We start from the raw sequence: 110,209 nt of genomic DNA on the forward strand, positions 1-110,209 counted from the left end.
CGCCCGTCGGGTGGTTTCAACCGCGATGACCGTGGTGGCGACCGTGGCGGCTTCCGTCGCGACGACCGCCCCTCCGGTGGCGGCTTCAACCGTGACCGTGGCGACCGCCCGTCGGGTGGTTTCAACCGCGATGACCGTGGTGGCGACCGTGGCGGCTTCCGTCGCGACGACCGCCCCTCCGGTGGCGGCTTCAACCGTGACGACCGTCCGCGTCGTGACGACCGTCCGTCCGGTGGCGGTTTCAACCGCGACCGCGACGATCGTGGCGGCTTCCGTCGTGACGACCGCCCCTCCGGTGGCGGTTTCAACCGTGACCGTGGGGACCGCCCGTCGGGTGGTTTCAACCGCGATGACCGTGGTGGCGACCGCGGTGGCTTCCGTCGTGACGACCGCCCCTCCGGTGGCGGTTTCAACCGCGACCGCGGCGACCGCCCGTCCGGTGGTGGCGGTTTCCGTCGCGATGACCGTCCGGGCGGCTTCAACCGTGACCGTGACGACCGTCCGCGTCGTGACGACCGTCCGTCCGGTGGCGGTTTCAACCGCGACCGCGACGACCGCGGTGGCTTCCGTCGTGACGACCGTCCTTCCGGTGGCGGTTTCAACCGTGACCGCGGCGACCGCCCGTCGGGTGGTTTCAACCGCGATGACCGTGGTGGCGACCGCGGCGGCTTCCGTCGTGACGACCGCCCCTCCGGTGGCGGCTTCAACCGCGACCGCGGCGACCGTCGGGACGACCGCGGCGGCTACCGCGGCAACCGCGATGACCGCCGTGACGACCGGGGCGGCTACGACGACCGTCGTGGCAACTACGAGCCCGTCAAGCGCCTGCCGATCCCGGAGGACGTCACCGGCTTCGAGCTGGACGGGGACGTGCGCCAGGAGCTCAAGAGCCTTCCCAAGACGCTCGCGGACGACGTCGCCCGCAACCTGGTGATGGTGGCCCGCCTGCTCGACACCGAGCCGGAGGAGGCCTACCAGTTCTCCCGCGTCGCGCTCCGCCTGGCCTCCCGCGTGGCCGCCGTCCGTGAGGCGGCCGGTTTCGCCTCGTACATGACGCAGCGGTACTCCGAGGCGCTGACCGAGTTCCGTGCCGCCCGTCGGATGACCGGCCGCGCGGACCTGTGGCCCGTGATGGCCGACTGCGAGCGCGGTCTGGGCCGTCCGGAGCGGGCACTGGCGATGGCCGGTGAGCCCGAGGTGAAGCAGCTGGACAAGGCTGGCCAGGTCGAGATGCGCCTGGTGTCCGCCGGCGCCCGCTCCGACATGGAGCAGTTCGACGCGGCCGTGGTGACCCTGCAGAGCCCGGAGCTGGCCTCCAGCGCCGTGCACCCGTGGACCGCGCGTCTTCGGTACGCCTACGGCGAGGCGCTGATCGCGGCCGGCCGTGGCGACGAGGCCCGTGACTGGTTCGCGAAGGCGGCCGAGGCCGACACCGACGGCACGACGAACGCGGCGGAGCGCCTGGCCGAGATCGACGGCGTGGAGTTCGTGGACGCGCTCGACCCGGAGATGGCCGAGGAGGAGTCCGAGCAGGCCGACGCCCCGGCGAAGAAGCGCGGCGGCGAGGCCTCCGACGACCGCGTCATCTTCGAGGACGAGGAGGACGTCGAGGAGTACTACGACGAGGACGACCTCGAGATCGACGAGGAGTTCGACGGCGTGGTGCCCGCGCGCGCCGCCGAGGCCAAGGACGAGGCCAAGGACGAGGCGAAGGCTGACGCCGAGGCCAAGGGCGACGCCCGCAGCTGAGCGGCTCCGACCGACGAGTGAGGCCCTGCCCGCTTCCCCTGGAATCCCAGGGGAAGCGGGCAGGGCCTCTTCGCGTTCCGGCGGGGAACCTAGCCCAGTTCGAGGTTGCGCAGCACCAGTCCGGTGGCCGGCTTCGGCCCGAAGGAGGTGGACTTGCGCGGCATGGTGACGCCCTGTTCGGCGAGCCTGCGGACCACGCTCTCCCGGACCGGGTGCAGCAGGACGGCGGTGCCGCCGGTGCGTGCGGCCTCCTGCTCGGCGGCTGCGGCGGTGTGCAGGTAGCCGATGTCGTCCGGGCCGTCGGGGACGTGCCAGGTGCGGTCGAGCAGGGTGGCGTGCAGGACGGTGGCGTCCAGGTGGCGCCACTCCTCGGGCCGGTCGTGCGGCACGGTGGCGTCGAGCAGTGCCTCCTCGGGCTCGCCGAGCAGCCAGTACACGCCGTCCCCGCCGGTCAGTATGAAGCCGTTGCCGCCGTGCCGTTTCTGTTCGGCGAGCGCCTGGAGGGCGGCGGTCAGCGGGCCGGGGACCTCCTTGACCTTCCACTGGTCGCCGAGCCTCTCCAGTGCCTCGGCCACGGGCAGCCGGTACAGCACCCGGTGGATGGCCCGGACCCGCAGCGGGTAGCGGGCGGTGTCCACCAGGAGCACCAGGCCGCGGTCCCAGGGGCTGCGCGGCAGGTGGCGGTGCTCGCGCTGGAGGCGGAGGTACATCTCCCAGCGGTGGTGGCCGTCGGCGATCAGGGCCCGGCAGGTGGCGAGGTCGCGGCTGATCTCGGCGATCTCGGCGGGGTCGGCGACGGCCCAGAGGCGGTGGTGGGTGCCGTCGCTGGTGGCCGTGGAGAGCAGCGGCTCGCCCTGGACGGTCCGTTCGATGACGCCGGAGGCGCCGCCGCCGCCGCGGTAGGTGAGCAGCAGCGGTTCGAGGTTGGCCCGGGTGGTGCGCATCAGGCCGACCCGGTCGGCGACCGGCCGCGGCATCACGTCTTCGTGGGGGAGGACCACGCCGGCCTCGCGACCGCTCACCGCGAGGGCGCCGATCAGCCCGCGTTGGAGCAGTTCGGGGGAGTCCCCGGTGGCGGGCACGCGCTGCTCGTAGACGTAGAGCGCGGGCGCCGCGTCGGCGGCGAGGATCCCCTCGCGCTGCCAGGCGGCCAGGAGCCGGGCGGCGTGCCGGTACTTGGTGTCGCGGTCGGGCCGGTCGCCGGCGTCCTCGGGCTCGGGCCTGGGCAGGATCAGCCGGACCACGTTGTGCGGGTCGGCGGTCTCCAGGTCGAGCCGGCGGCCGGGGTCGACGACGTCGTACGGCGGTGACATGACCGCGGCCAGGGCGCCGACCCGATCGGGGACGTAGCGCAGGCCTCGGAAGGGTGACAGGGACAGGCCTGCGGTGGCGACGTGCCCGGGATCGCCGGGGCCGCCCTCGGGAGTCTCGACTCCGTCTTCTGCACTGGGTGTGCTCATTCTGGGCATCGTAACCGGGTACGCGTTGTTGAGAGATCGGAATACCCGTGCTGACCTGTGGGACGGGTGTGCGACCGAGGGCGAGGTACCGCATGGACGACGGGCAGGAACGGCTGGACGGCAGCGGCCCGGCCGAGCAGGGTGGGCCGGCCGGCGCCGGCGGCGGGGGCGCTCCGGCGCACGGCGGGGTGCCGGCGCAGGGGCGTTCCGGCGAGCCGACCGGGGACGTGTACGACTGGTTCCGGCGCGGCGGCAGGCTGCTGGCCCAGGGCAACCCGGCGGCCGCCGAGCAGCTGCTGGTCCGGGCGGCGGCGGCCGAGCCGCAGTCGCGCAGCATCCGGGAGACGCTGGCGCGGGCCCAGTTCGACACCGGTTCGTACGCGGCGGCGCTGGAGAACTTCCGGGCCGTCGCGCTGGCCGATCCGTCGGACGACTACGCTCAGTTCGGGTGGGGCGTCGCGGCGGCCCGGCTGGGCGACTTCGAGACGTCCGCCGAGCACCTGGCGCTGGCCGTGGCCATGCGGCCGGGCACCGAGCACTACCAGGCGGCGCTGCGGCAGACCAGGGCGACCCTGGCGGCCCGCGCCGGGGCGTTCGGCCCGTTGCTGCCCGGGGCACCCGGGTACCTGGCGCCCCCGCCGGGTCCGGACGGGGCGCCGACGGGCGACGCCGGTGCGGACGACGAGGTCTGACCGGCTCGGGGCCCACCCGCTCAAGGGCCCACCGGCTCAAGGGCCACCCGCTCGGGGGCACCCGAGGAAGCGAACGACGCAGTGAATGAGGTAGCGCAGCCATGACCGAGACGGCCACCACCGTGCGACGGACCGCCCCCGGCGGCAGCGAGCAGCCGCTGACCGAGGCGTACGACACGGCGCTGCTGGACCTGGACGGCGTGGTCTACGCGGGCCCGCACGCGATCGAGCACGCCGTGGACGCGCTGGCCGCCGCCCGGACGGCCGGGATGCGGCTCGCGTACGTGACCAACAACGCCTCCCGCCCGCCGCGGGTGGTGGCCGAGCACCTGACCGGGCTGGGCGTGCCGGCCGAGCCGGCCGACGTGATCAACTCGGCGCAGGCGGCCGCCCGGGTGGTCGCCGAGAAGGTGCCGGCCGGGGCGAAGGTGCTGGTCGTGGGGGGCCCGGGGCTGGAGGAGGCGCTGGCCGAGCGCGGGCTGGTCGCCGTCCGCTCGCTGGCCGAGGAGCCGCTCGCGGTGGTCCAGGGCTACGACCCGTCGGTCGGCTGGGCGCAGCTGGCGGAGGCCGCGTACGCGGTGCAGCAGGGGTTGCCGTGGGTGGCCTCCAACACCGACCTGACCATCCCGACCGCGCGCGGCATCGCGCCCGGCAACGGGACGCTGGTGGCGGCGGTGCGGGCCGCCGCCGGGGTGGACCCGGTGGTGGCGGGCAAGCCGCAGCCGCCGATGCACCGGGAGACCGTGCTGCGGACCGGCGCGCGGCGGCCACTGGTGGTCGGCGACCGGCTGGACACCGACATCGAGGGCGCGTTCAACGGCGGGGTGGACAGCCTGCTGGTCTTCACCGGGGTGACCACCCCGGCGCAGCTGCTGGCGGCCCCGGCCGAGCACCGGCCGACCTACCTGTCGGCGGACCTGCGCGGGCTGCTGGAGCCGCACCCGGCGGTCACGACCGGGGCGGACGGCTTCGGTTGCGGCGGCTGGGTCGCGTCGGCCGCCGGTGGCGTGCTGCGGCTGGACGGCGGCGGGGACCGCTGGGACGGTCTGCGGGCGCTGTGCGCGGCGGCGTGGACGGCGCTGGACGCGGACGGCGCACCGGCCGACGGGCGCAAGGCCCTGGCCGAGCTGGGGTTCTGAGCCGCCGCGCGGCGCTCAACACGAGGGCGGTCGGGTCCGGAGCACTCGGGTCCGGAGCGCTCGGGTCCAAGAGGGAAGGACCACGGCGGCCGGGTTCAGAGCAGGGTGCGCAGCCGCAGCAGATCGCGGAAGCTCGCCTCCAGCCGGATCCGGCCGCCCGCCCAGGCGGACGCGAAGTTGAGCCCGCCGAAGACCACGGCGACCAGGTCGTCGCTGCTCATGGTGAGCCGGATCGCCGCCTTCTCGGCCGGGGCGCCGGGGGCCGAGGCGAGGTCGTGGATCCGGCCGTCGCGCAGTTGGCCGGTGAAGGTCAGGTCGAGGTCGGTGATCCGGCAGCTGAGCGAGCGGTCGAGAGCGGCCGCCTTGCGGACGTCACCGGTGGACTTCGCCATGTTCCGGCTGAGCTGTTCCAGTGCCTCGCGGCACTCCTCGGCGTTGGCCATGGCGGTGGTTCCCCTCCCTGGGTTCCCTGGTGGTTGCGGCAGGTGACGGCGATGGTCCCTGCCGGGCCACGGTACCGCAGGCGGGTTTTGGCGGTAGCGTCGTCCGTGGGATGCCCGGATCGGCCCGGGCACCGACGGCGACGGAGCGATGCGCGCAGGCGCTAAGGAGGCACCCGGATGCTGCCGAGGACGGTGCGGGGAGTGGTGGAGGTCGCCGCCGGGCTGGCGGAGGAGGTCGGCAAGCGGGTCGTCGGGACGGCGGCCGTGATCCTGGAGCGGACCGGGGTCGACGTCACCGAGGTCGAGCGCCGGCTCGGCGGGCAGTTCCCGCCGTCGGCGAAGACGCTGCAGACGCTGGCGGAGGAGGCGGTCACCGCCGGGCGGGCCGGGGTGGACCTGGCCGTCGGGGTGGCGCGCGGCGAGGTGGAGAAGGCCTTCGAGAAGGTCGGCGACCAGGTGATGAAGGTCGGCGTGGTGCTCGCCTATCTGGAGAGCAAGCTGCGCGAGGTCGAGGAGGAGGCCGAGCCCGCGGTGCGCTCGGCCGGGTTCGACGAGGCGGCGGAGCCGGCGCCGGCGCCCCGGGCGGACGACCTGTTCGGGCGCGGCTGGGAGCGGGCGGACGAGCAGCCGGCGGCCCCGGCGGCGGGGGAGCCGATAGTGGCCGAACGGGTGGAGGTGGACGAGCCGGTCGAGGTCGACCCGCCCGTCCCGCCGGTACGGCCGTCGCTACCGGGGAAGGCCGCCGCGAAGCGGACCCCGGCGAAGAAGCCCACGGCAGCGGAGCCGGCCCCGGCGGAGCAGACCTCGGCGGAGAAGGCCCCGGCGGCGGGCCGGGCCGGGGCGAAGAAGTCCCCGGCGAAGAAGGCGGCGGCCAAGAAGCCGGTGGCCAAGAACACGGCCGCCAAGAAGACGACCGTGCGCAAGACGGCCGTCAAGAAGACCGCCACCGCGCAGCAGGCCGCCGCCGAGCCGCCCGCGCAGCCCAAGGCGCCCGCGAAGCGTACGGCGACGAAGAAGACCACCGTCCGCAAGGCCACCAGCACGAAGAAGCCCGATGACCGGACCAGCTGAAGCCGTCGAACCGCTCGGAGTGGGACCGACCCCGACCGGCCACCCCGTCGTGGACGCCGGGCTGGCCCGGCTGGAGGCCCTGGACGGGGTCCCGGCCGAGGCGCACGTCGAGGTGTACGAAGATGTTCACCAGCGGCTGGCCGACACGCTGGCCGCGCTCGACCAGGAATGACCCTGGAACGACCCGCAGGACCCGTAGGAGCTGAACACCAGTGGCAGTGGCACGACGCCGACTCGACGCGGAGCTGGTCCGCCGCAAGCTGGCCCGGTCGCGTGAGCACGCGTCCGAGCTGATCGCGGCCGGCCGGGTGACCGTCGGAGGCACCACCGCGACCAAGCCGGCCACCCAGGTGGAGACCTCGGCCGCGGTCGTGGTGGCCGAGGACGACAACGACCCCGACTACGTCTCGCGCGGCGGGCACAAGCTGGCCGGGGCGTTCGCCGCCTTCGTCCCGCAGGGCCTGGTGGTCGAGGGCCGCCGGGCGCTGGACGCGGGCGCCTCCACCGGCGGCTTCACCGACGTCCTGCTGCGGGCCGGCGCGGCCGGCGTGCTGGCGGTGGACGTCGGCTACGGGCAGCTCGCGTGGTCGCTGCAGAGCGACGAGCGGGTGACGGTGATGGACCGCACCAACGTCCGGGAGCTGACCCTGGAGCTGATCGGCGGCACCCCGGTCGACCTGGTGGTCGGCGACCTGTCGTTCATCTCGCTGGGCCTGGTGCTGCCCGCGCTGGCCGCCTGCGCGGCCGGGGACGCGGACCTGGTGCTGATGGTCAAGCCGCAGTTCGAGATCGGCAAGGAGCGCCTGGGCAGCGGCGGGGTGGTGCGCAGCCCCCAGCTGCGCGCCGAGATGGTGCGCCAGGTCGCCGGGCAGGCGTGGGAGCTCGGGCTGGGCGTGCGCGCCGTCACCGCGAGCCCGCTGCCGGGCCCGTCCGGGAACGTGGAGTACTTCCTGTGGCTGCGCCGGGACGCCCCGCAGCTGGATCCCGCCGAGGCGGACCGGGCCGTCGCGGAGGGGCCCCGATAGGGTGCTGTGGGGGCGTCCGGTCCGTCATGCTGTGTGACGCGGCCGTACCGGGGCCGAAGGCGACCCGGCAGGCGTGAGGGAGAGGGCAGCGGCATGAGCGATGACGAACGTACGGTCTTCCTGATCGCGCACACCGGCCGGGCGGCGGCGCTGCGCAGCGTCGAGGCCCTGGTGCACGGGCTGCTGAAGGCGGGCATCCGGATCAGACTGCTCGCCTCCGAGGCGCTGGACCTGGACCTGCCGGACGGGGTCGAGAAGGTGGCCGGGGGGCCGGGCGCGGCGGACGGCTGCGAGCTGATCCTGGTCGCCGGCGGGGACGGGACGCTGCTGCGCGGGGCGGAGCTGGCCCGCGAGCACGGGCTGCCGATGCTCGGGATCAACCTGGGCCGGGTCGGGTTCCTCGCCGAGGCCGAGCGGGACGATCTGGCCGTGGTGGTCGAGCGGGTGGTCGACGCCGACTACGAGGTCGAGGAGCGGATGACGATCGACGTCATCGTCCGCACCAACGGCGATGTGGTGCACCAGGACTGGGCGTTGAACGAGGCGTCGATAGAGAAGGCGTCCCGGGAGCGGATGCTGGAGGTGGTGACCGAGGTGGACGGCCGCCCGGTCTCCAACTTCGGCTGCGACGGCGTGGTGTGCGCGACGCCGACCGGTTCCACCGCGTACGCGTTCTCCGGCGGCGGGCCGGTGGTGTGGCCGGAGGTGGAGGCGCTGCTGATGGTGCCGATCTCCGCGCACGCGCTGTTCGCCCGCCCGCTGGTGACCTCGCCGGACTCGGTGCTGGCCGTCGAGGTGCAGCCCAAGACCCCGCACGGCGTGCTCTGGTGCGACGGGCGGCGCACGGTCGAACTGCCCGCCGGCGCACGGGTGGAGGTCCGCCGGGGGCAGACCCCGGTGCGCCTGGCCAGACTGCACCGGGCGCCGTTCACCGACCGGCTGGTGGCCAAGTTCGCGTTGCCGGTGACGGGTTGGCGCGGGCGGGCGAACACCCACTGCTGACCGCCCGTCGGTTCGCCGGTCAGATCGCCAGCGGCGGGGTGTCGCCGGGCGGCCCGTACCGGCCGCCCGCCGTCGCCCGGGTGGCGGTCTCGGCGAGCCGCTGCACGGCGGCGGGGACGGCCGGGGCCGGCACGGTGAGCGGGATCCGGATGTGGTGCTCGAACGCTCCGTCCGAGCCGAACCGGTTGCCCGAGGCGATCCGCACCCCGGCGCGTTCCCCGGCCCGGGCCAGCGCCGCGCCGGACAGCCCGCCGGTGGACACCCAGAGCGAGAGGCCGCCGGGCGGCGGAGTGAACGACCAGCCCGGCAGGTGCTCGGGCAGTGCGGCGGCGAAGGCGTGCGCCGTCGCCCGTAGCCGGTCCAGCTGGTGCGCCCGGACGGCGGGCAGCGGCTCGCCCAGCAGTTCGGCGGCGATCAGCTGTTCCAGGACCGGCGTGCCGACGTCGCTGTAGACCCGGTCGGCGGCTAGCCGGCGCACCAGCGCGGGCGCGGCCCGGACCCAGCCGATCCGCAGGCCGCCCCAGAGCAGCTTGCTGGCCGAGCCGACGGTGACCACCTGGGTGGACCGGTCCAGCGCCGCCATCGGGCGCGGCAGCGGGACGGACTCCGGTACGCCCCAGCCGAGTTCGGCGGTGGTCTCGTCGACCAGGACGATGCTGCCGGCGGCCCGGGCGGCGGCCAGCAGCTCGCGGCGCTGCTCCTCGCCGATCAGCGCACCGGTCGGATTGTGGAAGTCGGGGATCACGTAGGCGACCTTGGGCGCGGCCCCGCGCAGCACCCCGCGCCACTCGGCGAGGTCCCACTCGGGCTGGGGGCGGTAGCCGTACGGCACCGGCACCAGGCGGGCGCCGGTGATCCGGAGCGCCTGAAGGGTGTGGGCGTAGCTGGGCGCCTCGACGGCGACCCGGTCGCCGCGACCGATCAGCGCCCGCTGGACCAGGTGCAGCCCGCCCATCGCGCCGGTGGTGACGAGGATCTGGTCGGGGGTGGTGGGCAGGCCGCGCTGGGTGTAGCGGCGGGCGAGGGCCTCGCGCAGCACCGGGACGCCGGTGGGGTAGTGGCCGTGCCCGGCGGCGTAGCAGGGCAGTTGCTCGACGGCCCGGACGGTGGCCTCGCCGAGGAACGGCTGCGGGGCCGGCAGGGCGGCGACCCCGAGGTCCAGGGTGCGGCCCTGCTCGTCCGGGGGGACGGGGTGCAGCGCGTCGCTGGGCGGCGGGGCGCCCTCGGGCAGGGCGGTCCAGCTGCCGGCGCCGCGGCGGCTGAGCAGGTAGCCGTCGGCGCGCAGGGTCTCGTAGGCGGTGGCGACGGTGGTGCGGCTCAGCTCCAGGGCGCCGGCGAGTTCGCGTTCGGCGGGCAGCCGGGCGCCGACCGGCAGGCGGCCCTCGGTGACCAGCAGCCGGATCTGCCCGGCGAGGGTCCGGTAGGCGGGGCGGCGGGCGGTGGCCGGTTCGGGCAGCCGGGCGGCGGCGAGCAGTCGGGCGAGCGCGGGCGGGGTGACGGTGGTGTGCCAGTCGGCCAAGGCTGATCAGTCCACTTGCTCGAAATTGGCCCTGGAGTGGGCTCTATTGGCCTGACCATCATGGCAGTGCGGCCGTCGAGTCCGCCACCGCCGGGGCCGCCCGGGGTGCAGCACCACCCGCAGGAGCGCCCGATGGCCACCACGACCACGCCCACGACCACGTCCGAACCCGTCCCGGAGGCCGCCCGGCCCCCGCTCGCCGCCCGGGTGCTCGGCGACACCCACGCCCTGGGCCGCCGGATCCCGCAGCTCGCCGTCGGCCTCTACCTGTACGGCGCGAGCATGGCGCTGATGCTGCGCTCCGGCCTCGGCCTCGACCCGTGGGACGTCTTCCACCAGGGCCTGCAACGCGTCGCCGGCCTCTCGGTGGGCACCTGGGTGACCATCTGCGGCGCCCTGGTCCTGCTGCTGTGGATCCCGATCCGCCAGCGCCCGGGCGTCGGCACCGTCGCCAACGTGCTGGTGCTGGGCGCCTCGATGGACCTCACGCTGCGGATGGTCGACGGCCCGCACGGGCTGCCCGCCCGGATAGCGCTGATGGCCGCCGCGATCCTGCTCAACGGCCTGGCCACCGGCCTCTACATCGGTGCCCGCCTGGGCCCCGGCCCGCGCGACGGCCTGATGACCGGCCTGCACCGGCGCACCGGGCGTTCGCTGCGGCTGATCCGCACCGGCATCGAGGTGACGGTGCTGGTCGCCGGCGTCCTGCTGGGCGGCACCGCCGGGGTCGGCACGGTCGCGTACGCACTGGCGATCGGCCCGCTGGTGCAGATCTTCCTGCCGTGGTGCACGGTGCCGGGACCCGGGCAAACGCCCCGGAAGGGGTGAACTTCCGGGCACGGAGTTGCCGCGCGGCGTTGCCGCTCGTCGCGCGCCGGGGGTGGAACCTCGTAAGGTCGTCTCCGTGTTGGACGAGATGCGGATACGGGATCTTGGGGTCATCGACGACGCGGTGGTCGAACTCGCCCCCGGCTTCACCGCCGTGACCGGTGAGACCGGCGCCGGAAAGACCATGGTCGTGACCAGCCTCGGACTGCTGCTCGGCGGCCGCGCCGACCCGGGCCTGGTGCGCAACGGGACCGGACGCGCCGTCGTCGAGGGCCGGCTGGAGCTGCCCGCCGGCTCCCCGGCGGCGGTCCGCGCGGCCGAGGCCGGGGCCGAACTGGACGAGGGCGCCCTGCTGATCAGCCGGACCGTCTCCGCCGAGGGCCGTTCCCGGGCGTACGTCGGCGGGCGGGCGGTCCCGGTCGGGCTGCTCACCGAACTCGGCGAGGAACTGATCGCCGTGCACGGCCAGACCGACCAGCAGCGGCTGCTGCGCCCGGCCCGCCAGCGCGGCGCGCTGGACCGGTACGCGGGCGAGGCGGTGGCCGAGCCGCTGGCCCGCTACCGGGAGACCTACCGGAGCCTGCGCGAGGTCTCGGCCACCCTGGAGGAGCTGACCACCCGGGCCCGTGAACGCGCGCAGGAGGCCGATCTGCTGCGCTTCGGCCTGGACGAGATCGCCGACGCCGAGCCGGTGGCCGGCGAGGACACGGAGCTGGCCGCCGAGGCCGAGCGGCTGGGCCACGCCGACGCGCTGTCCTCCGCCGCGACCCTCGCCCACGCCGCCCTGGCCGGGGACCCGGCCGACCCGGAGGCACTGGACGCGGGCACCCTGCTCGCGCAGTCCCGCCGCGCGCTGGACGCCGTGCGCCACCACGACGAGCGCCTCGCCGGCCTCGCCGACCGCCTCAACGAGGTCGGCTACCTGCTCGCCGACGTGGCCGGCGACCTGGCCGGCTACGCGGACGACCTGGACGCCGACCCCGTCCGGCTCGCCGCCGTCGAGGACCGCCGGGCCGTCCTGGCCCAGCTGCTGCGCAAGTACGGCGGCCCGGAGAACTCCCTCGCCGAGGTGCTCGCCTGGGCCGAGGCCGGCTCCGCCCGGCTCGCCGAACTCGACGGCGACGACGACCGGATCGACCGGCTCGGCGCCCAGGAGACCGCGCTGCGGGCCGAGTTGGCCGAGCTGGCGGCCGAGGTGTCGGGCGCCCGGCAGGCCGCGGCCGGGCGTTTCGCCGAGGCCGTCTCCGCCGAACTCGCCGAACTGGCGATGCCGCACGCCCGGGTGACCTTCTCGATCGCCCAGGTCGACGACCTGTCGGGGATCGAGGTCGACGGCCGCACCGTCGCCTACGGCCCGCACGGCGTGGACGAGGTCGAGGTGCTGCTCGCCCCGCACCCCGGCGCCCAGCCCCGCCCGATCGCCAAGGGCGCCTCGGGAGGTGAGCTGTCCCGCGTGATGCTCGCCGTCGAGGTGGTCTTCGCGGGCGCCGACCCCGTCCCCACCTACCTGTTCGACGAGGTGGACGCGGGCGTCGGCGGCAAGGCCGCGGTCGAGATCGGCCGCCGGCTGGCCAAACTGGCCGAATCCGCCCAGGTCGTGGTGGTCACCCACCTGCCGCAGGTCGCCGCCTTCGCGGACCGGCACCTGGTGGTGGAGAAGACCAACGACGGCACCGTGACCCGCAGCGGCGTCAAGGTGCTGAACGACGAGGAGCGGGTGCGCGAACTCTCCAGGATGCTGGCCGGACTGGAGGACTCCGAGCTCGGCCGGGCCCACGCCGAGGAACTGCTGGCCGCCGCCAGGGCCCCGCGCCACCGCTAGGCCCTGTCCGGCCGATCTTGCCGGACGGGGCCTGGGGCACTTCGCGTCGAGCGCCCGGCCGGACCTGCTGCGACACGCCCTGGCCGGGGTGCCCGACCCGCCGACAGGGTCGGGTGGCCCTTGCGGACGGAAGGCGACGCGCCCCTGGTGGCGCCGACTGTCCAAGAGGGCCGCCGACCTGGCATGGTGGCGGCTGGACATTGGCTTTCCAGTCCCGAGCGCCGCCGACGGGCAACCCTCGCGAAGCGGCGCGCGAACCTGATCGAGTCGGATGCGAGAGAACGTGGACCATTCCGCCGCCCGGGCCGCCGCTGCCACCCCAGAACCGGGGCAACTGCACGTGGTACTCGTCCTGGCCGCCAGCACCGGCGGCATCGGTGCCCACGTGCGCTCCCTGGCGCAGGGCCTCGTCGCGCACGGCGTGATCGTCACGGTGTGCGCCCCGGCCGGCACGGACGCGCTGTTCGGCTTCTCCCGCACCGGCGCCAGGTTCCACACCGTCGACATCACCCCCACCGCCGGCGCCCGCAGTGACGCCACCGCGATCGGTGAGCTGCGCCGGGCCTTCACCGGCGCCGACGTGGTGCACGCGCACGGGCTGCGCGCCGGACTGCTCGCCGACCTCGCCCTGCGCACGGCAGGCCGCTTCCCGGGCCTGCGCCCGGAGACCCCGCTGGTGGTCACCTCCCACCACGCGCTGCTGGCCACCGGCCTGGAACGCCGCCTGCAGCGGCTGATGGAGCGCCGGGTCGCGCGCGCCGCCGACCTCGTCCTCGGCGCCTCCTCCGACCTGGTCGCCCGGGCCCGCGAGCTGGGCGCCACCGACGCCCGGCTCGGCCCGGTGGCCGCCCCGCCGATGCCCGAGGGCCGGCTCGACCGGGCCGCGGCGCGCGCCGCGCTGCTCGGCGACGGCCCGGACCGGCCGCTGGTGCTGGCGGTCGGCCGGCTCGTCCCGCAGAAGGCCTTCGGGCTGCTGCTGGACGCCACCCGCGAGCTGTCCGTGCTGGACCCGGAGCCGCTGCTGCTGGTCGCCGGGGACGGCCCGGAGGCGGCCGGGCTGCGCGAGCGGGTCGCCGCCGAGAAGCTGCCGGTGCGGCTGCTCGGCTTCCGCACCGACGTGCCCGACCTGCTGGCGGCCGCCGACGTGGTGGTGGTCGCCAGCCGCTGGGAGGCCCGCTCGCTGGTGGTGCAGGAGTCGATGCGGGCCGGCGTGCCGGTGGTCGCCACCGCCGTCGGCGGGATCCCCGAGCTGGTCGGCGACGCGGCCGTGCTGGTGCCGGCCGGCGACCCGGTCGCGATCGGCCGGGCGGTGCGCGGGCTGCTGGCCGACCCGGCGGGCCGCGAGCGGCTGGTGGCGGCCGGCCGGCAGCAGGCCGAGACCTGGCCGGACGAGGCCGCCACCGTCGCCCAGGTGCTCAGCACCTACGACGAGCTGGTCCAGCGGCCCTAGGCCGCCGGACCGCCGGGCCGCTAGACCGTCGCCTGCTCGACCCGCTCGGCCGCCAGGCCGTCCGGCTGGGCGGACAGGTAGGCGCCGCCGCAGGCGGTCAGCCGCAGTGCGGTGTCGATCAGCGGGACGTGGCTGAAGGCCTGCGGGAAGTTGCCGACCTGGCGCTTGAGCCGCGGGTCCCACTCCTCGGCGAGCAGGCCGAGGTCGTTGCGCAGCGCGAGCAGCCGGTCGAACAGCTCGCGCGCCTCCTGCACCCGGCCGATCATGGCGAGGTCGTCGGCCAGCCAGAACGAGCAGGCCAGGAAGGCGCCCTCGTGGCCGGAGAGGCCGTCGACGTTCTCGACGTGGTCGCCGCTCGAATCGTCGTGGGTCGGGTAGCGCAGCACGAAGCCGTCCTCGGTGGACAGCTCGCGCTGGATCGCCTCGATGGTGCCGATGACGCGCTTGTCGTCCGGCGGCAGGAAGCCGACCTGGGGGATGAGCAGCAGCGAGGCGTCCAGCTCCTTGCCGCCGTAGTACTGGGTGAAGGTGTTGCGTTCCGGGTCGTAGCCCTTCTCGCAGACGTCCCGGTGGATGGTCTCGCGCAGCTCGCGCCAGCGCTCCAGGTGGCCGTCGGAGGGGGCGTCCTCGGGGGTCTGCTCCAGCAGCTTGATCGTCCGGTCGACGGCGACCCAGGCCATCACCTTGGAGTGGACGAAGTGCCGGCGCGGGCCGCGGACCTCCCAGATGCCCTCGTCCGGCTCCTGCCAGTGGTCCTCCAGGTACTCGATCAGGCGCAGCTGGAGGTGGTGGGCGTGGTCGTTGCGGACCAGGCCGGTCATGTGGGCCAGGTGCAGGGCCTCGACGACCTCGCCGTAGACGTCCAGCTGGAGCTGGCCGGCCGCGCCGTTGCCGACCCGGACGGGCTGCGAGCCCTCGTAGCCGGGCAGCCAGTCCAGCGAGGACTCGGTGAGCTCGCGCTCGCCGGCGATGCCGTACATGATCTGGAGGTTCTCCGGGTCGCCGGCGACGGCGCGCAGCAGCCACTCGCGCCAGGCCTTGGCCTCGTCGCGGTAGCCGGTGCGCAGCAGCGAGGAGAGGGTGATCGCGGCGTCGCGCAGCCAGGTGTAGCGGTAGTCCCAGTTGCGCTCACCGCCGATGTCCTCGGGCAGCGAGGTGGTGGGGGCGGCGACGATGCCGCCGGTGGGGGCGTAGGTGAGGCCCTTGAGGGTGATCAGGGAGCGGATCACGGCCTCGCGGTAGGGGCCCTGGTAGGTGCACTGGGCGGCCCACTCGTGCCAGAAGTCGGTTGTGGCGTCGAGCATCTCCTCGGCGTCCGGGGCCTTCGGCGCGTCCAGGTGGGAGGCCTGCCACGTCAGCGCGAAGGCGATCCGCTCGCCTGCGGTGACGGTGAAGTCGGCGTAGGTGGTCAGGTCGCGGCCGTAGGTCTCGGACTCGCCGTCCAGCCACACCGAGTCGGGCCCGGCCACGGCGACGGTGCGGTGGCCGCCGCCGGCCTGCTCGACCCGGTGCACCCAGGGCACGATGCGCCCGTACGAGAAGCGCATCCGCACCGCCGAGCGCATCCGGACGGTGCCGGACACGCCCTCGACGATCCGGATCACCTGGGGGACGGCGTCGCGGCCGGCCAGCGGGCGCGGCGGCATGAAGTCGATCACCCGGACGGTGCCGCCCTGGGTGTCCCACTCCTGTTCCAGGACCAGCGAGTCGCCCCGGTAGCGGCGGCGGTCGGCGGGCACCGCGGGGGCGGCCGCGGTGGGCGGCGGGACCCTCAGATCGGCGGTGTCGGTGAAGCGGGGGAGGCCGAGGGCGGGGGCGGCCGGGGTGGGGGGTGCCGCGGGGGTGGGGACTTCGGTCGCGACGGCTTCGGCCGGACCGATCCGCCAGAAGCCGTGTTCATCGGTGCCGAGCAGGCCGGCGAACACGGCCGGAGAGTCGAAGCGGGGCAGGCAGAGCCAGTCCACCGCCCCGTCCCTGCTGACCAGGGCAGCGGTCTGCATGTCCCCGATGAGTGCGTAGTCCTCGATACGGCCGGCCACGTGGATCTCCAGTTCGCAATGTGGTCACGACGCATCGGCGATCTGGGGGAGCGAGCGGTCTGCGGGGCCGGAGCCCACCCCGGGACGTCCGGCTCGCCGAGGGGTGGTGGCGGGCCTTGCTGGAGTGTCCGCGCGGGGCTCGGTCGAGCCCCTGGGGTGGGAGGGGAGGAGCTGGAATACGGGGAGGTCCGGTCGCGCATCGGGGACCGGGAGTGTCCTGACCTCCCACGCCCTCCGCGTGCTCGTGCTGTCGGCGATGCGTCCGTGCAGCTTACGACGGACGAAAGGGGCGAAGCACGCGGGCGCAGCCTCGTGTGGCGCCACAATTCGGCGGAAATGCCGTGCATCGCGAGGACGCCGGGCAGGATGGTCCGGACGGATCAGTTCCGGCTGGTCCCAGTGGAGGGGCTGTCATGGCCCGAACGGAGTGCTCCGAGGTGGCCCGGTCCGGCCGGGGTGCGACCGGTGTGACTGCTGCGCCGGATGATGCGCCGGTGGTGCGCCCCGCGCACGCCCCCGGGGCGCCGCGAGCGGGCCGGAAGGCGTCCCGGTCGCGTCACTGATACCCTGGTATCCCGTGGACCGGTGGGATCAAACGCCCCGGACCAGCCGAATCGACGACCCCCCGAGTGCCGTGCACCGCACCGCCTCCCGTCGTTCGGCGAGTCGAGAGCATCCCGCCCACGTCACCTTCGACACGCGACCCACGGGAGCCCCCTCTTGGCACAGCCCCATTCCGGCAAGGCAGCGAACGGCCGCGCCGTGACGACCAAGCACCTCTTCGTCACCGGGGGTGTCGCCTCTTCGCTCGGCAAGGGCCTCACCGCCTCCAGCCTCGGCGCGCTCCTCAAGGCCCGCGGCCTGCGCGTCACCATGCAGAAGCTCGACCCGTACCTCAACGTGGACCCGGGCACCATGAACCCGTTCCAGCACGGTGAGGTCTTCGTCACGGACGACGGCGCCGAGACCGACCTGGACATCGGCCACTACGAGCGGTTCCTGGACACCAACCTGCACGGTTCGGCGAACGTCACCACCGGCCAGGTCTACTCCACCGTCATCGCCAAGGAGCGACGCGGCGAGTACCTGGGCGACACCGTCCAGGTCATCCCCCACATCACCAACGAGATCAAGTCCCGGATCCGCCGGATGGCGACCGAGGACGTCGACGTGGTGATCACCGAGGTCGGCGGGACCGTCGGCGACATCGAGTCGCTGCCGTTCCTGGAGGCCGTCCGCCAGGTCCGCCACGAGGTCGGCCGGGACAACGTGTTCTTCGTGCACGTCTCCCTGCTGCCGTACATCGGCCCCTCGGGCGAGCTGAAGACCAAGCCCACCCAGCACTCCGTCGCCGCGCTGCGCAACATCGGCATCCAGCCCGACGCGATCGTGCTGCGCGCCGACCGCGAGGTCCCGCAGGCCATCAAGCGCAAGATCTCGCTGATGTGCGACGTGGACGAGGAGGCCGTGGTCGCGGCCATCGACGCCAAGTCGATCTACGACATCCCCAAGGTCCTGCACGGCGAGGGCCTGGACGCCTACGTGGTGCGCCGGCTCGACCTGCCGTTCCGCGACGTGGACTGGACGACCTGGGACGACCTGCTGCGCCGCGTCCACGAGCCGCAGCACATCGTCAAGGTCGCCCTGGTCGGCAAGTACATCGACCTGCCGGACGCCTACCTGTCGGTGACCGAGGCGCTGCGCGCCGGCGGCTTCGCCAACAACGCCCGGGTCGAGATCAAGTGGGTGACCTCGGACGACTGCGAGACCCCCGAGGGCGCCCGGGCGCAGCTCGGCGACGTGGACGCGATCTGCATCCCCGGCGGCTTCGGCGACCGCGGCGTCAACGGCAAGGTCGGCGCCATCACCTTCGCCCGCGAGAACCGCGTCCCGCTGCTCGGCCTGTGCCTGGGTCTGCAGTGCGTGGTCATCGAGGCGGCCCGCAACCTGGCCGGCCTGCCCGAGGCCAACTCCACCGAGTTCGACGTCGCCGCCAAGCACCCGGTCGTCTCCACGATGGCCGAGCAGCTGGCCATCGTCGACGGCAAGGGCGACCTGGGCGGCACCATGCGTCTGGGCCTGTACCCGGCCAAGCTCGCCGAGGGCTCGATCGTCCGTGAGGTCTACGGCGGCGAGCAGTACGTCGAGGAGCGCCACCGCCACCGCTACGAGGTCAACAACGCCTACCGCGCGGACCTGGAGAAGACCGGCCTGCAGTTCTCCGGCCTCTCCCCCAAGGGCGACCTGGTCGAGTACGTCGAGTACCCGCGCGAGGTGCACCCGTACCTGGTGGCCACCCAGGCCCACCCGGAGCTGAAGTCCCGCCCGACTCGCCCGCACCCGCTGTTCGCGGGTCTGGTCAAGGCCGCCATCGAGATCAAGACCGCCGCGGCCGAGTAAGTCGTCGGTCGTTCACCGGACGGCGGCCCCGCGATTCCCGCGGGGCCGCCGTCCGGCGTTAGATTGTGTCGTACTGACGAAAAGGGGAGAGCGATGGACGAGCAGCGCGACCAGGGGATCGCCGACGTGGCCGAGGAGTGGGAGGTCCGGGAGAGCCGGACGCCGTTCCAGGGCAAGGTCACCGGCGTGCGCAGCGAAGAGGTCCGGATGCCCGACGGCAGCTGGGCCCGCCGCGACTACCAGACCCACCCCGGCTCGGTCTCCGTGCTCGCCCTGGACGACAAGCAGCGGGTGCTGATCCTGCGGCAGTACCGGCACCCCGTCCGCCAGCGCCTGTGGGAGCTGCCCGCCGGCCTGCTCGACGTGCCGGGCGAGAACCCGTGGCACGCCGCGCAGCGCGAGCTGTACGAGGAGGCGCACTGCAAGGCCGGCACCTGGCGCATCCTCGCCGACTACTACACCTCCCCGGGCGGCACCGACGAGGCGCTGCGGATGTTCCTCGCCACCGACCTCGCGGAGGCCGAGGGCGAGCGCTACGCGGCGGAGGGCGAGGAACAGGAGATCGAGGTCGCCTGGGTGCCGGTGTCCGACCTGATCCGGCTGATCCACGCCGGGCGGCTGCACAACCCGACCCTGGTCACCGGCACGCTCGCCGTGCACGCCGCGCTCACCGGACCGGACGGGCTGGACGGGCTGCGCCCGGCGGACTCGCCCTGGCCGGCCCGGCCCTTCGAGGGGTGAGCGAACGGCCCGTACGCCTCCTGAGCACCCTGCTGTTGATCCGCAAGGGTGATTTACCGGTTCGTACGACCGGATGTCACCTCGGCTGAGCCGGACGGTCGAACTACGCTTCGCAGACAGGGCGCCCGTCCCGGGCCGCCTCCGCTGAGGCCGGATGACGTCGGGAGTGGCACGGGTGGCGAGGAAGACGGCGACGATGGACCCCGGCCCCGACGCGCCCGTCGGGGCCGTTCCGGGCCTCGACCGGCTGCCGGCCGGGCCCGCGCTGTTCGTCGGGCGGCGCACCGAACTGGCCGCGCTGCGGGCGGCCGCCGCGCGCCCGGCCACCGGCCGCAGCCCGGTGCTGGTCCTGGCCGGTCGCCCCGGCTCCGGCCGCACCACGCTGGCGGTCCGCTTCGCCCGCACCGCCGCCGCGGACCACCCCGACGGTGTGCTCTTCGCGCGCCTGTCCGCCCCCGACGGCAGCCGGGTGGCGCCCGCCCGGGCCGCCCGCCTGCTGCTGGAGCAGCTCGATCCCGAGGCCCCCGTGCCGCTGCCCGGCGCCACCGGGGACGGGCGGGACGAGCCCGCCTGCGTCGCGCTGCGCGAGGCGCTCGTGGGCCGCCGGGTCCTGCTGGTGCTGGACGACGTCCGGGACGCCGGGCAGCTGTGGCCGCTGCTCGCCGACGAACCCGGCTGCCTGGTGCTCGCCACCACCGCCGGGCCGCTCACCGGCATCGAGGACATCGACCCGGTGATCCTCGGCGGGCTCGACCGGCAGGCCTCCGGCGAACTGCTCGCCGACCTGGTTGGCGGCACCCGGATCTCCTGCGACCCGGTCGGCGGCGCCGACCTGGCGGAGGCCTGCGCGGCCCGGCCGGCCGCCCTGCGGCTGATGGCCGGGTGGCTGCGCGGCGACCCGAAGGCGGCCGTCACCGAGGCGGCGCGCGAGCTCACCCGGGTGGTGGGCGAGGAGTCGGCACGGTCGGCGGCGCCGAAGGGGGAGGGGGAGAAGGCGGAGAAGCCCGTTCAGGGGCCGAAGACCGCCCAGGCGCCGACGCCCGGGAAGGCTGCGAAGCCGGTACAGGGGGCGGCCCCGGGGAAGGCTGCGAAGCCCGTACAGGGCGCGGCGTCGGGGAAGGTCGCGAAGTCCGTACAGGGGCCGAAGGCTGCCCAGGTGTCGACGCCCGGGAAGGCCGCGACGCCCCCACCGCCGGGGGAGAAGCCGACCGAGGGCCCGCCGCCGGAGCCCGCCGCCGGCGAGACGGCCGGGGAGCAGGCGGCCTGGGTGAAGCCCGGCCCGGAGCCGGCCGAGCCGGTGCCCGTCCCCGACAGCGACCCGCTGATCGGCGCGTTCACCCTGCTGTACGGCACCCTCCCGGCCGCGCAGGCGCGGATGCTGCGCACCCTCACCCTGGCCCCGGCGCAGACCGCCGACCCGCGCACCGCCTCCGCCCTGGTCGGCTGCCCGGCACCGGAGGCGGCCGTGACGCTCGCCGCACTGGCCGAACGGGAGCTGCTCGGCCAGGAGGCGCCGGCCGCCGACGGCAGCCCGCGCTACCGGGTGCCCGGGCGCCTCTACCCGAGGCTGGTCCGGCTGCGCGAGCAGGAGGACCGGCCCGCCGAGACCGAGCTCGCCCGGGCCCGGCTGCTGGAGCGGCTGGTCCGGCTCACCGAGTCGGCCCGCGCCCTGCTGGACCCGGCGGGCAGCGGCCCCGGGCCCGACCCGCTGCCCGCCGCCCTGCGGCTGGGCTCGGCGGAGCACGCCCGGGAGTGGCTGCTCGGCGAGCGGGACCTGCTGCTCGGGGCGGTGGCCGACGCGATCGGCCAGGGCGACCTGGACGGCTCGGCGGGCCGGCTGGTCACCGCGCTGCTGCGGGCGCTGCCGCTGACCGGCGCCGCCGCCCCCGCCGACCTCTACCGGCTGCACGAACTGGTGCTGACCGTCGCCGAGCGGCACGGCAGACCCCGCCGGGCCTCGGCCGCGCTGCTCAACCTGGGCGACCTACAGGCCGCCGCGGGCCGCTGGGAGCAGGCCGTCACGCACTACCGGGCCGCCCTGGAGCACGCCCGCACGGCCGGGGACGAACCGCTCTGCGCCCGGGCCCTGGAGGGCGCGGCCGGCTGCCACCGCGCGCTCGGCGACGCGGTGCGCGCCGCCGACTGGTACGGGCGGGCACTCGGCCTGCGGCAGTCGATGGGGGAGCCCGCCGCCGAGGCCCGGCTGCTCGCCCGGGTGGCCGAGGCGCACGCCGCGCAGCGCCGTTTCGACGAGGCGGACCGCGAGTACCGGGCCGCGCTGGCGGTGCTGCGCAGGCTCGGCGACGAGCGCGGCCGGGAGGCCGTCGGGGCCGCCCTCGCGGACCTGCGGGAACGGGTCGACGCCGGGTGGTGAGGGGTCTTTCGGAGGTATTGTCGAAGATGCCCGGTTAACACACCTTTGGTGGGAAGATCGCAAGGGAAGCCTACGAACCTGCCAATGTGTTCGGCAGATTTATTCACTTTGGAAGGCTGACACGCCGACTGGGCTTCATTACACTCGAACTCAGTCGCGCAGCGATCCCCGCCCCGGGCTGCCCCGGAGGCTTCCCCACGTGCGCGTCGCCCGCCGGTCTTCTCCGGTAGGGACCCCCATGGCAAGAGGACGTGTTTAGCCGTGAAGGTCGGCATCCCCCGCGAGGTCAAGAACCACGAGTACCGCGTGGCCATCACGCCCGCCGGCGTGCATGAGCTGGTCCGCAACGGACACGAGGTCTACATCGAGGACAACGCCGGTGTCGGCTCCTCGATCCCCAACGAGGAGTACGTGGCCGCCGGCGCCACCATCCTCCCCACCGCCGACGAGGTGTGGGCCACCGCCGACCTGCTGCTGAAGGTCAAGGAGCCCATCGCCTCCGAGTACCACCGGCTGCGCAAGGGCCAGACCCTCTTCACGTACCTGCACCTGGCGGCCGACCGCGCCGGCACCGACGCGCTGATCGCCTCGGGCACCACCGCCATCGCGTACGAGACCGTGCAGCTCGGCAACGGCGCGCTGCCGCTGCTCGCCCCGATGTCCGAGGTCGCGGGCCGTCTCGCCCCGCAGGTCGGCTCGTACCACCTGATGCGCCCGGCCGGCGGCCGCGGCGTGCTGCCCGGCGGCGTGCCCGGCACCCACCCGGCCAAGGCCGTCGTCATCGGCGGTGGCGTCTCCGGCTGGCACGCGGCCACCATCGCCATCGGCATGGGCTACGAGGTGACCCTGCTCGACCGCGACATCAACAAGCTGCGCGAGGCCGACCGCATCTTCGGCACGAAGATCAAGGCCATCGTCTCCAACACCTTCGAGCTGGAGAAGGCCGTCATCGAGGCCGACCTGGTCATCGGCGCGGTGCTGATCCCGGGCGCCAAGGCCCCGAAGCTCGTCACCAACGAGCTGGTCTCCCGCATGAAGCCGGGCTCCGTGCTCGTCGACATCGCCATCGACCAGGGCGGCTGCTTCGAGGACTCGCACGCCACCACGCACGCCGAGCCGACCTTCCAGGTCCACAACTCGGTCTTCTACTGCGTGGCCAACATGCCGGGCGCCGTCCCGAACACCTCCACCTACGCGCTGACCAACGCGACGATGCCGTACGTCGTCGAGCTGGCCAACCGCGGTTGGAAGGAGGCGCTGCGCCGTGACCCGGCGCTCGCCAAGGGCCTGAACGTGCACGAGGGCCAGATCACCTTCCCGGCCGTGGCCGAGGCCTTCGGCCTGGAGTCGGTCTCGCTGGAGAGCGTGCTCGCCTGATCCGGTGATCCTGCGATTCGGTGATCCAGAGATCCGCTGATCCGCTGATCCGGCGATCCAGAGATCCTGCGATCCGGTGATCCGGTAGACCGCCCGGCGGTCGTTCGCCCCCGACCCGATCCCCTCGGGCCGGGGGCTTCGCCGTGCCCGTGAACGGGTGGTGGAGCGGACGGGTCGCTCTGTCGTCAATTTCTGTCGGTCGTGTCACCCCACCGCAGAAACGTTAGGGTCAACGGCCTACTCATCCCTTGACATCGGCCCGCCCGATAGTCGACACATCCGGCCCACTACCGTGGATTGTGTTGCTGCGAACGCCTTGAACGGCCTAGAGTCGCAAACCGTCGGCATGCTGCCACGCTGACGAATCGACATAGAGTCCTGGATGCCCAAGGAGGTAAGACGACTTGTGAATGAGTCGACATTTGCTCCCGGGGGTGGTCAGCCAGGACTGGCGGAGCGCACCGCCGGCCAGCCGAGTGAGGAGCCCGGGGCCCGGCAGCCCTCCGTGGGCTCGGCCGAGGTCGGCTCGGTCGCACTCCGCACCTTCGAAGCACGCCAGAACACAGCGCAGGTGACCACGGTGACCGATCACGACGCCGACTTGGCGGCCTACGGCCTGGCCTACGGCGAGTTCGCCTACGGCGCCTACGACGACCCGGACGCCGAGTACGAGCCGGACCCGGAGTACGCCGCCACGCTGGCCCCCGACGCCGCGCGCCAGCGCCGCGAGCGGGTCGGCCCGACCGGCCGCCCGCTGCCGTACTTCCCGATCCCCGCCCCGGTGGCCGAGCACGGTCCCGCGCAGATCATCGCCATGTGCAACCAGAAGGGCGGCGTCGGCAAGACCACGTCGACCATCAACCTGGGCGCCGCGCTGGCCGAGTACGGCCGCCGGGTGCTGCTCGTCGACTTCGACCCGCAGGGCGCGCTCTCGGTCGGCCTCGGCGTCAACCCGATGGAGCTCGACGTCACCGTCTACAACCTGCTCATGGAGCGGGGCCTGACGGCCGATGAAGTGCTGCTCAAGACGGCCGTGCCGGGCATGGACCTGCTGCCGTCCAACATCGACCTCTCCGCCGCCGAGGTGCAGCTGGTCAGCGAGGTGGCCCGGGAGTCCGCGCTGGCCCGCGCGCTGAAGCCGCTGCTGCCCGACTACGACTACGTCATCATCGACTGCCAGCCCTCGCTGGGCCTGCTGACGGTCAATGCGCTGACCGCCGCTCACAGCGTCATCGTCCCGCTGGAGTGCGAGTTCTTCGCGCTGCGCGGCGTCGCGCTGCTGACCGAGACCATCGAGAAGGTGTGCGAGCGGCTCAACCCCGAGCTGCGCCTGGACGGCATCCTCGCGACCATGTACGACTCGCGCACCGTGCACAGCCGCGAGGTGCTGGCGCGCGTCGTCGAGGCGTTCGGCGAGCACGTCTTCCACACCGTCATCGGGCGGACCGTGCGCTTCCCGGAGACCACCGTCGCCGGCGAGCCCATCACCACGTACGCGACCAACTCGGTCGGTGCCGCCGCCTACCGCCAGCTCGCCAGGGAGGTGCTCGACCGGTGCCGCCCCGCCGAGTGAGTCTCCCGGGGGCCGACGAGCTGTTCCGGACCACCGGCGGGATGGCGCTGTCGCCGTCCCTCGCGCCGCGTCCGGCCGCCGAGGCAGCCAGAGCGGAGACCGCGCGGACCGTCCACGGCACGGACGGCGCCGAAGGCGCCGAGGACGCTCAGGACACCCAGCGCACCGGCGAGGCCGGGCGGCAGCCGTCCCAGGACCAGCAGCCGGCCGCCGGCGCACCGGCGGGCGCCCAGCCGCCGGCCCAGCGCTCCGCCTCGTCCGCCGGGCCCCAGGGCACCGTGCCGGCCGGCCGCCAGCACCCCGGTGCCGCCGAGGAGCAGGCCGGCGGCACCGGGCGCGCCCGGCCGCGCGGCCGGGCGCCGCGCCGCCCCAGCGGGCGCGAGCGGCACGACGAGAAGATCACCGTGTACGTGTCCGCCGAGGAGCTCATGGACCTGGAGCACGCCCGGCTGGTGCTGCGCGGTGAGCACGGCCTGGCCGTGGACCGCGGGCGGATCGTCCGGGAGGCCATCGCGGTCGTCCTGGCGGACCTGGAGCAGCGCGGCGAGGCCTCCATCCTGGTCCGGCGGTTGCGCGGCCGCTAGGCCCCTTCCTGGACGTCAGTGGTGCCTCTGGTGCTGCTGGTGCGGTGCCTCCGGTGCGGCGGTCCCGGTGTGGCATTCCTGGTGTGGCGTGTCGACGTCCTGTGGTGACGTCCTGCGGTGGCGTCGATGTCGATGCCGAGGGCCGACGTCGGGAGGCGTCGACGGCGTGACGACGGCATGACGGCGGCGTGTCGACGGCGTGTCGACGGCCCCGGGGGCGGGGCGGGCGGCCGGGCCGGGTGAAGATGGACCGTCATGCCGAGCACCGCCGAACCACCCATCACCGCCGTGAACGCGACCGAGGAACAGTCGCGGGGCGGCTTCCGGGTGCGGCTGGACAACTTCGAAGGCCCCTTCGACCTGCTGCTCAGTCTGATCGCCAAGCACAAACTCGACGTCACCGAAGTGGCGCTGGCCACCGTCACCGACGAGTTCATGGCACACATCCGGGCGATGGGCCCGGACTGGGACCTGGACGCGGCGACCGAGTTCCTGGTCGTCGCCGCGACCCTGCTCGACCTCAAGGCCGCCCGGCTGCTGCCCGTCGCCGACGTCGAGGACGAGGAGGACCTGGCGCTGCTGGAGGCCCGCGACCTGCTGTTCGCCCGGTTGCTGCAGTACCGGGCGTACAAGCGGGCGGCGGCCCTCTTCGGCGAGCGCTGGGCCGCCGAGCTGGCCCGACGCCCGCGCACCGTCGGGCTGGAGCCCCGGCATGCCGGGCTGCTGCCCGAGGTGGTCATCACCATCGGCCCGGAGCGGCTCGCGCAGCTGGCGGCCAGGGCCATGGAACCCAAGCCGAAGCCCGTCGTGTACGTCGACCACATTCACAGCCCGCCCGTCAGCGTGCGCGAGCAGGCCGGGCTGGTGGTCGGGCTGCTCACCGAGCTCGGCGAGGCGTCGTTCCAGCGGTTGGTCGAGGACGCGCCGGACGAGCTGGTGGTCGTCGCCCGTTTCCTGGCGCTGCTGGAGCTGTACCGGGAGCGGGTGCTGGCCTTCGAGCAGCCGGAGGCGCTGGGCGAACTGCTGGTGCGCTGGGTGGCGGAGGCGGACCGGGGCGCGGTCGAGGTGACGGACGAGTTCGACCGGCCGGTGGGTGAGCGGGAGCGGGAGGAGAGTCGATGAGTGGTGGGAGCGGGAGCGGGAGCGGGCGCCCGAGCGGGAGCGGGGTCGGCGGGCGGCCGGTGCGGCGCCCGCTCGGGCTGCCGGGGCGGCCGCGGGCCGGGGAGTGGCTGGAGCCGGCCTTCGAGCTGCTGCCGGAGCCGGTGGCGGGGCCCGTGACGGATCCGGTGGCGGCGGGGTCGGTGGTGGAGCCGGTAGCGGCGTCCGTGGGTGCGTCGGCGGAGGGCGAGGCCCGGGTCGTGCACCAGAAGTCGGCCCCGTCGACCTCCGGCGTCACTGATGTGGTCGGCGTCGCTGATCCGGCCGGGGGCGAGGAGACGCCCGGGGCCGGGTTGAAGGCCGAGCTGGAGGCGATCCTGATGGTCGTCGACGAGCCTGCCGGGGAGGAGAGGCTGGCCGGCGTGCTGGAACGGCCCCGGGCGCAGGTGGCCGCTGCGCTGCGCGAACTGGCCGCCGAATACACCGCCCAGGGCCGCGGATTCGACCTGCGGCTGGTCGCCGGCGGGTGGCGGTTCTACAGCCGGGACACCTGCGCTCCGGCCGTCGACCGCTTCCTGCTGGACGGCCAGCAGGCCCGGCTCACGCAGGCCGCATTGGAGACCCTGGCGGTCGTCGCCTACCGGCAGCCGGTGTCCAGATCGAGGGTTTCCGCCGTCCGCGGTGTGAACTGTGACGGCGTGATGCGTACCCTGGTACAGCGAGGACTGGTGGAAGAGGCCGGATCCGAGCCCGAAACAGGTGCGATCCTGTATCGGACGACGAACTACTTCCTGGAACGGATGGGGCTCCGCGGCCTGGACGAGCTGCCGGAGCTCGCTCCCTTCCTGCCCGAGGTCGACGACGTGGAAGCGGAGTCCCTGGAGGGCACGATGATCGCGGAGGCGGTCGCCGCCGCTGCCGTGCAGGCCGTGGGCGGCAGTGGCGAGGCCGGTCGGGCTGCGCCTGATCGGTAGGGGGCGGTGAGGTCGGCCGAAACGACCGCACATCCCAGACGGTAACGACGTACGGACACTTTGATGCGTAGCAGTGGCAACGGCAGGAACGGCAGCGGCGGCGGCAGCGGTCGCAGCGGACAGGGCGGGGGCCGGGGCGGCGGCTCCTACGGCGGCAGCGGCAGCGGCCGCAGCGGCTCGGGCTCGGGCTCCGGCTCGCGCGGGGGTTCGTACGGCGGTGGATCCGGCTCGGGCTCCGGCTCGCGGGGCGGCTCGTACGGCGGTGGATCCGGTTCGGGCTCCGGCTCGCGCGGCGGCTCGTACGGCGGCGGCAGCGGTGCCGGTTCGCGCGGCGGCTCGTACGGCGGTGGATCCGGCTCGGGCTCCGGTTCGCGCGGCGGCTCCGGCTCGTACGGGCGGGACAGCCGCCGGGACGACCGGCGCGACGACAACCGGTACCCGGACCGCCCGCTGCGGCCCGAGGAGCGGCGCTACGACCGCCCCGAGTTCGGCGGTGGCCCCAACGCCACCCCCGCCCGCGGCGGCTACTCCGGCCGGCGCCCCAGCCCGGCCCCGCGCCCGCGCCGTGAGGGCCAGGGCGCCCCGGGCGACCCGCGCCGCCAGCCGCAGCGCTCGCGCGAGCTGCAGGCCAAGATCGAGGACGCCGTCCTCGCCCGGCACGACAAGCCGGCCGTCAAGCTGCCCAAGACCTTCGGCGAGCCCGAGGGCGAGCGCCTGCAGAAGGTGCTGGCCCGGGCGGGCATCGGCAGCCGCCGCGCCTGCGAGGAGCTGATCGAGCAGGGCCGGGTCCAGGTCAACGGCAAGCTCGTCACCGAGCAGGGCAAGCGGGTCGACCCGCAGAACGACGAGATCAAGGTGGACGGCCTGACCGTCGCCACCCAGTCGTACCTGTTCTTCGCGCTCAACAAGCCGGCCGGCGTGGTCTCCACCATGGAGGACCCGGACGGGCGCCAGTGCCTCGGCGACTACGTGACCAACCGGGAGACCCGGCTGTTCCACGTCGGCCGTCTGGACACCGAGACCGAGGGCATCATCCTGCTCACCAACCACGGCGAGCTGGCCCACCGTCTCACCCACCCCCGGTACGGCGTGACCAAGACCTACCTGGCCGCCATCCAGGGCCCGATCCCGCGCGACCTGGGCAAGCAGCTGGCGCAGGGCATCGAGCTGGAGGACGGCTTCGCGCGCGCCGACAGCTTCAAGGTGATCTCCAACGTCGGCAAGAACTACCTGGTCGAGGTGACCCTGCACGAGGGTCGCAAGCACATCGTCCGCCGGATGCTGGCCGAGGCCGGCTTCCCGGTCGAGAAGCTGGTGCGCACGCACTTCGGCCCGATCGCGCTGGGCGACCAGAAGTCGGGCTGGCTGCGCCGTCTGACCAACCCCGAGGTCGGTCAGCTGATGCGCGAGGTCGGTCTGTAGACCGGTCGGTATATTTCTATAGACCGGTCGGTATATTCCGGTTGGGCTATGTAGACCGGTCGGCATATTCCCCCAGGAGTCTGTAGACCGGTCGGTATATTCGGGCTTCCGCTGAGGGCCTCCCCGTCGAAAGGCGGGGAGGCCCTCGGTCGTTCGGTGGGGGTGGGTGGGGTGCGAGGCGGGGCGCAACCCCTGGTCACGGCCTTGTCAGCGCCATGATCCGTGGCAGAGGATTGCCACCGGACCACCATCCGCCCAGTGGCGGGACTGCGCCAGGGCCGGCGCCGGTGGGGGGCGAACGGGGGAGACGGCGTCGTGTCGGATGCACCACTCAGCGCACTGGGACTGGCCGAGCCGGACGGACAGGTCTACGCGGCGCTGGTGGCCAATCCGCAGTCCACCGCGGAGGAACTGGCCGAGGGATGCGGCCTGACGCTCCAGCAGAGCGTGCGCGCCCTGGACCGCCTGGCGCAGCAGGGCATGGCGACCCGGGCGCCGGTGGACCGGCAGCGCTACCTGCCGGTCGCCCCCGACGTCGCGATCGGCACCCTGATCGGCCACCGCGAGTCCGAACTGCGGCACGCCCGGGCCGAGATGCACCGTCTGATGGACGCCTTCCGGGAGGCCTCGCGGTACACCGATCCGGCGCACTCGGTGGAGGTGCTGACCGGTGGCGAGGCGATCGCGCAGCGGCTGGAGCACATCACCGAGACCAGCCAGTACCAGGTCCGCGGCTTCGACCGCCCGCCGTACATCCAGGATCCGGTGACCCCGATCCCGTTGCAGCGGCGGCGGTTGCGGGAGGGCCTGCGGCTGCGGACCGTCTACGACCGGGACGCGGTGGCCTGGCCGGGCCGGCTGGAGCGGAACATCCTGGCCGGGGTCGCGGACGGCGAGGAGGCCCGGGTCCGGCCGTCGCTGCCGATGAAGATGATCATTTCGGACGACCGGATGGCGATCATCCCGATCAGCGTGGGCGACAGCGTCCTCGACGCTGCGTACGTCATCCACCCCTCCGCGCTGCTCCAGGCGCTGGACACGCTGTTCGAGGCGGAGTGGGAGCGCGCCGTCCAGTTGCAGGCCGCGATCGGCACCGGGGACGCGACGCTGGAGCCGGAGGCCGACCACCGCAAGCTGCTGGGCCTGCTGGCGGCCGGCCTCACCGACGAGTCGATCGCCCGGTCGCTCGGCTGGAGCGCCCGCACCACCCAGCGCCGGTTGCAGAGCCTGATGCGCTCGCTGGGCGCCACCACCCGCTTCCAGGCCGGTATGGCGGCCCGGGAGCGGGGTTGGTTGTGACGGGAGTTGGCTGTGCACTGGGCCGGGCGGACGTCGGGGGTCGGGCGTCAGCTCCAGGGGGTGAGGGCGGCCCAGCGGCCGTCCGGGCCGCGCTCGACCTTCAGCAGGCCCTTGACGGCGGAGCGGTTGAGCCGTCCGTAGACGTGCGGGAACAGCAGGCCGGGGGTGGCCCCGGGCGGCGGTGCGCCGTGCGGGGCCTCCCACTTGACCATCGGTTCCACCTGTGACTCCTCGATCAGCAGTGCCATCAGCGGGTCGGGAGTGTCGGCGAAGAAGGCGTTGGCCACCGCGAGCGCCGTCTGTTCGTCCGCCGAGCAGTGGATGAACCCGTCGGTGAGCAACGACGCGGTGGTGTACGGCCGACCGGGGTCGGACAGCCAGTCGTCCAGGGGTGCGAGGTGGAGGATCATGTTCCTGTTCTACCCGGTTTGGTCCTGAGCGGTCGTCACGAGCGGACCGGTGTTCAGACGGCGGCGGAGGCCGGGCTCCTCAGAGCCCGGCGACCTTGGCGGTGGCGGAGACCTCGTAGACCAGCGTGACCGTCCGGCGGGCGCCGGGCCCGAGCGGGACGTCCCAGCGGAGGATGCCCTCGGCGTCGAAGGCGTCCGGCGACGGGGAGCACTCCTCCTTGCGCAGCCGCACCTCCACCGCCGACACCTCGGAGACCGGCACCCGCTCGCGGACCGCGACGACCTGTTCGTCCCGCTCCTCCGGGCCGGAGAAGCGGGAGAGGTGCAGCCGCACCGTCCGGGTGGTCGTCTGGCGGCCGGTGAGCCCGGCGGTGGCCTGGCGTTCCTCGGCCTCGCGGACCACCCGGTAGCCGTCCGAACTGCCGAACGCCAGCTCGGCGTCGGCCCCGGCGGCGGTGAAGCCCAGCTCGCCCCGGCCGGTGAAGCCGCTGCCGCGGACCAGTTCGACCGGACCCGCCAGCAGCGGGTGCCCGGCCGTGTTGCGGAAGCGGACCACCTGGGTCACCAGCGGGGACAGCTCCGGCGCGCACGCGTACTCGCTGCTCGCCTGCCCGGTGAAGGCGCCGAGCGGCACCCGGTGCGCCCGGCCGTCGGAGGGCACGGTGGCCGGAGCGGGCGCGGGCAGCACCCGGACCTCCCCGCCGTCGTCCACCCCCGGTACCCCGGCGGCCGGGCCGAGCGCGCTGATCGCCTCCTCGCGCAGCTCCACCTCGACCGTGCGGCGCTCCTCCGCGGTGCGCTCGCGCAGCATCAGGACGTCCTCGGCGACGGCGGGCGGGTCGGTGGCGAGGGCCGAGCGGGCGGTGGAGAAGGTGAGCCGGACGCCGGTCCAGTCCTCGCCGGTGCGCTGCCAGACCACCGCCTCCGACTCCAGCCGCAGGCTCCCGCCGTCCAGGGTGGCCCGGTACGAGGGGCGCCAGAGGGCGCACGGCACCAGGTGGGTGACGGCCAGCCCGCTCGGGCCGGGCCGCGCCGCCTCGACGGTGAGCTCCAGGTGGGCGACCAGTTCGGCCGGTTCCTCCTCGGCCTGGTCGAGGGCGAGCAGGGCCTGCGAGCGCTCCTGGTCCAGGCGGCGCAGCCGGGAATGGGTGGTCCGCAGCTCCTCGCCGTGGCGCTCGCGTTCGGCGTCCACCCGGTCCAGTTCGCGGGCCCAGCGGGTGCGTTCGAGCTCGCCGATCCCGGCGCCCTCGCCGATCTCGCGCAGCAGGTCGGCGGAGAGCTGGGCGAGCAGCGCCAGCCGGGCTTCCAGGCGGGCGCGGGTCTGGTCGGCGAGGCGGCTCGCGGTCTCCAGCTCGTGCAGCCGGTGGCGCAGCCGGGAGTCCTCCGGGCCGGGCGGCAGCGGGGCGCGTGGGATCCAGTCGCGGACGATCCGGGCGTCCAGCACGCGGGTGCCGGGGGCGGTGGTCTCGGCGCGCAGGGTGCGGTCGACGGCGAGCGCGGTGAGCGGGCCCAGTCGCAGCCGCTGGACGCCTGCGGTGAGGTCGACGGTGGTGGTGCGTTCGACCTGGCTGCGGTCCTCCAGGCAGGTGACGGCGGTGACGGGGAGGGGGATGGTCGTTCCGGTCATCGTTCAGTTCCTCCGGTTTCCACCGACGATGGCCTTTCCGGCCGGGATCTTGATCTGGTAGCCGCCGTCCAGCTCGGTGCGGCCGCCGGGCGGCAGCTCGACCCGCCAGAGCCGGGTGCTGGGCGGGCAGTCCGGCGTGGAGACCGCCGGGGCCTGCCAGTCGGCCCGCTCCTCGATCCGGATCTCGGCGTCGGAGGTGACCGGCACGCGCTCGCGGACCTCCACGGTGACGGTGCGGCCGAGCCGGTTCGCCAGCTGGACGTGCACCCGGTGGTCGAGCACGGTGCTGCTGCTCAGCATGCCCGCGGTGGACTCGTGCAGCTCGGTGCGGCGCGCCACCTCGATGCTCTCGGTGACCCCGATGCCCAGGCTCCGCAGCCCGCCCGGGGCGAGGGTGGGCAGGGCGGCGGTGAGCAGGAACTCGTCGTCGACGGTGACCTCGACCGGGCCGGCCAGCACGGCGCGGTCGGTCCGGTTGGCGAGCACCAGGGTGGCGTACACCTTCTCCTCGACGGCGGGGACGGTGACGTACTCCGGGCGGACGGACACCGGGATCTCGTCGATCGTGACGGTGTGCCAGGTGCCGTCGGACGGGATGTCGGCGGGGGCGGCGGAGTCGAAGCGGTGGTCGAAGGAGCCCGCCGACTCGCGGGGCGGGACGGCGTGCCGGGGGAGTGCCAGATGGCGGACCCGCTCGCCGCCGGTGTCGCCCGGGGGCTTCGCCGCCGGCCCGTAGTGGTCGGTCTGCTCGGTCTGCTCGGCCTGGGGGCGCAGGGTGCCGCGGTGGGCGGCGGGTGCGTCGGGGCCTGCCAGGACGAGGCCGGGGTAGTCGAGCAGGGAGGCGTCCGGGGCGAAGCCGGTGCCGGGGGCCTCGGTGCCGCCGCCGCTTCGGCGGGAGCGGCGGGCGAGCGGGTGCAGGTCCGGCGGGGGCGCGCCGCCCGGTGCCACGGGGGCGGGCGGCGGCGCGGGGGCCTGGGGCATCGAGGCTTGGTACATCGAGGCTTGCGGCAGGGGGGCTTGGGGCATCGGGGCGGCGGCGGGTGCACCGCCGTATCCGGCGAAGCCGCTCGGGGCGGGCGGGGGCGCCGGGACGGGGTCGTCGATGTCCAGGGTGCCGCCGCGCCCGGCGGGGGCGGCCAGCCGGGCGGCGTCGGCCACGAGGCCGGCGTCGGCGGGCCGGGCGCCGCCGAGGCGGTTGAGCCGGGCGGCGGATCCGTACGGGCCGGGGGCCGAGACGGCGAGCGGGGCCTTGCGGCGCGGGGTCGGGCGGGCACCGGCTCCGGCGTCGTCGTAGCCGGCGAAGAGGTCGGCCAGGCCGGCCGGGGGCTCGCGCCAGCCGGACGGCGGCGGGGCGGGCTGGCTGCGGCCGATCCGCAGCGAGCGGAGCCGGGGCAGGTCGGTGCGGCGGTCGAGGTCGGCGGTGGAGAGGGCGAGCCGGACGCCGGTCCAGTCCTCTCCGGTCTGCTGGGCGACGGAGGCGCGCAGGACGAGTCGGCCGGTGTCGGCGCCGTGGCGGTAGGAGAGGCGGTAGGCGGGCACCCAGCGGGCGGCGGGGACGCCGTACTCCAGCTCGATGTCGAGCCGGGCGGGGGGCTTCTCGGGGGCTGGGGCGACGGGTTCCCCGGCGGATTCCGGGGCGGATTCCATGGTGGGTTCCGGGGCGGGCTGTGCGGAGAGTGCCGAGGCCTGCGCGGTGGTGAGGGTGAGCAGGACGGTGGCGGCGGTCCCGACCGGGTGGGCGGGGCCGGCCGTGGATGCGCGGTCCAGCCGGTCGGCGGCCAACTCGCGCTCATGGTCCGCGAGTTCGACTTCCGTGGTGAGCTCCTCGGCGCGTCGCTGGAGCCGGGTCAGGCGCTCGTCGACGAAGTCGGCCAGCTCCAGCCAGGCGTCGGCGGGCGTCCGCCGCAGCGGTTCCTCGGGCCGCCGCTGCGGTGGTACGGCGCGCAGGGCGGAGGTCTCGGCGATCGCGGTCAGGACCAGTCGGCGGCGCTCGGTGAGTGCGCCCTGGCGCTCCATGGCCTCATCCAACTCGCGGCGGAGCCGGGGGAGTTCGGTCGGCTCGTGGAACTCGGCGAGCAGCTCCAGCCGGGCCTCGGTGACCGCCGTCCCGCTCGGGCCGTCGAGCACCCGGGCACGCAGCGAGCGGCCGTCCAGGGAGGAGGGCAGACCGGTCAGCCGCAGCCGGCCGTCGGCCGGGAGCGGGACGCTGGCCCGGCGGCGGCACACCGCGCCCTCGGCGTAGACCACGACGGAGTCCAGGACCGACGGGTGGGCGGGGACGGCGGGGGGTTTCGGGGGCCCGGCCTCGCCGACGTGTCGGGCCTCGCCGTTCTGCTGATCGTCGCCGCTGTGCTGATCGTCCATGCGCAACCCCTTCGTTCGCGTGCCGTGTTCCGCGTGTCGCCCGCGCCGTGCCCGGGCGGCCAGTCTGCCCCGCTTCGGTGCGGGCGTCGCCGGATTTCGCGGGGTGCGGCGTGTATGCCCGTTGGCGGGTCTGGCGGTCTGGCGGTCTGGCGGCCTGGCGCGTTCGCGGTCCTGTGGTGCCCGCCGTGTCCGGCGTGCCTCCGCATGGTGTGGGACGGGGGCGGGGCCGCCGTGGTTGCCCAGTGGGCGGGCGGTGGGGGCGAGGGTGGGGCGGATGCGAGAGGATGGGGCGCGGGTGTTCCCGGCCGGTGCCGGGGCGCCGACCGGACCGAGAACCGGCGAGGCCGGGCAGCCCGGAACGCGAAGCCCGAGAATTCGAGAAGGAGCGCGACCCGCCATGCGCACTGCCGTCGTCGTCGGTACCGGACTGATCGGCACCTCCGCCGCGCTCGCCCTGGCCGGCCGCGGGCTGACCGTCCATCTGGAGGACGCCGACCCGGACGCCGCCCGGACCGCCGCCTCGCTCGGCGCCGGCATCACCGAGCCGGCCGACGGCCCGGTCGACCTGGCGATCATCGCCGTGCCGCCCGCCCTGGTCGGCAAGGTGCTCGCCGACTGCCAGCGCCGCAACCTGGCCCGCTGGTACACCGACGTCGCCAGCGTCAAGGCCGGCCCGCGCATCGAGGTCGCCGCGCTCGGCTGCGACACCGTCCACTACATCGGCAGCCACCCGATGGCCGGCCGCGAGCGCTCCGGCCCGCTGGCCGCCCGCGCCGACCTGTTCGAGGGCCGCCCCTGGGTGCTCACCCCCACCGACGACACCGACACCGAGACGCTCAACGCCGCCCTGGAACTGGTCGCGCTCTGCGGTGCGATGCCGATCGTGATGGACGCGACCGCGCACGACCGGGCCGTCGCCCTGGTCTCGCACGCCCCGCAGCTGGTGTCCTCGCTGGTCGCCGCCCGGCTGGAGCACGCCGACGAGACCGCCATAAGGCTCTCCGGGCAGGGTGTCCGGGACGTCACCAGGATCGCCGCCTCCAACCCCGGCATGTGGGTCGACATCCTCTCCGCCAACGCCGGCGCGGTCGCCGACATCCTGGAGGAGGTCGCCTCCGACCTCGGGGAGACCGTCACCGCGCTGCGCGCCCTGGACGCCCCCGAGGAGGGCGAGCGCCGGGCGGGCGCGGCCGGGATCGAGGCGGTCATGCGGCGCGGCAACACCGGCCAGGCCCGCATCCCCGGCAAGCACGGCGCGCCGCCCACCCGGTACGAGACGGTGGCCGTGGTGCTCGGTGACCAGCCCGGCGAGCTGGGCCGGCTGTTCGGCGAGGTCGGCGCGGCCGGGGTCAACATCGAGGACGTCGTCATCGAGCACTCGACCGGCCAGCAGGTGGGCTTCGTCCAGCTGTCGGTGGCGCCCGGGGCGGTCAAGCCGCTCACGGTGGCGCTGCGGGCGAGCGGGTGGAGCGTCCGGGACTGATCGGGCTGCGGGGGCCGGTCGGCTTCTGGGACTTCGGTTGAGCGGTTCGGTCGAGCGGTTCGGTTGAGGGGGAGCAGGGATGATCATCGAGTTGCCGCTGGGCGAGACCCGGCACGGGTCCTACGGCCGGCCGGTGGACCTGGGGAACGAACGGTTCCTGCGGGCGGTGGTGGGTGGGGACTTCCGGATCCACCACCGCAGCGTCGAAGCGCTGGTCGAACTGCCCCGGCCGACGCCGCCGGACCCGGAGTCCACCGAGCCGGAGCCGACCTGCAGCCTGCTGGTGCGGGCGGTCCACGCCGCCTTCGCGGAGCACCTGCCGCTCAGCCTGTCGCCGGACGTGCTCTGGTACGCGGTGGTGCACGAGGTGGCCGTGCACGCGCGGATGTACGCGCCGAGGTACCGGGCGCTGTTCGGCGGTGCCGAGGGGCGCCGGGAAGCGATCGTGGTCCGCGACGACGCCCTGGCGGCGCCCGGCCCGGACTGGTCGCGGTCGATCCGGCTGGTGCGGGAGCCGCTGGCGGCGGCGGTCGGGGCCGAGCTGGTGGAGCTGTTCCAGCCGGCGTTCTCGACGACCACGCCCGACGACGCCTCCTCCGCGCTGGTGGCGCTGATGGACGTGGTCAGCCCCTACTACGCCTTCCGCTGGGAGACCCGCTGCGGCATCCCGCGGATCCGGCTGGAGGGCACGGCCGGGGACTGGGCGCTGCTGGTGGCGCGGGTCGCCGGGCTGGCGGAGCGCTTCGACTGGCTGGCGCCGTGGTTCGCCGAACTGCGCCCGGTGCTCGACGAGATCGCGGCGACCGCGGCGGGCGGGACGGTCGACGACGAGTTCTGGCGCTCGCTCTTCAAGTGGCGGTCGATGTCCGGCGGCCCACGGGTGACCGGCTGGCTCACCGCCTTCCTCGCGCACACCCAGACCCCCGACGGGCCCCGGCTGCGCCAGTCCTTCGGCTGGCGGGAGGCGGACGCCAACCCGTACCACCGGGACTCCTTCGCGGTGAACGACTTCCCCTCGCACGTCTCCAAGGTGCCGTTCGTCTGGGACCACCTCGGCCGCGAGATCCCGATGGCCTTCACCGCCGGCATCCTCGGCATCGAGTGGGACGGGGAGTACCTGCGGCCCCGGCTGGGCAACGCCGTCCTGCGGATCCTGGGCCCCGACCGGGGCTGATACCGGCGCCGATATCGGGACCGATACCGGCGCTGATACCGGGGCTGTCACCGGAGCCGATACCGGCGCTGTCACCGGAGCCGAGGGGGCCGGCAGGGGGCTGGTACTGGGCTGATCGGGTGGCGGAGTGGGTAGGGCGGCGGTCCATTAACCTTGAGGGAGACAACCCCCTGCCGTCTGCCTCCCCAGGCCCCGGCTTTCACGCCCAGAGAGAGGTTCGGCCCCGTGGACACTGCCGACCGAGCGCACGCCCCGGTCGTCGTCGCGATCGACGGACCCTCCGGTTCGGGCAAGTCGACCGTCTCGCGGGCGGTGGCGGCCCAGCTGGGCCTGAGCTTCCTGGACACCGGCGCCATGTACCGGGCGATGACCTGGTGGATGCTGGCCAACGACGTCGCCGTGGCCGACCCGGAGGCGGTGGCCGTCGCGTGCGGCAAGCCGGTGATCGTGTCGGGCACGGACGCGGACGGTCCCACCATCACGGTGGACGGCCAGGACGTCTCCGGACCGATCCGCGGCCCCGAGGTGACGGCGCAGGTCAGCGCCGTCTCCGCGGTGCCGGCGGTGCGCTCCCGGCTGGTGGAGCTGCAGCGCGGCTGCGCCGAGGTCGCCGAGCGCGGCATCGTCGCCGAGGGCCGGGACATGGGGACGGTGGTGTTCCCGAACGCCACCGTCAAGGTGTTCCTGACCGCCTCCGAGCAGGCCCGGGCCGAGCGCCGGGCGGCCGAGCTGCGCGCCAAGGGCGTCGACGAGGCGACCATCACCGCGATGGCCGCCGACCTCGCCCGCCGGGACGCCGCGGACTCCTCCCGGAAGACGGCCCCGCTGGCCCAGGCCGCGGACGCCGTCCTGGTGGACACCAGCGAGCTCACCCTGGAGCAGGTGATCGACCGGATCACCGCGCTGGTGGAGGAGCGGGCCGGGATGTCGTCGGTCTGAAAGGACGGACGGGCCCGAAGGGACGGACCGGTCTGAAGGACGGACCGGTCCGGACAGCCACAATGGTCTGAACGGCCGAAATGGTCTTAACGACCGGAATGGCCGGAACGGCCGAATGAGCTGCGGTGCCGCCGAGGTGCCGCGGAGAAAACCATCGCGCTGCCCCGAGCGGGGCAGGTACGCACGGCGCGCCCCTGGGAAGGGCCGCGCCGGGAAACGGAACAGACGAACATGACCGCAGAGCACTCCGACACCGGCCACGGTGGACTGGACGCCGCCGACTACGCCGAGTTCATGGCCATCGCCGCCGAGGAAGGCTTCGACGTCGACGGCGTGGACGGCTTCGACGGCGCCGAGCACGTACCGCTGCCGGTGCTGGCCGTCGTCGGTCGCCCGAACGTCGGCAAGTCGACCCTGGTGAACCGCATCATCGGCCGCCGTGAGGCCGTCGTCGAGGACAAGCCGGGCGTCACCCGCGACCGGGTCACCTACGAGGCCAGCTGGAACGGCCGCCGCTTCAAGGTCGTCGACACCGGCGGCTGGGAGATCGACGTCCTCGGCATCGACGCGATGGTGGCCGCGCAGGCCGAGCTCGGCATCGAGCAGGCCGACGCGGTGCTGTTCGTGGTCGACGCCACCGTCGGCGCCACCGACACCGACGAAGCCCTGATCAAGCTCATCCGCCGGGCCGGCAAGCCGACCGTGCTGTGCGCCAACAAGGTCGACGGCCCGTCCACCGAGGCCGAGGCCGCCTACCTGTGGTCGCTGGGCCTGGGCGAGCCGTACCCCGTCTCCGCGCTGCACGGCCGAGGCTCGGGCGACCTGCTCGACGCCGTCATGGACGCGCTGCCCGAGGCCCCGCCGCAGACCTTCGGCGACGCCGCCCCCGGCGGCCCGCGCCGCATCGCGCTGATCGGCCGCCCGAACGTGGGCAAGTCCAGCCTGCTGAACAAGGTCGCCGGCGAGGAGCGGGTGGTCGTCAACGAGCTGGCCGGCACCACCCGTGACCCGGTCGACGAGATGATCGAACTCGCCGGCAAGACCTGGAAGTTCGTCGACACCGCCGGCATCCGCCGCCGGGTCCACCTGACCGCCGGCGCCGACTTCTACGCCTCGCTGCGGACCTCCGCCGCGCTGGAGAAGGCCGAGGTCGCGGTCGTCCTGGTCGATGCCAGCGAGACCCTCGCCGAGCAGGACACCCGGATCATCTCGATGGCCGTCGAGGCCGGGCGCGCCGTCGTCATCGCCTACAACAAGTGGGACCAGATGGACGAGGAGCGCCGCTTCTACCTGGAGCGCGAGATCGAGCGCGACCTCGTCCAGGTGCAGTGGGCCCCCCGGGTCAACGTCTCGGCCAAGACCGGCCGGCACATGGAGAAGCTCGTCCCGGCGATCGAGACCGCGCTGGAAGGCTGGGAGACCCGCATCCCGACCGCGCGGCTGAACGCCTTCCTCGGCGAGCTGGTGGCCGCCCATCCGCACCCGATCCGCGGTGGCAAGCAGCCGCGCGTCCTGTTCGGCACCCAGGCGGGCATCCGTCCGCCGCGGTTCGTGCTGTTCGCCTCGGGCTTCCTGGAGGCCGGCTACCGGCGCTTCATCGAGCGCCGGCTGCGTGAGGAGTTCGGCTTCGTCGGGACGCCGATCTCGATCTCGGTGCGGGTCCGGGAGAAGCGCAAGAGGAAGTAGGACGTCGTGATCCACCGGCAGTAGTCGAGTCGGTGGGTGCCGGCAGCAGGTGTGGGCGAGGGCCCCGTCACGGTGGTGGCGGGGCCCTCGTCGCGTGTACGGGGTCGTGCGGGCGCCGCGCGGGCGCCGTGGGGGTGGTGCGCAGGCGGGCGGTTCAGTGGTGGTCGCCGTTGCGGCCCGGGGGGAGGGAGAGCATCTGGCGGTGGCGGCCGCCGGTGGGCGCGGCGGTGGCGACGCCGGTGGCGGTGCCCATGGCCGGGGCGGGGGCCGGGGGCGGCGCGGGCATCGCGTGCGGGATCGGGCCGAGGTAGCCGGCGGCCACCCAGCCCTGGCCGTTGGTGAACTGGGGCGGCGGGGGCGGGGTGTGCTGAGGGGCGCTGGCCGCCGGGGTGGCCTGGCCGAAGCCGTCGCTGGTCGGGGCGGCGGGCTCGGCGTGGGGGTGGGGGTGCGGCTGAGGGGCGTTGTGGCCGGTGTGGCCCATCGCGCCGTGATGGGTGTGGCCGGTGGCGCCGTGATGGGTGTGGCCGGTGGCGCCGTGATGGGTGTGGTTCGTGGCGCCGTGGCCGGAGTGCCCGGTGGCGCCGTGGTTGGCGGCGTGCCCTGCGGAGTGGCCGTGCTGCTGGCTCGGCATGTACTGCGGCAGGCCGGGCGCCTGTCCCCCGTAGCTGTGGAAGGCCTGGTGCTGGGGCGGGTACGGGCGCGGTTCGCCGAGCACCGGGTAACCGTCGCGGACCGCGAAGCCGGTGAACTTCAGGTCCTCCTCGCCCGAGCGGTCGCCCGGGAGCGCGCGGAACAGCCGCCGGTACTCGGAGTACAGCTCGTCGTAGATCGGCGTCGTCGAGTGCGGGTGCTCCGCGTCGTACGACGGGCGCATGCCGGGGATCGAGCGGGGGGCGGTGGTGGACCGGCCGGGGGACGCGGAGACGTCGTAGCTGTACACACAGGGGCCAACGAGTGAGGGGGCACAGGGATGCGGGGTTGCCAGGGCCCGGCCGGAAGGCGGCTTGTGCCGAGGGGGAGGCCGCCTTCCAGCGGGTGCGGAGCCCGGGCGTGGAGCCCGGGTGCCGGCGGGTTGGGGCGCGGCTGGGGCTGGGGCTGGATGCTGCTGGGTCGGGGGCGCGGCTGGGTCGGGCGCGCGCTGCTGGGGCTGGGTGCCGAGGGGCTCAGGTGCCGGCGAGGGGGAGGGAGGCGGCGACCACCTGGCCCAGTGCCACCGCCCGCTCCAGCGCCTGGCGGAGCAGGTCCTCGCGCGGCTGACGGCCCACCATCCCGGCCGGGACGGCGTACATGGTGACCTCGGAGAGCTGGCTCGCGGCCATCCGCCAGGCGTCGGTGACCTGGAGCGGCTGGTGCGCCTGCCACCAGCCGGTGCTGCCGCCGGCGGCAGCGGGCTGCAGGATCGCGTGCAGCTTGCCCATCGCCACCAGGACCGACCAGCCGCCCAGTTGGTCCGGGGTCTCGTCGAGGTCGGTGATGGCCTGGAAGCCGGCGTCCTGGAGCAGGTCGAGGAACTCGTCCTCGCCCGAGGTGCTGCCGGGGCGCCCGACCGGGCCGGTCGGCTCGACGACCAGCGAGGCGTGCCCGACCTTGCCGTGCAGCACCAGCCCGCAGGTGATGCCGAGGATGGCGGCCTGGCCCGGCGCGCTGGGCTGGGGGGTGGGGGCGGTCGCCGGGGTCGGCGCGGGAATGGGCACCAGCGGGTGCGCGGGCGCGGCCGGGGCGCCGGTCTGGGCCTGGCTAATGCTGCGGACGGCGCCGACCAGTTGCTCCTCGGCCACCGGCACCACCTGGGACGGGATGCAGCGGGCGTGGGCGAAGGCGAGTACGGCGGTCTCCTCGCCGACGAACAGGACGGTGCTGGTGGGCTCCGCGTGGGTGTCGCCGGAGGTGCGGCAGGAAGTGCATTCGTAGCTGTCGGGTGCGCGGTCGCCGCCGAGGAGGCGGTCCGCCTCGTCGTCGCCGATCTCGGACCGGACCTCGTCGCTGACGTCGAGCATGCGCGGCACGGGTTCTCCTCTTGGTGGGTGCGGTTGGCGGTCGGGGGGCGGATACGGGGAGGTCGCCATGACCAACGGGCCCTTGTGTCAGGCGTCACGGGTGGTCGACGAGGCTGACGGGAATTGCCTCTGATCCGACCGCGCCGCGTGTTCTCGTGGTCGCAATGTGTCGATGTCGGTGGCAGGCCTGCCGGAATGAAACCGTGAGGTGAGTCACGCCGCCGTGATGTTTGATCTACGAATCGACGGCTAAAACGGGCATTTCGGGCAAGATTGTGCGGTCATTACCGCCGGTAACCCTTGGCTGAGCTGGGCAGACCGGTGGAGTTTTGGTTTCCCCGCCGACCGGCTCGTAGCTTCATTGGCGGCGCAACGAGCGCCACCCGGGTTCACCCCCGACGCACCGCCCCTCCGGCTTCCCGCCGGATGCGGCAGGTGCCCGCCGACGCGATCGCTCGAACAGGTCGCCGGTGAGCGGCTGGGTGGCCGGGGCGGCAAGCGGCACGTCCGACACGTGCACGGTCGCCCGATGGACGCGGCAAGTGAACGCGGCCCTCTCCAGGGCCTGGTTCCGCATGCCCGCCCGGGGCTTTCGAGAGGAACCCCATGACCTTCCGTCACGAGACCGCCGCTGCCACCACCTCCACGGCCACCAAGCGCAACCGCGTCCGGATGGCTGTCGTGGCGGGCGCCGCTGTCGCGGCCCTGCCGGTGGCCGGCCTCGTCACGGCCACCTCGGCCTCCGCCGCCTCCGTCTCCACCTGGGACTCCGTCGCCCAGTGCGAGAGCGGCGGCAACTGGGCCATCAACACCGGCAACGGTTTCTACGGCGGACTGCAGTTCACCTCCAGCACCTGGGCCGCCTTCGGCGGCACCGCCTACGCCCCGCAGGCCAACCAGGCCACCAAGGCGCAGCAGATCGCCGTCGCCGAGAAGGTCCTCGCCTCGCAGGGCCCGGGCGCCTGGCCCGTGTGCTCCGTCAAGGCCGGCCTGACCAAGGGCGGCGCCCCGGCGGCCGTCGACACCTCGGCCGGTTCGACCACCGGTTCGACCGCCGCCAAGCCGGCTGCCCCGGCCGCCAAGCCGGCGCAGACCCAGGCCCCGAAGGCCGCCGCTGCCCCGAAGGCCGATGTCGCGCCGAAGGCCGCCGCCCCGAAGGCCGCGCCGAAGAACGACGCCGCCAAGGGCGCCAAGGGCTGGACCGGCTCGAACGACGCCAAGCCGGCCAAGGGCGACAGCTACACCGTCAAGTCCGGTGACACCCTGAGCTCGATCGCCGCCGCGCAGGGCCTGGACTGGCACGACCTGTACAAGAACAACGCCAAGGTCATCGGTGGCAACCCCGACCTGATCCTCCCGGGCCAGACCCTGAGCGTCTGATCAGTTGAGCCTCTGAGCCTCTGAGCCTCTGAGTAGCTGAGTGTTTGAGCAGCTGAGCGATTGACACCGGCTCTCCGGGGTCTGCCGCCTGATGTCGGCTGTCCGACGTCCCCGGCCTGAGCTCGGTTCAGCGGGCCTCCCGGCCCCGGCGCTGTGCTGACACCACGGCCGCTTCTCCGCTGTGCGGGGGAGCGGCCGTCGGCGTTTCCGGTGCTTCTGGCGTCTCTGGTGTTTCTGGCGCGTTCGGCGCGTTCGGCGTGTCGTTGGGGAAGGGCGTGCGGCGACCAGCCTAGGGTCGGCTGCTGTGCTGCCTCCGTGTGACGAGCGTATGTGCCGGGTCGTGCTTCGGCTGGGCGTCGCCGTGGTGCTGCTGGCGGGGTCGGCGGCGATCCCCTGGGAGCGGGCCGGTGCGGCGGTCCGGGTCGCGGACGTCGTGTGGGACGGCCTCGCCGAGTGCGAGAGCGGCGGCGACTGGCAGGCCGACACCGGCAACGGCTACTACGGCGGCCTGCAGATCTGGCCGCCCACCTGGGAGGTCGCCGGAGGCTTGCGCTTCGCCGACCGGCCGGACCACGCGAGCCGCCGGGAGCAGACGACGGTCGGCGAGGAGATCCTCCGACGGCAGGGCTGGGAGGCGTGGCCGGACTGCGCGCGGGAGCTGGGGCTGATCGGCGGATCGCCGGCCCCCGGCGGCAGCCCGACCTCCGGCGGCAGCCCGACCCCCGGTAGCGGTCCGGCCCCCGGTGGCAGCCCGACCCCCGGTGGCGGTCCGGGCTCCCGAGACCGGCCGGGTTTCTGAGGCTGGCCGGGTTTGTGAGGCTGGCCGGGCTTCGGCCACGGCGGTGCGGGAGGATGGTGGGGTGATCCAGGGCGAACTGTTCGGTGACCTGCCCGGTGCCGTCCCGGCCGGCCGGTCGGGGTCCGCTGCCGCGCGCGGGCGCGCCGAGCCCGCCCCCGGTGCCGTCCTCCTCCCCGGCTGGCTGGACGCCGATGCCCAGCTGCGCCTGGTCGCCGCCTGCCGGGAGTGGGCCCGCCCACCGGCCGGCCTGCACGCCGTGCGGATGCCCACCGGCGGAATGATGTCCGTACGGATGGTCAGCCTCGGATGGCACTGGTATCCGTACGGTTATCGGAGGGACGCGGAGGACGGCACGCCCGTCAAGCCGTTCCCGCCCGAACTCGACCGCCTCGCCCGCCGGGCCGTCGCCGACGCCTACGGGACGGACGCCCGGCAGATCGCCGGCGCCGCGTCGTACGAACCCGACATCGCGATCGTCAACCACTACCCGCACGGCGCGAAGATGGGCCTCCACCAGGACCGCGACGAGCGGACCGACGCGCCCGTGGTCTCGCTCTCGCTCGGCGACGCCTGCGTGTTCCGGCTCGGGAACACCGAGACCCGGACCCGCCCGTGGACCGACCTGGAGCTGCGCAGCGGGGACCTGCTGGTGTTCGGCGGCCCGGCCCGGTTCGCTTACCACGGCGTGGTGCGCACGCTGCCCGGCACGGCGGATCCGGCGCTGGGTCTGGTCGGCCGACTCAACATCACCGTGCGGCAGTCGGGGCTGGCGGCGGGGGAGGCCTGAGTCCGGGTGGGCGTTCGTCCGTCCGCTTGGCGGCCGCTCGTCCGCTCTCCCCCTGCTGCTCGCTCACCGCTCGCTTACTCGTTCGAGTGAATCGGGCCCTTCGGCCCGGTGGGCGGGAATGACCCCGGTCGCCGGAGAATTCGAGTGGGTTGGAGAATTCGATCAGGACGGGCACCGGAGCCGGGCGGAAGACCTCCGCCGGGGCCGTGGGCCTGGAGAGGAAGCGCACGCATGGGTACCCCCGTCGACGACCTTGTCGACCTGCTCGACCTGGAGCAGATCGAACTGAACATCTTCCGCGGGCGCAGCCCCGAGGAGGCGCTGCAGCGGACGTTCGGCGGCCAGGTCGCCGGGCAGGCGCTGGTCGCGGCCGGGCGCACGGTGGACGGCGACCGTCCGGTCCACTCGCTGCACGCCTACTTCCTGCGCCCCGGGGTGCCCGGCGTGCCGATCGTCTACCAGGTCGACCGGATCCGCGACGGCCGCTCCTTCACCACGCGCCGGGTGCTCGCCATCCAGGGCGGTCGGCCGATCTTCGCCCTCACCGCCGATTTCCACCGCCCCGAAGAGGGCGGCATCGAGCACCAGCACCCCATACCGGACGTCCCCGCGCCCGAGGACCTGCCCAGCGCTCTGGAGGAGGTCGGCTCCCGACTCGGCGAACTCCCCCCGTTCATCAGCCGCCGCCAGCCCTTCGACATCCGCTACGTCGACCGGCTGCGCTGGACGAAGGAGGAGCTGGCCGGGGTCGAGGCGCGCAGCGGCGTCTGGCTGCGGACGGACGGCCCGCTGCCGGACGACCCGCTGATCCACGTCTGTGCCCTCACCTACGCCAGCGACATGACGCTGCTCGACGCCGTCCGCGCCCCCGTCGAGCCGCTCTGGGGCACCCGGCATTTCGACATGGCCTCGCTGGACCACGCGATGTGGTTCCACCGCCCGTTCCGTACGGACGACTGGCTGCTGTACCAGCAGGAGTCCCCGATCGCCCACGGCGCGCGCGGCCTCGCGCGCGGGCAGATCTTCGACCGGAGCGGGCGGCTGGTGGTGTCGGTGGTGCAGGAGGGGCTGTTCCGGCCGCTGGGCGCCGGCAGCTGACGGGGCGGGCGCGTGGGTGCGTCGCGGCGGCCGGGTGCCGGGCGTCGGGCGTCGGCCGAGCGGGCCGGCCTTCGTCCTGGCGGGCGTCCTGTCCGGGGTGTTGCCGTCGTGACGCCGTGTTGCCGTCCGGTGGCCGCCCTGTGGCGGTTCCGGCAGGCGGGAATGATCCGTCCGGGTGCGCGGCGTTGTGGTGGGTGACCGAGTTGGACGGCCCGAACAGCGGGCCGTCCGAGGACCGCAGTGGGAGGGTGTACCGATGACGGCGACGGCCGCGGAGGACTGGAAGCACTGGAGTGACGGCCGGGCGGCGTCGGTGAGCGCGCCACACGGCCAGCTCGCACTCACCGGCACGCACTGGTTGGAGCCCGAACCCGCCGAGATCGTCGGCCTGCCCGGGCGCTGGTGGGCCGACGCCGAGGGCGTCCGGGTCCGGGCGGCGGCCGCGGACGGCATCACCGTCGGCGGCGCCGACGGCCCGGTCGACGGCGAGGCGCTGCTCCGCCCCGACACCGATCCGGCCGCCGACACCGCCACCCTCGGCGACGTCCTGCTCGTCCCGATCGAGCGCGAGGGCGAGCTCGCCCTGCGGGTCTTCGACCCGGCCGCGCCGCGCCGGACGGCCTTCGCGGGCATCTCCGCCTACCCGTACTCGCCGGAGTGGGCCGTCCCCGCCGTCTTCACCCCGTTCGAGCAGGACGGCGCCCAGTCCGTGCTCGTCCCCAACGCGGACGGCAAGGAGCGCCCGCTCGCCGTCACCGGACAGATCGCCTTCACCGTCGCCGGCGAGCACCGCGAGCTGACCGTCAGCCGCTCCGGCGACCGCCTCACCGGCGTCATCGCGGACGCGACCAGCGGCATCGACACCTACCGGTTCCGCTTCATCACCCTCCCCGCCCCGGACGCGGACGGCCGCACCGTCCTCGACCTCAACCGGGCCTACCTGCCGCCGTGCGCCTTCGCGGACCACTTCATCTGCCCGTTCCCGCCGCCGGGCAACCGGCTCGACTTCGCGGTGGAGGCAGGGGAGAAGCAGGTCCTGACCAGGTAGGACGGGCCGCTGCCCGGCCCCGGTGCGGGGAGCGGGGAGGCCGGGGCGGACCATGGAGGGTTGTGTCGACCAATCATCCTGCCAATCCCGCCCCGGCGTCCGATCCCGCCCCGGCGCCTGCCCCTGCCCCGGCGTCCGATGCCGCCCCGGCCACCGCCGCTGTTCCGGCGGAGGAGCCACCCTCCGACGCCTCCTCTCCGCCGGCCGGAACCGAGGCCCTCCCCTGGTACCGGCGGGCCTTCGCCGACCTCAGCCCACTGCGCGACCACCCCGACTACCGCCGGGTCTGGTTCGGGCAGGCGGTCTCCTCCATAGGCCAGCAGATGACGGCCGTCGCCGTCTCCGTCCAGGTCTACGACGAGACCGGCTCCGCCTTCGCGACCGGCCTGGTCGGCCTCTTCTCCTTCTTCCCGCTCGTCGCCTTCGGCCTCTACGGCGGCGCGATCGCCGACACCGTCGACCGGCGCAAGCTCGGCCTGATCGGTTCGGCCGGGCTCGCCGCCGTCTCCGCCGTCCTCGCCGTGCAGGCACTGGCGGGCCTCGGCCAGGTCGCCGTCCTCTACGCCGCCGTCGCCGCCCAGGCCGGCTTCTTCGCCCTCAGCTCGCCCGCCCGCTCCGCGATGATCCCCCGGCTGGTCCCCAGCCACCAGCTGCCCGCGGCGAACGCGCTGAACACCGTCAGCATGAACCTCGGCCTCACCGTCGGACCCATGATCGGCGGCGTCCTCATCGGCGCCTACGGCACCCAGGCCGCCTACCTGGTCGACACCGTGGCCTTCGCTGGCACCCTCTACGCGATGTGGCGCCTGCCCGCCATGCGCCCGCTCGGCGACCGCAAGGGCCGCGCTTCCGTCCTCGACGGCCTCCGCTTCCTACGCGAGCAGCCCAACCTGCGCACCAGCTTCCTCGCCGACCTGGCCGCGATGATCTTCGGCATGCCGCGCGCCCTCTTCCCCGCCATCGCGGTCACCTTCTACGGCGGCGACGCCCGCACCGTCGGCCTCCTGGTCGCCGCCCCCGCCGTCGGCGCCCTCACCGGCGCCCTCTTCTCCGGCTGGGTCGGCCGCATCCACCGCCAGGGCGCCGCCGTCCTCGTAGCCGTCGCCGCCTGGGGCCTCGCCATCGCCGCCTTCGGCGCGCTCCACAACCTCTGGCTCGGCCTCCTCCTGCTCGCGGTCGCCGGCTGCGCCGACACCGTCAGCATGATCTTCCGCAACACGATGATGCAGGTCGCCGCCCCCGACGAGATGCGCGGCCGCCTCCAGGGCATCTTCATCGTCGTCGTCGCCGGCGGCCCCCGCCTCGGCGACTTCGAGTCCGGCGCCGTCGCCGCCCTCACCAACCCCGCCACCTCCGTGATCACCGGCGGCCTCGCCTGCGTCGCCGCCGTCGTCCTCCTCGCCGCCCGCCGCCCCGCCTTCCTCACCTACGACGCCCGCCACCCCACCCCCTGACCCACCCCGACCCGCCCCTGACCCGCCCACCCCCAACCCGGCAGCGAGCACCCCTCCACGTGCTGTATTGTTTTCCACGTCGCCGGGACAACCGGAGACAAGGTCGAGAAGCCCACAGCAGAGCCCCCCAGGCCCCGCTACCGGGCACCGAGACCACGGGACGTGGCGCAGCTTGGTAGCGCACTTGACTGGGGGTCAAGGGGTCGCAGGTTCAAATCCTGTCGTCCCGACGTGAGTCGGAAAGGCCGTTGGCCGGGAGAGATCCCAGGTCAGCGGCCTTTTGCGCGAGGGGCCGTCAGGGACCAGGCAAATTGGTTCGCGTACTGTTTGGGACCACTTTGGGACCAGGGTGCCCAATGGTGAGGCGGAGGGCCTTTCTGGGTATCCAGTTTGTCCGAATTCCCGCTCACCCTGAGTGACCGAGATTAGATCGTAACAATCGACTTTCGGCCACTTTTCCCCCAGAATTCGGCCGCACGTGGCGAGAGTTGGCCATGCGTGACGATCACACAGATGGCGGGTCAGTGTCAGGATCGACACCTTCGCTCGTTTGCGCCTTGCCCCGCTGGTGACGTTCTGTCATCCGTTCAGGATAAGGGCGCCTGCGGGCTGGGGGAATTCCTTCGTCCGCGACAGACCCCGAGCTCCTGTGGTACCTAGTAGTCCGTCGATCATGGCCCCGAGCGGGCCGCAGAACGAGGGGGACTCTGTGAACGGGCCGTCCACGCCAAGCCGTCCTTCCGGGCCGCCGCCCGCATCCGAGGCACCTCCGCGGCCGACCGCCGCGCTGGCTCCAGCGGCTGCCCCGGCTCGCCGCAGCGGGATCGACCTCCAAGGGTGGAGTGCCGTGGTCACCGCCGCGGTCGCGGTCGTCACCCTTGGCGCCGGCTTCGCGGGCGGCTTCTACACCCAAGCCCAGGTGACTAACGACTCCCGGTCGCAGCCAACTGTCACGGTCACCGTGCCCGGTCCGACCGTCACTGTGGCGGGTCCTACCGTGACCGCGCCCCCGGCGGGCAGTCCGGGTGTGGCACCGGCTGTGAACCCGCTGCCCAGCGGGGTGGCCGGCAGTCCGACGCCGACCACGGTGCGGGTTCTTAGCGCCTCCCCGGACGGCGGGCAGGGCGGAACGAAGTCGGTCCTCACTGGCCGGGGCTTCCCGTCAAACGAGGTCGTCCGCGTGTCCTTCATCATCAAGGGCGACCTCGGTGAGGACTACAAGACGCGCGACCTGCGCGACACCATGACGGACGCCACCGGGGCGTTCTCTGTCGAGGTCGTTATTCCCTCCGACCTGAAGTACGACGCGAACCTGAACGCGTACCTGCGTGCCCGCACCACTGCCACGAAGACCGAGACGGTGTTCGACCTCATCGCCTGATCGGTCCCGGTGGGCCCGCCGATCGGACCGCCGTTCGTCCCGTGCGTGATCCTGCACCTACCCGCTACGAGCCGGGGTGCTGGGCCGCCGCCGGTTCACGGACCAGCTCCTCGGCGGGCACCAAGGGCAAGCGTTCCCGACTCGTCTCGATCATCCCCGAGCTGCGGCCCGCCTCGGGTCCGACGCGGGGGGAGCTTGTCGGCCTCGCTGGGGCTCGGCGCCTCAACGATGGCACCGCGCGGCAGACTGAAGGTCAGGTACTCGATCGGCAGCCGCCCGCCATGCCACCGACTCCCGAACGCCGAGGTCCGCATCACGGTGCGGGCCCACAGGGCGCACGCCCGGGGCGTCGGCGAGGAGGACGAGGGTATCCCAGTTGCGCAGCGCGAGGCCGCCGCACTTGAGGTAGGGCGTTCGGGATTCCAACTCTTCTTCAAGAAGACCGAGTTGAACGTCCAGCTAGAGGCGTGGTGTAGTGCCGGAGTTCGCGGCGGCATAAGTAGTTCAATCATTCAGACGCCTGCATTCGAATGAATTATTCGCCCTGCTTTCTGATGATTTGTCTGATCTGAGTGCTGCACTCAGCGCATGACAAGTACACGCACCATCCGCAGGGGAACGCGGCCCCCGGACGATGAGGACCAGGACGCGATCGTCCAGCGCTTGTTGGACCGCGAGGAGAACCGACTGCTGGCCGAAGCCTGCGAGCCGGAGTCCGGCGACGGCTGGATCGGGTTGGTCTCCGACGCGGGCTTCGTGCGCAAATGCACGGTGCTGGCGCACTCGGCGCCGTTGCACCGGATCGATCAGCGGCAGGCGTGGCAGCAGTTTCCGACAGGTCTGTACGACCCGCGCACGATGGCCCTGGCCGCGCTGGAAGCGGTGGTGAGCCAGCAGGGCATGGAGCTCGAGGCGACGACCGACGACGTAGTCGTCTTCCTCGCCGAACTGGCCCGGAGAGCGGCACCGGATCGCGACGGGACCGAGCACGTGGCGGTCGCGCGGTTCGTCCTGCGGGAACTGCTCAATGACCACGAGGCGGCCGAGCACTTCTCCCTCAGCTACAGCGACTACCGCGAAGGCCATAGCCGGGGCGAGCTGTCGTTCCGCTACCTCGAAGAGGACTTCGGCCGCCACAACCAGCCGGTACTGAAGGCCAGCGTCTCCGCCGTCAACCTGCTGCTGTCCGGACTCGACCACGACCTCGAGGACCAGCAGGCGGCCTACGACGAGATGCTGCGCCGCCAGGTGTCGACCGGCCGCTGGGGCCGGGCGGAGGAGAGCGCTGCGCAGAGCCTGAAACTCTCGCTGCTTCTGGCTGAGCGCGTCCGGACGGTCCTCGCCGAGACCGACCGCGACGTGCGGTCGGTGGACTGGTCGGGGCACGTCGCGACCCTCCTCGACTCCTCCCGCGCACACCTGACCGAACGCCAAAGTGTCGAACTCGGCTTGATGGAACTGATGCGGCAGGCCCGCAACAGCATCACCGACACGGACGTCCGCATGACCTGCATGCGCATCCTGCGCCTGCTGGAGCGGGCGAACCTGCGCCACACCCAGCTGCTGAAGAAGGTCATCGGCGCCAGACCCGCCTTCCTGCGCGCGCAGGCCGAGCAGTGCTTCCGGCCGATGCCGCGCCTGTCGCTGATCGGGTTGCACGACGACCTGCTAGAGCCGCTACTCCAACTCGACGCGGAACAGGCGACGCAGGTGGCGGGCATGTTCGCAGACGCCAGCGGCGGCCCCGTGGTCACCCGCCGGCCACGGCTGAGGGACTTCTGGGAGCTGCTCCTCGCGCCGGTGCGCGAGTGCCGCGACTCGTTCCCCGACGACTCCGCCGACCTGATCATCGAGGAGGCCGAGGACGAAGAGCCCTACACGGAAGAGGACTTCGCCGCGGCCCGCGCGCTGATCGAACAAGCGCTGACGGCGCCCCTTCGCCTGTCCGTCCTGCTCGCTCAGGCGGAGCAGGACGGGCCGGCCGTCGCCGACCTGCTGGCGTTGTGCGTGCTGCGCGCGTTCGCCCCCGATCCCGATGACGAGGACGACGGCTGCCTCGCGGATCTCGCGGACCTGCTGGAGGAGCGCCTGGTTGTGCTGGCCGACGGCGCCACCTTCGACCTCGGCTTCATGGCCGGAACCGACCTGCTGCTCGTGCCCGCCGGGCCGCTCATCCCTGAGCCGGCGGCGCCCGGCGCCCCCTTCACCACTGAGGAGAACCGCCCATGACCACTTCGACCGTAGCCGGGCCCGACCTGGCAGCCGTCTCGGCGCTCGTCGGGTTCGGCCTCCAGCCGCGCATGAGACCCCTCGACAACCCCCGCTACCGGGACCTGCTGCAGCGGTGCCGCAGCGAACGCCCGTTCCGAAGTGCCGTCGAAGCCCTCGCCGAGGGCCTGGAGCTGGACCTGATCGAGGTCCACGCGGTGGAAGGGCTGATCCTCCATCCGCGCCACGGATCGATCTTCACCTACCGGCTCGCCGACCACCCCACCCTCACGAGCAAGGAACGCCTGATCCTCGGCCTCGTACACGTCGCGATCGCTGCACGGGCCTACCCCTACCCGGAAGACCTGGAGGAGGACGGTGCCACGCGCATCGCGATCGACGACGTCGACGCCTTCCTGCGGCACCTCATCGGCAAGCTCCAGGAGGCCACCCGCGACAGCGACGGCTTGGCGCTGCCCCATGCGGGCCTGGACACCGCGTGGCGCTCCTACGCCAAACTCACCCCCGGTCGGCCGACTGCCAGCGGCAGCCGCCTGACCCGCTCCAGCAGCCAGTGGTGGATCGCGGAGGCGCTGCGGTGGCTCGTCGAGCAGGGAATGGCCACCCCCGCCCGCGCCCACGGGCCGGGCCACTACCTGCTGGCGCACCGCTTCCGCCTGCAGGTCCGCGAAGCCGCGTCCATCCCCGCCTTCACCCTCCTGAACGACCTGCGTCGCACCCAACTCTTCGAAGAGGACTAGACATGTACTTCATCCGCCGCATCAGGCTGGAGAACGTCGGACACCGCTCCGCCCGGTTCGGATCCCTGGTCCTGGACCTCACCAACGGCCGAGGCACCGCAGACGGCCGGCCCCTGACGATGACCTCGGCCGTGGACACGGTGCTGTGGCTGCGCAACGGTGGCGGCAAGTCCAGCCTGCTGGCCCTGATCTTCAGCCTGCTCCTGCCCTCCAAGATCGACTTCATCGGGCACGCCGACGACAAGTCACTGGCCGACTACATCCCTGGCGGGAAGGTCTCGCACGTCATCCTGGAATGGGAGGACTCCGAGCAGCCCCTCACCGGCCCCGCCCTGATCACCGCCGGCGTCTACCAGTGGAAGGACGGCCAGTGCCCCGCTGACACCAGCAGCGGCTGGGACCGCCTCATCCGGCGCTGGTACCTCTTCCGACCCGTACCGGGCGTCCTCGACCTCGACACACTGCCGGTACGTTGCGACAACTCGCTGCTCAGCCAGGCCAGCTACCTGCGCGCCATCGGCGATACCTCCAAGGTGAACCGGTCCGCGAAACTCGTCATCGCGGAGGAGCAGTGGAACTGGCTTGAGCAGCTGGAGCAGTACGGCCTCGACCCGCAGGTGTTCAAGATCCAGCGGGACATGAACAAGGGAGAAGGCGGAATCACCGACCTCTTCCGCTTCACCACGTGCGAGGACTTCGTCGACTTCCTGATCGACATGATCGTGAACCCCGCGGGACCGATCGCGGCACGCGAGGCCCTGGAGGAGCACGCCGACAAACTCGCCACCCGCCCCGAACGGGAGACCGAAGGCCGCTTCCTCGCCGAAGCCCTCCTGCGCCTGCGCCCGGTACAGACAGGGACGGCCGCGCTCACCGCGGCACGCCACCAGCTGGAACAGCAGGTGCATGTCGCAGACCGGGCCGCCGAGCACATCTCCGACCAGGTCCGGCGGCTGCGGCAAGAAGCCCAGGACATCGAGGCCGAAGCCGATACCGACGAGCAGGAGGTGCAAGACGCCAAGGCCCGTCTGATCGGCCAGCAAACGCACGTGGCAGCTCTCACCGCCGTGGCCGCACGACTCGAAACCGTGGACGCCGCAGGCGACGCGGCAGCCCGCTTGAGGGACGTCGAAGCGGCGCAGCTGGAGCACGAAGCCTGGAAGGCCGTGGAACCGTTCCTCACACTGAACGCCAGGACCGCCGAAGCGAAGGAAACTGCGGCGCTCCTCGCCCAACAGGACGAGAGCCGGGCCCCGCAGCGCCGAGCCCTCGAGCGCGCCGGCGCGGCGTTCCACGCCGGCCTCACCCAGTCGCTGGCAGGCATCACGGTCGACCTCGATGCCGCGAAGGCGAAGAAGGCCAGTGCCGATACCGAGGCTCATGACTCCCAGGCCCGGCAGGTCGCGGCCTTCGAGGCGGCAGCGGCAGCGAACGGGGCGCTTAAGGACGCCACCCGCCGCCGGGACGAGATCACCGCTCTCGTCGCGACTGCACGTGCAGAAGGGATCCTCCAGAAGGCCGAGGACCCAGAGCAGGCCCTCCAGCGCCTGCAGGGCGAGCGCGACAGCGCCGACAAGCAACTCGACCATGTCAGGGGCCTGCTCGAGCAAGCCCGGCTTCGGCAGGGCGAGATCGCCGTCGAGCGGCAGAACGTGGGCAGCGAACTCGGCGAGGTCTCAGGACGCCACGGGCAACTGTGGGACCGGCTCGACGACCTCCGCGCCCGGCGTCGCGAGCTGGCCGCCGAGCACCGGTTCAAGGAGGTGGCCGGGATCGACGGCGACGCGCCGCTCGACCTGGACGCCATCGGTGACGACCTGGTCGCGCTGCTCGGAAACGAGTGCCGAGCTGCGGACGAGGCCCTCGCCGCGGAACAGGCCGCCGCGGCGGACGACAGGCGCGTCAGGAAGGCCGTGCAGGAGACCGGCTACCTCCCGGCCGCACACGAGGTCGAGGAAGCAGCTCAGAGTCTGCGCAACCTCGGCGCCCCCGTGCTGTCGGGCCTTCAGTACCTTCGCGATACGGTCACCGCCGACCGCCACGCAGAGATCACCGCCGCCCATCCGCAGTTGGTCGGAGGGATCGTGGTCTCCGGCCCGGTCCCAGGTGACGACCTGGCGGCCCTGGCCCGTCGCGCGAACGTCGCTCTCACCTCGGTGATCGCGGTGACGGCGCACACGGACGCGGAGCAGCTGGTGGCCGGCAGCCTCGACAAGCCGTGTGTGGTGCTGCCCGTCCACCCGGGCGTCCTCGACGGTGATGCCGCGGGCGACGAACTGCAGCGGGTCACCCGCAGGTTGGACAACCTCGCCGCACGCCGACGCGTCCTGGTGGAGCGCAGGGAGAGCGACCAGCGACTCGCACAACGCCTCGTCGACCACCTCGCCGAGTTCGGCACCCGGCCGCGCGCCGCCCTGGAGGCCGAGCTCGCCCGCCTCGACGACAAGCTGACCGCCCTGCAGAACCGGCAGCGCGATCTCGCCCGGGACGCCCAGGACGCCGAAGCTGCCCAGCAGCACGCCGACAGCCGGATCCAGACGCTTCACCTCGAACTCCTCGAACTCGCCGCTCTGATCGAGCGCGCGTCCCGACTGGCGGCAGAGGCCGCCGGTCTGCCGGGACTCGAATCGGAGATCACCGCGGCAACACGAGAGGTCAGCGAACACCAGCGCATCGGCCAGGAGCACAAGCGCCGCAATGACAAGGCGCTGGAAGACGTCGCTACGTTCGCCGCCGAGGTCCAGCGCTGCAACCAGACCCGGACGGGGTGGCAGAAGGAACTCACCGAAATCCTGGCCGAGCTCCCGGACACCCGCACCATCGCCCCCTCCGGCACCGCCGCCGGCACCGAGGAGCCGACGGTCGTGCTGGACAACCTGCGCACCCGCTGGCTCCAAGCGCGACAGGACTGGAAGGCCGGAGTCAGCGACGACGGCCTCCACCAACGTCTCGACACCTGCAGGAACGCGATCACCGAACTGACTGCCGTCCTCGACCGTTTCAGCGACCCCGCCCGCACCCGCGCCGCGGCGATCGCGGCCGAAACGGACGCTGCGGAACCCCAACGCCGCGCCGACCGCCGCGAGCACGCGGAGCAGGAACTGGACGCGGCGAAAGAAGCACGCATCAGGGCGGACCTCCTCCACGCACAGGCCAAGGAACGGCTCGGAAAAGCCGAAGCCGACCTGAACAAGCACGGCGCACCGGCCGCTCTCCCCGCCCTCCGTACCGCTGCCGAAGCCCGCGCGGCCCTCGACACCGCGAACCAGGAACTGGACGGGGCAGCGGACCGCATCCACGAACGCGAACTCGCCGCCGAACGCCGCCGCCGTGCAGCCGGCGACACGGCCAACCACGCGGACCTGCTGGCACAGACCGAGCAGAACCTCGCATCGGCAGCCGCCCGCCACCGCAGCGAGCAACCCGGCCAGGAAGACAACGGCTCACCCCTCTCCACCGACGCCCTGCTGGCCGAACACCACGACTTCACCGCACACCCAGCCAGCACCCTGACCACAATTCAGGCCCGCGATCTCCAAGCAAAACTGACCGCCGCGCTCGACGACGCGGCCGGCGCCCGCGACAGGCTCCAAAAAGCCCTCGACCGCGCCACCCGAGCCGTCGAGTCCCTCGCCAACCAGCCCGAATACAACCAGGTCGTGGACGGCAGACTCCTCGCCCGCCTGACCAGCGACCCCGCCTCCCCCGCCCGCCTCACCGCCCTCCTCGACGACATCCACGAACGCGAACGCGAAGTCACCAAGCAACTCGCCGAAATCGCCGAAGACCAGATCCTGGTCGTCCAAGCCTGCGTCACCCTCGTCAAGTCCGTCTTCGACGACCTCGAAGAAGTCTCCCGCTACTCCCGCCTGCCCCGCGGTCTCGGCCAGTGGACAGACAAGCGCTTCCTCGACTTCGAGATCCGCCACAAGCCCACGGACGAAGAACTGGCCCGGCGGATCGCAACGGAAATCGAGCGACTCACCACCGCCCTCGCCCCCAGAACCGGCAAGCCCATCCCACTGCCGGAAGCCGTGGAACTAGCCAAACGCCTCGTCCTGGCCAGCATCGGCGGCAACGGCAACATCGTCGCCAAGGTCATCAAACCCACTCAGAGCACGGACACCGTCGAACGCGAATCCGTCACCGCGATCAAGAAGTTCAGCGGCGGCGAACTCCTCACCACCTCCGTCCTCCTCTACTGCACGCTCGCCCGCATGCGGGCCGCCCAACGCGACCGCAAGATCCCCGGAGGCGTCGGCACCCTCGTCCTCGACAACCCCTTCGGCAAAGCCAACTACCTCCCCTTCGTCAGCCTCCAACGCCGAGTCGCCGAAGCCCACGACATCCAGCTCGTCTACACCACCGGAAGCAACGACCTCCCCGCCCTCGGACGCTTCCCCCTGATCCTCCGCCTGCGCAACGGCGCCGACACCCGCACCCGACAGCGCTATGTCCAGATCGAAGAACGCTACGGCGCAGCCGTCACCGACGCCCTCACCCGCACCGACACCGACACCATGACCACAGCCCGCCTGCTGCGCCGTACGCGGCCCGCACCGGCCGACAACGGCGGCCACGAGGAGGTAAGCGAGTGACACCCGCAGAGCGCATGGCCGTTCGGCTCACGCAGCACAGTCGACGGCGGGTCGACTTTGACCTGCTGGCGGCAGCCGCCGAAGAAGGCGACAGCAGCCTGCCGACATCCCCGCACCGGCGCAGCATCCTTGCCGTGGCGGCCGGTGAGCTCGTCTCGCGCAACCTTGTCACTCTCCCCATAGGGAAAGAGGGCTGGGACACCAGCGCCGTTCCGCCCCTTCCCCGGTGGGTGAGCCAAGCCGCCGGACCCCGCCCCCGGCAGCGCCCTGCCGCCCTGCGGGCGTGGGTCCGCGAACTCTCGTTCGCCAGCCGCCTCCGCCTGAGCCCGGCTGACCGAGAACTCCTCGATCCGATCAACTCCCAGCTCCGCGACACCCCGCAGACGGAGATCCTTCCGCTCGCCGAGCGCTCCTACCTGCTGTACCGCGACGAGAAGCGCTTGAGCGGGATCGAGAAGAATCATCTCGTCAAATCCGGGCTGCTCGACATCACAGCGCACCTGCGCGCGCGTCCGACACCGCCGCCGCTGGCGATGTTCGAAATCGGCTCGGCGCCGTGGATGCTGATCGTCGAGAACTCCGCCACATTCGCGAGCCTGCGCGAGGTCCTCCATACCTGGCCGGATCGGTCGCAGATCGGCTGGCTGGCGTACGGCTCCGGCGACCAGCTGGTGGCGTCGATCCCGACCGCAGCCGATGCCTTCGAAGAACGTGATCACCCAGTGACCGACATCCTCCTCTACGGGGACCTCGACATCGACGGCCTTGAATGCGGCCAGCAGACGAGCGCCAGATCCGTCGAGGTCTGGCTTCCGCCTGTCGAGCCTGCGGGAGGGCTCTACCAGGCACTCCTTGAGATGCCTCCTCGAGCCTTGGCACCCACCAGTCCGGAACGGGTAAAGGCCGCGATCGCCTGGCTGCCGGAGCCGATCCGCGCCAGAGCGGAAGCGCTTCTGACCAGTGGTGAGATTCTCCGCCAGGAAGCTCTGCCGCTGCCAGGGCTTCGGCAACACCTCTACTGCGGACAGCCCCTCCTGCCACAGCTTCGCGATGTGCGGGCCGAGTTACCGCAGAAGCCTCTCAGAGCCGATGCCGGGAACTGGACGGGCAGGCCAGAGGACACTGCGCGCGCCGAGGTCCGATCATGATTCGCGCGCTGCGGCGTAAGCCGCCCGGAACTCCTGGGTGGTCACGAAGACGGAGCCGCGGACCGCGCGCGGAGCGTCGCTGGTGATCCTTCGGGAGACTGCCTCGGCGGCCTCCCGCATTCGGTCCCGCTCGTGGCGTTCGACGGCCGACGCGAATTCCTCGGGTACCTCCCGCTGGTCCACGACGACGGCCAGCGCCATCGTCGTGGTGGTCGTGCCGCAGGTCTGCGGCTTCGACCAGCCGAGTTCACGCGCTGCCTTGCGCATCGCCGACTGGATGAGCTCCAGACCGCCCAGCTCCTCGGCCTCACCGGGTGAAAGGCGCAGCTCGTAGGCGCCTCCGTAGCCACCGGCGTCCGGCGGGCAGGCCCTGCGCAAGAGCGGGATCAGTACGCCGACCAGCTTCTGGTGGCGAGAATCACTGGCGAAGGACGGCATGCGGCCGAGCTTAGTCCGCGCTGCGCGCCCAGCTGGTCTCGCAGGCTTCTGATCGAGAACATCCGGGCTGAGCTTCCCCCGCAGAGAGGAAAACCCGGCCCGGATGTTGACGTCAGTCTCAGGCTGCGATGTCGGCGGCGGATCTGCTATACCTCGAAAATGCGCCGTGGCGTGTGGATCTCCATTGACACTGCGCCCAGGGGAGAGCCGTGGGTGGTTGGGTGTCGACTGCTGCTATCTGGCAGATGGGGTCAGATAAGCGGGTCGCGGCGGGCAGCGGATTCGCGGACGAGCAGGGCGAAGCGGTCGCGGCTTCGCTGCTGGTGCTGTTCGGCCTGTTCGTCGGTCCAGTCCTCCACGTCGTCGGTATCGGCGTCGTCCTCGTTGTCGAGGTCGTCGTATTCGCTGTGGAGGAGCCAGCAGGCGTAGATGCCGGTGAGGAGGTCTTCGAGGAGGTCGCGGGCGGGTCGAGTGGGGTCGAGTGGGGTCAGGCGCAGCTCGATGTTGGCCACGTCGGGTCCGTCGTCGACGCTGTACTCGGCGAGGGTCTCCTCCAGTTCGTCGAGCTGCTCGCGGAAGGCTGCGGGGTCGGGCAGGAGACCGTCGGTGATGTGCATGGCGTGACGCACGAGGCCAGTGACTGCCTCGTATGGGGTGGCGCCGTCGGCGATGAGACCGAGGACGAGGGTGGGGGTCTCGTGGGCGAGGGCTTCGATGTTGTCGGCCTCTTGGACGACGTGGACGGCGTCGTGTCCGGAGGCTTCGGCAGTGACCTCGGCTGCGGCGGCGAGCCAGTGGGCTGCGGCGACGGCGGCGGCGGTGGGATCGACGGCGGAGAACAGCTCGGCCGGCCCAAACGGGTCTTGTTGAAGGAGGCGGTCGGCGGCGGCGACCTGCACGGGGGACGCGTCCTCGCGGCTTAGGAGGACGGCTTGCTGGGCGCGGTCGGCCAGGTCGCCGAGTTCGGCGTTCTCCACGGCGGCGAGCTCGGTGGTGGCCTCGGCGAGGACGGCCTTCGTCAGTTCTGGGGAAGAGAGTTCGTGAAGGACGCGGCCGACACGGTTCGCGGACTCGATCACACGGCTGTAGGAGACGACCATCGAGCCGCCGCTCGGGAGGTTCGGGTTGGCGATTGCTTCTGCAACCTCGGCGAATGCCTTTCGTTCCTCCTCGCGGCGCCAGCCCTCGGTGTTGGGAGCGAGGGAACTGGCGGCGCTGGCGGGGTGGGTGTAGGTGTGCCACGCGGCCTGCGACAGCTGAGTGAGGACGCGGGCCAGGCCCAGGGCAGCGGATAGATCGGCTTCGGAGGGGAGGGTTGCGGTGCAGGTGGCGAGGTCGCCCTCGCCGGTTCCCCAGGTGGCGATCAGTTCGCGCCGGTGGGGGTCGATGCTGTAGCGGGTCAAGGGGCTCTGCCTCCGGCGTCAGGGTGTAGGCCGTGGTTGTCGGGTTAAGTCTGGTGCATCGTCAGGTCGGCGGAGCCGCGTCGTCGGGTGGAGTGTTCCGTGCTCTGGCCCTCGGGATGTGGCAGCGGGACGGCGCCTCGCCCCGGCATCCTGGAGCAAGTCCACGGCGCCGGCTCTGGCGGGGGCGACTGCGGTCGGGGGCTCTGACCAGGGGTATTCCCTTGGCGATCCGCAAAGGTCGCCATCGTGCGGCAGCTTCGCCTCCGGGATGAGATGCCCCGAAACATGACATATAGTGCAAATCTGGACTATTGGTGCCGCCATCTCGGGCTCTGGCGCGGACCGCGGAAGAGGGCTGTGCCGTGTCAGACCGTGCTGAACCGATCCATGCGCGCATTGCGGAACTGGCTCGCCCACAGCCCGGTGATCAGGTTGTCGACCTCGGCTGCGGCGCGGGACCGACGCTGCGAGCGGTCAGCCGAATAGCGCCGAAAGCTGCGCTCATAGGGCTCGACCGGTCCCCGGAGTTCCTGCGCCTTGCGCGTGGCGCCTTGAAAGGCCACGCCGGGTCGACGGCGGCGATCGCTGCCGATCTCCGCGATCCTCTGCCGTGCACCGACGGCAGCGTGGACGTCGTCCTGTCGTACAACACCATCGAGTGCCTGCCTGACCCGCAGGCGATGCTGGCGGAGGTCGCGCGAGTCCTGCGGCCGGGCGGTCGGGCGGTCATCGCGCACGTCGATTTCGACTCTATGGTGATTGCCGGCGCGGACGCCGATCTTGACCGGCGGGTCTGTCATGCGTTCGCAGACGACGCGCAGAGCTGGATGGACCACGCGGACGGCCGGATTGGTCGCAAGCTCGGGCTGCTTGTGGCCGGCAGTCCGCTAAGCCTTCTCCACGTAGAGCCCTTGCTGGTGTGGTCGACCGCGTTCACGGGGCACGCGAAGGACCGGCTCGGCCAGATTCGGAAGGCGCTGTTGTCCGCGGCCAGGCACGGCCGCGGCTCCGTCGGCCCCGAGGAGGTTGAAGAGTGGTACGCCGCGGTGGAAGAGGCGGATCGCTCGGGCGGTTTTTTCTTCTCCGAGCTGGCGTTCATCGCTGTTGCGGAGCGATCGAGGGCGCACTGTGGCGGCATCGCTGGGCGGCGCCAGGCTGAGGCGGGTATGTCGCCGGAGTGCGGGAGCCGGGTGCCAGACGGCTCGGTCGCGGCATGAAGCTGGCACGTCGGGCGCCTCGCAGGGATGGTGGGGCGCGTGGGTGCAGTGGGGTCTCTCACTGCCTCGCCGTGGGACGGCGGTAGGGCGGGGGCGGTGATCGACCGGTGCCGTGCGCCCGACTTAAATCCTCCACGAATTGTTGACGAAGAAAGATTCGTTCCTCTAATTGCGGAAACGTATTGCAATCCTCGTCGGTGAAGTTAAATCAGACATGGGTCTGTCGGCGGGGAAGGTTCTCACCTGCTCGGATGTGGTCGGGTTCGCGCTTTGCGTCGAGTCGGTTGACGGGCTTGCAGGCCGTGCCAAGTAATTGCAGAACGGCGCAGGGGAAATTCTTCATGGGGAGAGCCATGTCTGTCGACGTCCGGGTTGATCACGTGGTGGAGGTGCTTCGTGGGCGCCTCGCCATGAACGATTTCGTACTCATGACCCGCCGAGATTTGACGAATACCTGGCGGGCGGCGGGCTTCAAGAGGCTGGCGCAAGACTGGACTGCTTCCAGCTCTGTCGAGAGGAGCACGCCCGAAGCCGGTGCCGATCCATTGGCCGAGCTGATGACGGTGGCCCGGACTCGCCTGAGCAAGGGGCACGCCATGGAGCTTCAGCTCGCACTCGAAGAGAACGGCATTCACTGCGAGCCGGCTCTTGGCCGTCTGGGCGCGGGCACCGACATCGTCCGCATCTACCGGAAGTGGCGCGTGCAGGAGTAGAAGGTGAGGTCCTGGCCCGACTCGCTGGGACTGCCTACGGTCCGGCGTCGTTGCCGAGAGTGGTGGCGGCGAAGGTGCACAGGGTGTTCACGGTGGTGCTGAGCGGGTTCGTGGTGTCCAGCGCCAGCGCGGGCTGTTCGGGGTCGGACCAGGACAGCTCCGGCGCGTCCAGTGCCGGGGTGGTGCGGTAGGCGCGGACGGTGCGGAGGGCGTCGCGGGCGTGGCGTACTGGTTCGGGTGCGTGGAGGTGGATGAGGTGGAGGCGGTCTCCGAGGAGGTCTGCGGCGAGCTGTCGTTCGGCCTTGGTGGAGGTCACTAGGGTGACGATGCTGACCTGGTGCTGGCTGGCGGCGTGTGCGAGGGCGTGGATCGTGGCGATGCGGTCGGAGGGTGACCAGCCGAGATCTTGCAGGACACCGGTGGCACGCTCGACGTCCGCGTCGTAGAGCCCGCATTCGGCGTCGCGCTCGGTGCGGAGGTAGTCAAGGAGGTGGCGGGCGAGGGTGGTCTTGCCGGATGCCGGCAGTCCGAGGAGCCAGAAGACGGCCGATGGCTGCAGCTGGTTCACGGGGCGTAACCCCATTTCTGGCACCAGGAGTTGAGCAGCAGAGGGACGTCTGGGTCGGCGGGCGGCGGGGTGGCGGCCTGGACCTGTCCGGAGGCGATCTGGGGTGACCAGTCACCGATGCCGTAGACGAACGGGCCGTGGTCATGGCGGCCGTAGTCGAGCATGCTCGGATCCCAGGGGATGCCGATGTGGTCGCACAGGGCCTTGCAGGTGGCTTCCGGGTTGGCGGTGAGCTGCTCGTAGGTGAGGTGGATGGCGGCGGGCAGGTTGGCGGCGGCTTCGTCGAGGGCGGTGGCGAACTTGTCGACGGTGACGGCCGCTTCGGCGAGGTCGTGGGCGTCGCCGGCGCGGCGGATGGAGTCGGCGATGGCGACCGGGTGTCGGCGCAGGATGATGTAGCGGGCCTGGGGCCAGCAGGCGGCGAGGCGTTGCCAGATGAACACGTTGCCCGGGGATTTCTCGACGAGAACGCTCTTGCCGGCCTCGGTGAGCTGGCGGTGCAGCAGGCGGTCCCAGAGGAGGTGTTCGAGGGTGGTGGGGTCGAGGCCGAGGGTGCGCATGGACAGGTCGGTGAACTCGTCGTCGACGGTCACGGTGTAGCCGGCGAGGTGGAGTTCGTGCGGGGCGTGGACGTCGGGGTGGGAGCCGAGCAGGCAGCGCAGCAGGGTCGATCCGGAGCGGATCGGGGAGAGGAGGAACACGGGCGAGGGGACAAGGCGGTGGTCAGGCACCGAATTCCTCCTTGACGGCGTGCTCGCGTTCGGCGAAGACACGCAGGCGGGTGGCGAGGTCGCGGCGGTAGTGGGCGGAGCCGGGGGCGGTCTTCTCATCGCAGTGGAAGACCCGGAGTGGGAGGCGGTGCAGGTAGCCGATTCCGGGGCCGGCGGGGTGGGCGAAGGTGTGGGAGAGCCAGTCCTCGTAGTTCATCCAGCGCCGGCCGTCGTCGTGGAACCGGTCACCGGGGATGCCGCCGGCGGCGGTCATGACGGGGCGGGCCCGCTGGGTGTCGTAGATCAGGAAGTGCGAGGAGACGCGGTTGACTGAGCGGGCGCGGTCGCTCAGCGGCGGGCCGACCTCTTCGAGCTTCCACTACCAGCAGTCGTGGTCGTCGATGCGTTGGGCGAGCGCGAGCTGAGGGCACTGGTCGAACGTCTCGGCGATCTCGGCGAGGACATCGGGGGTGCTCGGGTCGCGGAAGGCGACGACGTCGCCTTCGATGGTGATCAGGAAGCGGCTCTTGTCGCTGACGAAGTGGGTGTGGATGTTGTTCGCCTGGTCGCCGGAGGCCCGGTGGCGGGTGCGCCAGCGTAGCCGGACCTCGTCGAACCCCCAGCTCCTGTGGGCGAGTTCGACGATCTCCTCTGTCGGAGCACTTTCTGCGCCGTCCACGACGAGCACCAGGTCGTACGGGTGGCGGGTGCCGCGGGTCAGGGCGTCCAGGGTGGTGGGGATGGTGCGGTGCAGGAGTTGGACGTCGCTGTGGACGAGGTAGGCGATCGTGAACGCGGGCGGGTAGGTCACGGCGGTCACCATCCCGCCGGGCCGGTCACGTCCGGCCCCGGCGCGCTGCCGGCTGGGCTCACGGACGCCAGCAGAGCGCGGAGGTCCTCCATCATGCGGCCGGTGAGGTCGCGGGCGGCTTCGGCGATGTCCCGTTCGATGCCGTGCTCGACCTGGTCGGGGATGTGCGGGTGGCCCACGCACATGCCCATGACCTGGTATTTGGCGCCGGTGCCTAGTCCGATTCGGTCAGCGAGGTCCTGCAGCGCGAACAGGTCGAAGGCGACCGCGCCCGCGCGATACAGGCGGTCGGCGAAGGCGGCGGTGAAGCGGGAGATGAGGTCGCGCACCGCGCCGTGGCGCGCGGCCGGCAGGGCGGCCTGTTCGAGGGCTTCGGCGACCGGGGCGGGGAGGAAGACGAAGGCGCACCGGTAGAAGTCGGACGTGCCGAGCATCCGGAAGCAGCCGGTGCGCTCGAGCAGGTCGACCATCCCCTGGAAGGTCGCCTGGCGGTCTTCGACGAGACGGCCGATGCCGTCAACACCTTGATGTTTCATCAGCGCCCAGAGCTTGAGCGATTCGAAGCCGCGGGAGCCGTAGAACGGAGTGATCAGTCCGAGGTCGAGGCAGGCGGGATCATCTGCGCGGTCCGGGTAGCGGGCGAAGCGGCCGAGCGCGGCGGAGTCGCGGAAGAGGACGTAGCTGGAGGGGTAGCTGACGAACAGTCCCTTGTGCGGGTCGAGGGCGATGGACTCGGCGTGCTCGATGCCGGCGAGCTGGACCTTGAGCTTCTCGGAGAACAGCAGGCTGCCACCGTGGCAGGCGTCCACGTGGAACCACACGTTGTGCTGCTTGCCGAGTTCGGCGAGGGCCTGCAGGTCGTCGATGCCGGTCGTGCGGCAGTTGCCGGCGACGCCGACGATCATGAAGATGCGCTTTCCGAGAGGCGGCGAGGCCAGCAGGCGGGCGACGGAGGCGGGGTCGCTGGTGAAGTCCGGGGTGGCGTCCGCCCAGAGCAGTCCGTCGGTGCCGAGGCCGAGGGCCTGGGCGGCGGCGAGGTAGGAGAAGTGCTCGACTCCGCCGGCCAGCAGGATCACCGGCTGCTCGGGCAGGGCCCGCAGGCCGGTGGTGCGGATCTCGGGGTAGGTGTGGGCGAGGGCGGCGGCGATGGCGATGTGGTTGCTCATGTTGCCGCCGGAGGTCCACATGCCGCCGAGCGATGCGAGTCCCCGGTAGTCGGCCAGAGGCGTGACTGGGTAGCCGATGAGTTCCCGGAGCCAGGTGATCAGCTGGGCCTCGATCACGCTGGCGGCGGGAGCGCTGCGGTCGTAGGCGATCAGGTTCTGGTTGAGGAAGGACGCGACGATGTCGGCCGCGAGGGCGGCGATGCTGTCGCCGGTGTCGGGGAACGCGAGGTAGCGCGGGTCTGCCTGGGAGATCGACCATCCGGCGATCTCGGTCAGCGCCTCCAGCAGCTGCTCGTCGCTCCCGCCAGCGTCGGGGAGCGGGCCGGTGAAGCGGTCGATGAGCTCGCTGACCGTCGCGTGCCGCAGGACCAGGTCGTCGCGCAAGGCTCCGGAGGCGAAGTCGAGGCCGAGGTCGACCGCCCGGTGCAGCAGCCGTCGGCTGTCCTCGGTCGGCTGGTTGCCCAGGAGGGCGGGTGGGCGGGTGTCAGACACGTCCGAACTCCATTCGGTACACGCAGTCTTCGCACGAGGACCAGGCAGGGCCGCGGGAGAGGAAGGAGTCCCGCAGAGCGCCGTATGGCTTCGATGTCCAGATCTCGGCCATCGGTGCCTGGTGGATGTTGCCGAGCACGTTGCCGGGTGAGGACTCCATGTGGATGCAGCACGGCGTGACGTCGCCGTCCTTGGTGATGTAGCTGGCGTCCCAGGGCCAAGGACATACGGCCCGGCCTGCGGCCGGGGAGGTCAGCCGGGAGTAGTCGAAGATCGACAGCTGTAGCCCCAGCTCGTCGGCGCGGGCGAGGCCAGCCTCCAGGTGTGGCACAACCTGTGCAGGCGCGGCGGCGAAGAGGGACTCGGTGTTGAGGGACTTGTCCTTGCCCCAGTGGTGCAGGCTCTCCACACTGATCCGCGTGACGCCGTGGTCCGCGACGAAGTCGACGATCGCCGGGAACTGGTCGAGATTGGCGGCGGAGAGCGTCACCGCGGCCGACAGTGCGGTATCGCGCTGCCGCGTCATCTCCGCAGCCTCGCGCAGCGCGGTAGACAGCTGGGATCGACGCAGGCCGGAGCGCATCCGCCCGAGCGTGGCATCGTCGGCGCCGTCAACGCTGATGGCGAGCAGACCAAGTCCCGCGTCGAGAACCGGCTGGAGACGACGGCGCACGAGCAGGCCGTTGGTGTTCGTCGAGGTGAACACAGACCGGTCAGTGCACGCCTGGACGAAGGAGGCGAAGTCGCGGACGATCAGCGCCTCACCGGCGCCGACGAAGGAGACGTGGCCGAGATCGGGCAGCTGCTCGAGCAGCGCGGCGAAGGCATCCAGCGGCAGGTGCCCGCCGCTGCTGTCGTGCACCGCCCGCACGCACCCGGCGCAGGCGAGGTTGCACAGGTCGGTGAGTTCCACCTGCAGGTACTGGGGAGTCGGCGTGGGCCGGCCCGGTTCGAGCCCGTAGCGGTCGAAGTCGTCCGTGACGAGGAACTTCCGGAAGCGATCCGGCACCACGATCGGAGGCACACGCTCGGGCCTCACCTGGTCACCTCCTTCTGGTAGACGGAGACCATCTCGTCGACGAACGCCTCGAACGCCGACGCCCGGCGGCCGAACGACGCCACCTGCGGCTCCCGATGTCCGGCCGCGGCATCGATCGCCTGCCTCCACGAAGCCGGGTCGGCGTACTGCTTGACGAGGTGGAAGCCGTCGTCGTCCGAGAGGTGGCGCATGGACGGCACCGCCGAGGACCACACCGGCACGCCCAGGGCCCGGGCCTCGTGCGCCACGATCGGATGGTTCTCCCACCACTGCGAGGGCACCAGCAACGCCCGCGCGCCGGCCAGTACCGGTCCGACATTGGAGCGGGAGAGCGGAGGAAGCCAGCGCACCCTCGGATCGGCTGCGGCGACCAGGCGCATCCGCTCCTCGTACGCGGCGTCGTCCGGCACCGTCGCGACCAGGAGCGGCAACGTGGTCGGGCCGTCCGAGAGGGCGCGGAGCAGGACGTGGAGGCCCTTCTCGGGTGAGCACCGGCCCAGGAACAGCAGGTACTCGCCGCCGCCACTGTTCTCGGCCAGCGACTGCCAGCTGTCAGGCAGCCCGTAGCAGGCCCGGTCCCGGACCATCCTGTCCACCGCGACGCCCGCCTTCGCCAACTCCACGGCCTGATGCGGGGTCTGCGCCCACAGCGCCCGCACCCGCCCGTTCAACCAAGCGACATTGCGAGCCCGCCACGACTCCACGTCCCCCGCCGCCGCAGTCGTCGCGCCCAGGCAGTCCACGCAGCCGGTCGAGGGCGCGGTACTGGTGCACTGTGCACCGGTGGAGCGCACGATGAGCTGATGGTCGGGGCAGACGGCGGTGTAGTCGGTCAGCGTCGCGACGACGGGCACGTTCCGCAGCGGCGCGGTGTCGAGGAACGCCAGGCCGATGCGGCTGAAGTGCAGGACGTGGACGAGGTCGACGGCAGGTCGCGAGGCGAGCAACTGCTCGATGCGCGCCGCCTGCTGGGCCTCTTGGGCGCGCCAGCCGACCGGGTAGTCGCGTGCGAAGACTGCGGGCACGCTGATGTAGTCGGCTGCGGCGCGTTGTTGCGGCGGCGGCGGGTCGCCGACGGCCAGCCACGTGAGGTCTAGGCCCCGCGTCGTCAGGGCCCGGGCGATGTCGTTGGCCAGGATCTCCGTCCCGCCGGCCTCCTCGCCCGCAAATCGGTGGGTGACCAGAAGAATGCGCATCTCGCCTCCCGTCAGCAGGTGTTGCCCTGGAGACCGGCCCAGCGACCGAGCGGCGTGAGCTCAACGGGCATGCGGCCGTTGACTTCCGCCGAGGTCGGTCGCCAGGGTGCTTCCGGGCCGGACAGGCGAAGCGGGCCCGCCCCGCCGGAGGCCAGGACCGCGAACGGCTCGTGCAGCGTCAAGGCCGTCCATCCGCCGTCCGCGAGGTCCGCGAACACGTTCACCCCAAGCCCCAAGCCGGACCCGACCGGTTCGGGAAGCGGCACCAGCAGTTCCAGGTGATCGGCCTCCCAGGAGAAGCGGACGTCTCGGGCGTCCTCCCACACGGGACCGGGATGCGGAACACGGCGGAACCGGCCGGTGGGTGCCGTGAGCCACCAGGCGCCGTCGCGGGTGCACCGCAGGTACCGATCACCGGGCCACTGCCCGGCGGCGAGATCGTGCAGGGTGAACACGCCCGCACCCAACGGCTGCAGGCGGACGCGCACCGCCTGGACGGCGCCGGGCGAATCGCCCAGATCCAGCCGCGCCGCGAGTCCTTCGGCGCGTCGGGTGAGTGTGACGGCGAGTCCCGCAGGGTTGGCCAGTCCGCCTCGCACCCGGCCCGGACCGCCGAGTGGGGCGGGCACTGGCTGATCGTCGGTCGTGGCATCGAGGCGGGCCGCCGGGAGGTATGCGGCTTCGGGGGCGGAGCCGAGCGCCTCGTCGGTGAGTCCGTACGGCGAGGGCAGGGCGTCCAGCACCTCGGGGTGCTGCTCGCGCAGGGTGACGACGAGGCGGATCGACAGGTCGGTGAGGAACCGGATGAGGTCGCACTTCACGCCGTCGGGCTTGGTGATGTCGCCGTTCGCGAGGACCGCCTGGTAGTAGCAGCCGCCGCCGCACACGTACCGGGACGGGCATGAGGAGCACTCGTCCCGTTGGTCGACGACCAGGTCGAGGTACTTGCGGCGCTCGGTCTCCTCGACGCCGGTGGAGGCGTGGCCGATGTGCCAGCCGGACTTGCCGATGAAGTGCGCGCACGGGTAGAGGTTGCCGTTGGTGTCCAGGTAGGTGCCGCTCTTGCCGGCCCCGCACCGGTAGACCTGAGCCGCACGGTCCTTCACCCGGTAGAAGAACCGCATGAGGAAGTCCTCGGAGTTCAGCGCCAGTAGCCGGGCGAGGATGCCTTCCGGGGGCTGGGCGAGGATGTGCTCGACGAGGTCGGCGTAGCCCTGGCGGAAGGCCGGCAGCGTCTCGGCGTTGAGCGCGTATTCCTTGTCGTGGGTGGCGTTGACCGGCTTCATGTAGATGTTGCGGGCGCCGACGTCCTCGAAGAGGTGGCGGAAGATCGCCACGAAGTCGGTGCAGTACGCGGTCAGGACGGCCGAGACCCCCATGTCGGGGTGGCGGGCCAGCACCTGGTCGAGCACGGAACGCACGTGGTCGTACGTGCCGCCCCGGTCACCGGTGTAGAAGCGCACCCGGTCGTGGACGTCCCTGGGCCCGTCCAGGCTGATGTCCTGGGGCGGGCCGAGCTGCTCGGCGAGCTCCGTTGTCATCGACAGCGTCGCGTTGGTGACCATGGGCCCCGCCCAGACCACGGCCACTGGTGAGTCGGCGAGGTTCTCGGCGACCAACTCCTGGACCGAGTCGTGCATGTGGCGCACGAGCATGGTCTCGCCGGCCAGGCCGAAGTCGACTCGGCTGTACCGGGCGCCCTCCTCGACCAGCCGCTCGCGGTGGGTGCGAAGGCCCTGCACCACGGTCTCCAGCGGGATGGTGACGGGCTTGCCATCGGCGTGCACCCGGTCCCGGAACGAGCAGTATGTGCAGCCCATGTTGCAGACGTCGGTCAGCGACAACTGGGCCTGCGGGTACGCCTCACGGTAGGAGGTGATCTGGTGGACCGGCTCCAGGTCGCCGCACGGACACGGCTGACCCGGGGCGGTGATCTGCCCGCCGCGGACATGGAAGGCGTAGCCGTCCGCGAAGGAGACGTGCGAGGCATCGCTGGTGGACAGGGGAATCGCGTCGCTGATCACGGTTGACCTCTCGGGTTGAGACGGCGCGGATCGGGGCGGAACGGGATTACAGGTTGCGCGGGCCAGGCAGACCGAGGCGGCGACGCAGCACGTCCAGCCGGCCGGCCAGCTGCTCCACCTCCGCGTCCAGGTCGGTGGTCGGCGGCGCGGGATCGGCCGCCTCGCGCAGGGCGAACGTTCGGCGCACCAGGGCCTCCACCTCGGCGGCCTCGTCACCCGGAACGAGCCCGTGCAGGAGCGACAGCTGCGGGACCAGCCTCACCGGAGGTGGCGCATCTGCGGAACGGGCGAACACGAGCCGGGCCAGCAGCGCCCGGGACTCGAACCACAGGTACTTGGCGGTGAGTTCGCGGCCCCGCTGCTCGTAATCGCTCGGCCGGCTGATGACGGTGGTCGACGGGGCGGTGATGACGGTGGAGACCCAGCCAGGGGAGTGATGGTCCATGCTGGGCCGGCGCAGCTCGAACCACTCGTGGAGATCGCGGCTGACCATCCCGTCCGCGCTGACGACATCCCGCTCGGTCGGGCGGGCGGCGGAGCCCTCGGCGGCAAGACCCAGGCAGGTGAGCGCTTCGATCACGAGGTCCTCAAGCGCCCGATGCCCGTTGGGGTGGTCGGGTGAGCTCAGTTCGAAGTCGATGTCGCTGCCGCGTCCGAGGACTCCCTGCGCGCACGAGCCGCGCAAGATGAGCTCCAACCCCTCCAGTCCCAGGACGGCTTGAGCAGTCCGGGCCATGCGGGCGGTGACTTCCTCGGCGACGTCGGCGCGCTCACATGCCGCATTCCACCCGCCGACGCCCCGCAGCTCTTTCAGACGTGCGGCCAGCTGTTCGAGCGGTTGGAGGTCGGCAGCCAACGGACGCTCGGTCGTGGAGAACAGGGTGAGAATCCAAGGTCGGCGTAACCGCTCCAGGCCACGGCCGTCGTTGGCACGGGTGCTTTTGGTGAGGGCGTCCAGGCGGTGAAGGAGGTCCGTAAAGGCGTCCTCGCCCTGGTCTGCTCGCAGCCGTGAGGTCAGCACCGTGTGGAAGACGCCGAGGCCCGGCGGCAGGAGGTCCTCGGCGAGATGACCCAGGCGCGCGGCACTCGCGGACTTCGGCCCCGCGGCGGGCAGTTCACTCGCGAGCGTCAACTCGATGCCGCGGCGACGCACCTCCCGCGCGGCCAGTCCGACCGGCAGCCAGGCAGCGAGTATGGACTCGAAACCGTCCAGCGGGGGCTCGTCGCCGCTCCCCGCAGTGATGCGCCTTCGGAGCCCCAGATCCCGTCCGGCCAGATCGGACCATGCGATGTCCCACTTCATCACGGTCAGCGCACCGGGGGCGTCGGTGCCCGCTGGGACGAGTAGCGCGTCCTCCCAGTCGATCAGGACCGTCCGGCCGCGATGGCGGAACATGTTCCGCGGAATGCACCCGGACGCCTCCACACCGCGCGCCAGCACCGCCAAGAGGAGATCCTCGATTTCCTCCGCAGGCAGACCGGCCAGGCCGTCTGGTGATGCGGAGAGCGGGATCCCGAGGTAGGGCGAGACAAGAGCCGTCGTGCAGTCGTCCAGCGGAACAAGGTCGGGAACGCACACCTCGATACGCCCGAACCCGTCCACCGTGAGCGCACCCACGCGACGCGCCGCCTCCGCAGCGAGTGCGTGCTCCGCGTGCGCCGCCGCCCGTGACCGAAGCTTGGCCACAAGGTCCCGCCCTTCGTAGCGCAACCGTCGTACCGCACCGGTGACGTCACTGAGCCCCGGATCGTCGAGCGCATGCCCCCCGCCGTCCCCGGCGAACACCGCCCGGATCGCCGCAGCGACGTCCGGCGAACCACCCGCACCCCTAGACAGCCTGCTCACCCCACTCCCCTCCCGAGCGCCGCACAGCAGGCTTGCCACCGTAGCCGCTCCATCACGCTGTGTTCGATCGAATTTGCGGATTCGGCTCAAGGGGGATGCGGAACGCGTGCCTCCCTGGAGGTGGGGCGCCGCCGTTGGTGCTGATGATCACTCAGGATGATCTGTGGCCAAGGGCCTTGAGGGTGCAGGCTTCGATCCGCGGTGACGTTAATCGGGCCGTTGGCTGTGTGGGGCATGGGATACTCGGCAGACGGCGCCGACCGCTCGACAGGGTGGCGCTGTGCGACTCCCGCGGCCCGTCCGCGGATCCGCCCTCTCACAGAAGTGGTCCTTCGATCTATGCCTACGGTCCTCTCCATCGCCGACGCGCTGCGCGAGCGCTTCGCACAGGCGATCTCCACTGCGTTCCCCGACGCCGCGGACAGCGACCCCCAGCTGCGACGAAGCGACCGCGCCGACTTCCAGGCCAACGGCATCATGAGCCTGGCCAAGCCGCTGCGGGCCAACCCCCGCGAGGTGGCCGCGCGCGTGCTCGACAACCTCGGCTCTGACCAGGTGATCGCGAACCTGGAGGTCTCCGGGCCCGGCTTCATCAACGTCACCGTCACCGACACCGCCATCCTCGAGCGACTGGCCTCCCGCGCCGCCGACGCCCGACTCGGCGTGGGCAGCAACGCCGAGGCCGGCGTCACGGTGATCGACTACAGCCAGCCGAACATCGCCAAGGAGATGCACGTCGGCCACCTGCGCTCCACGATCATCGGGGACGCGCTCGTGCGCGCCCTCGAGTTCAGCGGCGGGAAGGTCATCCGGCGCAACCACCTCGGGGACTGGGGCACCCAGTTTGGCATGCTCATCCAGTACCTCATCGAGCACCCAAGCGAGCTCGACGAAGGCACCGAGCCGGACGACTCCGGTCCTTCGATGTCCCGCCTTAACCGCCTGTACAAGGCGTCGCGCGCCAAGTTCGACAGCGACGCCGACTTCGCCGACCGCGCCCGCCGGCGCGTCGTCGAGCTGCAGGCCGGCCACGCCGAGACCATCGCGTCCTGGCAGGGCATGGTCGACGAGTCGAAGGTCTACTTCGAGGCCGTCTACGCCCGCCTCGGCGTCCTCCTCGAAGACGCCGACGCCGTCGGCGAGAGCTACTACAACCCCATGCTCGCCGACGTGTGCGCCGACCTCGAAGCCTCCGGCGTCGCCGTCCGCTCGGACGGCGCCCTGTGCGTCTTCTTCGACGACATCAAGGGCCCCAACGGCGAACCCACCCCGCTCATCGTCCAGAAGAGCGACGGCGGCTACGGCTACGCCACCACCGACCTCGCCGCCATCCGCGACCGCGTCGGCATGCTCGGCGCCAACCAGCTCCTCTACGTCGTCGACAGCCGCCAGGCCCTGCACTTCCAGATGGTCTTCGAGACCGCCCGCCGCGCCGGCTGGCTCCCCGACAACGTCCGCGCCCTGCACCTCGGCTTCGGCACCGTCCTCGGCAAGGACGGCAAGCCCTTCAAGACCCGCTCCGGCGACACCGTCCGCCTCATGGACCTCCTCGACGAAGCCGTCGACCGGGCCCGCACCGTCGTCGCCGAGAAGAGCCCCCAGCTCGCCACCGAGGAACTCGAAGACCGGGCCAAGCAGGTCGGCATCGGCGCGGTCAAGTACGCCGACCTCTCGACCTCCCGCACCCGCGACTACATCTTCGACGCCGACCGCATGGTCTCCCTCAACGGCGACACCGGCACCTACCTCCAGTACGCCTACGCCCGCATCCAGTCCATCCTGCGCAAGGCCCCCGACGGCGTCACCCCGACCGCCCACCAGGACCTCGCCCTGGAGCCGGCCGAACGCGCCCTCGGACTCCTCCTCGACGAATTCGGCGCCACCATCGACCTCGTCGCCGAGACCTTCGAACCCCACCGCCTCTGCGCCTACCTGCACAGCCTCGCGGCGGCGTACACCACCTTCTACGAGCACTGCCCCGTCCTCAAGGCCCCCAGCCGCGAGGTCATGGAGACCCGGCTGCTGCTGTGTCAGCTGACCGGCCAGACCCTCCGCCAGGGCATGGACCTCCTCGGCATCGGAACGCCCGAGAGGCTGTAGCTGACGAAAGCCTTCGAGTGGGCCAGCCGTGATCGGCTCACTCGAAGGCTTTGCGTGTAGTGGCGGGCGCGGTCCGCTTGCATGGAGTCGGCGGCCTTGCGGGGCTGTGTACGGCTACCCCGTGGAGCGCATCAGGTTCATGCTGTGGCCTCGGTCCTCGATGCCGACGTAGGCGTTGACGAGGAAGGGAGCCAGCTTCGGGGTTGCCCGGTCGGCACCGGTGTGGGCGTCGAGGATGACATTGCCGTTGGTCGTCCGGCCGTACACCGCTCCGTGCCACGCGGCAGTGACCACCGGCACCAGTCGTCCTCCCGGCGTCTCGGTGATCGACCAGAGCCATTTCATCGACGTCGCGTCCAAGGCCGCGATCGAGTGCGTCTGGCCGAACAGCTGGTCGTTGCAGAGGATGACGGACGTTCCGTCGAAGTCACAGTGCCAGGGGTGCACATACGCTCCTGGCCCCGGGTGGGCGCGGACCGTCCCGGTACGGGCGTCAATGATGACGAACCCATCGGAGGCCGACATCGCGAGCAGGCCAGGGCCGGCGGAGGAGGCGACGGCGTGGCTTTCCGTGTGGACGGCCGACCACCGGGGAGTGCCGTCTGATGCGCCGTAGCCTGCGAGTTGACGCTCGCCGTACGTCGGAGCCTCGGCACCGGCCACGATGCCATCGACAAGCTGCATCGCGTGGAAATCGGCCCGGGTCCATCGAAGCTGCCCGGATCCCGCGTCGACCACATAGGTCGTCTCGTCATCGGACACGACCACGCTCTGGTCGTCCACGGCCACCACCTGCGCCGCCCTGATGCCGTCTGCGAGCAGCGAATCGTCGCGACTCAAAGCCTCCTTGTCCAGAGGCGTTACCACGAGGTCGACCTGAGTGCTCCAGACGGTCTTGCCCGTCGTGGAATCGGCGGCCAGTACCTCGATCACGTTTCGGCCCCTGCCCGTACCCGTGCCCGGAATGAAACGGGAGAACGCCACGAGCACGGCGTCAACGCCGTGGAAGCGGGCGGGCAGTGGCGCGGCCCTCTCCGACCCGAAGCCGCTCTTCGTAGCGGGGATGGTGCTGCTCGCACTCCAGAGCGTGTTCCTGGTGACGGCATCGACGGCTTTCATGCCGTCCTCGGTGGTCACGAAGGCGGTTGTGTCCTTCAGCGAGATCGCCGGCCGTTGCCGTGTAGGGCTTGATGTCGAGGGCTGGACCCCCTCGTCGAGTGCATCCCCCGTGCCGTTTCCGTCGCCGAAGTCGAACGACGTCGGCGGGTCGAACGCCTGGAGATGCCGGGCCGCCGAAGGAACCCCGTCCGCAGACAGGGGAGTTGAACCGCTACAGCCCGATAGCGGGCCAACCAACGCCACCACCAGGGCGACAGCACCAGCCCAGCGCCGACGCCGATAGCGAGCCGCGAAGATCATCATTCCCCCTTTGCTTGATCACCGAAGCAGTGCAGACTGTACCTGACAGTGATCGGCTGGCTCCGGGATGCCGCCACCCTGGCAGGATCCACCGCACGGCGCGGCGAGAACCTAGGGACCGATTGATCACGGGAAGGACTACACGCCTCCACCTGTCGGCCCTGACCGATATGGTCAAGGCTGTAGAGGAAGGCCGTGGTTCGTCCGCGGCCGGAAGCAGGGATCAGGGAGGGCGCAGGGGTGTCGGCAGTGGGCAAGGACGGCAACTCGGGAGCGCGTCGGCCGAAGCCTGCACCGCCGCGCGTGCAGCGATGGTTCCAGGAACGCCCCTCCCCGTTCCCGCACGAGCAGGAAGCGCTCGACCACGTCAAGGCGCTGATGCCGCAGGCGGAGCCCTTCCGGTCCTGGGCGACCTTCTCGTTCACGGCCTCCTCGGGGCGCGTCAACGAGTGCGACCTGTTCATCCTCGTGCCGCGCGGCCTCTTCCTCGTAGAGCTCAAAGCGCACCCCGGGCGCCTCGTCAACAACGGGAGCACCTGGAACTTCCACGGCCCCGACCGACTCCGCACCATCGACAACCCGCTGCACCTGACCGACCTCAAGTCCAAGGAACTGCGGAGCAAGCTTTCCTGGGCCGCCGGGAAGTTCCACACCGGCGTGCGCATCCCCTGGATCTCCCCGGCGGTATTCCTCTCGGCCCCGAGCCTGCGATCCGAACTCGACGCCGGCCAGCAGACCAACGTCTACGGCCGTGACGACGGCGCCAGCGGCCTGCCCCGCATCTGGCAGGACTTCCTCGGCCTGCCGCCTCAGCGGGACTCCGAGGCAGCCCGGCGCGAGCGATTCGAACTGGCGCGGGCCCTGCCCGATCTCATGAAGAGGATCGGCGTCAAGGCATCCACCGCCCACCTGAACTTCGGCGACGGCTGGAACCTCGCAGGGCGCCCCCTGGACGGTGGCCCCACCTGGGAGGACCGCCTTGCCATCCGCGAGCAGCCCATCCGCGAGGAAGGCCGCGTCCGCGTCTACCTGGTGAGCCTCCAAGCAACCGCGGAGACCCGGAACTCGGTCGAACGAGCAGCCCGGCGCGAGTATCAGGTCCTCCAGGGCATCAGCCACCGCGGCATCGCCCAGGCCCGGGAGTTCCGCGACCACCAGGGTGGCCCGGCCATCCTCTTCAACCACCGCGCCGCCGACCTGCGCCTGGACGCCTACCTGGCCACCTACAACGCCTCGTTGACCCACGAAACCCGGCTGGAGCTGGTACGGCAGATCGCCGACGCGCTGCGCTACGCCCACCAGCGCTCGCTCTACCACCGCGCGCTCGCGGCCCGATCGGTGTACGTCTCCAGTAAGTCCGACGGGTCCAACCCGGTCGTGCGCATCATCGACTGGCAGGTCGCCGCCCGCGACTTCGACAGCACCTCGCACACCTCCCTCGGCACCCCCAGCGCCGGCGGCGACCACGTCGAGAACGCCGCACAGGTCTACCTGGCGCCGGAGTTCGAGATGGAGTTCGCCGACCCGGTCGACCTGGACATCTTCGGCCTCGGCGCCCTCGCCCACCTCATCCTGGCCGGCGAGCCACCGGCCGAGCGGCGCAGCGCCATGATCGAGCGGCTGACGAACGACGGCGGACTGCGTCCGTCCGCCGTATCGGACGCCGTGTCGGAAGAACTCGACGGCCTGGTGTTCCGGGCAACCCGGGCGGACGTGGCCGAACGGCTCGACTCGGTGGACCGGTTCCTGGACGAACTCGACCGAATCGAGCACGCAGCCGCCACGGAAGTATCGGCGCCGGTCGGCATCGACCCGCTCGCGGCGATGGCAGGGCAGAACGTCGATGCGGAGTGGACGGTCGAGAAGGTCCTCGGCACCGGCGCCACCGCCAGGGCTCTGCTCGTGCGGCGCGAGGCGGAAGATCTCGGGGGCGTGATCCGGGTCGATCGGCGCGTGCTCAAGGTCGCCCTGGACGAGACCCGCGACGACCGCCTGGAATCCGAGGCTGACGTGCTGGCCAAGGTCGGCGGTGGGGCCGTCGTGCGGCTGCTCGACGGTCCGCGCAAGATTCACAACCGGACGGTGCTGGACCTCGAGTACGCCGGCGAGCGCTCACTCGGTGCCCGGCTGCGTGGGGACGGGCGCCTGACCTACCACGAGCTTGAGCGCTTCAGCAGCGACCTTTTCACCGCCCTCGACCAGCTGGCCGGCAAGGGCGTGTTGCACCGCGACCTCAAGCCGGACAACTTCGGCGTGCTCCAGCGGGCCGACCGGTCCTGGCAGCTGGTGCTCTTCGACTTCTCCCTCGCCGAGGCATCGGAACGGGACGTGAAGGCCGGCACTCGCGGCTACCTCGACCCGTTCCTCGACACACCGCGCCGGCCGGTCTTCGACAACCACGCCGAGTACTACGCTGCAGCCGTCACCCTGCACGAGATGGCGTCCGGCGAGCGCCCCCGCTGGGGCGACGAGATGACCGATCCCCGTACCACCGACGACGAGTACCCGGTGATCGCGGAGGATGTCTTCGAGCCTGCACTGAAGGACGGGCTGAAGGCGTTCTTCCAGCGGGCACTCCACCGGGACGCCGATCGCCGCTTCGACACGCTGCGGCAGATGCACGAAGCCTGGCAGGCGGTGTTCGCCAAGGCCGATGCGGTGGCTCCGGACGACGAGGACGACGAGACGGAGGATCTGGAGGCCGCTCGCGACCGCGTCGCCGCGCAGGCCGAAGCGGACACCCTGCTCAAGGACGCCGGCCTCTCACCACGCGCACAGTCGGTGGCCAACTCCTTCGGTGCGACCACCGTCGGCGAGCTTCTCAACGTGCCGCTGCACCAGATCGCCCGTGCCCGAGGTGCCGGTGCGGTGATCCGCAAGGAACTCAACAGACGGCACAAGCAGTGGACGGCGAAGCTCCGAAAGGCCGTCGCGCCCGGCCCGAAGCCGACAGGAGGCTCAGGGACCGCGGCCGTGGAGCCGCAGGTGGACCTGGCAAATCTGCCGGCGGACATCGCCGCCCGCGCGAGCATCGACGAGCTCGCCGCTCACCTCGACCCCGGGCCGGCCAGCAAGGGGTCGCGCAGGCGCGACGTCATCCGGCTCACGCTCGGCCTGCCCGGCGCAGATGGCGAGCTCTCCACACTGCCGGTCTGGTGCTCGCAGACGGACATCGCCAAGGCACTACCCACCTCGCAGGCGACCGTCTCGCGGAGCCATGTGGCTGCGATCCAGTCCTGGGTGGCAGATCCTGTGCTGGCGACGCTGCGGGAGGAAATCGTCGCCTTCGTCACCGGGGCAGGGCGCGTTGTCACCGCGCAGGAAGTGGCAACCGACCTGCGGATCCGCAAGGGCGTGCGGGAAGAGGACCCACAGCGTGCGGAGGTGCTCGCGCTCGCCGTGGTCCGCGCGGCTGTCGAGGCAGAAGCCTGGCCGCAGGACAAGGACGATGACGGACAGCCGCGGCTCGCGGTGCTCCGGCGCAGCGGCCGGGTCTTCATCGCGTGCGAATCCCTGGCGGGGACCAACGACCCCAGCGCGCCTGAACTCGGCGACTACGCTCGATCGCTCGGACAGCAGGCGGACCGGCTCGCGCTGACCGAGCCGCTGCCGGACCGTGCCGTCGTGATCCGCGACCTGCGATCCGTGCCGGTGCCGTCGGGCATGACCCCTCTGTCGGACGGCCGCATGGTGGCGCTCGCGTCGGCCGCCGCTCAGGACGCCCTGTACTCCCCGCGTCTGGAGCTCTACCCGAGGGGCATGGGCCTCGCGCCGGCGATCCGAATCTCGCAGGCCGCCGCCGGCGTCCGGCGCGACCGGGGCGCGACCGCGGAGGAACTCCTCGCCAAGGTGCGGCTTCGCTTCCCCGATCTGGATCTGGGCGAGCCGACGGCGGTCGAGCTGGAAGAGGCCCTGAAGGAGGCACTCCAGAACGCCGGATTCGTCCTCGAATACGACAGGGAGACCAAGCGCTTCCGCGCCCCGGTCCCGGAGGGCGTTCGCTCACTGACCGCCTCGGCGACCGCGACCACACTGTTCCCGGGCGCGGCAGGCGTGGCTGCAGCATCGGCGGCGGCCGGACGAGACCCGAAGCTACTCCTCGGAGCCAAGCTGGAGGACGCCCTGCGCCGCGGAGGCTTTCTCGCCCTGACCCTTCGAGGCAAGCACCTTCCCGGGGCAGCAGACCTCATTGCCCAGACATATGGCGTGGAGGCGGTCTCGCTGGGCGGGCTGTTCCTTCGGGAGTTCCGTGCGCTCGCAGTCCAGCACGGCACCGAGTGGGAACGAGTCCTGACCATCGACACCAAGTTCACCGAGTCCGGCGAACTGCCGCGAGGGCTTGCGTCGTACGTCAAGGGCGCGTGGTCCCGAGTGGGTGAGCACCTGCGTGAACGAGTCGAGACAGCTGGGTCGACGGACGTGCTCTTCCTCCACGATGCGGGTCTGGTTGCCCGATACCAGGACGCCGGCGGGCGGGAATTGCTGGTCACTCTGCAGAACGCGGCCCGCCGGGAGGCAGACGCCCCGCACGGGCTGTGGCTGCTCTGCCCGCAGGAGGCGCCGCACGAGACCCCGCAGCTGGACGGCATGATCGTCGAGGTACTTGGCGAGGCCGAGCGAGCAGTTCTGATCAAGGACTTCCTGGATGAGCTCCGAGCGCGGAGTGCTGCCGCCTGACGATATGCGCCTCCTCCGGACCCGACCTTCGGAACGGCCGATCGTTCGGGTGCGCTGAAATGGCAAAATGGGGAACCGCACGGTCCGCCTGGACCGACGGATGGACGGACAAGGGACGGGCGCTGTGACGGGTCGGGGAGTGGACCAGAACGAGCTGCTGAAGGACCTGCGTAAGCAGGTGGCGGCTCTGGAGGACGACCTGCGAGAGCGCAGCCAGGACGTACCCGAGTTCGCGGCGACGCTGGACGATGAGTACCAGCGTGCCCGGGCGGCTGAGCGCACGGCCGCGACGTACGAGAGCTGGCGCGAGGAGCGGATCACGCAGGCTGCCGTCGCCTGGGTGCTCGGCACGGTCTTCGTCCGCTTCTGTGAGGACAACGGGCTGATCGAATGGCCCTGGATCGCTGGCCCCGGGGAGCGGCTGGCGATCGCGGAGGAACGCCACGAGGCGTACTTCCGGGAGAACCCGGAACAGAACGACCGAGACTGGCTCGTCGCCGCGTTCGATCACCTCGCGGCGGCGAACGAGACGGCAGGAGGGCTCTTCGACCGCAACCACAACCCGCTGTGGGGGCTCACACCGAGCTATGAGGCGGCGCGGGCCCTGCTGGCGTTCTGGCGGCGCAGAGGCGACGACGGGGAGGCGGTCCACCTCTTCGAGAATGAGGACTGGGACACCAGGTTCCTGGGCGACCTGTACCAGAACCTCAGCGAGCACGCGCGGAAGACCTATGCGCTGCTGCAGACCCCTGAGTTCGTGGAGGAGTTCATCCTCGACCTCACGCTCGAGCCAGCGGTAGAGGAGTTCGGGCTCTGGCCCGAGCTGACCATCCGCGAGAGCGAGTCGCGCGTCGTTGAGCGGCGGGGACTGCGGACGATCGACCCGGCGTGTGGCAGCGGGCACTTCCTGCTGGGCATGTTCCAGCGGCTGCTGGCGAAGTATCGGGAAGTAGCCGGCCCCGGCATCGACGACTGGGCGAACGTGCGGGCCGCACTTGAAGCGGTGCACGGTTGTGACAAGAACCCGTTCGCGGTCAGCATCGCCCGGTTCCGGTTGCTGGTTGCGGCGCTGAAGGAGGCCGGTGTCCAGCGGCTGGATCAGGCACCGAAGTTCCCGATCAACGTTGCGGTAGGCGACTCACTGCTGCATGGACGAGGCGTCGGCAGGCGCAAGCAGAAGGGGAAGTCGGAGGACGACCTGTTCTCTGCCATGGGGGTGGCCGACGACGAAGGCGACGATTCGGAGGGGGCGTTCGCCTACTCGACCGAGGACGTGGCCGAATTCGTCCGCAGCTGTGATTTGTTGGGTCGGCACTCGTACCACGTGGTTGTGGGAAATCCCCCATACATCACGGTCAAGGATAAGCAAGAAAACGAGACCTATCGAGGAATCTACGACGCTTGCGCCGGGACGTATGCGCTGTCCGTGCCGTTTGCGCAACGAATCTTCGAGTTGGCCACGCGGGATGGTCGGGGATTCACTGGCCAGATCACTGCAAACTCCTTCATGAAGCGCGAGTTCGGGAAAAGACTCATTGAGGAATTCTTCCGCACAGTGAAGCTCACGCATGTGATTGACACGTCGGGCGCATTCATCCCTGGCCATGGAACCCCGACCGTGATCCTTATTGGCCGCAATACGGATCGGGGTTGGATAGATTCTGTTCGATCAGTGATGGGCGTACGCGGGGAACCTGGGCAGCCTACGGTTGCTTCGGACGGCTTTGTTTGGCGTGCGATTTCAGAGCATACTCAAGGGCCGCCAATCGAAACAGATTGGGTAATCGCTGAGGATGTCTCGAGGGGTCGGTTTACTGTGCACCCTTGGACGCTCGGTGGCGGGGTCGCAGCTGACGTTATGAAGAGCGTCGGGCGGTCGAGTGAAACCCTCTTTAAGGTGATTAATCCACCTATTGGGCGTGCAGTTCGGATCGGCTCCGACGAGGCATTTAGTCGGCCGAATAGGTCGGTGGTTGGCGTACGGGCTCCGCTTGAGGCGCTGCGACCGATTGTGCGTGGCGAGAACGTTCGAGACTGGAATGTATCCGGTCTCGGGTTGATCTGGTATCCGTACCTCGCAGACGGTTCAGTTCGCGAGGATCTTAGGGACGAGCTCTGGCCGCTACGGGCGCACTTGGCTGCGCGTAGGACTTTCCAGGGAGTCATGGAAGACGCTGGTCGTGCTTGGTGGGAGTATATGCAGCACACTCGATCGGCCTACGCAACCCCGCTCTCCATCGTATTCTCGAATGTGGCCACTCACCTGCACTTTTCTCTTGACCGGGGCGGTAAGGTTTTCGACGCCCACGCGCCGGTGATCAAACTTCCCGAGGGGGCAACGGAGGAGGCCCATCTGGCGCTTCTTGGATTGCTAAATTCATCGACGGCCTGCTTCTGGCTGAAGCAGGTGTGTCACGATAAGGGTAGTCAGTCGGGGACTGGCGGCTTCATGCATGACGAGTGGGAGCGCTTTTACGAATTCACGGGGACCAAGCTCCAGGAATTCCCCATTCCGGCCGCAGCTGCCGGTCCATTTGGCGCTAAGCTTGACTCGCTCGGGCGGGCTCTCGCGGCACTTGAGCCTGCTGCTTTGATTAATGCCTCAGCTGCAACCGAACGAATTAATCTCGATGCAGCTCGGGATGCCTATCTCTCGATGCGACACCGCATGATTGCGTTGCAGGAAGAGCTGGACTGGCATGTTTACGGCTCGTACAGCCTCCTCGCCGATGCTGAGGTTGCGTCTCTAACCACCCCTGACCTTGATGAGGTCCCTGAAGTGGCTCTTGGCGAGCGGTCTTTTGAGATCGTGCTCGCGCGCAGGGTGGCTGCTGGCGAGGCCCAGACCGTTTGGTTCAACCGGCACAACTCCACCCCCATTACGGAAATTCCTTACCGCTGGCCTGAGTGGTATCGCGCGATCGTGCAGCGCCGAATCGACATTATCGAGAAGCGTCGCGACATTGCGCTGATCGAGCGTCCGGAATACAAGCGTCGCTGGTCGTCGCAAACCTGGGAAAAGAAGGAGGCCGAGGCCCTCCAGGCGTGGTTGCTGGATCGTTGTGAGCGCGAGGATCTGTGGTTCCACAATCGCGACGGAATGCGCCAGCCGCGTACGCTTACCCCGGCTCAGCTGGCGGATCTGCTCGCCAACGATGCCGACATTCACGCTGTTGCTGAACTCTATGCTTCGGATCACCTCGGTAAGCCAGACCTTCGGCTTGCTGATGTGCTGCGCGAGATCGTTACCGACGAGCACGTGCCCTACCTTGACGCCCTTCGGTATAAGGACCCCGGTCTCCGTAAGCGTGAGCAATGGGAGAAGGTCTGGGATCAGCAGCGTGAAGAGGATCGGACCGGGGAACGGTTGGATATCACTGCCCCTCCGAAGTACTCAGGTGCGGACTTCCGGAAGCAGTCGTACTGGTCGAACCGGGGCAAGCTCGATGTGCCGAAGGAGCGGTTCATCTCCTACCCGGATGCTGGACCGGAGGCCGACCCCAAGCTGGTTCTCGGCTGGGCCGGTTGGGACCATCGGGACCAGGCACAGGCCATCATCAACCTGGCTACCGACCGGGTGGAGCGGGATAACTGGCAGGGTGAGCAGCTGACTCCGCTTCTCGCTGGGATGTTGGAGCTGCTGCCTTGGTTGAAGCAGTGGCACGGTGAGTTCGATCCCGAGTGGGAGGGGGTTCCCGCGACCGACTGCCAGGAGTGGCTGGAGGCCCAGCAGCGTGAGCACGGCGTCACGACGGATGCGTTGCTCTCTTGGCGTCCGTCTGCGCCCAAGCGCGGCAGGGCCGCGGCCAAGTAACGTGCAGCCATTGCACGATCGCACACCGACATGAATTCCACGACGAAGGGACCGCGACCCGCGATGTCCAGCACTGAGCTCTTCCTCCGGGACGTCCTGGACATCCCCGACGCGGTCCTCGCCGGCAAGTTCAAGGTCGAGCTGTCCGGCGGGTTCGAGGAGACCCAGCGTCTGGTCGACGAGTACGTCGTCACGGATCAGCTGAAGGAAGCCTTCGGCAAGGCGCTCACTCTCGTCCGCAGCTCGGTTCGCGACGGTTCGTCGAACGCTGCGTACCTGCACGGCTCGTTCGGCTCGGGTAAGAGCCACTTCATGTCGGTGCTCCACGCGGTGCTCAACAACGAGCCGGCTGCCCGTTCCAAGCCGCGTCTGCAGGAGGTCATCGCCGAGCACGACGACTGGTTGCGCGACCGCCGGTTCCTCATGGTGCCGTACCACCTCGTCGGCGCCGCCGACCTGGACTCCGCACTGCTCGGCGGCTACGTCCGGGCGATCCGCCGCATAGACCCGAACGCGCCGACGCCGCCGGTCTACCGGGCCGACGCGATGCTGGACGACGCCCGCTACAACCGCAGCATTGAGGGCGACGACCTGTTCATCCGCAAGCTAGGGGACCGCGCTGTCAGCGGCGGCACGGGCCACCCCAGCGCCGCGGACGAGGACGACCTGGTCCCGCTGGAGGAAGCCGGGGCCCCCTCCACCGGCTGGACCAGCGCGGACCTGGACCGCGCGTTTGCGGCTCCGCCCGGCGACCCGCTGCGCGAGGCGCTCGTCTCCGCGCTGCTCAGCGGACCGATGAAGTCCTACGCTCGCGGCGCCAGCGGTGACGCGAACGCCTTCATCCCTCTCGAGGACGGCCTGTCCGTCATCAGCCGGCACGCCAAGTCGCTCGGCTACGACGGCATCGTGCTGTTCCTGGACGAGCTGGTCCTCTGGCTCCAGGCCAGGATGAGCGACCAGGACTTCGTGAAGACCGAGGTCGGCAAACTCGTCAAGATCATCGAGTCGGGGGTGGCGGACAGGCCGGTGCCGATCGTCTCCTTCGTCTCGCGGCAGAGGAACCTGTCCCAGCTCGTCGGTGAGGACGTCACCGGCGCCGAGGTGAAGAACCTGGAGTCCCAGGTCGGCTACCTCGCCCAGCGCTTCGACGTGATCAACCTGGAGGACCGGAACCTCCCGGCGATCATCAAAGAGCGCGTGCTCAAGCCCCGCTCCCCGGAGGCACGGGACGCCCTGGACACGGCCTTTGCCGACTTCGAACAGGCGAACGCACGGGTCAAGGACGCTCTGCTCGACTCGCAAGGTGCGACTCAGGCGGACTGGTCGGACTTCCGCGACGTGTACCCGCTGACGCCGGCCCTGCTGAACGTCCTGGTCGCGCTGTCAGGTGCGCTCCAGCGCGAGCGGACCGGTCTGAAGCTGCTCCAGGACCTGCTGTGGCGGCGGCGCGAGGACATGAAGGTCGGCCAGATCATCCCGCTGGGTGACCTGTGGGACGTCCTCTCCGGCGGCATGGGCGATGCGTTCACCGAGAAGCTCCGCAAGGAGGGCGGGCAGGCCAACCGGTTCTACGAGAAGGTCCGCGCCTGGATGGTGGAGCGCTACCAGGGGGAAAAGAGCGCGGACTTCCGGGCCACCGACCGGCTGGTCAAGACGCTCCTGCTGGCCTACCTGACTCCCGAGGTTCCGGCTCTGGCCCGGTTGACCGCTCGTCGTCTCGCGGACCTCAACCACGGTTCCGTCAAGCGCACGCGGACGATCACCGACGACAAGGTGGCCCTGGCGCGCCTGGAGGAGCTGCAGGGCGAGTTCGGCGGGGAGCTGCGCTCGGACGGCGGCAACGACCCGGTCTTTGCGCTGCATCTGTCCGACCTTGACGTCGAGCCGCTGCTGGACGCCGTCGGCGAGGTCGACCGGGTGAGCGCACGGCGCGTCTGGATCAAGGAGACCCTCTGGAACGCGCTGGAAATCAAGGACACCGAGGGGTTCGTCTGCGAGCACGAGATCGTGTGGCGCGGCACCAAGCGCACCGCCGAGTTCGTCTTCGGCAACGTCCGTGACGCCCAGGAGATCCCGGACGACCACTTCATCCCCTCGGTGGACGGGCGGGTGCGCTTCGTCATCGACTACCCGTTCGACGTCGCCGGCCAGTACCCGAGCAACGACGCCGCGCGGGTCCGTCAGCTGCTGCGGGACGAGCGGCACCGCCAGCCCACCGTGGTGTGGCTTCCGGCGCACCTCTCGCGTCAGCGTGCCGGCCAGCTCGGGCGACTCCTGAAGATCAACTACGTGCTGGAGCGGGAGCGCCTCGACGACCTCGCGGTCAACTACTCCGCCGAGGACCGCATCCGCATGCGCCACCAGCTCCAGGCGCAGCGGGACAACCTCACCTCCCAGCTCACCGTCACGCTGGGCCAGCTGTACGGCATCAGCCGCCTGGACGAGGCCAACGCCGGCGCACCGGTGGGTGAGGACGGCCACCTGCTGTCGATGCTGCCCGGCAACAGGCCCCAGCTGGAGGCCGCCGCCGGCTTCAAGGGCAACATGCTCCGGATCGCAGACGGTGTCTTCCAGGAGCTGTATCCCAAGCACCCCAACTTCGACCCGTCCGGCAACCGCAAGGCGGTCACCCCGGCCGAGCTGAAGACCGTGCTCGGCTGGATCACCAAGGCCATGGAGGACGGCTCCGGGCGCGTGGAACTCGAGCGCGGGCAGATGGCCGTCGTCAAGAAGATCGTGCACCCGCTGGAGCTCGGGGAGGTCCACGACGGTCCGCTGACCCTGAGCACCGAGTGGCGCCGGCGGATCGACCAGTACGCCGCCCAGCAGCAGATCACGGGCGAGTACAAGGTGGAGGACATCCGCCAGTGGATCGCCAAGCTCGGCTGGACCGGCCTGGACAAGCAGGTCAGCAGTCTACTGATCGCCACCTATGCCCTGCTGGCAGACCGTTCCTGGGTCTACAACGGCAAGCCAGAGTCGGCGGCGCCGCCCCTGCAGTCGATCGGGGCCGGCCACGTCCTGCGGGCCCAGGACAAGCCCAGCGAGGCCGAGTTCGCCACCGCGCGGGACCGTGCGGCAGCACTGTTCGGTGTCTCCGGCGTGCCGCCCGTGTTGTTCGCCCGCAACGTCGCGAAGCTCGCGGCAGCGGTGCGCGCGAAGGCCGAGGCAGTGGAGCCGGCCGTCGAAGGGGTACGCAGCTCCCTCGGAAAGCCGCAGCACGCCAGCGCGCTCGGCCTTACCGATTCGCGTGCGCCCCGCCTCCTGGCGGCCAGGCATGCCGCGGACCTCGTCCAACGACTGACGCGGCACCAGGACGACACCCCGCTGGTCAAGGAACTCGCCGCAGTCGCATACGACATCACCGATCAGGAGCTGGGCGCCGCTGTCGGCTCGGCGAAGACCGTCCTCGAGGCACTCGACCGTACGCAGTGGGATCTGCTGGAGAGCGTGCGCGAGTACACCGGACGGACCGACGGGATCGGCGACCGCGCGCAGCGACTGATCGCCGAGGTGGAACGTGCCGCTCACGAGGACGAGTTCGCCCGCCAGCTCGCACCCGTCCTGGACAAGATCCAGCCGCAGTCCCTGGCGCTGATCCGGGATGCGGCCCGGCTGGCAGCTGTCGCCGCACCGATGGCGCCGCCCGCAGTGCCGGTGCCGTCGCCGACGCCGGAGGAGCCGCCGACCGAGGCCGGCCAGGTCAGCCTGACCTTCCACGGCCAGCCGTCCCTGCCCACCTCGCCCGCCGAGCCGAGCACGCCTGCCGCTCCCGCCGGCACCACCGCCGCGGCTGGTCCTGCGGCAGCCGTGCCGCGCCGCTCCACGCGCAGGGTGGCAGCCCGCGCCGGGTTGACCGCGTTCGAACGAGCCTTGGCGGATCTGCTGGGCGAGATCCGGGAGTTCGCCGCCACCAACCCCGATACCGAGATCGAGATCGGGTGGAAGCCCGCGGACCAGCCCGGAGCGGGCGGTACCGTGAGCGAAGGGGCGGCGCAGTGATGTCGGCCCAGCCACCTCTGGTCAACCGCCGGGTCATCGAGGCCCTTCTGCGTCTGGAGCTTCCCAATGAGCCGGACCGCCGGCTCGTCCTGGTCCACGGCCGGTACGAGACCGGCGCGGCTGCCGAGTTCACCGCCTCCCTGGCAGAGGACAAGCGCCGGATCGAGGTCGTGGAGCAGCACTCCGTCCTCGGCATCTCCGACGCCTGGCACCGCCACCAGGAAGAAGCCGCGGGCCCGGGTTCGGTGCTTGTGGTCACCACCACGGTCGAGGACGAGCAGCTCGGCTGGGACGTGCTCGGCCACGCCCTGCGCCGCCAGGTCCTCAGCGTCGACCGGGCGGAGATCGTCCGACTGCGATTCGGCGCCACCGGTCTCGACCCGCGCATCCGCGCGGAATCCTGGCTGGTGAACGCCCTCCTCGAAGCAGAACCCCACGGCGGCTGGCCGCGGCTCGGCTCCGTGCTCACGCTGGATGCGGCGATGCGCGCACTCGTCGAGGCCAGGCTGTCGATCAGCCAGGCATCCCCCGACGCGGCCGGCACCCGCGCAGACGGCCGTCGCGACACCCCGCTGGACGCCGACACCCTGCTGGCCTGGTCCCGCAGCCCCTTCGGGCCCGCCGCCTACGCGGCACTGGCCAAGGACGAGCAGCAGGGTATCCGGGACTGGCTGACCAAGGTCGCCGGCAACGCGGCGTCGCTGCTGTTGGACCTGTGCGCCGCTGGCCGCGGCCAGGAAGCCATGGCACTCGGAGTCGTCGGCTCCGTGGTGGCAGGCCCCGCTCCCTCGGCAGAGACCGGCCTCGCGCTCGGCGGGCTGTTCGGAACCATCCGGCCCAAGCCCGCTGACCTGCGTCCCTTCACCCTCGCGGTCGAGGGAACAGTGATCCGCTGGCTGCTGCAGGCCGAGCAGGCAGGACCGGAGCAGCACGCTGCCCACAACCGAGCCCGGGAAGTCCTCGAGCAGGCGGACCGGCAGGCCCAGGAAGCCGGCCTGACCGAAGCCCTCGCGGGCAACGCGTACCTGCCCTCCGGGTTCCAGGCTCGCCTCAACGCACTCGCGGCTGTCCTCGACCCCTCCGGCACCCGCACACGCGACCTCGCCGCGGCCGAGGCCGCCCTCGAGGAACTGCGCCGCCACCACCTCGCGGGCCTGCAGCGCCCGCGTGTCCGCACCGCCGAAGCCGCAGTGCGCCTGGCCCGCTGGCTGGCCGGCTCGCAGCCGACCATCACCTCCGTAGCGGACGCGGTCGAGCAGCACCTCGCCGACTGGGGCTGGGTGGATGCCGCTCTCACCGTCCTGTGGGCCGGCGACGCCGATGCCCAGGAACCGGTCAGTGCCGCCTACCACAGCGTCTACCACGCTGCTCGTGGGCGGCGCGCGGTGATCGACGAGATCTTCGCCCGGTACCTGCGTGACTGGACACGCACCGCGACCGGCCAGACGCCGGCCGGGGCGCTCCCGGTCGAGAACGTGCTCGACACCATCGCCGTCAAGCTCGCCGGAAAGTCGGGCCGGGCCCCGCTGATCCTGCTGGTCGACGGCATGAGCAGCGAAGTCGCGGTCGGCTTCGGCGAAGAACTCGCCCGCCGCGGCTGGCTGGAGACCGGCCCAGCCCGGGGCCGCCGCACGGCCGCAGTCGCCGCGATCCCCTCACTCACCCGCATCAGCCGGGCCTCGCTCCTTACCGGCAGCCTCACCCAGGGCGGCCAGTCGGTGGAGAAGCCAGGCTTCGAGGCGTTCTGGTCCCGGCAGCGCCGTTCAGCCGCCTTGTTCCACAAGGCGGACATAGGAGGTGCGGCCGGCCAGCGGCTTTCCGACACGCTGCAGCGCGAACTGGCTGGCGAGGCGGTCGTCGGAGTCGTGCTGAACACGGTCGACGACTCACTCGATCACGCCGCCCAGGGCGACCGCACACGGTGGCGCCTGGCCGACGTGACCTACCTGGACGAGCTCCTCGCCGCGGCCCGCCTCTACAGCCGACCAGTCGTCATCGTCGCCGACCATGGCCACGTCCTCGAGCGGGGCGAAGGACTCGATGCCCCGGCAGCCGCCGGGAGCGTCAGTGCCGCGCGCTGGCGCCTCGGCGAACCGGGATCCGGCGAAGTCCTGCTCAGCGGGCCGCGTGTCCTCGAAGGTGATGGCCGCGTCGTGGCGCCGTGGCGCGAGGACATCCGCTACACGCCCCGCAAGGCGGGCTACCACGGCGGAGCCTCCCTCGCCGAGATGACCGTCCCGGTCCTGACGCTGCTGCCCGTGGACACCGACCCGCCCAAGGACTGGCACCTCCTCGCACCGGAGGACGTCACCCCACACTGGTGGAACGCAGGCAACCCCACCCGCGATTCGGCACGTGTCGCCGAGCAGACCGACACGTCGTCGACCTCGGCCAAGCCCATGGACGGCCAGGAACCTGCGGAGGAGCCGCGCGAAGCCGCCGAGACGAGCACCCCGGCACACGGCCCCTCCTTCGGGACAGAGCTGGTGGCGTCCGAGACCTTCCGTTTCCAGCGGAGGTTCGTCCGCAAGCCGCCCGAGCCCGAGGTCATGGCTGCCGTCGTCGACGCCCTGGTGGCAGCGGACGGGGTCCTGTCCCTGACCGCGGTGGCGGCGGCAGCGGGCAAGGCCGGCCGCAACGCAGACGGCTTCGCCGCCACACTGCAACGACTCATGAACGTAGAGGGTTACCCCGTGCTGGAATTCAGCGACAACGGAAGCAGGCTGCGGCTCAACGTGCCGCTCGCCCGTGAACAGTTCCAGGTGGACAGCTGATGAGCACCATCCAGCCCCCCTCCGGGGGACACGCGGCTTCCGTGAGCGCGGCCCGCCGCCGCGACGTGGTCGATGCCCTGCGCCGCGGCACGGTGCCCCAGTTCGGGCTCGATCTCTTCGCAGTCGGCCTCGACCGCTTCGAGCGCGCGCTCGACGACGACCTGACCGTCGTCACCCGAGGCGGCGCCGCCTTCCACGCTGTCCGCGGCGACTACGGCTCCGGCAAGACGTTCTTCGCCCGCTGGCTGGCCGAGCGGGCCAAGCGCATGGGCCTGGCCACCGCCGAGATCCAGATCTCCGAGACCGAGACCCCGCTCCACCGGCTGGAGACGGTCTACCGTCGCCTGACCGAACGCCTGTCCACCGCGAGCCACGCCCCGAGTGCCCTGCGCGCCATCGTCGACTCCTGGTTCTACACGCTCGAAGAGGAAGTCCTCGACGCCGGAGACGTACCCGAGGACGACACCGAAGCCCTCGGCAAGGCCGTCGATGCGCTCATGGAGTCCCGCCTCGCCGACGTCGCCCGCACCACCCCCGCCTTCGCCGCGGCCCTGCGCGGCTACCGCCACGCCAAGGCCGCAGGCGACGCCGCAACAGCCGAAGCGCTCATCGCCTGGCTCGGCGGCCAGAAGTCCGTCGCGGCCGGCGCCCGCCGGACCGCCGGCGTCCGCGGAGACCTCGACCACTTCGCCGCCCTCGGCTTCCTCCAGGGCCTGCTGACCGTCCTGCGCGACTGCGGACACCCCGGTCTGCTGCTCGTCCTCGACGAGATCGAGACCCTCCAACGCGTACGAGGCGACGTCCGGGAGAAGGGCCTCAACGCCCTGCGACAGCTCCTGGACGAGATCGACGCCGGCCGCTTCCCCGGCCTGTTCCTGGTGATCACCGGCACGCCCGCGTTCTACGACGGACAGCAGGGCGTGCAGAGGCTTCCCCCGCTGGCCCAGCGCCTGGCCACCGACTTCACGACCGACCCGCGCTTCGACTCACCCCGCGCGGTCCAGCTCCGCCTCGCCGGCTTCGACCTGGAACGGCTCGGTGAACTCGGCCGCAGCGTCAGGGACCTCTACGCCGGAGCCGCCCGCAACCCGGACCGGGTCGCCGAACTCGTCGACAACGCCTACATCGCCGAACTCGCCACCGCCGTCACCGGAGGACTCGGCGGCCAGGTCGGCATCGCCCCGCGCGTCTTCCTGCGCAAACTCGTCGCTGACGTCCTCGACCGGGTCGACGAGTTCGACGACTTCGACCCGCGTCGGCATTACGCACTCACCCTCTCCTCGGCCGAGCTGAGCGAAGCCGAACGCAGCGCCGCCTCCGCAGGCGACATCGAGCTCGATCTATGAGCGATGCCCCCGCATCCTCCGGCCCAGGGGCCGGGACGGCCGCGCTGTCCCGGCTCCAGCCCGCTCTCGTCCACCACATCGTCAACTCCCTCGGCTGGCGCGAACTCCGTCCCCTCCAGCAGGAGGCCATCGCCCCGCTGCTCGACGGCTCGGACGCGGTTCTGCTCGCCCCCACCGCCGGCGGCAAGACCGAAGCCGCCTCGTTCCCGCTGCTGTCCGCCATGGAAGAGCACCGCTGGACCGGCCTGTCGGTCCTGTACGTGTGCCCGCTCAAGGCCTTGCTGAACAACCTCCTGCCCCGACTCGAAACGTACGCCGGATGGCTCGGACGGCGTGCGGCACTCTGGCACGGCGACATCCCCCAGACCGCACGCCGGCGCATCCTCACCGACCCGCCGGACATCCTGCTCACCACGCCCGAGTCGATCGAGGTCATGCTGGTGAGTACCAAGGTCGACCAGCACCGCCTCTTCGCAGACCTCCGCACCATCGTCGTCGACGAGGTCCACGCCTTCGCCGGCGACGACCGCGGCTGGCACCTGCTCGCCGTCCTCGAACGCCTCCAGCACCTGGCTGGACGGCCCATCCAACGCGTCGGCCTGTCCGCCACGGTCGGCAACCCGGGCGACCTCCTCCACTGGCTGCAAGGCTCAGGCCGCGGCCAGCGCCCCGCCCAGGTCGTCGCCCCCGGTGTCGATCTCGCCCCACGGGCCGTCGCCGACGCCACGACGGTGACACCACCGGGAGACATCGAACTCGACTACGTCGGATCAACCGCCAACGCGGCCAAGGTCATCGCAGCCCTCCACCGAGGCGAGAAGCGGCTGGTCTTCTGCGACTCCCGGCAGCTCGTCGAAGAACTCGGCGCCGCACTCCGCGCCGCAGGCGTCACCACCTTCCTCTCCCACGCCTCCCTCTCCCTCGACGAACGGCGCCGCGCCGAAGCCGCCTTCGCCGAGGCCCGCGACTGCGTCATCGTCTCCACCAGCACCCTCGAACTCGGCATCGACGTCGGCGACCTCGATCGCGTCATCCAGATCGACGCCCCCACCACCGTCGCCTCCTTCCTCCAACGCATCGGTCGCACCGGACGCCGCGCCGGATCCACCCGCAACTGCCTCTTCCTCGCCCGCAGCCACGAGGCACTGCTGAGTGCCTCGGCCCTCCTCGTCCTGTGGGGCCGCGGCTACATCGAACCGGTCACCGCCCCGCCCGAGCCCCGGCACATCGTCGCCCAACAACTCCTGGCCCTCAGCCTGCAAGAGCACAAGATCGCCCAAGGACTCTGGAACCAGGGCTGGAACGGCCTGCCCCCGTTCGACCGCAGCGCCGAACCCATCCTGCGGCACCTGGTTGACCACGGCTTCCTCGACCAGGACGGCGAACTGCTGTTCATCGGCCCGGCCGCCGAGGAGAAGTTCGGCCGCCGGCACTTCATGGGCATCACCGCCGTCTTCACCGCACCACCCGAGTTCACCGTCCTCGCCGGCCGCCAGGAGATCGGCCGCACCGACCCCATGCTCCTCACCGAGAAGATCGACGGCCCGCGGGTCCTCCTGCTCGGCGGGCGAAGCTGGAAAGTCACCTGGATCGACTGGACCAGGCGCCGCTGCTACGTCGAACCCTCCGACCTCGCCGGCCGCGCCCGCTGGTTCGGCACCGGCTACAGCGGCACCTCCTATGCGCTCAACCAGGCTGCCCGCGATGTTCTGCTCGGAATTGACCCGCCGGTCAAACTCACGCGCCGAGCCACCCAGCAGCTCGCCCACGTGCGCGAGGAGAACGTCGACACCGTCCACCCCGGCGGCACCGTCATCACCCGAGCCGGCGACGACATCCGCTGGTGGACCTGGGCCGGGTACCGAGCCAACGCCACCCTCACCGCCACCCTCGCCGGCCTCACCGACGAACGCCAGCGCTTCACCGACGAATACCTACGCCTACGCACCGACCTCACCCCGCAGATGTGGAAGGCCGGAACGGCAGATGCTGCCTCACGCCTGTGCCTGCCCGACATCGACGTGAAAGCCATGCGCGGACTGAAGTTCCACGAGGCCCTCCCAGAACGCCTCGCCATGGCCACACTCGCTACGAGGCTCGCCGACCTCGACTCGGCGACGGGCGTATTGTCCGAGCCGGTCAGGTTCACGCTCAGAGCAGAGTGAGAACGCCAGCCGGGACGCAGGACGTACTCGGTAGCCGGTGGATCAAGCGCTCTCAACCGGCCTTGTCGGTGCCCTCGTCTAGGCTCGCACGCCGAGACCGATAGGGGATTTACGTGCTCGACAGCGCTCTGACCGCAGATGTTCCGCTCGGCCCCTTCGAGGGCGCACCCATGACCGTCCACTCGTCCAAGGGAAAGACCACCAAGCTCCACGCCGCCAAGACCTGCCCCCAGTTGCGCGCCCGCGACATCGCGACGGCCTCGGTGCCGCTGAATGTGGAGACGATCGGGCGGATGTGCTCGCGCTGCGCCCAATGGGGCGCGTGGTCGCGGCCGGGGACCGGGCTCGGCGTCTTCCTTCGGGCGCTCGGCGGGGTCGGACTGCTGTACCAGCTGCAGTGCCACACCGGGCCGGACGAGGACACTGACTGGGACGAGCCGGAGGTGCTCGCCGCCGCCAAGCTGTTGTGCGAGCCCGAAGCTGACATCGATGACGACCAGGAGGAAGAGGAAGAGGACGGCGAGGGCCGTGAGGCCGAGCGCCTGCAGGACTGCGTGTTCTCCGCCTGGAAGCGGGCGGCGACCAGCCTGCACCAAGCGCAGGCGACTGCCGCGATGTTCCCCTGGCTCGCCGACTGGGCGGAACCGAAACTCGCCGTGAAGATCCAGTACCTGGAGACGCTGCGGGCGCAGGCCGCCTTGTTCGTCGATACGGAGGGCCTCCGGGCAGCCGCAGCAGCAGAACTCCTGGGCGAGCCGGAACTGCCCTCCAGTGACCCCGCGTTCACGGCGGTGGGCTCGCACGATGAGATCACGAGGAGTCTGAAGACGCTGTGGCGTGAGTGGCAGGAGGAGGCCGCCAGCGGCTGGGGCCGACCGAGCGAGCGCACCTATATCTCCTCCCACCTCACGCACGGCATGCGCCCCAACCGTAAGGGCTACGCCCAGGCCCGGGCCGGCGTCGACGAGCTGGTCGCCTCCTGGGAGGAGCTGGCGCAGATCGCGGCGAAGGCGGCCGACCCGGTGCCGCAGCGTCTGGTGACCGTGCGCCTGTCGGAGGTCGTCGAGGACCCGTCGTACCGACACGAGCGCGGGTTCCTCCATGACCTCGACGACTGGACCACGGGCGTGCTCCTCACCCACCTCACCGCCGCGGACTGGGGCCGGCGCACCCTCACCCTGAAGGTCCCCGCCCTCGTCGCCGACCGCCTCCTCGCCTCCCACCCCTCCGGCCTCACATGCGAAGCCGGTACCGCCGGCCCCGAGACTCCGACCGGTGCCGAGGCCGGCGCGTCCTCACAGCACGTCAGGCCCGGGATCTTCGACGACACCCCCGTCTACGACCGGCAGCCGCTGGCTGCGGACCACCTGCGCGCACTGCGCGCCGTCTCGGCGGATCGGGACCAGCTGTACCTGGTGTTCTCGGTTGGCGCGGGGACCGAGGTGCTGCCGCTGACCACAGTGGAGAAGCGGCTCGCCGCTGAGTGGCAGGGGACCATCCTCGCCAGCGCGTCGGATCTGCCCGTGAGCGTCGTCGAGGCATGGGTCCGCGAGATCGGCCGCCGGCCCGAGGACGGAGAGAGCATCTGGTCTGCTCCCGTCCACGACCCGCACGACCCGCGGTTCGGTGCGGACCTGGGGCTGGCAGACGGCGATCGTGCCACCGCCTGGCTGCGACACGGAGGGGAGAGCGTCGAGTACGACCTGCGGTGCCTGGCGATGGCACGCGGCGCCGCCGACCTGCGCACGCTCGACGACAGCCGCGACCGCGAAGAGCGACGGCGCACGGTCCCGATCGCGGTGTGGCACGGCCTGCTGGCCACCACCCGCCACCTCGACCTGCGGCCGTTCAAAGCGCCCGGCACCGACCGGTGGCACGGCGGCAGCGGAATCCCGCTCGGTGTACTCGCCGAGGTGCAGGTCTACACCACCGATGCCAAGCCCGGCTGGAACCGCAGGGGCCACTCGGCGTTCTGCTCGCACTCCGGGGAACGCGGCCTCTCCGCTGACGACGACCTGCTGACCATCGCGGACCTCCTCTCCCGCGACGGCTTCGACTGGTGCAGCAAGTGCCACGGCTTCGCGGTACGCAGGTTCACCGACTCCCAGGTGTCCTACTACCGTGCGGCGCACCGTCTCCACGCCGTCGTGAAGAGGCTCGATCGTGACGGCGGAGCCACGGGCGGGACCAACGGGGAGAGCCTGGCCGCTGAGCTGAGCGAGCTGTCCGAGTGGCACCCGATCGGGGAGACGTACTGGGACAGCCCCGACTCGTGGCGCTGGACGGAGATCATCCGCGACCTCCGGCACCGCCTCGCGAACGGCCACGGAACCCGCTGACGAGGTGCTGGCACCTGCGAGCGGCTACGCCGCTCGCAGGACACCACCATCGTGACTCCGAGCCACTTCCTGCTGGTTGGCCGACGCCTCGTCGAGAGCGTGCATAGCTTCTTCGGCGGAGTCCTTGAGGAGGTCGCCGTAGAGGTTGATGGTGATCGCCAGGGTGGAGTGCCGCAGGGTCTTGGAGGCGACGGCCAGGGGGATATCAGCGGCGATCATGATGCGGGCCGCGGTGTGGCGCAGGTCGTGCGTGCGCCGTGAGGCGCTGTGGTTCGAGTGGAGGTGAGAGACCTTCGCCGCTGATCCTGTCGCAGCAGGACGGTGGAGCTGAGGGCAGCCTGATCCGGGTGACGCCGGGGAGGGTGGGAGCGGCCCTGACAAAGCCGGGGCGGGCCAGTACTGCCAGATGGTTCGGGTCCGGCGAGCGGGACGGAGAGGAGTACGCGAGGAACCGGCGTGTGACACCCCCTTTATGCGACGCCAGCTCGAACCTGGTGGATCTGGGCTGGAAGCGGTGCGCACCCGTCGCGGGTTGGGCGGGGAACTTCCGAGGCAGTGGGCACGAGCTGTCAGGGAGGCTGCGAGGAAGGTCTGCGGCGTACTCGCAGCGATGCCGCAGGGGCATAGTCGGGCTCCTACTTCGTCGAGCGAACCACAGTGAACACGGGACCCGTCCCGGGTCTTGCCCTGCGCGTCGCGTCCAGCGGCGATGGTGGGGTTGGGCGCGTCGACCGCCGATCGGTCCGGGACGGGGCGGAGCCGCCGTAGTACTCCGAGGTCGGGAAAGCCGGCCACATGGGGAAGGGCGGCAGCGGTTTCGAGAAGGGAAGGACGCTGCAATGCCGGAAGACGCGTCGCCGAATGGCGATGCTCCTCGTTCTGGTCCGCCCGGGCCGGGGGCGAGGGTATCGGAGATGCAGGCCAAGCTTCACCGTTGGGCGGTGGCCGATCCCGGCCGCCGGTTCGATGACTTGTTCAACTTCGTGTGTGACCCGGCGACGCTGATCGTGGCGTTGGACCGGGTCGCGGGAAACCAGGGTGCGCGCACCGCCGGCGTGGACGGCCTCACGGTCGCCGATGTCGCGGAACTGGTGGGCGTGCCCGGGTTCCTGGACGACCTGCGGGCCGGTCTCAAGGACGGTTCGTTCCGGCCGTTGCCGGTGCGGGAGCGCAAGATCCCGAAACCGGGTGGGTCGGGGAAGGTCCGCAAGCTCGGGATTCCAACCGTTGCGGACCGGGTCGTCCAGGCGGCGCTGAAGCTGGTGCTGGAGCCGATTTTCGAGGCGGATTTCTTGCCGTGCTCGTACGGTTTCCGGCCCAAGCGGCGTGCCCAGGACGCGATCGCCGAGATTCACCACTTCGGCTCCCGCGGCTACCGCTGGGTGCTGGATGCGGATATCGAGGCGTGCTTCGACTCGGTCGACCATGCGGCCCTGATGGACCGGGTGCGTCGGCGGGTGAAGGACAAGCGCGTCCTGGCGCTGGTCAAGGCGTTCCTGAAGGCCGGGATCCTCACGGAACTCGGCGACTACCGGGACACCATGACCGGCACGCCGCAGGGCGGCATCTTGTCTCCGCTGCTGGCCAACATCGCCTTGACGGTGCTCGACGAGCACGTGATGGGGCCGTGGAAGCCGGGCGGGGCGATGTCGACCCACGGCAAGCGCGATTACCGGCACCGCAAGGGGCGGCCGACGTGGCGGTTGGTCCGCTACGCAGGACGACTGTGCGCCACGAACACATCAGGAGGTTTCGGTGTAGACGGAAGCTGCTGATGTGGTGCTGCACTGGTGATGGAGGTGGGCCCTCCGGGACCGCCCACGCAGGGGGAGGTCTCAAACCACCGCAGGCTGCTCCGGTGAATGAGCCGGGGTGGTGAGCACTGCGGACAAGGCGCACTTGATGCGTCAGGTGCGAGCCGAGAAGGCGAACGCGAGTGAACCACTGCCGAAGTGTCGAAAGCGTATGGACGGTTACCGAAACCGGGGTCCAGTTGTTGCCCCGGGATGAGTCTGGCGGGGTCCTGTATTCCTGGCCAGGTGGTGCCCGGCATGAAGGTGGCGCGAGCTCGGCTCAGGCGCCGGTGCGGAACGTGGGAACCCCTCGCCGCGATGCTGCCGGTGGCCGTGTTGACGGTCCGTCGGCGTCAAGGGAGAACCCCAAGCAGCTGAAACTGCAAGGGGCAGAGTACCGATGCGCGGCAGGGGGACGGACCGCCTCGTAGTAGTGGGGAAGCCCCTGTAATGGGGGTGGAGCGAAGGGGGCGGGTCGTCCTGGTCTTGTTCGGTGGTCAACCGGAGTTCCCGGGAGGAGCCAGGTGAACGGATCGAGGCCGCAGGCCGAGGTCATGAGCAAGTCGTTTGACATCCCCAAGTGGATGGTGTGGCAGGCGTTTCAAAGGGTCAAGGCCAACAAGGGTGGACCCGGGGCGGACGGGGTGACGATCGAGCAGTTCGAGCAGGACCTGAGCAGGAACCTGTTCAAGCTGTGGAATCGCATGTCGTCCGGCTCGTACTTTCCTCCGGCGGTGAAGGCCGTGGAGATCCCCAAGGCGGGCGGGCGAGGTGTCCGCGTGCTCGGGGTGCCCACCGTGGCCGACCGGATCGCCCAGACGGTGGCCGCGATGTATCTGGAGCGGCGGGTGGAGCCTGTGTTCCACCCGGACTCCTACGGCTACCGGCCCAGGCGGTCGGCGTTGGACGCGGTGGAGACGTGTCGGCAGCGTTGCTGGAGAAGCGACTGGGTGGTCGATCTGGACATCCGGGCGTTCTTCGACAGCGTGGACCACGAGCTGATGCTCAAGGCGGTCGAGCGGCACGTCGACGCGGACGGGAAGTGGGTCCTGCTCTACGTCAAGCGGTGGCTGGTCGCGCCGCTGGCGTTGGCGGACGGGACCCTGGCGCGGCGGGATCGGGGGACTCCGCAGGGGTCGGCGATCTCGCCCGTGCTGGCGAATCTGTATCTGCACTACGCGTTCGATGTGTGGCTGACGCGGGAGTTCCCGCAGGTCACCTTCGAGCGCTACTGCGATGATGCGGTGATTCACTGTGGCAGCGAGAGGCTGGCCCGCCGCGTGCGGGACGCTCTCGCGCAGCGGTTGGCGCAGGTCGGTCTGGAACTGCATCCGGACAAGACGCGCATCGTGTACTGCAAGGACGCCGATCGGCGCGGCTCGTATGAGCACACGTCGTTCACGTTCCTCGGGTACACGTTCCGGCCCAGGCTGGCCAAGAACCGGTTCGGGAAGCACTTCGTGAACTTCCTGCCCGCGGTCAGCAAGGAGGCGATCAAGGCGATGGGCAAGGAGATCCGTTCCTGGCGCATCGCCTGCCGCAGTGACAAGTCCCTGATGGACCTTGCGCGGATGTTCAACAGCATCGTGCAGGGTTGGATCAACTATTTCGGGCGCTTCTACAAGTCCATGTTGTATCCCCTCCTCCGGCGCATCAACGACCTGTTGGTGCGTTGGGCCTGTCGGAAGTACAAGCGACTGCACCGCCGCGAGAAGCGGGCGAGGGAACTGCTGGCGGGCGCCGCCCGCCGCTACCCGAACCTGTTCGCGCACTGGCGGTTCGGCCTCAAGCCTGACGGCTGGACGATGGGAGCCGTGTGAGCTGAGAGGCTCCCGCACGGTTCTGCGAGCGGCGGCGGGTGCGATTCCCGCCGCCGACTCTCCTCGTGGTCTTGGTGCATGGTTCGCGTGAGCACACTGAAGCGCTGCGCGAAGAGGTCGCCGTCGCGCTGGCCCCGCTCGGGTTGCGGCTGTCACCGGCCAAGACCCAAGTGGTCCACATGAGCGACGGGTTCGACTTCCTCGGCTTCCGCATCCGGTGGAAGCGCAAGAGGGGGACGAACAAGTGGTACGTCTACACCTTCATCGCGGCCCGGCCCCTCCGGACCTTGAAGGCGAAGATCCGTGCCCTGACGCACAAGACATCGCAGCAGGACTTCGCGTCGGTTCTGACCAGACTCGGTCAGATCATGCGCGGATGGGCCAACTACTTCAAGTATGCCGTGGCCAAACACACCTTCAGCAAACTGGACGACTTCACCTGGTGGAGGCTCGTCCACATGCTGCGGGCGCGTCACGGCTGGAACTGGGGACAGGTCCGCCGACACCTCGCCGCCTCCGAGCGGTGGAGGATCGCGGCCGACGGGGTCGAGTACTTCCGGATCGAGGGTGTGACGGTCTCCCGCTACACCTACCGGGGCAACAAGATCCCCTCCCCATGGCCTCCTGCGAACCCCGCCTGACGGCAGGAACCGTGGAGAGCCCGTTGCCGAGAGATCGGCACGGCGGGTTCGGAGAGCGGTCCGGGGAAACGGACCGGGAGCAATCCCGGCACCGCGCCCCGGGCCGACTCACCAGCCCGATCCTGGGGAGGTCGAGTTCGGCGGAGCGCTTGCGGAGCTGGTCGAGGAGCCACTGCGGGCGAAGCGGCGAGCCGTCCGGGTTGGCGAAGACGAGGCCCTCCAGGCATCCTCCGGGGTGGGCTCATCTGGATTGCGGCTTGGCGGTGTAGGGCAGCCATGGCTCTGGGGAAGAGGCTGATCCAGGCGCGGCTGGCCTCGGTCTTGGGCTCGCGGAAGAGGATGCCGTTGTTGTTGACGGCCGCGAGGGTCCAGCGGACGTAGAGCTTGTGGGCCCTGAGGTGCACGTCCGACCAGTGCAGGGCCAGGATCTGGCCGCGGCGCGTGCCGGTGCCGAGCATGACCCCTGGGACCCGGTGGATCGGCAGCCCGGGCCATGTCTCGTAGTGCCTCATGCAAGATTCAAGAGATCACCATGCGGAAGACCTATGAGGGCGACACGCAGCCCTGATCACGAGTGCTGGCCGCAACTGCGTGGCAAGGCCCGGGCCAAGGGCTGCCTGCACCCGACGACCTACTGACCCGCCTGCTGCCGCAGGGTGATTGTCGTGGTGAGTTCCACGGTGGCCAGGTACCACCAGAAGATCCAGTCGAGGAACGCCGGGTCGTAGTCCTCCTGCTGAGAGGCGTCACGGTGGCGGATCTCGAACCGGTTGGCGATCTGGAACAGCGCGCCGTCATCGGGCTTCCCGAGTTCGGCGCGGATCAGGTCGCGTCGCTCCTCGAGGATCCCTGCCAGGACGATGATTGCGGAGCGCTTCTCCTCGATGGACGCGCTACGGCTGCGGTAGAGGGCGATGGCGTGCGCGGTGCGCTGCTTGATGTCGGGATCGGGGGCGGCCAGGGCACAGTGGACGAGATCGGCTCGGGCGTCGTCAGTCACGGCGACGAGTCGGCCCAGGTCCTCCCCCTCGTCTGCCAGGCGGTAGTGGTGTCCGGCGTCAGCGAGGAGCCGGTTTACCTGCCACCGGTAGAGCACCCGAGCGGGACCTGCGTGGAACTCCCGGTGATGCCAGCCGCACTGGCTGTAGGAGTGGTACCAGCGATCGCGCGGGCGTGAGACCAGGTCATGGAAGACTTCTGCCAGCCCGAAGAAGGTGTCCTCGTCCCACTCCCCAGGGGTCAGAGGCCAGAGCAGAGGTATGCCCAGTCGGCGCTCCAGTACCTCGGAGGCATCCGGCAGGTCCGCATAGACGTCGACGCACTCCTTCCCGAAGTGCTCCGCGAGGTAGCCGTTGCGGTGCATCTCCCCGATCAGCCGGGCGAATGCACGAGCTGCTGAATCCGGGCTTGCCGACGTATTCGGGGCAGCCTTCCCCTGGCGGTGCGGCCAGTACGGGCGCGGCTCCGTGACGTGCCGGACTTCCTTCGCCCTCTCGGCCAGCTCACGAAACCAGGTCTCCTGCGTCACCACCGGAGCCTGCTCCCACGGCGGGGGATCGGAACGGGGGCTCCAGTAGTTGCTGTAGGGAACTGTGGCAGGAAGACTCTGAAAGTCCGAGCAGGCACTGGCCCCCTGGAACGCTTCAGTGAGCAGCCACTCGGCCCTGGATATCCAGTCCTTGTGATCGGTGGCGGTGATGTGGTTGGCCTCGCTGATGAAGAGGTCGACCGGCCAGGCCAGCTCGTAGTTGCTGAGGTCTATCACTGAGGTCCTTCCGTGCCTGCTGGCTGAAGAAGTTGGCCAGCGGGTCGACCGGCCGGATGCGTGCCGGTCGCCGTAACGGAGAATACCTGCGGCCCCGAACTGACTACCCGAATTTCCCCTCATGGCGGGCTGGCCTCGGCCGGGTCGTTCACGAGCGAGACTGACGGCCTCCTTCCCTGGGACGGCGTTCAGGTGGAGCCGCGCCGGCCCGGGGAGAGACTCCGCCTGCGGCTGCCACTACGCCGCGAGCGGCAGGTCGTCGTCGCCATGGGGGATGGCTCGGAGCCGGTCCGTCTGCGCTTGATCGAGCGCTCGGGAGAGGGCGTTGACTGCTTGGTCGGCGGAGTCTTTGAGGAGGTGGCCGTAGAGGTTGATGGTGATGGCGAGGGTGGCGTGGCGCAGGGTCTTGGAGACGATGGCGATGGGGATGCCTTCGGCGATCATGATGCTGGCCGCGGTGTGTCTGAGGTCGTGAAGGCCGATTTTCGGCAGGTCGATTTCGGTGGTGCGGTTGCGGAGCTGGTCGAGGACCCACTGGGGCCGCAGCGGCGTCCCGCCGGGGCGGGCGAAGACCAGACCCTCCAGCCGGCGGTCGGGGTGGGCGTTCATCTGGATGGCAGCCTGGCGGTGGAGGGCGGTTATGACCCTGGGGGAGAGGCTGATCCAGGCGCGGCTGGCCTCGGTCTTGGGTTCGCGGAGGTGGATCTTGCCGTTGTCGATGGCGGCAAGGGTCCAGCGGACGTAGAGCTTGCGGTCCATGAGGTGCACGTCGGACCAGTGCAGAGCGAGGACTTCGCTGCGGCGCATGCCGGTGCCGAGCATGACCTCGAACAGGTCGGTGAGCTGGTCGGCGTAGTGCTCGGCGCCGTGGCGCAGGAACGTCGCGGCCTCTTCGGGGGTCCAGCAGGTGCGCACAGCTGCGCGGGGTCGGGTAGGGACGGAGTGTTTGGCGGGGTTGTAGCGCAGTCCCCAGGCGCGGACGGCGGCGTTGAGGGCGTTGCGCAGGGTGGAGACGATCCGGTAAACGGTGACCTTGCCGCGCTTGGCCTTGCGCTGGGCGGCGATCCAGCGCTCGATGTGCTTGGGGCGCAGGTCTGGGAGGCGGTAGTGGCCGAAGGCGGGGATGAGGTCCCGCTCGACGCACGCCTCGTAGCCGGCGTTAGGTGTTGGGCGCGAGCTCTTCCTTCTTCGCGGTCAGCCACTGGCGCAGGAAGCTCGCCACCGTGGTGCGCCGGTCCTCGTACACCCCGCGCAGCTCACCGTTCAGCACCGCCTTCATCTCCCGGGCCGCCTCGGCGCGGGTGGCGAACCCACCGCGTCGGCGGGTCTTGCGATTCCCGTCCTCGGGGGCAAGGTCGACGCAGTACGTCCACTTCCCGTGCTTCAGATCCCCGGCTAGCCGCGGGCACCACGGCCCCAACTGCTTCCCCGAACCGTCCGAACAACCACACCGCCGGTACACCCGACCCCGCTGCGCACGCTGTCCCATGAGCTTCCCCTTCTCTCGGACTGGGTGGTTCCTCTGAGGTAAGAGTGGCTGCTGTGTCGGGTGTGGCGGCAGAGCGCGTTGGGCGGTGTGCGGAGCATTCAGAACCAGATGGCGAAGACACGCTCAAGACGACACACCGCCTGGAAGATCACCATCCGTGACCAGTGGGTAAGCGACAGTGTTCCGCCCGCAGGATTCGGACCTGTGGGCCGGCCAGCGCCGCCGATGCAGCACCTGTTGGGATCGTGCAGCGGTGCTTGCTGAAGGACCGACAGATCTCGGTCACCGGCAGTAGCGGTGGTGGGGTCGCTGGCCCTGGGACCAGTTTGGGACCGCACCCGATGAGCGCCCATGAACGCCGATGGGCGAAAACGGACGCTCGTGTGCAAAGTAAACACTGAGCCACGGTCAGCATCTTGCGGCACCGCTTCCGCTGAAAGAATCCAACTCACGTACACCTCAGGATAGTTGTGCAACAAAAAAGCCGGGACCTTGAGGTCCCGGCTGCCGACAATAGTTGAACCCCTGAGGGTCAAGGGGTCGCAGGTTCAAATCCTGTCGTCCCGACCGGCGTTTTCGCAGGTCGGAGGCCGTTTTCGCAGAGATGCGGAGGCGGCCTTTTTGTCGTTCCGTCAGGTTGTGGTCGCATTGTCGTCGCAGGTCTCTCTGGGGCAGTGCGGGCAGCGGTCTAAGCGGCGGCTGCCGCAGGGGGTTTGACGCTTCTCGGCTGCTTTGGGAGCCGCGTTCTGTGGTCGCGGTGTGGTCGCAGCCAGCGGGGCCAGCGGCTGTGGGCGGCGTGCTTGTCTGCTGCGGCGAGGATGGCGGCGATGGTGTCGACGGCGTCGTGGGCTGCCTGTCGGGTGAGGTGGTCGTAGATGTTGGCGGTGGTGGACAGCGTGCCGTGCCGCAGGGTCTTGGAGACCGTGACGAGGGGGACGCCGGCGGTGATGGGGAGTGTGGCGGCGAGGTGGCGCAGGTCGTGGACGCGGATGGTGGGGACGCCGGCTTCGGCCGACAGTTGGCGGAGGCGGTCCAGGACGCGTTGCGGGCGCAGCGGTTGGCCGTCCGGCTTGCAGAAGACCAGGGCACCGGGCGGGATGGGGCCTTGGATGGCGGCGCGGTGCCGGAGCGCGGTGCCGACCCGCGGTGAGATGGCGACCCAGTTCTTGCTGCTGCTGGTTTTCGGTGCGGTGAGGACGGTGCGGGCGTTGTCGATGGCGGAGAGGGTGTAGCGGACGTAGAGGACGTGCTGGTCGAGGTGGACGTCGTCCCAGTGAAGCCCGAGGACTTCGCCCTTGCGCATGCCGGTGCCGATGAGAACTTCGAACAGGTCGGCCAGGAACGGGTCGGCCTGGTGGCAGTAGCGCAGGAACTGGGCGGCTTCGTCCGCGGTCCAGATGCGCCGCTCGGGTGACGCTGGGCGGGGCAGGACGCTGGGGCGGGCGGGGTTGTGGGGGAGACGGTCTTGTCGGACGGCGTCGCCGAGGGCGCTAGAGAGGGTGGCGAGGCAGCGGTAGAGGGTCACCGGGCCGCGGGCGTGGGCGATCTGGGCGTGGGCAAAGTCGGCGATGTGCCAGTGGCTGAGGTCGTCGAGCCTGATGCGGCCGAGGTTCGGGATGAGGTCGTTGGTGACGTAGTCGCGGTAGCGCACCAGGGTGGTGGGCTTGACGGTGAGGGCCTTGGTCTGGAGCCAGGCGGTGAGGTAGTCGGCGACGGTCTGGTTGGGGTCGGCGCTGAAGCCGCCGTCCTGGCCTTCGCGCACCCGGCGGAGGGCGGTGCGGGCGGTCTCCTCGGTGGGGAAGCCGCCGCGCCGGAGGGTGTGGCGGTTGCCGTTGGCGGGGAGGTCGACAGCGAAGGTCCAGGTGCCGTGCTCGGGGTCGGCGGCGAGGCGGTGGCAGCGGGCGCCGAGTTGCTTGTGCTGCTGGTCGCGGCAGCCGCATCGGCGGTAGACGCGGCCGTTGCGGGTGGAGGAGCGCATGATGATCGCATCCTGAGGCTGGAGGGTTCTCCTGATCCGTTCAGTCTGCTCTCACGTGCGACCACGAGCGGTACTGAAGCCCGTCTGACCTGCGCGAGCCCCCTTGTCGTGGCGACAAGTGCTTGGGAGGCGCAGGTGAGGTGATCCCGCGGGTGGGTGTTGCGCTTGCCGTGACCTTGACCCGACCGGAGGGCGTTGACACGGAGCGAAGTCGGATCGTTGCGCTTCGGGAACCCGCGACCAGCGATAACGCCCCGAGAGCGTTCACCGGCAAAGCCGCTGCTCAGTAGCTGTGCCTCTCAAAGACACCCTTCAGGCAGCCGGAGCAGGTCGACGCCGCCCGGCTCGGACAGCCCCTGTCAGCCGGACGACGGTGCCTTCCCGATGGTCAGCTGCCCGTTCATCAGATAGAGGCTTAACGGCAGTCCGCTGTCAAGCGCGGCGAGAACGTCGACCTGGTGCTGGACCTGGATGTATCCCGCCCAGAGCTGCCCGACGAAAACGCTGAGCGTCGGCGAGTTGGGGCTCGGCCGCACCAGGGTGGCTTCGCCCGCTACTGGTTCCTGCCACGGGTCGAGGGCGACCTCCACAAGGGGTGTGCCGTCGGCCATGAGTTCGCCGATCAGGTCCCGTGGCTGGCGGACGTACTCCAGCAGTTCGTCGATCTCCCGCGCCGTGGGACCAAAGAGCGAGATCCAGCCTTCCATCTGCCAGGCGGTCACCCACTCCTTCATGTCTGCGGATGGGATCCGTTGCTCGGCCGCCACGGATCCCATGGCATGGGCGAGACGGCGCGAGGTTATGCCGGAGGTGAGCAGTTTCAGGGCTTGCGTCGTGTCGACGCCGTGCCGCAGGTACCAGCTGGTCTCGGGGTGGAGGCGAGTGCTGGAGCCGGCGTCGTCGAGCCGCGTGTTGACCAGGTGGATCAGCGCCCCGAGGGTCCAGGACAGGGCGTGCTCGAAGGTGCCGCTGATGTTGTCGACGGTCTGCTCCAGTGCCCACACTCGGTCCACGGCCGGCAGCCAGCGCTGCGCGAGGTGGGGGATGGGCATGCCGGAGATCCAGTCGGTGATCGCTTGGCTGACTAGCACCTGCAGGGGTTTACCCCGGTGCTCCTGGTCGGTGAACTTCCAGTTTCCCTCGACCTCGGGCAGACGGAGCAGCATGTCGAGCACGTTGTGCTGGGTGAGGAAGTCGAGTGTGCGGCGAAGCGACCACTCCTCCACGGCCAGCGGCCACCCTTCGAAGTCGCCTTCCCACTGTGCCTCGTCGCGGTGTGCCGTCAGGGCGCGGACCTCGCCGGTGAGCCAGCGGGCGACCTCGTCGAGATTGCGGGCGCTGAACAGGCTGGTGCCGGTAGTGGCCCAGCGCCTGCGGGTCGTCGGGCTGGTCACGGCGTGCACTGCAGCGACCTTCTCGGCCAGTGACAGCCACCTCGCGCGCTCCTGCGGGTCCTCCACCAGCTGGAGCGCGGGCAGGTTCTCGACGGCTTTGAGCGGGGTGCTGTTCAAGGCGGGCATCGAGCCGAGAGCGTCCACGGTGAACCACACATAGGCGACGAAGTCCGCGACCAGCGTGCCCGCGAGCATGAGCACCTCGTCGGCATCGTCCCGGACCCTGTTCTCGGCCTCAGCAAGTTGCTCCAGGACCTCGGCGTCCAGCAGGGCCGAGGTGACGCGCAGCTGGTCGTCGCCCGGGGCGAGCCGATCGAAGTCGGCATTGGCGGGTGTGACCGGCCGGGTAAGCAGGATCCATCCCTCGCTCTCACGCCCGGCGCGCCCGGCCCGGCCGACCGCGTTGAGCAACTCCGCATCGCTCATCTGCCGTTGCCGTTCGTAGCTGAGAAAGTCCCCGCTGATCGAGTGATGGACAATGACCGTGCGCACAGGCAGGTTGACACCGTCGGTCAACGTGCTAGTGCTGGCGATCGCCAGGAGCTGCCCGGCCCGCAACGCGTCCTCGACCGCCTCCAGGACATCGTCCGGCAGCGCACCGTGATGGTAGGCGACGCCCTTGCGGGCGCACGACACCAGCGGGTGTGCCGACCCCAGAGTTTCGGATAGGTACGTGACCAGGGACTCGGCCTCGGCCCGCTCCTCCAGGTGCTCGGCTATCGCGCGCGCGGTGTTGCGGGCCTCCTTCTTCGTGGCGACGACCACGAGGACGCTGCCCTTGGTCGTCAGGTAGGCAGCGCCCGCCGCGAACAGCCGGTAGCTCGCGGTACCGCCTGCGAGCAGGGTCTCACGGCTCCAGTCCCCGGGATACGTCTCGGCATACGACCGCCGCCCGAGCTCCCGGGTGAGCAACACCGTCGGCTTGGACGCCGTAGTGGGGCGCAGTGCCATCCGCAAGGCCATCGGCACCACAGCCTTGACGCGCCCTCGCGCCTTCTTGGTGGGCTTGCGCGCAGTCCGCTCCACCCGATCTCGCATGTAGTGCGGGGACAGCAGCCCGTGCAGACGCCGCGGCCCACGCCAGGTGTCGCTGAAGTACACCTCCTCGGGCGGACGGGACGGGTCCAACCAGGATGCCAACGACGCCCGGTTCCCCACCGCCGCGGACAGCAGCACCAGCCGCGGTGCACCCGGGTGAACCTGGCAGAACGCCAGCAGCCCCTCCAACACGAAGCCCCGCTGAGCCCGCGCCATGTGATGGGCCTCGTCCACCACGATCAGCCCGACGCCGTCGAGCGCCTCCACCGGATCGTGGCGCAGCATGTGCATCAGCCGCTCCGGGGTGAGGATCTCCACGTCGTCGTTGAGATTGCCCAGCCCCCGTTCGCCGATGGGGAAGTCCGGCAGCTCGGCGGCCAGCCGCCGACCCAGCAGCCGCAACCGCCCACGCAGCGCCTGCCGCATCTCCCGCCCGAGACTGCGCATCGGTGACACGTACAACACCCGTCCAGAGGCCTGCGCCAGATGCGCGCAAATCACCAGTTGCGCCATGAGCGTCTTGCCCGCGCTCGTGGGCACGCTGATCAGGCTGCGCGTGGTCGCGGGGTCGACCGGGTTCCCCCGTTCGAGTTCGAGCAGCTTGCGCTGCGGCGGCCACAGCGTGAGCACCGGCGGGCTGGAGAGCGCGAACGTCCGTGCCACGGCTGGCGGGGTCCCCGGTGGCAGCAGGTTGTAGAGGCTGCTGGCGGACAGGTCTTCACTCAACTCCAGCAGATGCGAGGCCACCCAACGCGCCAGCAAATCGCCCGAACCCACCTGCTGACCCACGACGCGACCGAGGAGTTGCACGGCGATGTCCAGGTCCTCTGGGCCGCCGAAGGCGAGGTGCTGGTGGAGGTGGTGGACCGCGTTGACGACGGCCTCGGCCGGCCCGTACATGGTGCCAGCCAGGGTGTCCGGCCGATCGAAGCGGCGGCCGAGAAGCGTGCGGAGCTGAGCTAGCTGGCGGCGCCAGGCTCGCAGCGCCGTGGTGAGTGCCGGACGGTCCATGCCGAGGAAGGCCACGCCCGCTTCGAGAGCGAGGGTTTCGACGTGGTCGGGGAGCTCCACATCGGTTCTTACGAGCCGTTCGACGGCGCGGTAGACGGCGGTGGCGTTGGGGTCCTGCTCGCATCGCCGGTAGCCGGCCTGCGCGGCGAAGGCCATCTTCAGACGCTCGGTGTCATCGTGCGCGCCAGCGAGGGCGAGGTCCAGGACGTGCGCACTGACGGCGAACGCGTGACGGACTTGGGCTGGGTTGTAGTCCGCCGCGCCGGGGCTGACCGCGGCCAGGCCGTGGAGGAGCCACGCAGTGTTCAGGACGTCCTCCGGAACACCGGAGTCGGCCCGCAACGCGTCTATTTCCAGCTGCGTCAGGAGGTTGAGAAGCTCTGCCGGGGTGGGGAGGATCGCACCGCTGTGATCACCAAGGGCATGGGTGAGGACCTGCAGGTCTAGGGCGCGTATTCGGTCGTGATCAACGGGTCCGGGTGAGGTCCTTGATCCAGATCATCGCGCCACGGAGGTGGAGGCCTGCGAGGTAGCTGTCCGGGGTCTTGTCATACCGGGTCGCGATGCCTCGCCAGGCCTTCAGCTTGTTGATCAGGCG

General features: G+C 71.2%; 72 protein-coding genes, 1 tRNA gene and 6 pseudogenes. 50 read left to right on the forward strand and 29 right to left on the reverse strand.

The genetic code is table 11. The features are described 5' to 3' along the window. A pseudogene (locus AB0O19_RS30270) lies at positions 1–750 on the forward strand (tetratricopeptide repeat protein); the annotation flags it as partial. A 120-nt stretch (positions 751–870) separates the two neighbouring features. Next, a complete protein-coding gene (locus AB0O19_RS30275) occupies positions 871–1,749 on the forward strand; it encodes a hypothetical protein (protein WP_363624204.1) in 879 nt (292 codons plus the stop codon). A gap of 89 nt (positions 1,750–1,838) precedes the next feature. Here AB0O19_RS30275 and AB0O19_RS30280 read toward each other — a convergent pair whose 3' ends face one another. Then, a complete protein-coding gene (locus tag AB0O19_RS30280; RefSeq protein ID WP_363624098.1) occupies positions 1,839–3,209 on the reverse strand; it encodes a DUF1015 domain-containing protein in 1,371 nt (456 codons plus the stop codon). A gap of 92 nt (positions 3,210–3,301) precedes the next feature. Here AB0O19_RS30280 and AB0O19_RS30285 point away from each other — a divergent pair, with 92 nt between their 5' ends. Both AB0O19_RS30285 and AB0O19_RS30290 read left to right on the forward strand, forming a co-directional pair. Continuing rightward, the gene (locus tag AB0O19_RS30285) at positions 3,302–3,901 is read left to right on the forward strand and encodes a tetratricopeptide repeat protein (RefSeq protein WP_363624100.1); all 600 of its coding nucleotides are present in this window, start codon (positions 3,302–3,304) and stop codon (positions 3,899–3,901) included. Between the two features lie 101 nt (positions 3,902–4,002). Beyond that, positions 4,003–5,040 carry an HAD-IIA family hydrolase gene (locus tag AB0O19_RS30290; RefSeq protein ID WP_363589373.1) on the forward strand — a complete coding sequence of 346 codons (1,038 nt, stop codon included), beginning with the start codon at positions 4,003–4,005 and terminating at the stop codon, positions 5,038–5,040. Between the two features lie 95 nt (positions 5,041–5,135). Here AB0O19_RS30290 and AB0O19_RS30295 read toward each other — a convergent pair whose 3' ends face one another. Further along, positions 5,136–5,483 carry an SCP2 sterol-binding domain-containing protein gene (locus tag AB0O19_RS30295; RefSeq protein ID WP_363624102.1) on the reverse strand — a complete coding sequence of 116 codons (348 nt, stop codon included), beginning with the start codon at positions 5,481–5,483 and terminating at the stop codon, positions 5,136–5,138. Between the two features lie 177 nt (positions 5,484–5,660). On the opposite strand from AB0O19_RS30295, the gene AB0O19_RS30300 reads away from it, so the two are divergent. From AB0O19_RS30300 to AB0O19_RS30315, 4 genes are all read left to right on the forward strand, one after another. Then, the gene (locus tag AB0O19_RS30300; RefSeq protein ID WP_363624104.1) at positions 5,661–6,554 is read left to right on the forward strand and encodes a hypothetical protein; all 894 of its coding nucleotides are present in this window, start codon (positions 5,661–5,663) and stop codon (positions 6,552–6,554) included. After that, positions 6,538–6,726: a hypothetical protein gene (locus AB0O19_RS30305; protein WP_363624106.1), complete on the forward strand. Its 189-nt coding sequence runs from the start codon at positions 6,538–6,540 to the stop codon at positions 6,724–6,726. The genes AB0O19_RS30300 and AB0O19_RS30305 overlap by 17 nt, the downstream gene beginning before the upstream one ends. A 46-nt stretch (positions 6,727–6,772) precedes the next feature. Then, the gene (locus AB0O19_RS30310; RefSeq protein ID WP_363624206.1) at positions 6,773–7,579 is read left to right on the forward strand and encodes a TlyA family RNA methyltransferase; all 807 of its coding nucleotides are present in this window, start codon (positions 6,773–6,775) and stop codon (positions 7,577–7,579) included. Positions 7,580–7,672: 93 nt separating this feature from the next. Beyond that, the gene (locus AB0O19_RS30315; RefSeq protein WP_363624108.1) at positions 7,673–8,581 is read left to right on the forward strand and encodes an NAD kinase; all 909 of its coding nucleotides are present in this window, start codon (positions 7,673–7,675) and stop codon (positions 8,579–8,581) included. A 19-nt stretch (positions 8,582–8,600) separates the two neighbouring features. Here the strand turns inward: AB0O19_RS30315 and AB0O19_RS30320 are convergent, their stop codons facing one another. Beyond that, positions 8,601–10,100 carry a PLP-dependent aminotransferase family protein gene (locus AB0O19_RS30320; protein ID WP_363624110.1) on the reverse strand — a complete coding sequence of 500 codons (1,500 nt, stop codon included), beginning with the start codon at positions 10,098–10,100 and terminating at the stop codon, positions 8,601–8,603. A gap of 282 nt (positions 10,101–10,382) precedes the next feature. On the opposite strand from AB0O19_RS30320, the gene AB0O19_RS30325 reads away from it, so the two are divergent. From AB0O19_RS30325 to AB0O19_RS30335, 3 genes are all read left to right on the forward strand, one after another. Further along, positions 10,383–10,928 (forward strand): hypothetical protein, encoded by a 546-nt coding sequence (locus tag AB0O19_RS30325; RefSeq protein WP_363589381.1) that lies wholly within the window; start codon positions 10,383–10,385, stop codon positions 10,926–10,928. Between the two features lie 88 nt (positions 10,929–11,016). Then, complete coding sequence (recN, locus tag AB0O19_RS30330; RefSeq protein ID WP_363624208.1) at positions 11,017–12,750, forward strand: DNA repair protein RecN; 1,734 nt, start codon at positions 11,017–11,019, stop codon at positions 12,748–12,750. 271 nt (positions 12,751–13,021) lie between these two features. Beyond that, a complete protein-coding gene (locus tag AB0O19_RS30335) occupies positions 13,022–14,200 on the forward strand; it encodes a glycosyltransferase family 4 protein (protein WP_363589361.1) in 1,179 nt (392 codons plus the stop codon). 20 nt (positions 14,201–14,220) lie between these two features. On the opposite strand, the pseudogene AB0O19_RS30340 reads toward AB0O19_RS30335, so the two are convergent. Beyond that, positions 14,221–15,936 (reverse strand): annotated as a pseudogene (locus AB0O19_RS30340) (glycoside hydrolase family 15 protein); the annotation flags it as partial. Between the two features lie 135 nt (positions 15,937–16,071). Beyond that, positions 16,072–16,239 (reverse strand): annotated as a pseudogene (locus AB0O19_RS30345) (trehalase-like domain-containing protein); the annotation flags it as partial. Between the two features lie 720 nt (positions 16,240–16,959). On the opposite strand from AB0O19_RS30345, the gene AB0O19_RS30350 reads away from it, so the two are divergent. The 10 genes from AB0O19_RS30350 to AB0O19_RS30395 all read left to right on the forward strand — a co-directional run bounded on the left by AB0O19_RS30350 (position 16,960) and on the right by AB0O19_RS30395 (position 30,081). After that, positions 16,960–18,639, forward strand: a complete 1,680-nt coding sequence (locus tag AB0O19_RS30350; protein WP_363624112.1) for a CTP synthase — start codon at positions 16,960–16,962, stop codon at positions 18,637–18,639. 93 nt (positions 18,640–18,732) lie between these two features. Further along, positions 18,733–19,380: an NUDIX hydrolase gene (locus tag AB0O19_RS30355; RefSeq protein WP_363586994.1), complete on the forward strand. Its 648-nt coding sequence runs from the start codon at positions 18,733–18,735 to the stop codon at positions 19,378–19,380. 175 nt (positions 19,381–19,555) lie between these two features. Continuing rightward, positions 19,556–21,754 carry an AAA family ATPase gene (locus tag AB0O19_RS30360; RefSeq protein ID WP_363624114.1) on the forward strand — a complete coding sequence of 733 codons (2,199 nt, stop codon included), beginning with the start codon at positions 19,556–19,558 and terminating at the stop codon, positions 21,752–21,754. Positions 21,755–22,015: 261 nt separating this feature from the next. Beyond that, complete coding sequence (gene ald, locus AB0O19_RS30365; RefSeq protein ID WP_363624116.1) at positions 22,016–23,131, forward strand: alanine dehydrogenase; 1,116 nt, start codon at positions 22,016–22,018, stop codon at positions 23,129–23,131. 406 nt (positions 23,132–23,537) lie between these two features. Further along, entirely contained in the window at positions 23,538–24,704 is a 1,167-nt protein-coding gene (locus AB0O19_RS30370) for a ParA family protein (RefSeq protein WP_350883705.1), read from the forward strand. Then, a complete protein-coding gene (locus AB0O19_RS30375; protein WP_363586997.1) occupies positions 24,701–25,288 on the forward strand; it encodes a hypothetical protein in 588 nt (195 codons plus the stop codon). Before AB0O19_RS30370 ends, AB0O19_RS30375 begins: the two co-directional genes overlap by 4 nt. 255 nt (positions 25,289–25,543) lie before the next feature. Continuing rightward, a complete protein-coding gene (locus AB0O19_RS30380; protein WP_363624118.1) occupies positions 25,544–26,410 on the forward strand; it encodes a segregation/condensation protein A in 867 nt (288 codons plus the stop codon). A 329-nt stretch (positions 26,411–26,739) separates the two neighbouring features. After that, complete coding sequence (gene scpB / locus AB0O19_RS30385) at positions 26,740–27,360, forward strand: SMC-Scp complex subunit ScpB (RefSeq protein WP_363587030.1); 621 nt, start codon at positions 26,740–26,742, stop codon at positions 27,358–27,360. 63 nt (positions 27,361–27,423) lie between these two features. Continuing rightward, positions 27,424–28,782: a pseudouridine synthase gene (locus AB0O19_RS30390; RefSeq protein WP_363624120.1), complete on the forward strand. Its 1,359-nt coding sequence runs from the start codon at positions 27,424–27,426 to the stop codon at positions 28,780–28,782. A 315-nt stretch (positions 28,783–29,097) separates the two neighbouring features. Then, entirely contained in the window at positions 29,098–30,081 is a 984-nt protein-coding gene (locus AB0O19_RS30395) for a helix-turn-helix domain-containing protein (protein ID WP_159398525.1), read from the forward strand. Positions 30,082–30,128: 47 nt separating this feature from the next. Here AB0O19_RS30395 and AB0O19_RS30400 read toward each other — a convergent pair whose 3' ends face one another. The 3 genes from AB0O19_RS30400 to AB0O19_RS30410 form a co-directional block, all read right to left on the reverse strand. Continuing rightward, positions 30,129–30,491, reverse strand: coding sequence for a DUF952 domain-containing protein (locus AB0O19_RS30400; protein ID WP_350883713.1), 363 nt, complete (start codon positions 30,489–30,491; stop codon positions 30,129–30,131). Positions 30,492–30,570: 79 nt separating this feature from the next. Continuing rightward, positions 30,571–32,118, reverse strand: a complete 1,548-nt coding sequence (locus tag AB0O19_RS30405) for a mucoidy inhibitor MuiA family protein (RefSeq protein WP_363624122.1) — start codon at positions 32,116–32,118, stop codon at positions 30,571–30,573. Positions 32,119–32,121: 3 nt separating this feature from the next. Continuing rightward, positions 32,122–34,482, reverse strand: a complete 2,361-nt coding sequence (locus AB0O19_RS30410; RefSeq protein WP_363624124.1) for a DUF4139 domain-containing protein — start codon at positions 34,480–34,482, stop codon at positions 32,122–32,124. 397 nt (positions 34,483–34,879) lie between these two features. Between AB0O19_RS30410 and AB0O19_RS30415 the strand changes: the two genes are divergently transcribed. From AB0O19_RS30415 to der, 4 genes are all read left to right on the forward strand, one after another. Next, complete coding sequence (locus AB0O19_RS30415) at positions 34,880–35,965, forward strand: prephenate dehydrogenase (protein ID WP_363624126.1); 1,086 nt, start codon at positions 34,880–34,882, stop codon at positions 35,963–35,965. Between the two features lie 79 nt (positions 35,966–36,044). Continuing rightward, entirely contained in the window at positions 36,045–37,139 is a 1,095-nt protein-coding gene (locus AB0O19_RS30420) for a DUF4419 domain-containing protein (protein WP_363624128.1), read from the forward strand. 225 nt (positions 37,140–37,364) lie between these two features. After that, positions 37,365–38,078: a (d)CMP kinase gene (cmk, locus tag AB0O19_RS30425; protein ID WP_363624130.1), complete on the forward strand. Its 714-nt coding sequence runs from the start codon at positions 37,365–37,367 to the stop codon at positions 38,076–38,078. 231 nt (positions 38,079–38,309) lie between these two features. Continuing rightward, on the forward strand, positions 38,310–39,764 hold the full coding sequence (gene der, locus AB0O19_RS30430; protein ID WP_363587005.1) for a ribosome biogenesis GTPase Der: 1,455 nt from the start codon (positions 38,310–38,312) through the stop codon (positions 39,762–39,764). A gap of 154 nt (positions 39,765–39,918) precedes the next feature. Here the strand turns inward: der and AB0O19_RS30435 are convergent, their stop codons facing one another. Together AB0O19_RS30435 and AB0O19_RS30440 are read right to left on the reverse strand one after the other, a co-directional pair. Continuing rightward, positions 39,919–40,704 (reverse strand): hypothetical protein, encoded by a 786-nt coding sequence (locus AB0O19_RS30435; protein WP_363624132.1) that lies wholly within the window; start codon positions 40,702–40,704, stop codon positions 39,919–39,921. Positions 40,705–40,927: 223 nt separating this feature from the next. Next, on the reverse strand, positions 40,928–41,761 hold the full coding sequence (locus AB0O19_RS30440) for a hypothetical protein (protein WP_363587031.1): 834 nt from the start codon (positions 41,759–41,761) through the stop codon (positions 40,928–40,930). 606 nt (positions 41,762–42,367) lie between these two features. On the opposite strand from AB0O19_RS30440, the gene AB0O19_RS30445 reads away from it, so the two are divergent. The 12 genes from AB0O19_RS30445 to AB0O19_RS30500 all read left to right on the forward strand — a co-directional run bounded on the left by AB0O19_RS30445 (position 42,368) and on the right by AB0O19_RS30500 (position 58,423). Beyond that, positions 42,368–43,141 (forward strand): transglycosylase family protein, encoded by a 774-nt coding sequence (locus AB0O19_RS30445; RefSeq protein ID WP_363624134.1) that lies wholly within the window; start codon positions 42,368–42,370, stop codon positions 43,139–43,141. A gap of 340 nt (positions 43,142–43,481) precedes the next feature. Then, complete coding sequence (locus AB0O19_RS30450; protein WP_363624136.1) at positions 43,482–43,940, forward strand: transglycosylase family protein; 459 nt, start codon at positions 43,482–43,484, stop codon at positions 43,938–43,940. An 88-nt stretch (positions 43,941–44,028) separates the two neighbouring features. Next, positions 44,029–44,727, forward strand: coding sequence for an alpha-ketoglutarate-dependent dioxygenase AlkB (locus tag AB0O19_RS30455; RefSeq protein ID WP_363624210.1), 699 nt, complete (start codon positions 44,029–44,031; stop codon positions 44,725–44,727). A 231-nt stretch (positions 44,728–44,958) separates the two neighbouring features. Next, positions 44,959–45,825, forward strand: a complete 867-nt coding sequence (locus AB0O19_RS30460) for an acyl-CoA thioesterase II (RefSeq protein WP_363624138.1) — start codon at positions 44,959–44,961, stop codon at positions 45,823–45,825. A gap of 256 nt (positions 45,826–46,081) precedes the next feature. Beyond that, positions 46,082–46,873: a DUF1684 domain-containing protein gene (locus tag AB0O19_RS30465; RefSeq protein WP_363587010.1), complete on the forward strand. Its 792-nt coding sequence runs from the start codon at positions 46,082–46,084 to the stop codon at positions 46,871–46,873. 257 nt (positions 46,874–47,130) lie between these two features. Next, positions 47,131–48,327: an MFS transporter gene (locus tag AB0O19_RS30470; RefSeq protein ID WP_363587033.1), complete on the forward strand. Its 1,197-nt coding sequence runs from the start codon at positions 47,131–47,133 to the stop codon at positions 48,325–48,327. A 156-nt stretch (positions 48,328–48,483) separates the two neighbouring features. Continuing rightward, positions 48,484–48,557: transfer RNA gene (locus AB0O19_RS30475), tRNA-Pro, on the forward strand. A gap of 617 nt (positions 48,558–49,174) precedes the next feature. Then, positions 49,175–49,708: a hypothetical protein gene (locus AB0O19_RS30480; RefSeq protein WP_363624140.1), complete on the forward strand. Its 534-nt coding sequence runs from the start codon at positions 49,175–49,177 to the stop codon at positions 49,706–49,708. A gap of 588 nt (positions 49,709–50,296) precedes the next feature. Beyond that, complete coding sequence (locus AB0O19_RS30485) at positions 50,297–51,937, forward strand: hypothetical protein (protein ID WP_363624142.1); 1,641 nt, start codon at positions 50,297–50,299, stop codon at positions 51,935–51,937. Further along, entirely contained in the window at positions 51,934–52,677 is a 744-nt protein-coding gene (locus AB0O19_RS30490; protein WP_363624143.1) for a hypothetical protein, read from the forward strand. Before AB0O19_RS30485 ends, AB0O19_RS30490 begins: the two co-directional genes overlap by 4 nt. 2 nt (positions 52,678–52,679) lie before the next feature. Then, positions 52,680–57,275, forward strand: coding sequence for a hypothetical protein (locus AB0O19_RS30495; protein ID WP_363624144.1), 4,596 nt, complete (start codon positions 52,680–52,682; stop codon positions 57,273–57,275). Further along, positions 57,272–58,423, forward strand: coding sequence for a hypothetical protein (locus AB0O19_RS30500; protein ID WP_363624146.1), 1,152 nt, complete (start codon positions 57,272–57,274; stop codon positions 58,421–58,423). Before AB0O19_RS30495 ends, AB0O19_RS30500 begins: the two co-directional genes overlap by 4 nt. On the opposite strand, the gene AB0O19_RS30505 is transcribed toward AB0O19_RS30500, so the two are convergent. Together AB0O19_RS30505 and AB0O19_RS30510 are read right to left on the reverse strand one after the other, a co-directional pair. Beyond that, the gene (locus tag AB0O19_RS30505; protein ID WP_363624148.1) at positions 58,418–58,861 is read right to left on the reverse strand and encodes a hypothetical protein; all 444 of its coding nucleotides are present in this window, start codon (positions 58,859–58,861) and stop codon (positions 58,418–58,420) included. The genes AB0O19_RS30500 and AB0O19_RS30505 overlap by 6 nt on opposite strands. Positions 58,862–59,112: 251 nt before the next feature. Further along, positions 59,113–60,264, reverse strand: coding sequence for a hypothetical protein (locus tag AB0O19_RS30510; protein ID WP_363624150.1), 1,152 nt, complete (start codon positions 60,262–60,264; stop codon positions 59,113–59,115). Between the two features lie 362 nt (positions 60,265–60,626). On the opposite strand from AB0O19_RS30510, the gene AB0O19_RS30515 reads away from it, so the two are divergent. Together AB0O19_RS30515 and AB0O19_RS30520 are read left to right on the forward strand one after the other, a co-directional pair. Beyond that, entirely contained in the window at positions 60,627–61,481 is an 855-nt protein-coding gene (locus AB0O19_RS30515) for a methyltransferase domain-containing protein (RefSeq protein WP_363624152.1), read from the forward strand. A gap of 353 nt (positions 61,482–61,834) precedes the next feature. Then, positions 61,835–62,194, forward strand: a complete 360-nt coding sequence (locus AB0O19_RS30520; protein ID WP_363624154.1) for a hypothetical protein — start codon at positions 61,835–61,837, stop codon at positions 62,192–62,194. 34 nt (positions 62,195–62,228) lie between these two features. Here the strand turns inward: AB0O19_RS30520 and AB0O19_RS30525 are convergent, their stop codons facing one another. From AB0O19_RS30525 to AB0O19_RS30565, 9 genes are all read right to left on the reverse strand, one after another. Then, the gene (locus AB0O19_RS30525) at positions 62,229–62,762 is read right to left on the reverse strand and encodes an adenylyl-sulfate kinase (RefSeq protein WP_363624156.1); all 534 of its coding nucleotides are present in this window, start codon (positions 62,760–62,762) and stop codon (positions 62,229–62,231) included. After that, entirely contained in the window at positions 62,759–63,493 is a 735-nt protein-coding gene (locus AB0O19_RS30530; RefSeq protein ID WP_363624157.1) for a sulfotransferase, read from the reverse strand. The genes AB0O19_RS30525 and AB0O19_RS30530 overlap by 4 nt, the downstream gene beginning before the upstream one ends. Then, a complete protein-coding gene (locus AB0O19_RS30535; protein WP_363624158.1) occupies positions 63,486–63,746 on the reverse strand; it encodes a hypothetical protein in 261 nt (86 codons plus the stop codon). Before AB0O19_RS30535 ends, AB0O19_RS30530 begins: the two co-directional genes overlap by 8 nt. Before the next feature lie 105 nt (positions 63,747–63,851). Then, complete coding sequence (locus AB0O19_RS30540; protein WP_363624160.1) at positions 63,852–64,283, reverse strand: hypothetical protein; 432 nt, start codon at positions 64,281–64,283, stop codon at positions 63,852–63,854. Positions 64,284–64,288: 5 nt separating this feature from the next. Continuing rightward, positions 64,289–65,941 carry a pyridoxal-dependent decarboxylase gene (locus AB0O19_RS30545; RefSeq protein ID WP_363624162.1) on the reverse strand — a complete coding sequence of 551 codons (1,653 nt, stop codon included), beginning with the start codon at positions 65,939–65,941 and terminating at the stop codon, positions 64,289–64,291. Next, positions 65,934–66,980 carry a radical SAM protein gene (locus tag AB0O19_RS30550; RefSeq protein WP_363624164.1) on the reverse strand — a complete coding sequence of 349 codons (1,047 nt, stop codon included), beginning with the start codon at positions 66,978–66,980 and terminating at the stop codon, positions 65,934–65,936. The genes AB0O19_RS30545 and AB0O19_RS30550 overlap by 8 nt, the downstream gene beginning before the upstream one ends. Then, entirely contained in the window at positions 66,977–68,176 is a 1,200-nt protein-coding gene (locus AB0O19_RS30555) for a glycosyltransferase (RefSeq protein ID WP_363624166.1), read from the reverse strand. Before AB0O19_RS30555 ends, AB0O19_RS30550 begins: the two co-directional genes overlap by 4 nt. A gap of 11 nt (positions 68,177–68,187) precedes the next feature. Continuing rightward, positions 68,188–70,200: an SPASM domain-containing protein gene (locus AB0O19_RS30560; protein ID WP_363624168.1), complete on the reverse strand. Its 2,013-nt coding sequence runs from the start codon at positions 70,198–70,200 to the stop codon at positions 68,188–68,190. 46 nt (positions 70,201–70,246) lie between these two features. Further along, positions 70,247–72,085 carry a hypothetical protein gene (locus AB0O19_RS30565; RefSeq protein ID WP_363624170.1) on the reverse strand — a complete coding sequence of 613 codons (1,839 nt, stop codon included), beginning with the start codon at positions 72,083–72,085 and terminating at the stop codon, positions 70,247–70,249. 300 nt (positions 72,086–72,385) lie between these two features. Here AB0O19_RS30565 and argS point away from each other — a divergent pair, with 300 nt between their 5' ends. Next, complete coding sequence (gene argS, locus AB0O19_RS30570; RefSeq protein WP_363624172.1) at positions 72,386–74,146, forward strand: arginine--tRNA ligase; 1,761 nt, start codon at positions 72,386–72,388, stop codon at positions 74,144–74,146. 114 nt (positions 74,147–74,260) lie between these two features. Here argS and AB0O19_RS30575 read toward each other — a convergent pair whose 3' ends face one another. Next, the gene (locus AB0O19_RS30575; RefSeq protein WP_363624174.1) at positions 74,261–75,568 is read right to left on the reverse strand and encodes a PQQ-binding-like beta-propeller repeat protein; all 1,308 of its coding nucleotides are present in this window, start codon (positions 75,566–75,568) and stop codon (positions 74,261–74,263) included. 246 nt (positions 75,569–75,814) lie between these two features. Here AB0O19_RS30575 and pglW point away from each other — a divergent pair, with 246 nt between their 5' ends. The 7 genes from pglW (at position 75,815) to AB0O19_RS30610 (ending at position 96,682) form a co-directional block, all read left to right on the forward strand. Beyond that, positions 75,815–80,242: a BREX system serine/threonine kinase PglW gene (gene pglW / locus AB0O19_RS30580; protein WP_363624176.1), complete on the forward strand. Its 4,428-nt coding sequence runs from the start codon at positions 75,815–75,817 to the stop codon at positions 80,240–80,242. Between the two features lie 139 nt (positions 80,243–80,381). Then, positions 80,382–84,056 carry a BREX-2 system adenine-specific DNA-methyltransferase PglX gene (gene pglX / locus AB0O19_RS30585; protein ID WP_363624178.1) on the forward strand — a complete coding sequence of 1,225 codons (3,675 nt, stop codon included), beginning with the start codon at positions 80,382–80,384 and terminating at the stop codon, positions 84,054–84,056. 63 nt (positions 84,057–84,119) lie between these two features. Beyond that, entirely contained in the window at positions 84,120–88,058 is a 3,939-nt protein-coding gene (locus AB0O19_RS30590; protein WP_363624180.1) for a DUF6079 family protein, read from the forward strand. Beyond that, positions 88,058–90,832, forward strand: a complete 2,775-nt coding sequence (gene pglZ, locus AB0O19_RS30595) for a BREX-2 system phosphatase PglZ (protein ID WP_363624182.1) — start codon at positions 88,058–88,060, stop codon at positions 90,830–90,832. Before AB0O19_RS30590 ends, pglZ begins: the two co-directional genes overlap by 1 nt. Then, a complete protein-coding gene (gene brxD, locus AB0O19_RS30600) occupies positions 90,832–92,178 on the forward strand; it encodes a BREX system ATP-binding protein BrxD (RefSeq protein ID WP_363624184.1) in 1,347 nt (448 codons plus the stop codon). The genes pglZ and brxD overlap by 1 nt, the downstream gene beginning before the upstream one ends. After that, positions 92,175–94,343 carry a DEAD/DEAH box helicase gene (locus tag AB0O19_RS30605; RefSeq protein ID WP_363624186.1) on the forward strand — a complete coding sequence of 723 codons (2,169 nt, stop codon included), beginning with the start codon at positions 92,175–92,177 and terminating at the stop codon, positions 94,341–94,343. The genes brxD and AB0O19_RS30605 overlap by 4 nt, the downstream gene beginning before the upstream one ends. 113 nt (positions 94,344–94,456) lie before the next feature. Next, complete coding sequence (locus AB0O19_RS30610) at positions 94,457–96,682, forward strand: hypothetical protein (protein WP_363624188.1); 2,226 nt, start codon at positions 94,457–94,459, stop codon at positions 96,680–96,682. Positions 96,683–96,706: 24 nt separating this feature from the next. Here AB0O19_RS30610 and AB0O19_RS30615 read toward each other — a convergent pair whose 3' ends face one another. Next, a complete protein-coding gene (locus AB0O19_RS30615; RefSeq protein WP_363624190.1) occupies positions 96,707–96,901 on the reverse strand; it encodes a hypothetical protein in 195 nt (64 codons plus the stop codon). Between the two features lie 695 nt (positions 96,902–97,596). Between AB0O19_RS30615 and AB0O19_RS30620 the strand changes: the two are divergent. The 3 genes and pseudogenes from AB0O19_RS30620 to AB0O19_RS30630 all read left to right on the forward strand — a co-directional run. Then, positions 97,597–98,400 (forward strand): annotated as a pseudogene (locus AB0O19_RS30620) (reverse transcriptase domain-containing protein); the annotation flags it as partial. A gap of 599 nt (positions 98,401–98,999) precedes the next feature. Beyond that, entirely contained in the window at positions 99,000–100,295 is a 1,296-nt protein-coding gene (gene ltrA / locus AB0O19_RS30625) for a group II intron reverse transcriptase/maturase (protein WP_363624192.1), read from the forward strand. Positions 100,296–100,360: 65 nt separating this feature from the next. Continuing rightward, entirely contained in the window at positions 100,361–100,936 is a 576-nt protein-coding gene (locus AB0O19_RS30630) for a group II intron maturase-specific domain-containing protein (RefSeq protein ID WP_363624194.1), read from the forward strand. A gap of 631 nt (positions 100,937–101,567) precedes the next feature. Here the strand turns inward: AB0O19_RS30630 and AB0O19_RS30635 are convergent. The 6 genes and pseudogenes from AB0O19_RS30635 to AB0O19_RS30660 all read right to left on the reverse strand — a co-directional run. Next, entirely contained in the window at positions 101,568–102,701 is a 1,134-nt protein-coding gene (locus tag AB0O19_RS30635; RefSeq protein ID WP_363624196.1) for a hypothetical protein, read from the reverse strand. Positions 102,702–102,938: 237 nt separating this feature from the next. Then, a complete protein-coding gene (locus AB0O19_RS30640; protein ID WP_363624198.1) occupies positions 102,939–103,616 on the reverse strand; it encodes a site-specific integrase in 678 nt (225 codons plus the stop codon). A gap of 364 nt (positions 103,617–103,980) precedes the next feature. After that, positions 103,981–104,190: pseudogene (locus AB0O19_RS30645) on the reverse strand (Arm DNA-binding domain-containing protein); the annotation flags it as partial. Positions 104,191–104,878: 688 nt separating this feature from the next. Continuing rightward, positions 104,879–106,168, reverse strand: a complete 1,290-nt coding sequence (locus tag AB0O19_RS30650; RefSeq protein ID WP_363624200.1) for a site-specific integrase — start codon at positions 106,166–106,168, stop codon at positions 104,879–104,881. 359 nt (positions 106,169–106,527) lie between these two features. Beyond that, on the reverse strand, positions 106,528–109,953 hold the full coding sequence (locus AB0O19_RS30655; RefSeq protein WP_363624202.1) for a DEAD/DEAH box helicase: 3,426 nt from the start codon (positions 109,951–109,953) through the stop codon (positions 106,528–106,530). Between the two features lie 124 nt (positions 109,954–110,077). Beyond that, positions 110,078–110,209, reverse strand: a pseudogene (locus AB0O19_RS30660) (IS5/IS1182 family transposase); the annotation flags it as partial.

This window comes from Kitasatospora sp. NPDC091276 (assembly GCF_040684355.1).
In the GTDB taxonomy this organism is placed as follows: domain Bacteria; phylum Actinomycetota; class Actinomycetes; order Streptomycetales; family Streptomycetaceae; genus Kitasatospora.

Excerpts from the sequence above, each read along its gene's own strand:
- AB0O19_RS30280 (WP_363624098.1), bottom strand. The coding sequence starts at position 3,209 with ATGAGCACACCCAGTGCAGAAGACGGAGTCGAGACTCCCGAGGGCGGC.
- AB0O19_RS30315 (WP_363624108.1), top strand. The coding sequence starts at position 7,673 with ATGAGCGATGACGAACGTACGGTCTTCCTGATCGCGCACACCGGCCGG.
- AB0O19_RS30590 (WP_363624180.1), top strand. The coding sequence starts at position 84,120 with ATGTCCAGCACTGAGCTCTTCCTCCGGGACGTCCTGGACATCCCCGAC.
- AB0O19_RS30445 (WP_363624134.1), top strand. The coding sequence starts at position 42,368 with ATGACCTTCCGTCACGAGACCGCCGCTGCCACCACCTCCACGGCCACC.
- AB0O19_RS30325 (WP_363589381.1), top strand. The coding sequence starts at position 10,383 with ATGGCGCTGATGCTGCGCTCCGGCCTCGGCCTCGACCCGTGGGACGTC.
- AB0O19_RS30440 (WP_363587031.1), bottom strand. The coding sequence starts at position 41,761 with ATGCTCGACGTCAGCGACGAGGTCCGGTCCGAGATCGGCGACGACGAG.
- recN (WP_363624208.1), top strand. The coding sequence starts at position 11,017 with ATGCGGATACGGGATCTTGGGGTCATCGACGACGCGGTGGTCGAACTC.
- AB0O19_RS30335 (WP_363589361.1), top strand. The coding sequence starts at position 13,022 with ATGCGAGAGAACGTGGACCATTCCGCCGCCCGGGCCGCCGCTGCCACC.
- AB0O19_RS30295 (WP_363624102.1), bottom strand. The coding sequence starts at position 5,483 with ATGGCCAACGCCGAGGAGTGCCGCGAGGCACTGGAACAGCTCAGCCGG.
- AB0O19_RS30495 (WP_363624144.1), top strand. The coding sequence starts at position 52,680 with ATGTACTTCATCCGCCGCATCAGGCTGGAGAACGTCGGACACCGCTCC.
- brxD (WP_363624184.1), top strand. The coding sequence starts at position 90,832 with ATGAGCACCATCCAGCCCCCCTCCGGGGGACACGCGGCTTCCGTGAGC.
- AB0O19_RS30650 (WP_363624200.1), bottom strand. The coding sequence starts at position 106,168 with ATGCGCTCCTCCACCCGCAACGGCCGCGTCTACCGCCGATGCGGCTGC.
- AB0O19_RS30485 (WP_363624142.1), top strand. The coding sequence starts at position 50,297 with ATGACAAGTACACGCACCATCCGCAGGGGAACGCGGCCCCCGGACGAT.
- AB0O19_RS30605 (WP_363624186.1), top strand. The coding sequence starts at position 92,175 with ATGAGCGATGCCCCCGCATCCTCCGGCCCAGGGGCCGGGACGGCCGCG.
- der (WP_363587005.1), top strand. The coding sequence starts at position 38,310 with ATGACCGCAGAGCACTCCGACACCGGCCACGGTGGACTGGACGCCGCC.
- AB0O19_RS30615 (WP_363624190.1), bottom strand. The coding sequence starts at position 96,901 with ATGATCGCCGCTGATATCCCCCTGGCCGTCGCCTCCAAGACCCTGCGG.
- AB0O19_RS30490 (WP_363624143.1), top strand. The coding sequence starts at position 51,934 with ATGACCACTTCGACCGTAGCCGGGCCCGACCTGGCAGCCGTCTCGGCG.
- AB0O19_RS30575 (WP_363624174.1), bottom strand. The coding sequence starts at position 75,568 with ATGATGATCTTCGCGGCTCGCTATCGGCGTCGGCGCTGGGCTGGTGCT.
- AB0O19_RS30420 (WP_363624128.1), top strand. The coding sequence starts at position 36,045 with ATGATCATCGAGTTGCCGCTGGGCGAGACCCGGCACGGGTCCTACGGC.
- AB0O19_RS30410 (WP_363624124.1), bottom strand. The coding sequence starts at position 34,482 with ATGGACGATCAGCACAGCGGCGACGATCAGCAGAACGGCGAGGCCCGA.
- AB0O19_RS30290 (WP_363589373.1), top strand. The coding sequence starts at position 4,003 with ATGACCGAGACGGCCACCACCGTGCGACGGACCGCCCCCGGCGGCAGC.
- pglZ (WP_363624182.1), top strand. The coding sequence starts at position 88,058 with ATGTCGGCCCAGCCACCTCTGGTCAACCGCCGGGTCATCGAGGCCCTT.
- AB0O19_RS30535 (WP_363624158.1), bottom strand. The coding sequence starts at position 63,746 with ATGACCGCCGCCGGCGGCATCCCCGGTGACCGGTTCCACGACGACGGC.
- AB0O19_RS30380 (WP_363624118.1), top strand. The coding sequence starts at position 25,544 with ATGCCGAGCACCGCCGAACCACCCATCACCGCCGTGAACGCGACCGAG.
- AB0O19_RS30355 (WP_363586994.1), top strand. The coding sequence starts at position 18,733 with ATGGACGAGCAGCGCGACCAGGGGATCGCCGACGTGGCCGAGGAGTGG.
- AB0O19_RS30460 (WP_363624138.1), top strand. The coding sequence starts at position 44,959 with ATGGGTACCCCCGTCGACGACCTTGTCGACCTGCTCGACCTGGAGCAG.
- AB0O19_RS30300 (WP_363624104.1), top strand. The coding sequence starts at position 5,661 with ATGCTGCCGAGGACGGTGCGGGGAGTGGTGGAGGTCGCCGCCGGGCTG.
- AB0O19_RS30400 (WP_350883713.1), bottom strand. The coding sequence starts at position 30,491 with ATGATCCTCCACCTCGCACCCCTGGACGACTGGCTGTCCGACCCCGGT.
- AB0O19_RS30555 (WP_363624166.1), bottom strand. The coding sequence starts at position 68,176 with ATGCGCATTCTTCTGGTCACCCACCGATTTGCGGGCGAGGAGGCCGGC.
- AB0O19_RS30305 (WP_363624106.1), top strand. The coding sequence starts at position 6,538 with ATGACCGGACCAGCTGAAGCCGTCGAACCGCTCGGAGTGGGACCGACC.
- AB0O19_RS30405 (WP_363624122.1), bottom strand. The coding sequence starts at position 32,118 with ATGACCGGAACGACCATCCCCCTCCCCGTCACCGCCGTCACCTGCCTG.
- AB0O19_RS30505 (WP_363624148.1), bottom strand. The coding sequence starts at position 58,861 with ATGCCGTCCTTCGCCAGTGATTCTCGCCACCAGAAGCTGGTCGGCGTA.
- AB0O19_RS30285 (WP_363624100.1), top strand. The coding sequence starts at position 3,302 with ATGGACGACGGGCAGGAACGGCTGGACGGCAGCGGCCCGGCCGAGCAG.
- AB0O19_RS30415 (WP_363624126.1), top strand. The coding sequence starts at position 34,880 with ATGCGCACTGCCGTCGTCGTCGGTACCGGACTGATCGGCACCTCCGCC.
- argS (WP_363624172.1), top strand. The coding sequence starts at position 72,386 with ATGCCTACGGTCCTCTCCATCGCCGACGCGCTGCGCGAGCGCTTCGCA.
- AB0O19_RS30390 (WP_363624120.1), top strand. The coding sequence starts at position 27,424 with ATGCGTAGCAGTGGCAACGGCAGGAACGGCAGCGGCGGCGGCAGCGGT.
- AB0O19_RS30520 (WP_363624154.1), top strand. The coding sequence starts at position 61,835 with ATGTCTGTCGACGTCCGGGTTGATCACGTGGTGGAGGTGCTTCGTGGG.
- AB0O19_RS30465 (WP_363587010.1), top strand. The coding sequence starts at position 46,082 with ATGACGGCGACGGCCGCGGAGGACTGGAAGCACTGGAGTGACGGCCGG.